The sequence below is a fragment of the Streptomyces sp. ST2-7A genome, from assembly GCF_021390475.1.
Classification (GTDB): Bacteria; Actinomycetota; Actinomycetes; order Streptomycetales; family Streptomycetaceae; genus Streptomyces.
Window position 1 is genome coordinate 1 of the sequence record NZ_JAJUWS010000009.1, and the last position, 111,594, is coordinate 111,594.

Annotated in this window: 107 protein-coding genes, 1 tRNA gene and 2 pseudogenes (1 of these 110 only partly in view); 62 read left to right on the forward strand and 48 right to left on the reverse strand. The window is 71.5% G+C overall.

The features are described from left to right. Positions 1-500 precede the first annotated feature (500 nt). From mobC to LZF96_RS07580, 3 genes are all read left to right on the forward strand, one after another. Positions 501-839 (forward strand): plasmid mobilization relaxosome protein MobC, encoded by a 339-nt coding sequence (mobC, locus tag LZF96_RS26925; RefSeq protein ID WP_233867591.1) that lies wholly within the window; start codon positions 501-503, stop codon positions 837-839. A gap of 75 nt (positions 840-914) precedes the next feature. After that, a complete protein-coding gene (locus LZF96_RS07575; RefSeq protein ID WP_233867594.1) occupies positions 915-1,109 on the forward strand; it encodes a hypothetical protein in 195 nt (64 codons plus the stop codon). A 26-nt stretch (positions 1,110-1,135) separates the two neighbouring features. Next, complete coding sequence (locus LZF96_RS07580) at positions 1,136-1,993, forward strand: hypothetical protein (RefSeq protein ID WP_233867597.1); 858 nt, start codon at positions 1,136-1,138, stop codon at positions 1,991-1,993. Here the strand turns inward: LZF96_RS07580 and LZF96_RS07585 are convergent. The 4 genes from LZF96_RS07585 to LZF96_RS07600 form a co-directional block, all read right to left on the reverse strand. Beyond that, positions 1,981-2,841, reverse strand: a complete 861-nt coding sequence (locus LZF96_RS07585; RefSeq protein ID WP_233867600.1) for an aldo/keto reductase — start codon at positions 2,839-2,841, stop codon at positions 1,981-1,983. The genes LZF96_RS07580 and LZF96_RS07585 overlap by 13 nt on opposite strands. Continuing rightward, a complete protein-coding gene (locus LZF96_RS07590; RefSeq protein WP_233867603.1) occupies positions 2,781-3,986 on the reverse strand; it encodes a cupin domain-containing protein in 1,206 nt (401 codons plus the stop codon). Before LZF96_RS07590 ends, LZF96_RS07585 begins: the two co-directional genes overlap by 61 nt. An 82-nt stretch (positions 3,987-4,068) precedes the next feature. Further along, on the reverse strand, positions 4,069-4,230 hold the full coding sequence (locus LZF96_RS07595) for a hypothetical protein (protein ID WP_233867606.1): 162 nt from the start codon (positions 4,228-4,230) through the stop codon (positions 4,069-4,071). Positions 4,231-4,827: 597 nt separating this feature from the next. Then, the gene (locus LZF96_RS07600; protein ID WP_233867609.1) at positions 4,828-5,520 is read right to left on the reverse strand and encodes an HAD family hydrolase; all 693 of its coding nucleotides are present in this window, start codon (positions 5,518-5,520) and stop codon (positions 4,828-4,830) included. Between the two features lie 96 nt (positions 5,521-5,616). On the opposite strand from LZF96_RS07600, the gene LZF96_RS07605 reads away from it, so the two are divergent. Further along, the gene (locus LZF96_RS07605) at positions 5,617-6,390 is read left to right on the forward strand and encodes an XRE family transcriptional regulator (protein WP_233867611.1); all 774 of its coding nucleotides are present in this window, start codon (positions 5,617-5,619) and stop codon (positions 6,388-6,390) included. Further along, positions 6,377-6,844: an NUDIX hydrolase gene (locus LZF96_RS07610; RefSeq protein ID WP_233867614.1), complete on the forward strand. Its 468-nt coding sequence runs from the start codon at positions 6,377-6,379 to the stop codon at positions 6,842-6,844. The genes LZF96_RS07605 and LZF96_RS07610 overlap by 14 nt, the downstream gene beginning before the upstream one ends. Here the strand turns inward: LZF96_RS07610 and LZF96_RS07615 are convergent. From LZF96_RS07615 to LZF96_RS07625, 3 genes are all read right to left on the reverse strand, one after another. Further along, on the reverse strand, positions 6,832-7,395 hold the full coding sequence (locus tag LZF96_RS07615) for an HD domain-containing protein (RefSeq protein WP_233867617.1): 564 nt from the start codon (positions 7,393-7,395) through the stop codon (positions 6,832-6,834). The genes LZF96_RS07610 and LZF96_RS07615 overlap by 13 nt on opposite strands. A 220-nt stretch (positions 7,396-7,615) precedes the next feature. Continuing rightward, on the reverse strand, positions 7,616-8,128 hold the full coding sequence (locus LZF96_RS07620; protein WP_233867620.1) for a PIN domain-containing protein: 513 nt from the start codon (positions 8,126-8,128) through the stop codon (positions 7,616-7,618). Next, complete coding sequence (locus tag LZF96_RS07625; protein WP_233867623.1) at positions 8,125-8,295, reverse strand: hypothetical protein; 171 nt, start codon at positions 8,293-8,295, stop codon at positions 8,125-8,127. The genes LZF96_RS07620 and LZF96_RS07625 overlap by 4 nt, the downstream gene beginning before the upstream one ends. 458 nt (positions 8,296-8,753) lie before the next feature. Between LZF96_RS07625 and LZF96_RS07630 the strand changes: the two genes are divergently transcribed. The 4 genes from LZF96_RS07630 (at position 8,754) to LZF96_RS07645 (ending at position 12,110) form a co-directional block, all read left to right on the forward strand. Beyond that, the gene (locus tag LZF96_RS07630) at positions 8,754-8,957 is read left to right on the forward strand and encodes a cold-shock protein (protein WP_217143812.1); all 204 of its coding nucleotides are present in this window, start codon (positions 8,754-8,756) and stop codon (positions 8,955-8,957) included. A 253-nt stretch (positions 8,958-9,210) separates the two neighbouring features. Then, complete coding sequence (locus LZF96_RS07635; protein ID WP_233867625.1) at positions 9,211-10,722, forward strand: DEAD/DEAH box helicase; 1,512 nt, start codon at positions 9,211-9,213, stop codon at positions 10,720-10,722. 135 nt (positions 10,723-10,857) lie between these two features. After that, positions 10,858-11,175: an SCO5918 family protein gene (locus LZF96_RS07640; RefSeq protein WP_233867628.1), complete on the forward strand. Its 318-nt coding sequence runs from the start codon at positions 10,858-10,860 to the stop codon at positions 11,173-11,175. Between the two features lie 587 nt (positions 11,176-11,762). Next, positions 11,763-12,110 (forward strand): MerR family transcriptional regulator, encoded by a 348-nt coding sequence (locus LZF96_RS07645; protein ID WP_233867631.1) that lies wholly within the window; start codon positions 11,763-11,765, stop codon positions 12,108-12,110. Positions 12,111-12,255: 145 nt separating this feature from the next. Here LZF96_RS07645 and LZF96_RS07650 read toward each other — a convergent pair whose 3' ends face one another. Together LZF96_RS07650 and LZF96_RS07655 are read right to left on the reverse strand one after the other, a co-directional pair. Continuing rightward, the gene (locus tag LZF96_RS07650; RefSeq protein WP_374203151.1) at positions 12,256-13,191 is read right to left on the reverse strand and encodes a glycoside hydrolase family 19 protein; all 936 of its coding nucleotides are present in this window, start codon (positions 13,189-13,191) and stop codon (positions 12,256-12,258) included. Positions 13,192-13,362: 171 nt separating this feature from the next. After that, positions 13,363-13,746, reverse strand: coding sequence for a hypothetical protein (locus LZF96_RS07655; protein ID WP_233867636.1), 384 nt, complete (start codon positions 13,744-13,746; stop codon positions 13,363-13,365). Between the two features lie 144 nt (positions 13,747-13,890). On the opposite strand from LZF96_RS07655, the gene LZF96_RS07660 reads away from it, so the two are divergent. Further along, positions 13,891-14,052, forward strand: coding sequence for a response regulator transcription factor (locus LZF96_RS07660; protein ID WP_233867639.1), 162 nt, complete (start codon positions 13,891-13,893; stop codon positions 14,050-14,052). A 33-nt stretch (positions 14,053-14,085) separates the two neighbouring features. Here the strand turns inward: LZF96_RS07660 and LZF96_RS07665 are convergent, their stop codons facing one another. The 3 genes from LZF96_RS07665 to LZF96_RS07675 are packed head-to-tail and all read right to left on the reverse strand — an operon-like array spanning position 14,086 to position 17,071. Beyond that, positions 14,086-16,059: a cation-translocating P-type ATPase gene (locus LZF96_RS07665; protein ID WP_233867642.1), complete on the reverse strand. Its 1,974-nt coding sequence runs from the start codon at positions 16,057-16,059 to the stop codon at positions 14,086-14,088. Continuing rightward, positions 16,056-16,457 (reverse strand): helix-turn-helix transcriptional regulator, encoded by a 402-nt coding sequence (locus LZF96_RS07670; protein WP_233867645.1) that lies wholly within the window; start codon positions 16,455-16,457, stop codon positions 16,056-16,058. Before LZF96_RS07670 ends, LZF96_RS07665 begins: the two co-directional genes overlap by 4 nt. Continuing rightward, entirely contained in the window at positions 16,454-17,071 is a 618-nt protein-coding gene (locus LZF96_RS07675; RefSeq protein WP_267940612.1) for an ATP-binding protein, read from the reverse strand. The genes LZF96_RS07670 and LZF96_RS07675 overlap by 4 nt, the downstream gene beginning before the upstream one ends. A 189-nt stretch (positions 17,072-17,260) precedes the next feature. On the opposite strand from LZF96_RS07675, the gene LZF96_RS07680 reads away from it, so the two are divergent. Genes LZF96_RS07680 through LZF96_RS07690 form a run of 3 tightly spaced genes read left to right on the forward strand, consistent with a single transcriptional unit; the run spans position 17,261 to position 18,498 of the window. Beyond that, positions 17,261-18,175, forward strand: coding sequence for a helix-turn-helix transcriptional regulator (locus LZF96_RS07680; protein ID WP_233867933.1), 915 nt, complete (start codon positions 17,261-17,263; stop codon positions 18,173-18,175). Then, entirely contained in the window at positions 18,138-18,266 is a 129-nt protein-coding gene (locus tag LZF96_RS07685) for a DUF397 domain-containing protein (RefSeq protein ID WP_233867651.1), read from the forward strand. Before LZF96_RS07680 ends, LZF96_RS07685 begins: the two co-directional genes overlap by 38 nt. Continuing rightward, entirely contained in the window at positions 18,250-18,498 is a 249-nt protein-coding gene (locus tag LZF96_RS07690; RefSeq protein ID WP_308294165.1) for a DUF397 domain-containing protein, read from the forward strand. The genes LZF96_RS07685 and LZF96_RS07690 overlap by 17 nt, the downstream gene beginning before the upstream one ends. A 147-nt stretch (positions 18,499-18,645) precedes the next feature. On the opposite strand, the gene LZF96_RS07695 is transcribed toward LZF96_RS07690, so the two are convergent. Both LZF96_RS07695 and LZF96_RS07700 read right to left on the reverse strand, forming a co-directional pair. Further along, positions 18,646-19,197, reverse strand: coding sequence for an EF-hand domain-containing protein (locus LZF96_RS07695; protein ID WP_233867653.1), 552 nt, complete (start codon positions 19,195-19,197; stop codon positions 18,646-18,648). Positions 19,198-19,419: 222 nt separating this feature from the next. After that, complete coding sequence (locus LZF96_RS07700; RefSeq protein ID WP_233867664.1) at positions 19,420-19,815, reverse strand: hypothetical protein; 396 nt, start codon at positions 19,813-19,815, stop codon at positions 19,420-19,422. Positions 19,816-19,939: 124 nt separating this feature from the next. On the opposite strand from LZF96_RS07700, the gene LZF96_RS07705 reads away from it, so the two are divergent. Together LZF96_RS07705 and LZF96_RS07710 are read left to right on the forward strand one after the other, a co-directional pair. Then, positions 19,940-20,911: an NAD(P)-dependent oxidoreductase gene (locus LZF96_RS07705; RefSeq protein ID WP_233867667.1), complete on the forward strand. Its 972-nt coding sequence runs from the start codon at positions 19,940-19,942 to the stop codon at positions 20,909-20,911. A 97-nt stretch (positions 20,912-21,008) separates the two neighbouring features. After that, complete coding sequence (locus LZF96_RS07710; protein WP_233867670.1) at positions 21,009-21,374, forward strand: hypothetical protein; 366 nt, start codon at positions 21,009-21,011, stop codon at positions 21,372-21,374. Between the two features lie 46 nt (positions 21,375-21,420). Here the strand turns inward: LZF96_RS07710 and LZF96_RS07715 are convergent, their stop codons facing one another. Next, positions 21,421-22,458: an endonuclease/exonuclease/phosphatase family protein gene (locus LZF96_RS07715; RefSeq protein ID WP_233867673.1), complete on the reverse strand. Its 1,038-nt coding sequence runs from the start codon at positions 22,456-22,458 to the stop codon at positions 21,421-21,423. Positions 22,459-22,645: 187 nt separating this feature from the next. Between LZF96_RS07715 and LZF96_RS07720 the strand changes: the two genes are divergently transcribed. Together LZF96_RS07720 and LZF96_RS07725 are read left to right on the forward strand one after the other, a co-directional pair. Further along, positions 22,646-23,668 (forward strand): NUDIX hydrolase, encoded by a 1,023-nt coding sequence (locus tag LZF96_RS07720; protein WP_233867676.1) that lies wholly within the window; start codon positions 22,646-22,648, stop codon positions 23,666-23,668. Continuing rightward, on the forward strand, positions 23,665-24,498 hold the full coding sequence (locus LZF96_RS07725; RefSeq protein WP_233867679.1) for an MBL fold metallo-hydrolase: 834 nt from the start codon (positions 23,665-23,667) through the stop codon (positions 24,496-24,498). The genes LZF96_RS07720 and LZF96_RS07725 overlap by 4 nt, the downstream gene beginning before the upstream one ends. 111 nt (positions 24,499-24,609) lie before the next feature. On the opposite strand, the gene LZF96_RS07730 is transcribed toward LZF96_RS07725, so the two are convergent. Next, positions 24,610-25,284 carry a Crp/Fnr family transcriptional regulator gene (locus tag LZF96_RS07730; protein WP_143622078.1) on the reverse strand — a complete coding sequence of 225 codons (675 nt, stop codon included), beginning with the start codon at positions 25,282-25,284 and terminating at the stop codon, positions 24,610-24,612. 921 nt (positions 25,285-26,205) lie between these two features. Between LZF96_RS07730 and nth the strand changes: the two genes are divergently transcribed. Genes nth through LZF96_RS07745 form a run of 3 tightly spaced genes read left to right on the forward strand, consistent with a single transcriptional unit; the run spans position 26,206 to position 29,067 of the window. Then, positions 26,206-27,054 carry an endonuclease III gene (nth, locus tag LZF96_RS07735; RefSeq protein ID WP_233867681.1) on the forward strand — a complete coding sequence of 283 codons (849 nt, stop codon included), beginning with the start codon at positions 26,206-26,208 and terminating at the stop codon, positions 27,052-27,054. A gap of 23 nt (positions 27,055-27,077) precedes the next feature. Beyond that, entirely contained in the window at positions 27,078-27,854 is a 777-nt protein-coding gene (locus LZF96_RS07740; RefSeq protein WP_267940621.1) for a CoA pyrophosphatase, read from the forward strand. A 13-nt stretch (positions 27,855-27,867) separates the two neighbouring features. Next, complete coding sequence (locus LZF96_RS07745) at positions 27,868-29,067, forward strand: MarP family serine protease (RefSeq protein ID WP_233867687.1); 1,200 nt, start codon at positions 27,868-27,870, stop codon at positions 29,065-29,067. Between the two features lie 258 nt (positions 29,068-29,325). Here LZF96_RS07745 and LZF96_RS07750 read toward each other — a convergent pair whose 3' ends face one another. The 6 genes from LZF96_RS07750 to LZF96_RS07775 all read right to left on the reverse strand — a co-directional run bounded on the left by LZF96_RS07750 (position 29,326) and on the right by LZF96_RS07775 (position 36,574). After that, positions 29,326-29,517: a hypothetical protein gene (locus LZF96_RS07750; protein WP_233867690.1), complete on the reverse strand. Its 192-nt coding sequence runs from the start codon at positions 29,515-29,517 to the stop codon at positions 29,326-29,328. Between the two features lie 161 nt (positions 29,518-29,678). Next, a complete protein-coding gene (locus LZF96_RS07755; protein ID WP_233867693.1) occupies positions 29,679-30,617 on the reverse strand; it encodes an alpha/beta fold hydrolase in 939 nt (312 codons plus the stop codon). A gap of 320 nt (positions 30,618-30,937) precedes the next feature. Continuing rightward, positions 30,938-31,411 carry a phage holin family protein gene (locus LZF96_RS07760; protein ID WP_233867696.1) on the reverse strand — a complete coding sequence of 158 codons (474 nt, stop codon included), beginning with the start codon at positions 31,409-31,411 and terminating at the stop codon, positions 30,938-30,940. After that, a complete protein-coding gene (locus LZF96_RS07765) occupies positions 31,408-31,557 on the reverse strand; it encodes a hypothetical protein (protein WP_233867699.1) in 150 nt (49 codons plus the stop codon). The genes LZF96_RS07760 and LZF96_RS07765 overlap by 4 nt, the downstream gene beginning before the upstream one ends. A gap of 366 nt (positions 31,558-31,923) precedes the next feature. After that, positions 31,924-33,921 carry an acetate--CoA ligase gene (gene acs, locus LZF96_RS07770; protein WP_233867702.1) on the reverse strand — a complete coding sequence of 666 codons (1,998 nt, stop codon included), beginning with the start codon at positions 33,919-33,921 and terminating at the stop codon, positions 31,924-31,926. Between the two features lie 283 nt (positions 33,922-34,204). Further along, positions 34,205-36,574 carry a bifunctional SulP family inorganic anion transporter/carbonic anhydrase gene (locus tag LZF96_RS07775; RefSeq protein ID WP_233867705.1) on the reverse strand — a complete coding sequence of 790 codons (2,370 nt, stop codon included), beginning with the start codon at positions 36,572-36,574 and terminating at the stop codon, positions 34,205-34,207. Positions 36,575-37,187: 613 nt separating this feature from the next. Between LZF96_RS07775 and LZF96_RS07780 the strand changes: the two genes are divergently transcribed. Next, complete coding sequence (locus LZF96_RS07780) at positions 37,188-38,414, forward strand: hypothetical protein (protein ID WP_233867708.1); 1,227 nt, start codon at positions 37,188-37,190, stop codon at positions 38,412-38,414. 232 nt (positions 38,415-38,646) lie between these two features. Here the strand turns inward: LZF96_RS07780 and LZF96_RS07785 are convergent, their stop codons facing one another. Further along, positions 38,647-39,639, reverse strand: coding sequence for an ATP-binding protein (locus tag LZF96_RS07785; protein ID WP_233867710.1), 993 nt, complete (start codon positions 39,637-39,639; stop codon positions 38,647-38,649). A gap of 186 nt (positions 39,640-39,825) precedes the next feature. Between LZF96_RS07785 and LZF96_RS07790 the strand changes: the two genes are divergently transcribed. Further along, the gene (locus LZF96_RS07790; RefSeq protein WP_233867713.1) at positions 39,826-40,743 is read left to right on the forward strand and encodes a Fic family protein; all 918 of its coding nucleotides are present in this window, start codon (positions 39,826-39,828) and stop codon (positions 40,741-40,743) included. 463 nt (positions 40,744-41,206) lie between these two features. Here the strand turns inward: LZF96_RS07790 and LZF96_RS07795 are convergent, their stop codons facing one another. Then, positions 41,207-42,040, reverse strand: coding sequence for an HAD family phosphatase (locus LZF96_RS07795; RefSeq protein WP_233867716.1), 834 nt, complete (start codon positions 42,038-42,040; stop codon positions 41,207-41,209). Positions 42,041-43,048: 1,008 nt separating this feature from the next. Between LZF96_RS07795 and ssd the strand changes: the two genes are divergently transcribed. From ssd to LZF96_RS07835, 7 genes are all read left to right on the forward strand, one after another. Further along, complete coding sequence (gene ssd, locus LZF96_RS07805) at positions 43,049-44,491, forward strand: septum site-determining protein Ssd (RefSeq protein ID WP_374203153.1); 1,443 nt, start codon at positions 43,049-43,051, stop codon at positions 44,489-44,491. Next, positions 44,488-45,609 (forward strand): TadA family conjugal transfer-associated ATPase, encoded by a 1,122-nt coding sequence (locus LZF96_RS07810; RefSeq protein ID WP_233867719.1) that lies wholly within the window; start codon positions 44,488-44,490, stop codon positions 45,607-45,609. The genes ssd and LZF96_RS07810 overlap by 4 nt, the downstream gene beginning before the upstream one ends. An 890-nt stretch (positions 45,610-46,499) precedes the next feature. Next, positions 46,500-47,132, forward strand: coding sequence for a type II secretion system F family protein (locus tag LZF96_RS26930; RefSeq protein ID WP_233867722.1), 633 nt, complete (start codon positions 46,500-46,502; stop codon positions 47,130-47,132). Beyond that, positions 47,129-47,893 (forward strand): type II secretion system F family protein, encoded by a 765-nt coding sequence (locus LZF96_RS07820; RefSeq protein WP_233867724.1) that lies wholly within the window; start codon positions 47,129-47,131, stop codon positions 47,891-47,893. Before LZF96_RS26930 ends, LZF96_RS07820 begins: the two co-directional genes overlap by 4 nt. A gap of 415 nt (positions 47,894-48,308) precedes the next feature. Continuing rightward, positions 48,309-48,512 carry a DUF4244 domain-containing protein gene (locus LZF96_RS07825; RefSeq protein WP_233867941.1) on the forward strand — a complete coding sequence of 68 codons (204 nt, stop codon included), beginning with the start codon at positions 48,309-48,311 and terminating at the stop codon, positions 48,510-48,512. After that, positions 48,499-48,948 (forward strand): TadE family type IV pilus minor pilin, encoded by a 450-nt coding sequence (locus LZF96_RS07830; protein ID WP_233867726.1) that lies wholly within the window; start codon positions 48,499-48,501, stop codon positions 48,946-48,948. The genes LZF96_RS07825 and LZF96_RS07830 overlap by 14 nt, the downstream gene beginning before the upstream one ends. A gap of 553 nt (positions 48,949-49,501) precedes the next feature. Beyond that, the gene (locus LZF96_RS07835; RefSeq protein ID WP_374203155.1) at positions 49,502-49,924 is read left to right on the forward strand and encodes an Rv3654c family TadE-like protein; all 423 of its coding nucleotides are present in this window, start codon (positions 49,502-49,504) and stop codon (positions 49,922-49,924) included. On the opposite strand, the gene LZF96_RS07840 is transcribed toward LZF96_RS07835, so the two are convergent. Beyond that, positions 49,893-52,505, reverse strand: coding sequence for a DEAD/DEAH box helicase (locus LZF96_RS07840; RefSeq protein WP_233867727.1), 2,613 nt, complete (start codon positions 52,503-52,505; stop codon positions 49,893-49,895). The two genes, LZF96_RS07835 and LZF96_RS07840, sit on opposite strands and share 32 nt — an antisense overlap. 157 nt (positions 52,506-52,662) lie before the next feature. Between LZF96_RS07840 and LZF96_RS07845 the strand changes: the two genes are divergently transcribed. The 4 genes from LZF96_RS07845 (at position 52,663) to LZF96_RS07860 (ending at position 56,436) form a co-directional block, all read left to right on the forward strand. Continuing rightward, a complete protein-coding gene (locus LZF96_RS07845) occupies positions 52,663-53,004 on the forward strand; it encodes an STAS domain-containing protein (protein ID WP_143625458.1) in 342 nt (113 codons plus the stop codon). Positions 53,005-53,119: 115 nt separating this feature from the next. Then, positions 53,120-53,533 carry an ATP-binding protein gene (locus tag LZF96_RS07850; protein ID WP_233867729.1) on the forward strand — a complete coding sequence of 138 codons (414 nt, stop codon included), beginning with the start codon at positions 53,120-53,122 and terminating at the stop codon, positions 53,531-53,533. Between the two features lie 375 nt (positions 53,534-53,908). After that, the gene (locus tag LZF96_RS07855) at positions 53,909-54,598 is read left to right on the forward strand and encodes a small secreted protein (protein WP_233867731.1); all 690 of its coding nucleotides are present in this window, start codon (positions 53,909-53,911) and stop codon (positions 54,596-54,598) included. Between the two features lie 284 nt (positions 54,599-54,882). After that, complete coding sequence (locus LZF96_RS07860; protein ID WP_233867732.1) at positions 54,883-56,436, forward strand: methyltransferase; 1,554 nt, start codon at positions 54,883-54,885, stop codon at positions 56,434-56,436. A 131-nt stretch (positions 56,437-56,567) separates the two neighbouring features. Here the strand turns inward: LZF96_RS07860 and LZF96_RS07865 are convergent, their stop codons facing one another. From LZF96_RS07865 to LZF96_RS07880, 4 genes are all read right to left on the reverse strand, one after another. Further along, complete coding sequence (locus LZF96_RS07865; RefSeq protein ID WP_233867734.1) at positions 56,568-57,851, reverse strand: chemotaxis protein; 1,284 nt, start codon at positions 57,849-57,851, stop codon at positions 56,568-56,570. Positions 57,852-58,300: 449 nt separating this feature from the next. Further along, complete coding sequence (locus LZF96_RS07870) at positions 58,301-58,546, reverse strand: TM2 domain-containing protein (RefSeq protein WP_308294166.1); 246 nt, start codon at positions 58,544-58,546, stop codon at positions 58,301-58,303. Positions 58,547-58,865: 319 nt separating this feature from the next. Beyond that, on the reverse strand, positions 58,866-59,297 hold the full coding sequence (locus LZF96_RS07875) for a DUF2752 domain-containing protein (protein WP_374203169.1): 432 nt from the start codon (positions 59,295-59,297) through the stop codon (positions 58,866-58,868). A 255-nt stretch (positions 59,298-59,552) separates the two neighbouring features. After that, a complete protein-coding gene (locus LZF96_RS07880) occupies positions 59,553-60,014 on the reverse strand; it encodes a TM2 domain-containing protein (RefSeq protein ID WP_233867737.1) in 462 nt (153 codons plus the stop codon). 292 nt (positions 60,015-60,306) lie between these two features. On the opposite strand from LZF96_RS07880, the gene topA reads away from it, so the two are divergent. The 7 genes and pseudogenes from topA to LZF96_RS07915 form a co-directional block, all read left to right on the forward strand. After that, positions 60,307-63,252 carry a type I DNA topoisomerase gene (gene topA / locus LZF96_RS07885; protein WP_233867740.1) on the forward strand — a complete coding sequence of 982 codons (2,946 nt, stop codon included), beginning with the start codon at positions 60,307-60,309 and terminating at the stop codon, positions 63,250-63,252. 535 nt (positions 63,253-63,787) lie between these two features. Beyond that, positions 63,788-66,892: a dTMP kinase gene (tmk, locus tag LZF96_RS07890; RefSeq protein ID WP_233867743.1), complete on the forward strand. Its 3,105-nt coding sequence runs from the start codon at positions 63,788-63,790 to the stop codon at positions 66,890-66,892. 450 nt (positions 66,893-67,342) lie between these two features. Then, entirely contained in the window at positions 67,343-68,389 is a 1,047-nt protein-coding gene (locus tag LZF96_RS07895) for a nitrous oxide reductase family maturation protein NosD (protein WP_233867745.1), read from the forward strand. Positions 68,390-68,605: 216 nt separating this feature from the next. After that, positions 68,606-69,832 carry a DNA polymerase III subunit delta' gene (locus LZF96_RS07900; protein ID WP_233867747.1) on the forward strand — a complete coding sequence of 409 codons (1,227 nt, stop codon included), beginning with the start codon at positions 68,606-68,608 and terminating at the stop codon, positions 69,830-69,832. Positions 69,833-69,968: 136 nt separating this feature from the next. After that, positions 69,969-71,588 carry an alpha/beta hydrolase gene (locus tag LZF96_RS07905; RefSeq protein ID WP_233867749.1) on the forward strand — a complete coding sequence of 540 codons (1,620 nt, stop codon included), beginning with the start codon at positions 69,969-69,971 and terminating at the stop codon, positions 71,586-71,588. 158 nt (positions 71,589-71,746) lie between these two features. After that, positions 71,747-71,820: transfer RNA gene (locus LZF96_RS07910), tRNA-Thr, on the forward strand. 839 nt (positions 71,821-72,659) lie between these two features. Then, positions 72,660-72,860: pseudogene (locus LZF96_RS07915) on the forward strand (IS701 family transposase); the annotation flags it as partial. Positions 72,861-72,948: 88 nt separating this feature from the next. Here the strand turns inward: LZF96_RS07915 and LZF96_RS07920 are convergent. The 6 genes and pseudogenes from LZF96_RS07920 to LZF96_RS07945 form a co-directional block, all read right to left on the reverse strand. Beyond that, complete coding sequence (locus tag LZF96_RS07920) at positions 72,949-74,529, reverse strand: IS1182 family transposase (RefSeq protein ID WP_233867947.1); 1,581 nt, start codon at positions 74,527-74,529, stop codon at positions 72,949-72,951. 93 nt (positions 74,530-74,622) lie between these two features. Further along, positions 74,623-75,620: pseudogene (locus LZF96_RS07925) on the reverse strand (IS5 family transposase). Between the two features lie 74 nt (positions 75,621-75,694). Next, positions 75,695-78,805: a type I restriction endonuclease subunit R gene (locus LZF96_RS07930; RefSeq protein ID WP_233867751.1), complete on the reverse strand. Its 3,111-nt coding sequence runs from the start codon at positions 78,803-78,805 to the stop codon at positions 75,695-75,697. Further along, positions 78,802-80,037, reverse strand: a complete 1,236-nt coding sequence (locus LZF96_RS07935) for a restriction endonuclease subunit S (protein WP_233867753.1) — start codon at positions 80,035-80,037, stop codon at positions 78,802-78,804. Before LZF96_RS07935 ends, LZF96_RS07930 begins: the two co-directional genes overlap by 4 nt. Beyond that, on the reverse strand, positions 80,034-80,837 hold the full coding sequence (locus LZF96_RS07940; protein ID WP_233867755.1) for a hypothetical protein: 804 nt from the start codon (positions 80,835-80,837) through the stop codon (positions 80,034-80,036). Before LZF96_RS07940 ends, LZF96_RS07935 begins: the two co-directional genes overlap by 4 nt. Beyond that, a complete protein-coding gene (locus LZF96_RS07945; RefSeq protein ID WP_233867757.1) occupies positions 80,830-82,410 on the reverse strand; it encodes a type I restriction-modification system subunit M in 1,581 nt (526 codons plus the stop codon). Before LZF96_RS07945 ends, LZF96_RS07940 begins: the two co-directional genes overlap by 8 nt. A 176-nt stretch (positions 82,411-82,586) precedes the next feature. Here LZF96_RS07945 and LZF96_RS26935 point away from each other — a divergent pair, with 176 nt between their 5' ends. Genes LZF96_RS26935 through LZF96_RS26945 form a run of 3 tightly spaced genes read left to right on the forward strand, consistent with a single transcriptional unit; the run spans position 82,587 to position 83,646 of the window. Continuing rightward, complete coding sequence (locus LZF96_RS26935) at positions 82,587-82,718, forward strand: hypothetical protein (protein ID WP_308294167.1); 132 nt, start codon at positions 82,587-82,589, stop codon at positions 82,716-82,718. Beyond that, positions 82,712-83,215, forward strand: coding sequence for a hypothetical protein (locus tag LZF96_RS26940; protein WP_233867760.1), 504 nt, complete (start codon positions 82,712-82,714; stop codon positions 83,213-83,215). The genes LZF96_RS26935 and LZF96_RS26940 overlap by 7 nt, the downstream gene beginning before the upstream one ends. Further along, positions 83,185-83,646 (forward strand): transposase, encoded by a 462-nt coding sequence (locus LZF96_RS26945; RefSeq protein WP_233867763.1) that lies wholly within the window; start codon positions 83,185-83,187, stop codon positions 83,644-83,646. Before LZF96_RS26940 ends, LZF96_RS26945 begins: the two co-directional genes overlap by 31 nt. On the opposite strand, the gene LZF96_RS07960 is transcribed toward LZF96_RS26945, so the two are convergent. Further along, entirely contained in the window at positions 83,613-85,193 is a 1,581-nt protein-coding gene (locus LZF96_RS07960) for a tyrosine-type recombinase/integrase (RefSeq protein WP_233867766.1), read from the reverse strand. The genes LZF96_RS26945 and LZF96_RS07960 overlap by 34 nt on opposite strands. Then, positions 85,190-85,840 (reverse strand): helix-turn-helix domain-containing protein, encoded by a 651-nt coding sequence (locus tag LZF96_RS07965; RefSeq protein ID WP_233867769.1) that lies wholly within the window; start codon positions 85,838-85,840, stop codon positions 85,190-85,192. The genes LZF96_RS07960 and LZF96_RS07965 overlap by 4 nt, the downstream gene beginning before the upstream one ends. Before the next feature lie 91 nt (positions 85,841-85,931). Between LZF96_RS07965 and LZF96_RS07970 the strand changes: the two genes are divergently transcribed. Further along, a complete protein-coding gene (locus tag LZF96_RS07970) occupies positions 85,932-86,216 on the forward strand; it encodes a hypothetical protein (protein ID WP_308294168.1) in 285 nt (94 codons plus the stop codon). A gap of 191 nt (positions 86,217-86,407) precedes the next feature. Here LZF96_RS07970 and LZF96_RS07975 read toward each other — a convergent pair whose 3' ends face one another. The 6 genes from LZF96_RS07975 to LZF96_RS08000 form a co-directional block, all read right to left on the reverse strand. Next, on the reverse strand, positions 86,408-87,157 hold the full coding sequence (locus LZF96_RS07975; protein WP_233867775.1) for a methyltransferase domain-containing protein: 750 nt from the start codon (positions 87,155-87,157) through the stop codon (positions 86,408-86,410). 15 nt (positions 87,158-87,172) lie between these two features. After that, positions 87,173-88,564: a hypothetical protein gene (locus LZF96_RS07980; RefSeq protein ID WP_233867779.1), complete on the reverse strand. Its 1,392-nt coding sequence runs from the start codon at positions 88,562-88,564 to the stop codon at positions 87,173-87,175. Then, the gene (locus LZF96_RS07985) at positions 88,564-89,331 is read right to left on the reverse strand and encodes a YjbH domain-containing protein (RefSeq protein ID WP_233867781.1); all 768 of its coding nucleotides are present in this window, start codon (positions 89,329-89,331) and stop codon (positions 88,564-88,566) included. Before LZF96_RS07985 ends, LZF96_RS07980 begins: the two co-directional genes overlap by 1 nt. A gap of 36 nt (positions 89,332-89,367) precedes the next feature. Continuing rightward, a complete protein-coding gene (locus LZF96_RS07990) occupies positions 89,368-89,952 on the reverse strand; it encodes a hypothetical protein (protein ID WP_233867950.1) in 585 nt (194 codons plus the stop codon). 156 nt (positions 89,953-90,108) lie between these two features. Further along, a complete protein-coding gene (locus LZF96_RS07995; protein WP_233867784.1) occupies positions 90,109-90,408 on the reverse strand; it encodes a hypothetical protein in 300 nt (99 codons plus the stop codon). A 76-nt stretch (positions 90,409-90,484) separates the two neighbouring features. Next, entirely contained in the window at positions 90,485-90,994 is a 510-nt protein-coding gene (locus LZF96_RS08000) for a nucleoside-diphosphate kinase (protein ID WP_233867786.1), read from the reverse strand. Between the two features lie 274 nt (positions 90,995-91,268). On the opposite strand from LZF96_RS08000, the gene LZF96_RS08005 reads away from it, so the two are divergent. Together LZF96_RS08005 and LZF96_RS08010 are read left to right on the forward strand one after the other, a co-directional pair. Continuing rightward, entirely contained in the window at positions 91,269-91,934 is a 666-nt protein-coding gene (locus LZF96_RS08005; RefSeq protein WP_233867952.1) for an NUDIX hydrolase, read from the forward strand. Further along, a complete protein-coding gene (locus tag LZF96_RS08010; RefSeq protein ID WP_233867788.1) occupies positions 91,931-92,341 on the forward strand; it encodes an NUDIX domain-containing protein in 411 nt (136 codons plus the stop codon). Before LZF96_RS08005 ends, LZF96_RS08010 begins: the two co-directional genes overlap by 4 nt. Positions 92,342-92,345: 4 nt before the next feature. On the opposite strand, the gene LZF96_RS08015 is transcribed toward LZF96_RS08010, so the two are convergent. Together LZF96_RS08015 and LZF96_RS08020 are read right to left on the reverse strand one after the other, a co-directional pair. Then, positions 92,346-93,224: an aminoglycoside phosphotransferase family protein gene (locus LZF96_RS08015; RefSeq protein WP_233867803.1), complete on the reverse strand. Its 879-nt coding sequence runs from the start codon at positions 93,222-93,224 to the stop codon at positions 92,346-92,348. Continuing rightward, positions 93,221-94,567, reverse strand: coding sequence for a helix-turn-helix transcriptional regulator (locus LZF96_RS08020; RefSeq protein WP_233867806.1), 1,347 nt, complete (start codon positions 94,565-94,567; stop codon positions 93,221-93,223). Before LZF96_RS08020 ends, LZF96_RS08015 begins: the two co-directional genes overlap by 4 nt. Before the next feature lie 385 nt (positions 94,568-94,952). Here LZF96_RS08020 and LZF96_RS08025 point away from each other — a divergent pair, with 385 nt between their 5' ends. Then, complete coding sequence (locus LZF96_RS08025) at positions 94,953-95,372, forward strand: hypothetical protein (RefSeq protein ID WP_233867809.1); 420 nt, start codon at positions 94,953-94,955, stop codon at positions 95,370-95,372. 52 nt (positions 95,373-95,424) lie between these two features. Here LZF96_RS08025 and LZF96_RS08030 read toward each other — a convergent pair whose 3' ends face one another. Both LZF96_RS08030 and LZF96_RS08035 read right to left on the reverse strand, forming a co-directional pair. After that, entirely contained in the window at positions 95,425-96,147 is a 723-nt protein-coding gene (locus LZF96_RS08030; protein WP_233867812.1) for a haloacid dehalogenase-like hydrolase, read from the reverse strand. After that, a complete protein-coding gene (locus LZF96_RS08035; RefSeq protein ID WP_233867815.1) occupies positions 96,144-97,664 on the reverse strand; it encodes a helix-turn-helix transcriptional regulator in 1,521 nt (506 codons plus the stop codon). Before LZF96_RS08035 ends, LZF96_RS08030 begins: the two co-directional genes overlap by 4 nt. Positions 97,665-97,975: 311 nt before the next feature. Here LZF96_RS08035 and LZF96_RS08040 point away from each other — a divergent pair, with 311 nt between their 5' ends. The 9 genes from LZF96_RS08040 to fxlM all read left to right on the forward strand — a co-directional run bounded on the left by LZF96_RS08040 (position 97,976) and on the right by fxlM (position 104,983). After that, positions 97,976-99,259 carry an ATP-binding protein gene (locus LZF96_RS08040; RefSeq protein WP_233867818.1) on the forward strand — a complete coding sequence of 428 codons (1,284 nt, stop codon included), beginning with the start codon at positions 97,976-97,978 and terminating at the stop codon, positions 99,257-99,259. Beyond that, positions 99,256-99,660, forward strand: a complete 405-nt coding sequence (locus LZF96_RS08045) for a roadblock/LC7 domain-containing protein (RefSeq protein WP_182605244.1) — start codon at positions 99,256-99,258, stop codon at positions 99,658-99,660. Before LZF96_RS08040 ends, LZF96_RS08045 begins: the two co-directional genes overlap by 4 nt. Beyond that, positions 99,657-100,031, forward strand: coding sequence for a DUF742 domain-containing protein (locus LZF96_RS08050; RefSeq protein WP_182605245.1), 375 nt, complete (start codon positions 99,657-99,659; stop codon positions 100,029-100,031). The genes LZF96_RS08045 and LZF96_RS08050 overlap by 4 nt, the downstream gene beginning before the upstream one ends. Then, positions 100,012-100,605, forward strand: a complete 594-nt coding sequence (locus LZF96_RS08055) for an ATP/GTP-binding protein (RefSeq protein ID WP_233867821.1) — start codon at positions 100,012-100,014, stop codon at positions 100,603-100,605. The genes LZF96_RS08050 and LZF96_RS08055 overlap by 20 nt, the downstream gene beginning before the upstream one ends. Beyond that, a complete protein-coding gene (locus tag LZF96_RS26950) occupies positions 100,602-102,050 on the forward strand; it encodes a cytochrome P450 (protein ID WP_233867824.1) in 1,449 nt (482 codons plus the stop codon). The genes LZF96_RS08055 and LZF96_RS26950 overlap by 4 nt, the downstream gene beginning before the upstream one ends. Continuing rightward, complete coding sequence (locus tag LZF96_RS08065; protein ID WP_233867827.1) at positions 102,047-103,156, forward strand: cytochrome P450; 1,110 nt, start codon at positions 102,047-102,049, stop codon at positions 103,154-103,156. The genes LZF96_RS26950 and LZF96_RS08065 overlap by 4 nt, the downstream gene beginning before the upstream one ends. Then, positions 103,153-103,455, forward strand: coding sequence for a hypothetical protein (locus LZF96_RS08070; protein ID WP_233867830.1), 303 nt, complete (start codon positions 103,153-103,155; stop codon positions 103,453-103,455). Before LZF96_RS08065 ends, LZF96_RS08070 begins: the two co-directional genes overlap by 4 nt. Before the next feature lie 6 nt (positions 103,456-103,461). After that, complete coding sequence (locus LZF96_RS08075; RefSeq protein ID WP_233867833.1) at positions 103,462-103,641, forward strand: hypothetical protein; 180 nt, start codon at positions 103,462-103,464, stop codon at positions 103,639-103,641. 97 nt (positions 103,642-103,738) lie between these two features. Then, positions 103,739-104,983 carry a methyltransferase, FxLD system gene (gene fxlM, locus LZF96_RS08080; RefSeq protein WP_233867835.1) on the forward strand — a complete coding sequence of 415 codons (1,245 nt, stop codon included), beginning with the start codon at positions 103,739-103,741 and terminating at the stop codon, positions 104,981-104,983. 192 nt (positions 104,984-105,175) lie between these two features. Here fxlM and LZF96_RS08085 read toward each other — a convergent pair whose 3' ends face one another. After that, positions 105,176-105,322, reverse strand: a complete 147-nt coding sequence (locus tag LZF96_RS08085; RefSeq protein ID WP_267940630.1) for a DUF397 domain-containing protein — start codon at positions 105,320-105,322, stop codon at positions 105,176-105,178. 340 nt (positions 105,323-105,662) lie between these two features. On the opposite strand from LZF96_RS08085, the gene LZF96_RS08090 reads away from it, so the two are divergent. The 6 genes in view from LZF96_RS08090 to LZF96_RS08115 are tightly spaced (at most 34 nt apart) and all read left to right on the forward strand, a layout consistent with a single transcriptional unit that may run on beyond the window. Beyond that, positions 105,663-107,090, forward strand: coding sequence for an NAD(P)/FAD-dependent oxidoreductase (locus LZF96_RS08090; protein ID WP_233867837.1), 1,428 nt, complete (start codon positions 105,663-105,665; stop codon positions 107,088-107,090). Further along, on the forward strand, positions 107,087-108,172 hold the full coding sequence (locus LZF96_RS08095; RefSeq protein WP_233867839.1) for a hypothetical protein: 1,086 nt from the start codon (positions 107,087-107,089) through the stop codon (positions 108,170-108,172). The genes LZF96_RS08090 and LZF96_RS08095 overlap by 4 nt, the downstream gene beginning before the upstream one ends. Beyond that, positions 108,169-108,729, forward strand: coding sequence for a hypothetical protein (locus tag LZF96_RS08100; RefSeq protein ID WP_233867840.1), 561 nt, complete (start codon positions 108,169-108,171; stop codon positions 108,727-108,729). The genes LZF96_RS08095 and LZF96_RS08100 overlap by 4 nt, the downstream gene beginning before the upstream one ends. Further along, positions 108,726-109,745, forward strand: a complete 1,020-nt coding sequence (locus tag LZF96_RS08105) for a glycosyltransferase family 4 protein (RefSeq protein WP_233867842.1) — start codon at positions 108,726-108,728, stop codon at positions 109,743-109,745. Before LZF96_RS08100 ends, LZF96_RS08105 begins: the two co-directional genes overlap by 4 nt. Continuing rightward, positions 109,742-111,331, forward strand: a complete 1,590-nt coding sequence (locus LZF96_RS08110) for a hypothetical protein (RefSeq protein WP_233867844.1) — start codon at positions 109,742-109,744, stop codon at positions 111,329-111,331. The genes LZF96_RS08105 and LZF96_RS08110 overlap by 4 nt, the downstream gene beginning before the upstream one ends. Positions 111,332-111,365: 34 nt before the next feature. Further along, positions 111,366-111,594 carry the beginning of an NUDIX domain-containing protein gene (locus tag LZF96_RS08115; RefSeq protein ID WP_182605171.1) on the forward strand. The gene runs 242 nt beyond the window's last position, so 229 of the gene's 471 nt are visible here — the first part of the coding sequence; it begins with the start codon at positions 111,366-111,368; its stop codon lies beyond the right edge, outside the window.

Below are 111,594 nucleotides of genomic sequence, written 5' to 3' on the forward strand. Positions count from 1 at the left end.
CGGCAGATGTTCGGCCGGGCCAACTTCGACCTGCTGCGCAAGCGGGTGCTCCTCGCACCGCGAGCCCGTTCATGATCGCGGTTGTGGTGACCCTCTGTGGCCCTGGCACGGAAAGTGATCCAGAGCCACGATTCACCCGGCGCCGACACCCTGGCTCTCTGTCCCGTCTTCACCATCCGGCGCTTCCGTACTCGACCTCTACGAGAAAGGCCCTGATGCACAAGCACCACAACCCCACCCCCGTCGGCGAGCAGGAGGTGACCACCCCGGCCACCGGCCGAGCAAGTTATCGGTCAAGACACTCTTCCCCGTCGGGGAAGGCGTCTTCGATCACTCCCGCCCCGGGGGTGGCGGGAGTGGACCAGCACCGGGAGGCGCTGGTCCACAAGGCAGCGACCGAGGGCGGATCGCAGCCGGGGAAGCCGCCGCCGCGTAAACGCCGCGACGCGAAGACCACGCGCAAGCGCTCCCCGAAGCCGCCCACGCACAAGCGCGCTTACGTGTGCAGTGTCCGCCTGAATGACGACGAGAAGAAGCTGCTCACCGCTGCTGCGACCGCCGCGCGCACGAGCCTGCCAGCCCTCCTCGCCCGCAGCGGCCTCGCCGCCGCCCGCGACCTCGACACCACCGCTGCCGCCATCGCCGGACGCCGGGAACTCGTCACCGAACTGTTCGCCGCGCGACGGCACCTCGGCCACGTCGGCAACAACCTCAACCAGATCGCCCGCGCGATCAACGCCGGAGCCCTCCCTCCCGAACTCGATGCCGTCATCGCCGCCACCGAGCGCGCTGTCCAGCGTGTCCAGCACGCCACCGACCAGCTTCTCAACCAGGATTAGGGAACACCTCATGGTCAAGCGGCAGGGCCGGAACGTCACCGCACGGGAGGTCCTGCGTCTGCGGCCCACCGCGCAGTGGCCGCCGCTACCGACGAGGTCGAGTTCCTCGCCCACGTCGACGACCGGGTGGCGCAGGGGCAGCTGGTCGTCCTCGGCGGAGCCTTCGACCTCCTGCCTCTTGCCGCACCGGCCGCCCTGCGGATCGGGCTGGAGCAGACCGCCGTGCCGTGTCTTCCCCTCCGGAGACATGGGAGGCCGGTTCCTTGCTAGCGTCGGATGGTCGCCAAGGAGGTTCCGTGTCATCTTCCGCGCCTGCCGCTGCACCGTCCGACCTGAGAATCGAGCCGGTCGACGCTGTGCTCGACGATGTCGAGCGGTCTCTCCGGACCCGGCTGGACCGGGACACGCTGGTGCGCAAGCGGCGCTCGCTGGGTGCGCGGACGGACCGGGGCACATGGGTGCGCGTCGAGCGGCGCCGGATGGAGAAGATCGGAGGCCAGGGCTGGAACGGCACCGAGTGTGCGGCCGTCCTGGAGGGAGTCGCGCAGCCTCGGTGGCACCGGGCCGTTGTGTGGCGTCAGCCGGACAGTGCCGCGATGTGGCGGGCGGATGAGACCGATCTGCTACCCGGAGCGTCGATCGGCACCAGCGTCCTGGCCACCGATCCCGGACTGCCGGATGCGTGGTGGCAGGCGTTGAACGCCTCGCTGGACGCCCTGGCCGCCCACCGCACGAGCCGTGTCGCCACCCCGGACACCGTCACGATCACCCAGGGCGGTGTCACCGAGGCGGCCCGCCGCTTCCTGCCGGACGGCATCAACACGACGGTGAGCCGGTGGCGGCCCGCGCACGCGGACCTGAACTGGGCGAACATGACCGGCCCCACGTTCTGCCTGTTTGACTGGGAGGACTGGGGCATGGCACCCCGAGGGCTGGATGCCGCGTCCCTGTGGGGCAACTCCCTCGCCGTCCCGGCCCTGGCCGAACGCGTCCGCCAGGAGCGGCGCCGCGACCTGGAGAGCCGGGACGGCAAGCTGATGACCCTGTTCGTCTGCGCGAAAATCCTGGCCCCGGACGCCCATCCCGAGGACCCTCGTCTGGAGCCGGCACACCAGGCGGCGGCGCGGATCGCGGAGGAACTTCAGACCGGTTGACGGCCCGTCCGCTCGCGGAGAAGCCGCCGGTACGTGCGCAGGCTGCCGACATCCGCCTCGTACCGCAGGGCGATGACCAGCTCCGCCAGGTGGGTCGGGTCGTCCGTGCCGACGGCGACCCTCCCCACCTGCGGCAGCCGGTAGGCGGTGCGGAACGCGGCCTGTACGGCGGAGAGACCGTCGTCAGGGTCCTGGATGAAGACCCGCGGGTCGAAGGTCTTCCACAGCGGGTCTCCGGTCCCGCCTCCGAAGGGGCTCATGCCCCACAGTTGATCGAGGCCGAGGTCCCATTGGGCTGCCAGGGCTTCCGAAGCGTCCAGGACATCGACCGGAACCAGGAGTCCCGCCCGGACCATGAGCACGTCGGGCCCGGGCATGGTGCCGTCGACGAGGCCGGGCAGTGGGCGGGGATCCCATGAGGAGACGCCCCAGGCTCCGCACAGCCCGTCCGTCGCGGCTCTCTCCAGAGTGACGCACGCCGCACCCAGCGCTTCCTGACCGGCGGAGGAGCGTTCGGGCAAGGAGCGTTCCGGATTGTGCAGGAACACCAGGTCGGGGACGCGTCCGAGGTCACGGTTGGTCTGTTCCACGGCTGCCCGGAGCCTGCCGGGGTCGAGTGAGTGCTCGGCCCCGCCGGCGGCCGGGAAGAACCCGACCTTGGTGGAGACGGTGAAGCGGGGCAGGAGGTCGCCCCCCACCTTCGCCAGGGCGGTGTGGGCCGAGAAGCCTCGGTAGTTGAAGCTGGTGTCGATCGCCTCGACACCGAGTTCCAGCGCGCCGGCGAGGATCAGGCGTTCATGACGAGATCGGTGTAACCCGAGGACAATTCGGGGGTCAGGCTCGCGCACAGTTCCTCCTCCACCAGGATCTTCGCCAGGGCTCCCACCTCAGCGCCCATGACTCGGGCGGCCTCGTCCAGCCGCACCGGGTGGCCGCTCAGGAGCAAACGAAGTCCGGGCAGGGCCTTGGAGGCGAAGGTGAGTTTCTTGCCTGCGGCCACCACGATGACCGTCTCCTGCTCCTCCTGGATCAGCGGCGGGAACTCGCTGACACACGCCACGGCCTCAAGCGGTCCGAAGATCTCCAGGAAGGGAACGTGCCGACCGGAGGGAGCCTCGCGCTCGCGGAGCCGGAGGAACTCTGCCGGGCCGCGTGCGTCTAGGAGCCGGGAGGCCGCATCGGTCAGCCGCTGCTTCTGGACCTGCTGCTCCTCCGGGCTGCCCCAGCGGTCGAGGTCGTGGCGGAACACCTCCTCCTGGCGGGACCAGTCGGCGAGCCAGGTCAGCCAGCTCACGGCGGTGCGCTTGGCGAACCCGAAGGTCACGTGGGTGCTGTGGCCGCCGCCCCGGCCCGCCCGGGTGGCGGCGTGCCAGTAGCCGCGGGGGATGTGCATGACGTCGCCGGCCTTCATGGTGCCGGTCCACACGATCTCCTCGCTGGGGGTGTTGTTCCGCTCGGCGTCCCGGAACATGGGCACGGGCCGTGACGTGCCACGCACCTCCCACTGCTTCTCTCCGGCGAGCTGGACGATGAGGACGTCGTGGTCGTCCCAGTGCAGGTCGAAGCCGGAGGCGTCGTTGGTGGTCAGGTATACATTCGCCTGGACGTGCTCCCGGGACCACCACTGCAGGGCTCGGCACGTCACTTCCATTGTGGGGTCGAAGACGTTCGACTGGTCCAGGACCAGCGTCGCGCCCTCGCGCAGCAGGCTCCCCACGCGGCGCATATCGGCCATCGGTACTGCCTGACCCCGGGGCGTGACCTGCCGATCCAGGTACATGTCGGGGTGCAGTTCCTCGCCGCCCTTGAAGAAGCGAAACTGCGGGTTGGCCAGGCTCCGGCGCATGACCATGTCGAGCAGGCGCGCGGGCGTGAGCAGTCGGGTGACGAGCTGGGAGTCGCCGATGCTTCCCTGGGCGAAGTCCTTTCCGAGCGGGGCCGGGCCATCCCACCCCAGTGCCTCTTCGACGGCGCGGACCAGACGGTGCTCCATGGGTTGTTCCCTTCCTTGCGTCAGACGGGAGGTGGAAGGTGGAGGGGCCGCGTGCGCGGCCCCTCCACCGGAGAGCCGGCGGTTACGCCGCGTGGTTCAGGCCGTCGCCACCGGGCCAGGGGCCGTCACCGGAGCTGCCCTGCCCCGGGTCGGAGGTACTGCTGTCGTGCCGGTCGTGGACGCTCGCGAGGACTTCCACGGCGACCAGAAGACCCTCCTCCACGGAGGGGGTGGTGTCTCCCACTTGGTGCTCCTTCCTCTACCGGTTCTCCCGCCGGGTTCGGCGGGAAGCTGTGGTGTGCGGAGGTGCTGGTACCGCCGGGGCAGTCCCCGTGATCGCAGGGGAGCGGGTCGTCCACCGCGACGAGTGGGCGGGGGAGACCTGCGAGCCGGGCAATGCTCGGTCACGGCGCGGGAAGTCGCCTCGTGCTCGGTGTTCTCCACGCCGCCTGCGGCGCGGCTCGGCCTCGACGGTGCGGAGCACGGCGGTGCGTCGTTGAGGAGGAAGGCGTGCCGGACCTGCTCCTGCAGCTTCCGGATGCGGGAGGCCCGGGTGTACGTAGGTGTCCGGACGCCGGTCACCTTGATTTCGACCTCGGTGGTGCCGTCGAGGGTGGCGTCGGCATACCGGAGTCGCGTGCAGGGGGAGCAGCGCGGGCCATCGAGGTCGCAGCGGTACAACGCCGCAGGTGCGACATCGGGATTCCGCGGGTACCGATGACTTCCGCGATCGCATGGGCCTCCTCCGGCCAGTCGCCTGGTTGGAGACCCGATGGTGGCGGAGCGTACGGGGACCGCGTCACCGCGTATCCGGACGCTCCGAGGACGTCTCGGGACGTTTTCAGCGCGCCGCGAAGGACTCCAGGATCCTCAGGAGGCCCGCGGTGTCCGACAGGTCGGGCAGGACGACGGACGCGCCGGCGGCGGCCAGCTCCTCGGCGCTGTGGATGCCCGAGGCGACCGCGACGAGCCCGGAACCCGTGGTGAGTGCGGACTCCACGTCCCGTGGCGTGTCACCCACCAGCACCACGGGCACGTCGGAACGCACATTGCGAAGAAGACGGGCGCGCTCCCGGGCGACGGCCACGAGGTCGGGGCGCCGGAGCGCGTCGGCACCGTAGGCTCCGACCGACAGATCGAGCAGAGGGTCGAGGTCGAAGGCCGACAGCTTCACCCGGGCGTTGGCCGCGATGTTGCCGGTCAGGATCGACGACACCCAACCGTCCTGTACCGAGACGGCCTTGAGCGCGTCCCGTACGCTCGGCAGAGCCGTCCCACGCCTGCGCAGCTCCTCAAGCCGCTCCTGGCCGGCGAGGGTGAGGGCGGCCTCGACGGCGGTCCAGTCCGGCTCGGGCAGGCCCTCGCGCAGGAACATCTCCCGCATGATCAGGCGGTCCGTGCGGCCCTCGGTCCGTGCCGGTCCGGTCGGCGGGCGGCCTGCCAGTGCCGAGAACGCGGCCGCGTAGATCTCCTTGCTCACCCCTGCGTTGTCGATGAGCGTGTGGTCGATGTCCCACAGGACGATGAGCTGCATTCCGCCAGGGTAGGCACCCGGGTGCGGCGCCGGCCGCGCGGGAACGTCCCATAACGTCCTTGCCCGATCACTCCCGCCTCGGCTTCCATGGACCCTGTGAACGAGCGACTTCACTCCGTACTCGCCCAGCGCGGCGTCCCGCCCGAGTCGCTTGCCGAAGCCTGCGGGGTGGACCCCAAGACCGTCAGCCGCTGGCTGGGCGGGCGCGTACCCCATCCGCGGCACCGCTTCCGTGTCGCGCAGCACCTGCGGGTGGAGGAGACGTTCCTCTGGCCCGCCCCACAACCCCGGACCGGCCGCCCCGCCGCCGGATCAGGCGCCGAACTCGTCGGCACCTATGCCAACCGCGCCAGCGTTCCCCGCGAGATGTGGCTCTCACTGCTGCGGGAGGCCCGGAGGGAGATCGGCGTACTCGTCTTCTCCGGCACCTTCTTCGCCCAGTCCAACCCGCACGTCGCCAAGATGCTCGCCGAGCGCGCGGCCGACGGGGTACGGGTCCGCCTGTGCTTCGGTGACCCGGCGGGCCGGGCGGTCGCCGTCCGGGGCCGGGAGGAAGGCATCGGCGACGCCCTCGCCGCCAAGATCCGCGCCTCCCTGACCTACTACCGTTCCCTGCTCTCCGAGAAGGGAAGCGAGGTGCGGCTGCACGACACCACGCTCTACACGTCAATGTTCCGCTACGACGACCACCTGCTGGTCAACCCGCACATCTGGGGACAGCCGGCCAGCGCCAACCCCCTGCTCCACCTCCGAAGAGTCGACGCCTCCGGGTGGTTCGACAACTACGCTCAGAGCTTCGACGCCGTCTGGGCCGGTGCCCGGCCCTGGACGCCCAATCAGGAGGGGATGGCCGCTCATGGGCAGGACTGAGTACTACCACGACCCCGACGCCCCCAAGGCGAACACTCTCATCCCCGCCAGCAACCTGCTCGTCGTCGACGCGGACGGTGCCATCCTCCTTCAGCGCCGCCGCGACACCGGCCAGTGGGCCCTGCCCGGCGGCGCCCAGGACATCGGCGAGACGGCCGCGCAGTGCGCGGTGCGCGAGTGCTTGGAGGAGACCGGCATCGTCGCCGAGATCACCGGCTTCCTCGGCGTCTACACCAACCCGCACCACATCGTCGCCTACACCGACGGCGAGATCCGCCAGCAGTACGAGAACACCTACATCGGCCGCCCCGTCGGCGGCGAGCCCACGGTCAACGACGAGGCCGACGGCGTCCGCTTCGTCCTCCCGGCCGACCTCGACCGGTACGACATCCACCCCAGCATGCGCCGGCAGATCGGCGACTACCTCGCCGGCACCTACCCTCACCTGGGCTGAGCTGCCAGCGCATCCTCCACTCGCCCCACCGCGGCGAAGATCTCCGGCGCCGCCCGGCGGATGAACCGCCCCACCACACTGTCGTCCCCGTAGCGGCCCCGGATCTCGGCCACCCGCTCCTCAGCGGTGGTCCGCTCCCCGTCGGGCGTCGTCGTCATGTCGCAGTAGACCAGCGCGTCCACCAGCAGCTGGTCCTCCAGCAGCGGGAACTCCGCCTCCAGCACCTCCCGCAGCCCGCGCTCCTCGGCTTCCAGCAGTGCGAACGAGTGGTTCGCCACCAACCGCACCAACCGCTCGTCCGCACTGTGCTCATCCCGCAGGAACCGGGCCCCGTCCAACGGATGGAAGCCCGTCACGGCCAGCCGCGGCGCGTACCCCACGTCATGCAGCGTGGCGGCAGCAACGAGCAGGAATGCCTCCTTGCCAAGGACCTGGCTTAATTCGACCGCGCGTTCGGCAACTCCTTGCGTGTGTGCCCACCGTCGTGGAAGCACAGTACTGAGTTCGACTTGTGCTACCTGCGTCGACCACTCCACAGTCAGATCGCCCATGTTGCACTTCCTGTCCTGAGAAGCGATTCCCAAACCGGATGTAGTGTCAAGTATTCCCAGGTCAGGCATGGAATCGCCGTCGGGTAGGCATGCTCAGCCCCGAATGATGGGGTCCGAGTGATGCGGAGGTGGCAATGCCGTCGGCGATGGGGCTGCTGGAGGAGCGCGAACGATTGGCGCGGGCTCATGCGGATCGACTGGGTGAGCAGGTCGAACAACTTCAAGCCGCGCTGGCCGTGGCCGAACAGGCCGCCCAGCGCGCGGTCATCGCCCGCGAGGAGCCGGCCACCGGCCGCTCCCGGGTCCGTCGGTCGGGGGTGGGCTCAGGCGGGGCCAGGTGGGGCAGGCCGATGTCGAGCACGGCCTTGATCAGCTCTCTGTCGTAGGTGACGAAGCCGGTGAGCTCATCGCGGAGGGGAGCCGCTGTCGCGAGGTGGATGGCGTCGAGCGTGCCCAACTTCTGCACCTCGTGGCCGGCGGCCCGAACCAGGGTCTCGTCGTCGATCGCGATCTGATCCACCCCCACCAGGGTGTTGCCCACCAGGAAGGGCACCCGCTGCCGATCCATGCCGGCTCGGCGGAAGGTTCGTGCGATCTCCACTCCGGCCAATTGGGAGGTCGCCAGGCGCGCGTCCGGCCCGAGCGCTTCCCGCCAATGGCGCAGGACCTTCGTTTCGGCTTCCCGCCGCACCGGCTTCAGCGGCGCGCCCGCGTCCATGTAGTACGGGCTCACCGCGTGCGCCCCTCGTCCCGCTCCGCGACCAGGAGTTCGGAGAGGGAGGGGAGTCCGGTCAGGTCGTCGATCAATTCGGGCATCGCGCCCGGGTCGACCGCGCGGCGGACCCGGTCCGTGGCGACGAGTCGGTCGAGTGCGGAGGTGGGTTCATTCACGGGGGACATAAGGAGAGGCCTTCCCCGTTCGGGCGCGAGGGCCCCTGGCCACCGGGATCAGGGTGGGGGTGGGCCGGGATCGACCTTTGGGCCTGCCGAACGGGTGATGTGGCCTTCGTCTCTGTGGGGGCCGTTCGGGCTCGTGGCGATACCTCGCGCCCGGGAGGGCGCGTGGCCGCATCGAGCGAGGTCAGGGCGGTGTGGCGCCGGCGCGCGGGAGTAACGCTGAGATGCGCGTGAACCAATATCTGTGCCGGCGAAGTGAGAAATGGGTCCGGTGCGCGGGGAATATTCCTCACGTGACGGGCCGGCGGAATTCCGCGCATCCACACCGCCCCGCGGATCATGCTAGTGTCGATCCCAGTTGCAGTAGTGGTTGCCTGAAGGTTTTTCCGACGGGGTGATCATCACGGCGACCGAGGTTCACGAGGTGTGGGCTTCGAGCACCGTCCTGAAGGAGATTCATCATGGCTTCTGGTACCGTTAAGTGGTTCAACTCGGAAAAGGGCTTCGGCTTCATCGAGCAGGATGGCGGCGGCCCCGACGTCTTCGCCCACTACTCGAACATCGCCGCCCAGGGCTTCCGTGAGCTGCTCGAGGGTCAGAAGGTTACCTTCGACATCGCGCAGGGCCAGAAGGGCCCGACGGCCGAGAACATCGTTCCGGCCTGACGCTTACGCACACTTCGCAGCCGGGACCCGCACCTCGGGGTGCGGGTCCCGGCTCGCGGTTTTTCCGGGATCCCGGAGTCCCGACGGGGAAACCCCCGTCCAATATCCGACGCCCCCGTTTCGAGGGGGCGGGCTCGACCGGCTTCGCATGGAAGTTCCGGTCCCATCATCCCCGGCTCGTTCTTGCGATTCTCTGCGCCGCTCGTGTGCTGCGGGAATTCCTTGTTACGCGCCGCGTCAAGGAAGGTTTCGCATGAACCGTACACGCACGCCTGATCGTTCCGGCCGCCCGCGCACCGGAGGCTCGAACTTCGGCAGGACCGGCGGCCGATTCGGAGACGAGGCCGCCGGCCGCTCGCATTCCTCCCGCCCTTCGCGCCGTTCCGGTTTCCAGGGCTCCGCCCCCCGGCAGGCGCCCCGGGGCGAGTTCGCTGCTCCGAAGACGATCACGCCGGCTCTGCCTCCCGTGGAGGCCTTCGCCGATCTCGACATGCCGGCGCCGTTGCTGAAGGCGCTCACCGGAGAGGGTGTGACCGTCCCCTTCCCGATCCAGGCGGCGACGCTCCCCAACTCCCTGGCCGGTCGGGACGTTCTCGGCCGCGGACGCACCGGTTCGGGCAAGACCCTCGCCTTCGGCCTCGCGCTGCTGGCCCGCACGACCGGCCGCCGCGCCGAGCCGCGCCGGCCGCTCGCCCTGGTCCTGGTGCCCACCCGTGAGCTCGCCCAGCAGGTCACCGACGCGCTCGCCCCGTACGCCCGCGCCCTCCACCTGCGGTTGACCACCGTCGTCGGCGGGATGTCGATCGGTCGGCAGGCGAACGCGCTGCGCTCGGGCGCCGAGGTGGTCGTCGCCACGCCGGGACGCCTCAAGGACCTCATCGACCGGGGCGACTGCCGGCTGGACGATGTCGCCATCACCGTCCTGGACGAGGCCGACCAGATGACGGACATGGGCTTCATGCCGCAGGTCACCGCCCTGCTGGACCGGGTGCGTCCCGACGGGCAGCGGATGCTCTTCTCGGCGACCCTCGACCGCAACGTCGACCTCCTGGTCCGCCGCTACCTGAGCGACCCGGTGGTCCACTCCGTCGACCCGTCGGCGGGCGCGGTCACCACGATGGAGCACCACCTGCTCCACGTCGACGAGGCGGACAAGCACCGGACCACCACCGAGATCGCCGCGCGCGACGGCCGGGTGATCATGTTCCTGGACACCAAGCGCGCGGTGGACCGGCTGACCAAGCACCTGCTGAGCAGCGGTGTCCGGGCGGCCGCGCTGCACGGCGGCAGGACCCAGCCGCAGCGCACCCGGACCCTCGACGGGTTCAAGAACGGGCACGTGACGGTGCTGGTGGCCACGAACGTCGCGGCTCGCGGCATCCACGTCGACAACCTCGATCTGGTCGTCAACGTGGATCCGCCCGCCGACCACAAGGACTACCTCCACCGGGGCGGGCGCACCGCCCGCGCCGGCGAGTCCGGCAGCGTCGTCACCCTGGTGACGCCGAACCAGCGCCGTGAGATGACCCGGCTGATGACGGCTGCCGGTATCACCCCGCAGGTCACCCGGGTGCGCTCGGGCGAGGCGGAGCTGACCCGGATCACGGGCGCCCAGACCCCCTCCGGGGTGCCGATCGTCATCCCGACCCCGGCCGCGCAGCGGCCCGGTGGGGCGGGTGCCCCGGGCTCCCGGGGCGGTCGGGGTCGCCCCGCCGGCAGGGGCGCGCGGCGTGGCTCCGGTTCCGGTTACGGGGCACGGCGGTAACGGGTCGGTGTCGCGACCCCGTCACCCGTCACCCGGTTGTCTCCGGTCTCTCCCGCCGGTCACCGGCATCCGACCGTCGATCGCCGGTCCCCCCCGCTTCCGCCGGCTCTTTTCCCTCTCTTCCTGTGAGGCATCATGCGCTGTGTCATCGCCCGGTACCCGTTCGACCTGACCATGAACGGCGTCCTGACATCCATGAAGAACGTCACGCCGGAGCCCATCACGGGTGAGTCCGTGACCATCGGTCGGCGCCGCTACCCGATCAAGCAGGTGGGTCAGGTGATCACTCGGCAGGATCGGCGGGACTTCAGCAGCGGCGAGGTGGTCCGGGCCATGACCCGTCTCGGCTTCACCTGTCACGACCTTCCCGGCACCGTGCCCGTCCCCACCACTCCGCTCGAGGCCGCCTCGCAGATGTTGGGTGCCCCGGCACCCTCTTCGCGGGAGGGCTGAGCAGGGGCGGGAAACCGCCTTTCCACAGCGGTGGGGCCGGAGACGGATGTCTCGGGCCCCACCGCTGTTCGTCGTTCACGGGCCGATCGGCCCGACCGGGGTGTCGGGGGTGGTGGGTCGCCGGGACCGTTCCGACCGGTCCGCCGTCCCCGGCACGCTCACCACGGGACCGCGATACCTGTTCGCCCCGATGGGTGAAATCTATCTTTGCTGCGATAGACATTGGCGGATCGTGCGGCTAGGGTTTTCTTGTGGGAAGGGGTGGACGAAGCCTGGCGGAGGTGAAGCCGTCAGGTTCCGGAACCCGCTCCCGACCCGTGAACGGTTCCGAGAAAGAACGGAGGAGGAGACGCCATCAAGATCGCCCGGCCCGAGAACCCTTCGGCCCGGGTGCCACAGGACCGGGGATGGAAGGTGGTCCCACATCGCGCAGCGACGATCCTCGTACACCCGTCCGTCCACCGGACGTGGTGACGAAAATGGAAGGTCGGCAGAGCTGTAAAGCCGACAGATGGTGTTGAGTTTCCTTCGGGGCCCCGGTGCCGTACGGCACGGGGCCCCTCGACACGTGGCACAACTGAGGTGAGATGACAGCAGACACCCCGATCGGCGACCGATTGGACGACGACGACTACCCCGCGTACACGATGGGCCGGGCCGCGGAGATGCTCGGCACCACTCCCGGTTTCCTGCGCGCCATCGGTGAAGCCCGCTTGATCACCCCCCTCCGCTCCTCGGGTGGGCACCGCCGGTACTCCCGTTACCAGCTGAGGGTCGCCGCCCGGGCCCGGGAGCTCGTGGACAGGGGCACCCCGATCGACGCCGCCTGCCGCATCATCATCCTCGAGGATCAGCTCGAGGAGGCTCGGCGCATCAATGAGGAGTACCGACGTGCCACGACCGGGTCCGACGCCCGTGTCGGCAGCCACGTCTGAGCGATGGCACCCGACCGCCGGGCACGGCCGTGTCGCCCCCCGGGGCCGGACACCGCGGTGCCGCGGTCGGGACACCGTCGGGAGGCGCCGTGCCGGTTCCGGACCGCCCGGGGGCGGCTCCGATCCCGTGGTGCGGTGACGGCTCTCAGCAGGAGAGGTTGCCGCCGGGGGTGGTGCCGAGGATCTGGGTGAAACGCTGGAAGGTGTTGATCCGGCTCTGCACCTGCCCCGGGTTGCCTCCGTTGCACTCGATGCTGCCGTTGATGCTGCGGATCGACTCGCCGAAGCCGGCGCCGCCGACGATGGCCTGGTGGCCGCTCATGTGGCCCGCGCCGGACTGGGTGTTCCAGAACCACAGGGCGGTGCGCCACGCGATGGCCGCGTCGGTCTCCACCAGGCGGGGGTTGTTGAGCAGGTCGATGCCGAGGGCGTCACCCGCGGCCTTGTAGTTGAAGTTCCAGCTCAGCTGGATCGGGCCCTTGCCGTAGTAGGCGTCGTGTCCGGCGGGGCAGCCGTAGGGTTGGCTCGTGTCGCAGTAGTGGGAGTAGTTGGCGGTGTTCTGCTCCACGATGTGGACCAGCCCACCGGTCTCGTGGCTGACGTTGGCCAGGAAGGCGGCGGCCTCGCGGCGCTGCACCTCGGTGCCACCGGTGGTGGTGAAGCCGGGGTAGGAGCCGAGCGCGGCCACCAGACCGCTGTAGGTGTAGAAGGAGTTCCGGTTCGGGAACATCTGGTTGAACTGGGCCTCGCTGACGACGAAGCCGCTCGGGCTCGGGGTGTTGCCGCCACCGCTGTTGCCGCCGCCGGTGTCGCAGGTGTGCGGGTGCCAGAACCAGTGGCTGATCACCGGGTCGTAGCCGGGGTTCTCGTGCTCGGCGCGGTAGTAGCTTCCGTTGTAGCGCACGATGCTGCCGGCCGGGTACCAGGTGCCGGCCTGCCAGTTCGTGGCCGTCTCGCAGGATGCGGAGGTGGTCGAGGGCGTCGTGGTGGAGGCCGAACTGACCGAGGGGCCGAACGCGACGGCGATTCCCGTCACGAGGGCCGCGGTCGTCAGCAGGGTCACGAAGCGTTTTTTGAGCACGCTGTCAGTCCTCGGAGTGTGGGGGAGGGCGCGCAACCCGGGGTGTACCGGGGCGCTGCCGTGTGGGGGTGGGCCCGGGCCGGGAACGAGGTCCCGCACGGGCGTGTTCCTCCACTGAAGCCGGCTGAAAGCCGCCGCGTCAAGGTCTAGACCATGTTCCGGAACGGCTCTTCACAGGACGCCCCCACGCGCGCCCGGTGGCCACCACGGCCGTGCCCCGTCCAGGGCGTCGGCGAGCCCGGGCCCCCACCCGTAGCGAAGCGCCGAGGCGGCGAGATCCTGGAGGGCGTGGCAGCTCGGAGCGGTGCGTCCGACCGTCGTGACGCCGCGCCGCAGCACCCCCGGCTCCCCGGGCGTGCGCAGGGCCCACCCGGTGATCAGTCCCGGCAGGCGATCATCGCCGAACTCGACCGGCGCTCCGCCGTCGCGGGGGAACGCTCCCGGATGGCCCGTGACCCGCACGACGTCATCGCCGGACACCTCTCCGTCATCGCCCATCCAGGCGGACGCGGCGCGTTCGCCGCGCGACGACCCCGGGGCGATGGAGAAGGTCATGGGCGGCATGAGGGAGAACAGCCTCGACCCGGCGGGTGATCTCGCGCTTCGCCGGGGCCGCGCCCCCGCCGCCGGGCCCGGTGAGGGAGCCGGCACGGCTCACCGAGCGGGAACGCGAGGTCTTCGACCGCCCCGGGGGAGGGGTTGTCGAACCGCCGGATCGCCCGCCGCCTGTACATCGGCGAGACGACGGTGAAGTCGCACGTCTCCAACATCCTCGCCGAGTTGGACCCGCGCTCCCGGGTGCAGGTCGCCGTCCTCGCCCGCGAACACGGGCCGGCCGCCGGGGGCGACGGCCCCCGGTGAGTCCGGGGCGGGGACCGTCGCGCGCCGGGGCGCTCACGCCGGGGCGGCCACCGCCGCCGGAACCTCCGATGTCCCCGACGCGGGCGCGATCGGCGCCACCGCGGCACGGCCGGCCCGCACCCCGTTGGCGATGACGAGGATCTCCGCGACCTCGTGCACGGCCACGACGGCGGCCAACCCGAGAACCCCCATCAGGGAGAGGGGGACCAGCACCGCGACGATGCCCAGGGACAGGACGATGTTCTGGAGCATGATCCGCCGGGCCCGGCCGGCGTGGTGGAGGACGTGCGGCAGGTGCCGCAGATCCTCGCCCATCAGCGCCACGTCGGCGGTCTCGATGGCCACGTCGCTTCCCATCGCGCCCATCGCGATGCCCGGGTCGGCGGCGGCCAGGGCGGGGGCGTCGTTGACGCCGTCCCCGACCATCGCCACGGGCCCGGCCGCCCGCAGGCCGACGATGTGACGGGCCTTGTCCTCCGGGCGCAGCTCGGCGTGGACCTCGGTGATGCCCGCCCCGGCGGCGAGCGCGGACGCGGTGCGGTGGTTGTCCCCGGTGAGCATGACCACGTTCCGCCCCTCGGCGCGCAGCCGGGCGACCACCTCGGCGGCCTCCGGGCGCAACTCGTCGCGCACCGCGACGGCGCCGACGACCCGACCGGCGTCCTCCACGAGCACCGCGGTGGCACCCGCCCGCTGCATGGCCTCCACCCGCGCGGCGAGGTCGCCGGGGTCGATCCAACCGGGCCGACCCAGCCGGACCGGGCGGCCGTCCAGCCGCCCCGTCAACCCCGCGCCGGGGACGGCCTCCACGTCGGCCGCCGGTGACACGCCGTCCCCGGCGGCGGTCAGGATCGCCCGGGCCAGGGGGTGTTCGCTGCGGGCCTCCAGCGAGGCGGCGAGCGCGAGGACCTCCCCCTCGGAGACGCCGTCCACGGCCGCCGTCTCCACCACGGCGGGTTGGTTGCGGGTCAGGGTGCCGGTCTTGTCCAGGGCCACGGTGCGCACCCGGCCGAGGGCCTCCAGGGCCGCGCCGCCCTTGATCAGCACACCGAACCTGCCGGCCGCGCCGACCGCCGCCACCACGGTGACCGGTACGGAGATGGCGAGCGCGCACGGTGAGGCGGCCACGAGGACGACCAGGGCCCGCTCGATCCAGGTGGCCGGATCGCCGAGGAGGCTTCCCAGCAGCGCGATCAGGGCGGCGGCGACCATGATGCCGGGCACCATCGGGCGGGCGACGCGATCGGCCAGACGCTGCCCGGCGCCCTTGCGGGACTGCTCGGCCTCGACGATCCGCACGATTCGGGCCAGGGAGTTGTCCTCGGCCGTCGCCGTGACCTCGACCTCCAGCACGCCGGTGCCGTTGATCGACCCCGCGAACACCTCCGACCCGGGCCCGGCCTCCACCGGGACCGACTCGCCGGTGATCGCGGACAGGTCCAGCGCCGAGCGGCCCGAGCGGACCGTCCCGTCGGTGGCGAGGCGCTCTCCCGGCCTGACCACCATCGTGTCGCCGATCCCCAGTTCGCCCGGAGCCACGGTGACCCCGACGCCGTCCCGCAGCACGGTCGCCTCGTCCGGGACCAGGTTCAGCAAGGAGCGCAGGCCGCGCCGCGTCCGGGCCAGGGAGTAGGCCTCCAGGGCCTCGCTGATGGAGAAGAGGAAGGCCAGCATCGCGGCCTCGCGGATCTCCCCGAGGAGCACCGCCCCCACGGCGGCGATGGTCATCAGCGTGCCGACCCCGATACCGCCCCGGAGGAGTCTCCGGAGCGCGGAGGGTATGAAGGTCGCGCCGGCCACCACCAGGGCGAGCGCGTACAGGGCCGTTTCGGTCGGCCCGGGAGCGTCGAGGCGGCCGGCGACCAGCCCGCCCACCAGCAGGGCGCCGGCCACGACGGCGGCCCGGAACTCCCCGACCTCCCACAGGCGCTCGGGCTCCCGGGCCCTTTCCGTCCCTGTCTTCCCGGCCTTCCCGGTCGGGGAGTCGCCGCAGCACGCGTCGCTCATCGAGCGCTCGCGGTCGGGGCCGGGGCCGGGGCCGACGCGGCCGTCGGGGTGCCGTACCTCGGGCACAGGTCGACCGCCTCGCCGGTGGCCTCCAGGAGACGTTCGGCGCTGGCGAGCAGGTCCAGGAGTTCGGGCCGGGCGAGCGAGTACAGGGAGGCCCGGCCCTGCGGGCGGGAGGTGACCAGGCCGCAGTCGCGCAGGCAGGACAGGTGCGCCGACACCGTGGACTGTGCCAGGCCCAGCCGGGAGACCAGGTCGGTCACCCGGGCCTCGCCCTCCGCCAGACGGCGCAGGATCGCCAGGCGCGCCGGGTCGCCGAGCGACCGGAACAGGGCGACCGCCGCGGAGGGGGCACCGCAGACGGGCGGGGGAGAGGGCTCGCCGGGATTCATCGTCATGGAGCGATGTTATCCGCCATGGGCGATGCAGGGGAAGGCGAGGGGGCGGTGGACACCTCGGCCCAGACGGTCTTGCCGGTCGGGGGGTGGGGGTCGGTGCCCCAGCGGGCGGCGAAAAGGGTGACGAGGGGGAGCCCGCGACCGGACTCGGCGGTGGGGGAGGGTAGGCGGGGGACGGTCGGCGGCAGGGCGGGCGAGGCGTCGATGACCTCGATCCGCACCCCGCCGCGATCCGGGGCGACGGCCAGGCGGAGCCGGAACTCGTGGCTCGGGACCCGATCGGGAACGTGACCGGACACCCGACCGTGGCGGGCGGCGTTGGCGGCGAGTTCGCCCACCAACAGCGCGACCGTGCCCGAGACCTCGGAGGACGCCGGGAAGCCCTCGGCGGCGAGGTGACCCACGGCGTGCCGGCGGGCGGCCCGGGCGCCCTCCGGGGTGGCGGGAAACGTCCAAGAGCGCGCCGAACGCGCCGAGCGCGCCGAGCACCCGGAACGGGACGGGAACACCGGGGCTCCGGTGGGTGAGTCGCGTTCGGTGAGGCTCGGTCCCGGGCCCGGTGAACCGGGCAGTGCGGTCGTTCGCTCGTTCGGGTCATCTTCGGCTGACGGCATCGCCTTTGACACGGAATTGGTCCTTCATGGGTGGTGCCGGTGCGCAGCGTGCGTGCGCGGTGACCTTCCGTCTTCAGGTTTCGGCAGGGAAGCCCGGGTTCGGAAGGGGAGAAGGCCTTACCCCCGGGCGCGTAAGCGCCGGGAGACGGGAGTGGAGTCGTGGCGAGGGAGATCGATCCGCGTTCCTCGATGGCGGCGCTGTTCGGCGCCCGGGTACGCAAACTCCGTACGGCGGCCGGGCTGACCCAGGCCGAACTGGGCCGCCGGGCCTACGTGGTGGACTCGCGGATCACCCAGATCGAGCGGGCGTGCGGCGCCCGCCCCACACTGGAACTCGCCCGCGCCCTGGACGAGATCCTCGACGCGGACAGTCTGTTGACCGACCTGTGGCCGTACGTCTACCGGGAGACCTTCCCCGACTGGTCACGGACCTTCATGGAGTACTCGGCGAGGGCGGTGAGGATCCATCAATACGCCGCGCACGTGGTGCCGGGGTTGTTGCAGACCCCCGACTACGCCAGGGCCGTGTTGAGCAAGGGGCGTTCGCTGCGCGATGAGGCGCACCTCAACGAACGGCTGACCGCCCGATTGCGGCGCCAGGAGCGCCTTCGGGAGCCGGACCAACCCGAGTTGTGGCTGGTGTTGGACGAAGCGGTGCTGCGGCGTCCGGTCGGCGGGTGGAAGGTCATGCGGGCTCAGTTGGAGCGACTGTTGGAAGCGACCCGCGATCCCCGGGTGACCTTGCAAGTCCTCCCCTTCGACCAGGGTGAACACGACTCGATGGGAGGCTCGCTCACAGTGTTGACCCTGCCGGACCAGACCGAGATCGCCTATACGGAAGGTGCGGATTATGGCCAACTCGTCGAGGATCCGTCCGAGGTCGGTCTCTACTCGTTCCTCTACGATCGGTTGCGGGCAGTAGCTTTGCCGCCACTCATGTCACTCGACATGATCCGATCCGCGATGGAGGACGATCACAGTGGAGCGAGTATCCCGTCCCGGAACCAGCGTCGGCGTTTGGCGCAGAAGCAGCTACAGCAATCAGGAGGGTGGCGACTGCGTCGAGGTGGCCGGTGGGGTTCCGGGGGTGGTACCGGTGCGTGACAGCAAGGCGCCGGCCGGTCCGGTCCTCGGCTTCGCCGCCCCCGCGTGGACGGCTTTTCTCGGTGGGTTGAGCGATGGCACCGGGCGTTGAGATGGGAGGCGGGGCCCTCGCCGGAGGGTCTCACCGGCCCGAGCCGGGCAGTCCGGCGTGGCGCAGAAGCAGCTACAGCAATCAGGAGGGTGGCAATTGCGTCGAGGTGGCCGGTGGGGTTCCGGGGGTGGTGCCGGTGCGTGACAGCAAGGCGCCGGCCGGTCCGGTTCTCGGCTTCGCCGCCCCCGCGTGGACGGCTTTTCTCGGTGAGATGAAGAAGCCCCGCCGCTGAGTTCGAGAGCCGCCCCGGCTCACGGGGGAGCGGACCGGCGGGGCCCGGAAGAGGTGTGCGCACGGCGACGGCCGCCCGCCGGGTCCGGATCCCGGTGGACGGCCGTCGCGGGCCCCGGCCGAAACCGGCGGGTGCCCGAAAGCGGGGTCAGACGCGCCCGAAGAACATGCTGCCCGGGGCGTCCGGGTCGTGCGAGAGGAAGTGCTCGCGGATCGCGCGAATGAACTCGTGGCGCGAGATCGTTCCATCCCCGTCGGTGTCCAAACGGGTGAACACCTCCATGGCGTCAGGGGAATCGCTCCTCCGCACGTCCCGGAGGAAGCGGACGAACTCGTCCTTGCCGATCTCGTTGTCGCCGTCGATGTCGAGGACGTCGAAGATCGCGTGACCGCCGCCCTCGGTCACGTTGAGCCGGCTGGTGTCGATGACCGCGAGGCGGTTCGCCGTGACGAACTGGTCCTTCGTGAGTCGATCCGAGTCCACGCCCGCGTGACGCAGCAGCTCCAGCCAGTAGATCTGGTAGAAGGTCTGGAGCGCCCTGGCCCGGCGGTCGTTCCTGTCGAGCCGGTAGGCCTGGATGTAGCGGTCGGCGAGCCGCTGGTAGTCCGACCAGTCCAGGTAACCGTCGTGGTTGGCGTCCATGGAGTCGAACTCACGCTCGAGCTTGACGGTGATGATGTCCTGCGCCGTGGTGGTCATGGGCCGGGTCCTTCCGTGGGTCCGTCTCGCGGCTCCCCCAGCATCGGGACGGACACCCCCGGGGCGGGGGACCGGCCACGCCCATGTCACCCGATGTGGTGCTCGTCTTCATCCGTTCGGTCCACCTCGTACGCCGATGCCCCGGACCCGGGGTCCGGGGCATCGGCCGGTCGAAGAGCAGGGGCGCGCCGCCGAGTTGGCCGGGCCGGCGGCGGCCCGTCCTCACCCCGTCCGGCGCGGACGCCGGTCGGCGGCCAGGGCGGCGAGGGAGAGCAGCGCGGCGGCGGTGGTGCCGGCGGCCATGACGCCGCCCCGTGACCGCCAGGACATCACCGAGCGGGTCGAGCGGGCGGAGAGCAGCGAGGCGGTGCTCAGCCACGAGCCGACCGACAGGATCGACAGGGCGGAGCCGACGGAGCCCACCGCCAGGAACGACCCCACCGATCCGATCGACAGTGCCGAGCCGGTGGAGCCGATCGAGAGCACGGAGTCCCGGGACCACAGGGAGAGCACCGAGTCCGTGGAGCCGACGGAGAGCACGGAGTCGCGGGAGCGGACGGATCGCACGGAGTCGATGTTTCCGGAGTGACGGGCCCCGGTGCGAGAGGGTTTCGACATGACGCCATCGTGCCCCCGGGAGCGGGGTTCGCGCAGCCCGGCGCGTGCCCCGCCGCTTCCGTGTCCCGACCGGGCGGGAGGATGGCCGGGGTCGGGAGGGGCCCGATCGGAGAGGACAACGGGCATGGCGGCGGACGGCATCGCGATCGGACCGGCGGAACGGGCGGCGGACGCCCCGACGCGGGCGAACGAGCCCGGCCTGGGGCAGTTGCGCGCACGGATCGCGGAAGCGGTACGCGAGGGCGGCGGTCGGGTCGTCGAGCCGGCCGAGGCCGCCGGCCTGGTGTGGCTGACGCCGGCCGACGCGGACGCGCTCAACCGCCTCCTCGACGCCCATCCGGCCATCCGATGGGTGCAGTTCCCCTGGGCCGGGGTGGAGAAGCTGGTGGCGAACGGTGTCACCGACCGCCCGATCACCTTCACCAGCGCCAAGGGGTTGTTCGCCGAGCAGGTGGCCGAGCACGCCCTGACGCTCGCCCTGGCCTGTCTGCGGAGCCTGGCCGTGCAGGCCCGCACGCCGCGCTGGCACTCGATCGACCCGGCTTCGCTGTTCCGGCGCCGGGTGACGGTGGTGGGCGCCGGCGGCACGGCGCGGGAACTGGTGCGGTTGCTCGCCCCCTTCGGCTGCGAGGTCCGGGTGGTGCGCCGGTCGGCGGGGGAGCGGGTCGAGGGGGTGGCCGAGACGCTGCCGGTGTCCGCGCTGCCGGAGGTGCTGCCGCGCACCGACGTGCTGGTGCTCGCCCTGGCGCTGACGCCGGAAAGTCGGCAGTTGATCGGGGCGCGGGAGCTGGCCGCGCTCCCCGCGCACGCCGTGGTGGTGAACGTGGCCCGGGGCGCCCATGTGGACACCGACGCGCTGGTGGCGGAGTTGCGGCGGGACGGCCTGGCGGCGGTCGGGCTGGATGTGACCGACCCGGAGCCGCTGCCGGAGGGGCACCCGCTGTGGTCGGACCCGCGCGTACTGATCACCTCGCACTGCGCGGACTCCGCCGAGTTCGCGACCCGGGTGTTGTGCGGGCGGGTCGCCCGCAACGTGGCGAACCTGCGAACGGGCCGGGAGTTGGAGGGGCCGGTGGATCCGAAGGCGGGGTACTGAGCGATCACCGCCGTTCGTCACACCGCTGTCCACCGCCTGTGGACAACGCCGGGCGGGTGGGGCCGGATTGTCGGTGCCGGGGTCTACCGTTCCGGTCATGGAGATCACGGAGAAGCCGATGCGCCCGACGACGCGGTGGCGGGACCGGCTCGCTCGGCAGCCGGAGCTGTACCCGACGGAGCTGCTGGAGGCGGCCGACGCGGTCCTGGACGCCTTCGACAGCGAGGTGGCCGCGCTGGGCGACGCGCCGTCCGACGCCGAGGTGGTGGCCCGGGTCGAGCGGGTGGTGACGGCGTTCAACGACCTCGACGAGCGCCACGGCTTCATCGAGACGATCGAGCGCGAGGAGCTGTGCGATCACATCGACGCCGTGCTCACCGCCCGGGGGGTGGATGTCGAGGCCCTCGCCGGGCGGGCGGGGATCGGCCGGTGGGAGCTGACCGACGCCTGGCGGGACTGGTAGGCGTCGGGTCGGGTGCCCGGCGCGGCGACCGGGCGCCCGACCGGGGTCAGCCGGTGGGCGGGACGTTGAGGTGCGCGTAGATCGGGAGGTGGTCGCTGCCGGTGGCGGGCATCACGAGCAGGCGCTCGATCTCCAGTCCCCGGGTCATCACGTGGTCGATGCGCGCGATGGGGAAGGTCTCGGGCCAGGAGAAGCGCAGCGGCCCGCCGGTGGAGTCCATCCGGTCGGTGATCGGACCCAGCCCCCGGTCGTCGATGGTGCCGTTGAGGTCGCCGAGGAGCACGATCCGCTCCAGGGGCTCGTCTGCCAGCGCCTCGCCGGCGACCCGGGCGGCCTCATCGCGGAGGCGGGTGGTGAAGCCGGTGGGGCCCACCCGCACGGAGGGGAGGTGGGCGACGTACACGGCGAGGTCGCCGTCGGGGGTGCGAGCCCGGGCACGCAGCATGCCGCGGGTCCACTCCGGGCCGAGCGTCGCCGGTCGGACAGGGACGTTGCGCACCTCGTCCAGGGGGTGCCGGGACCACAGGCCGAGGGTGCCGGAGACGACGTGGTGGGGGTACTCGGAGTCGAGGATCGCGGAGAAGGCGGGGAGGAGCTCGGGGGTGATCTCCTGGAGGCCGATGAGGTCGGCCCCGGTGTCGGCCAGGCTCCGGGCGGTACCGGCGGGGTCGGTGTTGTCGTCGCCCACGTTGTGCTGGGCGACGGCGTAGCCGGTTTCGGGGACCGAGTGGGGGTCCGGGGCCGTCAGGGCGGCTCCGTGCAGGACCAGCCAGACGCCGGTGGGGACGAGCAGGGAGACCGCCGCGCCGGCGGAACGTCGCAGGAGCGCGACGAGCGCCAGGAGGGGAATCGCCGCGCCCAGCCAGGGGCGGAAGGACTCCAACAGGCTGCCGAGCCGTCCCGGGGTGTTGGGGACGATGCCGGGAACGGCGAGCAGAAGGGCCGTGAACAGGGCGAGCGGTACGAGGACGCGGCCTGTCCGGACGAAGGGGATCAGGGGGCGCGGTTCGGAGTCCGCCCCCGTCGGGGGCGCCGGTGACCGGTCGGGGGACGGCGGCGCGGAGGGGGAGTCGGAGGTGCTCATCCTCCATGGGACGTGGCGGGGCCCGCCGGGGGTTCCCGACGGGCCCCACCTCCTCGCGACCCTGCCGTGGTCCGGGGCCACTGGAGCCCGTTCCACTCTCCCCCCACTCTCCCCCGGGTGACCGCTCCCGGCATCCCGGGCGGGGCACGGTGCCGGGAGCCGGGTCCCTGCACGTACCATCCGCCCCATGGGAGCGACGGACGGCGACACGGGCGGGGTCGGTACGGGCGACGGCGGGACCGGGCGGACGGCGGCGGGAGGCGGTGCGGCCGACGCGGGGACGTCGGCGCCGTCCCCGGCCGGCGGGCAGTGGTTTCCGCCGGAGTGGGCCGGGCGCATCCGCGCGCTGTGGGCCGGTGAGCTGGTGCCGCCGGAGCCGCGTCGGGCGGCGACGGTGATGCTGCTGCGCGACGGCCCGCTCGGGGGCTCCCCGGTGGAGGTGTACCTGTTGCGGCGCCGGGCGTCGATGGCGTTCGGCGCGGGCGCGCACGCCTACCCGGGCGGCGGGGTGGATCCGCGCGACGAGGAGTGGGACGACGCGGCGGCGGGCTGGTCGGGCCCGGACCGCTCGCGGTGGGCGGCCCGGCTCGGGGTCTCCGAGGCGGTGGCGCAGAGCATCGTCTGCGCGGCGGTGCGCGAGACCTTCGAGGAGTCGGGGGTGCTGCTGGCGGGGCCGCACGGCGGCGGCGTGGTCGCGGACACCACCGGCGACGACTGGGAGGTGGACCGGCGGGCGCTGGTGGACCGGAAGCTTTCCTTCTCGGAGTTCCTGGCCCGCCGCCGGCTGGTGCTGCGCAGCGAACTGCTGGCGCCGTGGACGCGGTGGATCACGCCGGAGTTCGAGAGCCGCCGCTACGACACGTGGTTCTTCGTCGCGGCGCTGCCGGTCGGGCAGCGCGCGCGGAACGCCTCCACGGAGGCGGACCGCACGCTGTGGACGGCGCCGGGCGATGCGTACGCCGGGTACCGGCGCGGTGAGTTGCTGATGATGCCGCCCACCGCCGCGACGCTGCGGGAGCTGGCGGAGTCGGTGGACTCGGCGGAGCCTGCGGTGGTGCGGGTGGCGGCCGACGGCCGGGACCTGTCGCCGGTGTTGGCGCGCACCCGCCGGGAGGGCGGGGAGATCGTCATCCACTGGCCGGGGTACGAGGAATTCGAGAAGCGGATGCCCGATCCCGAGGCGGGCGGCGGAGCGGAGGAGCGGCGATGACGGAAGCGGTCTCCCGGCCCGGGCGACCCCGGGCCGGGACCATCGACGGGCCGGCGACGGAGCGTGCCACCAGCGTGCTGGCGCCCAACCCGTCGCCGATGACGCTGGACGGGACCAACACCTGGATCGTCGCCGAGCCGGATGGCCGCTCGGCCGTGGTGATCGACCCCGGTCCGCTCGACGAGGGGCACCTGCGGAAGGTGATCGCCGCGGTCGAGGAGAGTGGGCGGCGCGTCGGCCTGACCCTCCTCACCCACGGGCACGCCGACCACTCTGAGGGCGCGGCGCGGTTCGCCGAGTTGACGGGCACGGCCGTGCGGGCGCTGGACCCGGCGTTCCGACTCGGTGGTGAGGGGCTGACCGCCGGTCAGGCCGTGGAGATGGACGGGCTGGTGCTGCGCGTGGTGGCGACGCCGGGGCACACGCACGACTCGTTGTCCTTCCACATACCCGCCGACGGCGCGGTGCTGACGGGGGACACGGTCCTGGGTCGGGGCACCACGATGGTCAGCCATCCCGACGGGGACCTGGGGGACTACCTGGACTCGCTGCGCCGGCTGCGGTCGATGACCGTGGACGACGGCGTGGAGACGGTGTTGCCGGGGCACGGCCCGGTGTTGCGGGACGCGCAGGGCGCCATCGACTACTACCTCGTGCACCGCGCCAAACGGCTGGCGGAGGTGGAGACGGCGGTGGAGGACGGGCTGCGCACGCCGGGGGAGGTGGTGGCGCGGGTGTACGCGGACGTGGACCGCACGCTGTGGCCGGCGGCCGAGCAGTCGGTGCGGGCGCAGCTGGAGTACCTGCGGGGGCACGGCCTGATCGAGTGACCCGGGTGCCGGAGCCGCCGGGTCCCGGCGACGCCGGAACGCCCGAGGGGGCCCGGAGGTCCGGGCCCCCTCGGGGAGATCACGGTACCGGGGCCGGTCGGGCCCCCGGGATCAGCGGCTGCGACGGGCCAGACGCTCGATGTCGAGCAGGATGACCGCGCGGGCCTCCAGCCGCAGCCAGCCGCGCGCCGCGAAGTCGGCGAGGGCCTTGTTGACGGTCTCCCGGGAGGCACCGACCAGCTGGGCCAGCTCTTCCTGGGTGAGGTCGTGCACCACGTGGATGCCCTCCTCCGACTGCACGCCGAAGCGGCGGGAGAGGTCCAGCAGAGCCTTGGCGACCCGGCCGGGCACGTCGGAGAAGACCAGGTCGGACATATTGTCGTTGGTGCGGCGCAGTCGGCGGGCGACGGCGCGCAGCAGGGCGCCGGCGACCTCGGGCCGGGCGTTGAGCCAGGGCTGGAGGTCGGCGTGGCCCAGGCCCAACAGCCGGGACTCGGTCACGGCGGTGGCGGTCGCGGTCCGGGGCCCCGGGTCGAACAGGGACAGTTCGCCGATCAGCTCACCGGCACCGAGGACGGCGAGCATGTTCTCCCGACCGTCGGCGGAGGTGCGGTGCAGCTTGATCTTGCCCTCGGTGACGACGTAGAGGCGGTCGCCCTGGTCGCCCTCGTGGAACAGCGCCTCGCCGCGCGAGAGCGTCGTCTCGGTCATGGAGGCGCGCAGCTCGGCCGCCTGCTCGTCGTCGAGCGCCGCGAAGAGCGGTGCGCGCCGCAGAACGTCGTCCACGAGTTCTCTCTCCCTGTCGGCCGTCGGCCCCGATCGGCTGTCCGCCGCTCGGCTGTCCGGATGTCGTCCCGGCCATCATGCCGGACGGTACGTCCTTTTCGCCGAGCGACAAGTCTGGCGTACCACGGCCGGTCGGGGCATACCAGGGGGCCGTTCGGGCTCCCCGGGGCGTTCCCGCGGGGGATTCGGGTCGGCAGGGGAGGCCGACCGGCCGGTGGTTACCGGGGAGTCAACCGGTCGGCGCGATATCCGGCGATGGCGGGAGCACGGGACGCGGCCGGTTTTCGATCCCCGGCGTGTTCGCCCGGGGCGAACACGCCGGGTGGGTTCTCGGCGTACCCCCGCCTCGGTGCCGTCACCTCGGCCGGGGTGCCCGCCGACCGGTCGGCGGGCGGGTGTTCGACCGGCAGGCGTCCGCCTGGTCGCCGACACGGTCGGTCGCCGCTCGGCGGCGGATGCTCAGGGTCCGGCCGGTGCCGCCACCGCCCCTGGCCCGGCCGGGGTCGGCGGTCGGCGGTCGGCGGTGTCCGTTTCCCGGACCGGGTTCGCCGGGTTCACCGGGGTCGGCGGTCGGCCCCGACCGGTGTCCGCTTCCCGGCCCGGGGCCGTCGGGTTCGCCGGGGTTGTAGAGGTTGTGCCCCGGACCGGCCGTCCCGCCTCCGTGCCGGTCCGGTTGGGGCCGTCACCGGCGCCGGGCCCGGCCGTCATCCCACCGCCCCGCACGCCGTACCGTGGGGTCGCCCCGCGCCTACGCGCTGTCCCGTCCCCGCCCCGGCGCCGGATCCCGCGCCCCGCCCCGGCGCCGGATCCCGCGCCCCGTCCCGGCGCCGGACCGGCGTGGGACGGTCCTCGGCCGGGAACCGACCGGAACCCCGATGTTTCCGGTCCCGCCGGCATCGCCCGGCCCGTAACCTGGGGCGCATGTCACAGCGCAGCAACGCGGCCGGTGGGGGCCGCAAACCGGAGACCCGGCTCGCGATGGTCCGCCGGGCCCGCCGGATCAACCGAGAGTTGGCCGAGGTCTTCGACTACGCCCACCCGGAGCTGGACTTCCGCGACCCCTTCGAGTTGTTGGTCGCCACCGTGCTGTCCGCGCAGACCACCGACCTGCGGGTCAACCGCACCACCCCGGCGCTCTTCACGGCGTACCCCGACCCCGCGTCGATGGCCGACGCCGACCCCGAGAAGCTGGAGGAGTTGATCCGCCCCACCGGCTTCTTCCGCAACAAGGCGAAGTCGCTGCTCGGCCTGTCGGCGATGCTCCGTGACGAGTTCGACGGCGAGGTGCCCGGCCGGCTGGAGGACCTGGTGAAACTGCCGGGCGTCGGGCGCAAGACGGCCTTCGTCGTCCTGGGCAACGCCTTCGGCGTCCCCGGCCTGACCGTGGACACCCACTTCGGGCGCCTGGTGCGCCGGTGGGGCCTGACCGAGTCCACCGACCCGGAGCGGGTGGAGGCGGAGATCGCGGAGATCATCCCGAAGAAGGAATGGACGGACTGGTCCCACCGCGTCATCTTCCACGGCCGCCGCATCTGCCACTCCCGCAAGCCGGCCTGCGGCGCCTGCCCGATCACCCACCTGTGTCCGGCGTACGGGGAGGGCGAGACGGACCCGGAGAAGGCGAAGGCGTTGCTCAAGTACGAGATGGCGGGCCTGCCCGGGCAGCGGCTGCGACCCCCGGGGAACTTCCCCGGGCCGCCCGCGGCGCCGGCCGACCCCTCCTCATCCGCCGACGCGGCGGGCGACATCCCCTCCACGGAACGCGCGTGAGCGCCGGCGCGCCCGGCCCGGGCATGTCCCCCTCCGCGGCCGGGCCCTCCGCGGCCGGGGTTCCCCGCCCCGCCTCCGGCGTCACCGGTACGGCCCCGCTCCCCGCCGGAACCGTGCCGGTGGCGTCCCCGTCGCCGGCCGGGCTGACCACGGCGGGCCTGCCCTCCTGGCTGGCCCCCGTGAACCGGGCGGCGGCGGCCGTCGCCGCCGGCGGGCTCGGTGGCCTGCGGCGCCCGCCGGAGAGCGGCGGACGACCGGCGGCGGTACTGGTGCTCTTCGGCGAGGGCGCGGTCGGCCCGGAACTGCTGCTCATGCAACGCGCCTCCAGTCTGCGCGACCACCCCGGCCAGTGCTCCTTTCCCGGCGGCGGCCTGGACCCGGAGGACGGCGATCCCGCCGGTGAGGGCCCGGTGCGGGCCGCGCTGCGCGAGGCCCGGGAGGAGACCGGCCTCGATCCGGCGGGGGTGCAGCCGTTCGCCACCCTGCCGAACCTCTTCATCCCGCCCAGCGGGTTCGTCGTCACGCCCGTGCTCGCCTGGTGGCGGGAGCCCACTCCGGTGGGAGCGGTCGATCCCGGCGAGACCGCACGGGTGTTCACCGCGCCCGTCCGACGGCTGACCGACCCGGCCCACCGGGTCACCGTCGTGCACCCCAGCGGGTACCGGGGATCGGCCTTCCTGGTCTCCGACGCCCTCGTGTGGGGGTTCACCGCGGGCGTGATCGACCTGATTTTGCGTCATGCCGGATGGGAAAGGCCCTGGGATCGTACCCGGGAGATCCCCCTGGACCTCTCCGCATGAGACGGTTGCCGTCATGAACGCGCTGGACTACCTGCTGCTGCTCGCCGCCGTCTGGTTCGCCGTCGTCGGCTACCGGCAGGGCTTCGTGGTCGGCATCCTCTCGGTGTTGGGGTTCCTCGGCGGCGGCCTGGCCGCCCTGTACCTGGTGCCGATCGTGTGGGAGCGGGTGGGCAACGGCTCGCCGCCGGGCACGGGTTGGGTGATCGCCGCGGTGGTGGTGGTCATCGTCTGCGCCTCCGCCGGGCAGGCCGTGACCACTCATGTGGGCAACCGGCTCAGACAGCACATCACCTGGTCGCCGGCGAGGGCGCTGGACGCCACCGGCGGTGCCCTGGTGAACGTGCTGGCGATGCTGTTGGTGGCGTGGCTGATCGGTTCGGCGCTGGCCACCACCACACTGCCGACCATCGGGCGCGAGGTGCGCGGTTCCCAGGTGCTGCACGGCGTCTCCAGGGTGCTGCCCGACCACGCCGACACCTGGTTCTCCGACTTCAGTTCGATCCTCGCCCAGCACGGCTTCCCGCAGGTCTTCACCCCCTTCTCCGGGGAGACCATCACCGACGTGCCGCCGCCCGACCAGGCGTTGGCCGTCAGTCCGGCGGTGGAGCGGGCCCGTGAGTCCATCGTGAAGGTGGCCGGGACCGCGCCGAGTTGCGGGAAGGTCCTGGAGGGCACCGGCTTCGTCTTCGCCCCGCAGCGGGTGATGACCAACGCCCACGTGGTGGGCGGGGTCAACGAGCCGACGGTGCAGATCGGCGGCGAGGGCCGGGTGTACGACGCCCGGGTGGTGCTCTACGACTGGGAGCGGGACGTGGCCGTGCTGTACGTCCCCGACCTTCGGGCCCCGGCGCTGGAGTTCGCCGGGGAGGACGCGGTCGGCGGGGACGACGCCATCGTCGCGGGCTTCCCGGAGAGCGGCCCGTTCGACGTGCGGGCCGCCCGGGTGCGCGAGCGCATCCAGGCCAACGGCCCGGACATCTACCGCCGGGGCACCGTGCAGCGCGACGTGTACTCCCTGTACGCGATGGTCCGGCAGGGCAACTCCGGCGGACCGCTGCTGACCCCCGACGGCCGGGTGGCGGGGGTCATCTTCGCCAAGTCCCTGGACGACGACAACACCGGTTACGCGCTGACCAACGACGAGGTGGCCGGGATCGTCGAGCGCGGTCGCGCCGTCGACGGTGCCGTGGACAGTCAGAGCTGCGCCATGTGAGACGGGCTCCCCGGTGTCGACGCCCGACGCCCGGGGACCCCGCCGACGACCACGGCGACACCCCCCGACACACGCCGCGCGCCCCGCTCCGGAGGAATCCGGGGCGGGACGCGCGGAGCGTGGTGCGTGCGTGCGTGGGTCGGGCCGGGGGCGTCGGCGGCGGGAGGCCGTCGGCTCTCCGGCGGATGGATCGGTGGGTAGGGAACGGGTGAATCGGCGTCGGGACGTGGTGTGGGTACCGGTTCGGTACGAACCGGGTCAGCCGCGCGGATGGCGCAGTCGGGTACCCACCCAGCGTGCCCGGCGCCGGAGGAGGTGCGGGAATCCGATCAGCGGATCCCCGGGGCGGAAGGAGCCGAGATGCCGAACGGCGCTCTGCGCCGGTGCGGCGGCTCCGTTGCCGCTTCGGGAGATGCGTGCCACATCACGGTGGTCGTGCGTCCAGCCCATACCCCCGACTCTGCCCCACTCGCGCGATCGGTAACCGTCCACGGCACCGGCTTCTCGACCGTGCCGCCGGTACGTGCCGCGGGCCGGTACCGGTCCGCACGGCCCCGGCGTGGGATGAACCACCGGTGAACAGTGGGCGGATGTCGGATGAACGGCGGCGATCAGCGATCGGGCTCCGGGTCCCGCAGCCAACGGATCAGCTCCGAGGTGAAGGCCAGCGGGTCCTCCTCGTGCGGGTAGTGGCCCAGGCCCTCGAACAGCCGCCAGCGGTAGGGCGCCTCGACGTACGCCGCCGATCCGGCGGCGCTGCGGGCGCGCACCACCGGGTCCAGGGCGCCGTGCAGGTGCAGGGTCGGCACCCGCACCGGGGTCCGCATCCGTCGGTTGAAGGCGATGCCGTCCGGGCGGGCCAGGGAGCGCACCATCCACCGGTAGGGCTCCACCGCGCAGTGGGCGGTGGGCGGGATGCACATCGCGCGGCGGAACACCTTTACGGCCTCCTCGTCGGGGCCGCCCGCCGGTCCCGACCACTCCTCCAGTAGTCGGGCGACCTCGGCGCCGTCGTCGGCGATCAGCCGTCGCTCGGGCAGCCACGGACGCTGGAACCCCCACACCGCGCCGCTCGCGGCTGTCTGCCGGGGGTCGCGCAGCAGCGCGGCCCGCCAGGCCCGGGGGTGCGGCATCGAGGAGACCGCCAGTCGGCGCACCAGCTTGGGACGCATCACCGCCGCCGTCCACGCCAGGTAACCGCCCAGGTCGTGACCGACCAGCGCGGCGTCCGGCTCGCCGAGGGAGCGGATCACGCCGGTGACGTCCAGCGCCATGTTGGCCGGGTCGTACCCGCGGGGGGTGCGATCGCTGCCACCCACACCCCGCAGGTCCATCGCCACGGCGCGGTACCCCGCCTCGGCGAGGGCGGGCAACTGCCGGCGCCAGGTCCACCAGAACTGGGGGAAGCCGTGCAGCAGCAGTACCAGGGGGCCCTCGCCCATCTCGGCGATGTGGAAGCGGGCGCCGTTGGCGGCGACGTCGCGGTGGGTCCAGGGGCCGTCCCGGTGGACGACCCCGGCGCGCGCCTCGGAGTGCTCGGGTGCGGTCATGCGGCGAGTCTTTCACCTCGGCGGCGGGATGGCCGAAAGATCCCCGGCGGGGCGTGGTGAAGGACCGTGATCCTCGCCGTCCGGTGCCGGCCGCCACCGGGTGCCGGCGACCCGTACGGATGTCCGAAAACGACCAATCAAGACCAAAGGTGATCGGAGGTGGCCGGCGGGAACCGGAGGTGCTCCGGCCCATCGCCCCGCACCGACCTCGGGCGGCGCGGGGCGATGGGCGGCCCCGCCGGGAGTTCGCCCCGGGGCCCCGGAGAACCGTTCGAAGGGTGTCCCGCGGGTGCGGGAGGGCGGGTCGCCCCGCCCGCCGGTCACCGCTCGACGACGGCCCGGTGGGAACCGCTGCCGTTGGACGAGGCCGGCGGCAGGGCCGGGGCGTCACCGCGCGGGTGCGGCCTGACGTTGGAGAGCACGGCGGCCGACTCCTTGAAGGAGGCGGTCAGATCCTCCTTGGGGGAGTTGCGCTTCAGCAGGGCCCGTCCCACCAGCGCGAGCACCCCGGCGACCAGCAGGAACACGCCTGCGGTGATCAGGAAGGCGATGGCGAGCGGCACGTTCCACCAGGCGTGCAGCCAGTACCCCAGGGCCAGGGCGAAGGGTGGCAGCGAGAAGATCGCGACCACACCCGCCGCCGCCAGGGCGGCACCCCCCGTACCCGCCTGCTGTACGTCGTGCTTGAGTCGGGCCTTGGCGAGTTCCATCTCGTCCCGCATCAGTCCGGAGAGCTCACCGGTGGCGTCGGACACCAAACGGCCGATGCTGCGTCCCTCGTCCGCTGCGCTCATCGTGGCCTCTTCTCCTCATCGCTCACTCGTGGGTCGGGGTCGATCACGGCGTTCGGCTCCGACACCCGGTCGGGCCCGCCGTCGGTGTCGGCGGATTCCGCCGAACGGTGGTCCCCGGGCGCGTGCCGTTCCGGGCTCCCCGCCATCCGCAGATGGTATGCGGGGTCACCGGCGCCCCGGTGGCCCGGCGCGCCGCCGGGGCCGGAGGCTCCCGTTCCGACGGGCTCCGGGGTGCCCCGGGTGTCGCTCCCGTTCCTCCCGTCGTCCGGTTTCCCTTTCCGCCTTCCCCGTCCACCCGGTTTCTCCCCTTCTTCGGGGCGTACTTCGCGGGGTACTTCGCGGCCGGACCCCGGGGCTCCGGCCACGGCTCCTGCCGCACCGGCCGGGGCGCCCCGTCGGGGTCCCGCCCGGATCCCGGGGGGTCGAGTGGAATTCGGGTGGGACGCACCCGGCGCCGGTGATCACCGTGCCCGCCGTCCGCGTCGGGACAGGGGTGGCGGGGTGGCGGGGGCTCAGTCCTCGCCACCGCTGCCGGAGGGCAGCTTGTCCTGGATCAGCTGCATCACCGAGGAGTCGGTGAGGGTGGTGACGTCACCCAGCTCACGGTTCTCCGCCACGTCCCGCAGCAGGCGGCGCATGATCTTGCCGGACCGGGTCTTGGGCAGCTCGGCGACCGGCAGGATCCGCTTGGGCTTGGCGATGGGGCCGAGCTGCTTGCCGACGTGCGCCCGCAGCTCCTCCACCAGACCCTCGTCCTCGGCGGCCGATCCGCGCAGGATCACGAAGGCGCAGATGGCCTGGGTGGTCTGCGGGTCGGCGGCGCCCACCACGGCCGCCTCTGCGACCTTGGGGTGGGAGACGAGGGCGGACTCGACCTCGGTGGTGGAGATGTTGTGACCCGACACCAGCATGACGTCGTCCACCCGGCCCAGCAGCCAGACATCGCCGTCGGCGTCCTTCTTGGCGCCGTCCCCCGCGAAGTACAGGGGCGCGCCCCTCTCCAGGCCCGGCACCGAGCCGGCGCGGAAGCGGGACCAGTAGGTGTCGATGTACCGCTGGTCGTCGCCCCAGATGGTGCGCAGCATCGAGGGCCACGGCTCGGTCAGCACCAGGTAGCCGCCGTTGCCGTCGGGTACCGCGTTGGCCTCGTCGTCCACCACCGTGGCGCCGATGCCGGGCAGCGGCACCTGGGCCGATCCGGGCTTGGTGGAGGTCACGCCCGGCAGGGGGCTGACCATCATGGCGCCGGTCTCGGTCTGCCACCAGGTGTCCACGATCGGGGTGCGGCCACCGCCGATGTGCTCGCGATACCAGATCCATGCCTCGGGGTTGATGGGTTCGCCCACCGAGCCGAGGACGCGCAGCGAGGACAGGTCGAACTCCGCGGGGATCTCGTCGCCCCACTTCATGCACGCCCGGATCGCGGTCGGGGCGGTGTACAGCAGGGTGACGCCGTACTTCTGGACGACCTCCCACCAGCGGCCCCGGTGCGGGGTGTCGGGGGTGCCCTCGTAGATGACCTGGGTCGCGCCGTTGGAGAGCGGCCCGTAGACGATGTACGAGTGCCCGGTCACCCAGCCGATGTCGGCGGTGCACCAGTAGACGTCGCTCTCCGGCTTGAGGTCGAAGACGGCGTGGTGGGTGTAGGAGGTCTGGGTGAGGTAGCCGCCGGAGGTGTGCAGGATGCCCTTGGGCTTCCCGGTGGTGCCGGAGGTGTAGAGGATGAACAGCGGGTGCTCGGCCTCGAAGGCCTCCGGGGTGTGCTCGGGGGACTGCCGACCGACGGTCTCGTGCCACCACAGGTCGCGGCCCTCGGTCCAGGCGGTCTCCTCGCCGGTGCGGCGCACCACCAGGACGTTGCGGACCTGCTCGGTGCCGGGCCGGGTGAGGGCCTCGTCCACGGCGGGCTTGAGGGGTGAGGGCTTGCCGCGCCGGTAACCGCCGTCGGAGGTGATGACCAGACGGGCGTCGGCGTCCTGGATGCGGGTGGCCAGCGCGTCGGCGGAGAATCCGCCGAAGACCACCGAGTGGGGGGCGCCCAGACGGGCGCAGGCGAGCATCGCGATGACCGCCTCGGGGATCATCGGCAGGTAGATCGCGACCCGGTCGCCGCTGCGGACACCCAGCTCCAGCAGGGCGTTGGCGGCGCGGGAGACCTCCTCGCGCAGCTCGGTGTAGGTGATGCTCCGGGTGTCACCCGGCTCGCCCTCGAAGTGGAGGGCGACCCGGTCGCCGTGTCCGGCCTCGACGTGCCGGTCCACGCAGTTGTGGGCGACGTTCAGCCGGCCGTCGGCGAACCACTTGGCGAAGGGCGCGTCGGACCAGTCGAGGGTCTGCTCGGGTTCCACGGCCCAGTCCAGTCGGCGGGCCTGTTCGGCCCAGAACCCGAGACGATCGGCGGCGGCCCGTTCGTAGGCGTCGGCGGTGACGTTGGCCCCGTCGGCGACCTCGGCGGGCGGCGGGAACCGCCGATCCTCCGTCATGAGATTGGCCAGACTCTCGTTGCTCACGACATCTCCCTTGCGCCGCCGACATGTGTCCCGGAACACACCTCACCAGCCCATCTGCCCTTTGACAAGGGTTTCCGAACAAGTGGTCCAGACCTGTCACGGCGAGCGGTCGCGTCCGCGCGGCGAGCGGTTCGGCCCCGCGACGAACGGACGGTCGGGGAAAAATCCATGTGACCGTCCCGGGTCGTCCCGGAGTCGGGACGTGGTTCGCACGGGGTCGCCCCGGGGGCGGGGCGCGCTCGGACGGACCCGACCACACCCCGCCCCGGATCGGGGGACGCGCTCATCCGGTGAGGACGTCGGGCCGCACCGAGGTGAAGACGGCGGGACCCTCGTCCGGGTCGCCGGCCGCCCGGAGCGTCGTCCCCGACGCCTCCAGGACGTACGCCTGGGCCTCACCCACGTGGAAGTACATCCCGCGCAGGGCCAGCGAACCCTCGCGCACCGCCCGGGCCACGCACTCGTGCCGGGTCAGGTGCTCCAGCTGCTGCAGGACGTTCGTCAGGCACAGTGCCTCCACGTCGTCCGCCGCCGGGCGCTCGTCCAACCGGGGGGCGACACCCCCGGTGGCCTCCAGCCGCTCGAGCGAGACGCGGCCGTGACGCAGCCAGCGGTCCAGCGGACCCCCGCCCTCGGGGTCGGTGGTCCCCGAGGCGCGCAGAGCCTGCATCGCCCCGCACCCGGAGTGGCCGCAGACGGTGATCGACCGCACCCGCAGCACCGTGACCGCGTACTCGATCGCCGCCGCCACGGAGGTGTCGCCCTCCTCGGTGCCGGGCACCGGCACCAGGTTCCCGACGTTCCGCACCGTGAACAGCGACCCGGGCCCGCTGGAGGTGATCATGCTGGTGACCAGCCGGGAGTCGGCGCAGGTCAGGAAGAGTTGACCGGGTCGCTGCCCCTCGCGGGCCAGCCTGGACAGTTCCTCGCGGACCAGGGGCGCGGTGCGGGACTGGAAGGCGCGCACACCGCTGAGCAGCTCGTCCACCGTGTCGGGGAGGACCGGCGACGCCCCGCCGGGGTCGGCGGGGGCGCCGGCCGGCGCGGAGCGGTTCGCCGCCCCGCCGGTCGCCGGGGCGGGAAGGGCCGGGCGGCCGGTGTTCCGGTAGTAGTTGTGCCAGGGCAGGCGAGGACGCCGGAAGGCCCGCTCGGCGGCCGGCTCGGCGGCCGGAGCCCCGCCGCCGTCGACGATCTCCACGAGCCCGCCCCGGTCGACGTGGGCGGTGCGCCAGTCGTGCAGTGTCTCGTAGGCGGCGTGGTCCAGGAACGAGCCGGTCAGCTCGACCGTGACCACGGTGCCCTCCGGGATCCCGGCCAGGACCCGGCTCAGGCGCGGTACGACGAGGAAGGTCAGCGGCCCCTCGGCGCGGACGCGGCGGGAGCCGTCGCCGAGTTCGTCCACCGAGATCCGGGTGTGCGTGAGCCGGTGCAGGGCGAGGACCACCGCGCCGGCGATGCCGATGCCCACCCCCTCCAGTACGCCGAGGAGGATGACCCCGGCGGTCGTGACGGCGTAGACGACGGTCTCGCGGTGGCGGGTGACGTTGCGCAGGTGGTGGATGCCGGCCATTTGGATGCCGACCACCATCACCAGCGCGGCGAGCGCGGCCAGCGGGATCGTCTCCAGGACGTTGACCAGCAGGCCCGCCGCCAGCAGCACCCAGCAACCGTGCAGGATGGTGGACCTGCGACTCACCGCGCCCGCCGCGACGTTGGCGGTGCTGCGCACGGCGACCCCGGTCACCGGGAGACCGCCCAGCGCGCCGGAGACGACGTTGGCCGCGCCCTGGCCGCGCAGCTCGCGGTCCAGGTCGGCGCGCGGGACCGGCGCCCCGCCGCGCCGACGACGGGCGGTGGCGAGCTTGTCCACGGCGACGGCGGACAGCAGGGATTCCACGCTGGCCACCAGGGTGACGGTCAGTACGGCGGCGATCAGGCCGAGCACCGGACCCTCCGGCATACCGGGCAGGGCGTGGCTGTTCCAGGACGGCAGATCCACCCGGGGCAGCCGCAGACCGGCGAGGCCGGCCACGGCGGTGGCCAGGAGGACGGCGGCCAGGGCGGCGGGCAGGGCCCGCCGGACCCGCTCACCCGTGTCGCCGCGCAGGCGTGGCCAGGTCAGCAGGACGGCGATGGTCAGGGCGCCCACGCCGACCGCCGCCGGGTCGAGCCCGGCGAGCTGCGCGGGTAGTTCGACGAGGTTGTCGATCACCGAGCTCTGCGGGTTGCCGCCGAGCACCACGTGCAGTTGGGCGACGGCGATGGTGATGCCGATGCCGGCGAGCATGCCGTGCACGATGGCGGGGCTGACCATCAGGGCGGTGCGGGCCACTCGCAGGGCGGAGAGGGCCAGTTGGGTGAGGCCGGCCAGCACGGTGATGGCGCAGGTCACGCGCCATCCGTACTGCTGGATGAGGTCGGCGGTGATCACGGTGAGGCCGGCGGCCGGGCCGGTCACCTGGAGCGGGGCGCCGCCGAGTCGGCCGGCGACGATGCCGCCGACGGCGGCGGCCACCAGGCCGGCCTGGAGGGGGGCACCGGTGGCGAGGGCGATGCCCAGGGACAGCGGGAGGGCGATGAGGAACACCGCGATCGATGCCGAGAAATCGGCGCGGAGCCGTTCCCGGGGGGTGGTGGGGGCGCAGGCGGACATTTCCGTCTCCGTCCGTCGGAGGGGGTCGGGGAGCGCACGGAAGGTGGGCAGGTCGGGCCGGCGCCCACGTCGACCGCCGCCGGCCGTCGCGTCGGGCGCGGCGTCGGGCGCGGTCGGGTGTCGATCGCCGGCGGCGGTACCGCGGCCGGGGCGGGCCGGAGCCCGGTACCACGAGCGACGAGGTGCCGAAGCGTCCGGTGCGAATACCTTCCGTATCGGTATGACTACTCTCAAGTGTTGGTAAATGAAGAGTAATGCCACGTAAAGGTCTGCACTAGTCCACGCCCTTACTCTTGCGACTGATTCCACCCAAAGGGTGAAAAAAGCCTCCTTTTCGCTTGTCATATCAACGTCTTTTCCGATTCGCGGGGGAGCGTGGTCGTCCCGGTGTGCACCACATCGGGACGACCACGGACGGTGGGAGGATCGGATGACGGGTGGATCAGGGGGATCACGGACCCGATGGGCGAGGGGCGCCCGGCGGGCGGGACGCGACGGGACGGGGAACGCCCGGGGCGGGTCCGGCGGGGAAACCGGGCCGGGAATCCGGCGCGGGGCCGGTCCCGGGGCCGGTCGGGCGGGCCCCCGGGCGCTCCTCGCCGCCGCCCTTGCCGTGATCCTGGCGGCCTGTTCGGGCGGCGTCCCGGAGCCGGGGGAGCGGGCGGCCGAACGGGACGGCGGGGCCGACGCGACCGCGGGGGCCGGCGAACCGGGAGCCGGCGCCCCGGCGGGCCCCTCCCCGGGCAACCCCCACCTGCTCGGTGACGGCTCCACCGCACTCACCGGCGGGCAGCCCAACCAGCCCACCGTCGACCGGCTGCGGGCGGGCGAGAAGCCGCCGCAGTTCGTGGTCTTCTCCTGGGACGGCGCGGGAGAGGACGGCAACCGCCTCTTCTCCCGGTTCCGCGAGATCGCCCGGGAGAGCGACGCGCACATGACCTACTTCCTCTCCGGCATCTACCTGCTGCCGGAGAGCCGACGCGACCTGTACGCGCCGCCGGGCCGTTCCCCGGGGGCCTCGGACATCGGCTACCTCTCGGAGGAGAGCATCGCCGCGACTCTCGAACAACTGCGCGGCGCGTGGCTGGACGGCAGCGAGATCGGCACCCACTTCAACGGTCACTTCTGCGGTCCCACCGGGGTCAACACCTGGACGCCCGAGGACTGGGTGTCGGAGACCGAACAGGCCAAGTGGATGGTCTCCAACTGGAAGACCGTCACCGGCTGGGACCACCTCGAACCGCTCCCCTTCGACTACGAGGAGGAACTCATCGGTGGCCGCACCCCCTGCCTGGAGGGCCGGGACGCGCTGCTGCGCGCCGCCGGCGACCTGGGGCTGCGCTACGACTCCAGCGGCAACGGGCGGCAGGTGTGGCCGGAACGCACCCCGGACGGTATCTGGGACATCCCGCTCCAGCAGGTGCCCATGCCGGGCCGCGCCTTCGAGGTGCTGGCCATGGACTACAACTTCATGGTCAACCAGTCCGGACCGGGCAGTGGCGACCCGTCCATGCACGCCTTTTGGGAACAGCAGACCCGGGAGGGCCTGCTGGAGGGCTTCCGCCGCGCCCACGAGGGCAACCGGGCCCCGCTGATCATCGGCAACCACTTCAACGGATGGAACGGCGGCATCTACATGCGCGCCGTGGAGGACGTGATCCGGGATGTCTGCCCCCGGGAGGACGTGCGCTGCGTGTCCTTCCGACAGTTGGTGGACTGGTTGGACGCCCAGGACCCGGAGTTGCTCGCGGCCCTGCGCACCCTGGACGTCGGCACCGCACCGGCGGGGGGTTGGGAGGCGTTCCCGGCCTCGGCGCAGGTCGCCGACACGGCCCCGTGACGGGCGTTCCGTGACGGCGGATGCTCCGCGACGGCGCGGGGGAGGCGGGCAGCCCGCCTCCCCCGCGCCGTCTCCCGGTCCGGCGGGCCGCCGGACCGGTGCTTCGGAGCCCGGCGAGCAGGGGGCGCCCCGCCGCCCCGCCCTTCCGGCCGGTGTCCCGGCGCTTCGGCGCGACCGGTCGGACGCCGGGGTCGTCGATCCACCCGGGCCACCGGGTCGGGGGTTCGGGTGATCAGGCCGGCTGCGGGACGGGCCGGGTCCCCGGCGCGCCGAGCACGAAGTCCGGATCCACCTGGGCCGCCAGGTCCAACCCCGTTCGCTCGTTGCCCCAACTCTCCGCGTTCCGCAGGTGGAAGTGGACCATCTGACGGGTGTAGCGCGCGGGGTCGCGCCGCTCCCAGGAGGCATCCGCGGCCGCGTGCAGGGTCCGCAGCACCGTCCGCTCGTCCTCGCCCAACGCGCGGAAGGGGCGGGGCCGGCCGCGTTCCAGGGCGCGTACCCAGTCCGACTGTCCCAGCACGGTCAGCAGATCGTCACCGATCTCCTCGCGCAGGTAGGCGAGGTCCTCGGGCCCCTGCGCCTTGTTGCCCACCACTCGCAGTTCCACGTCGAAGTCCCGTGCGTAGTCGCGGTACTGGTGGTGGACCGACACCCCGCGCCGGGTGGGTTCGCTCACCAGGAAGGTCAGGTCGAAGCGGGTGAACATGCCGGAGGCGAAGGAATCGCTGCCCGCCGTCATGTCCACCACGACGTACTCGTCGCGTCCGTCCACCAGATGGTTGAGCATCAGCTCCACGGCACCGGTTTTGGAGTGGTAGCAGGCGACGCCGAGATCCTGCTCGGTGAAGGCGCCGGTGGCCAGGAAGCGGATCGAGCCGCTCTCCGCCTCGATGACGCGGGTGCAGGAATCCAGCACCGGACCGAGGTCGTCGTGGCGCAGCAGACGGGAACCGGTACCGGGGGGTGTGGTCTTGATCATCGCCGTGGCGGAGGGGATGCGCGGGTTGTCCCCGCGCAGGTAATCCTTGAGTTCCGGCAGCCGGTCGCCGAGGACCGGAACGCCCGCGGCTTCTTCGTCCGACAATCCCAGCGCCGGGCCCAGGTGTTGATTGATGTCCGCGTCCACCGCGATCACGGGGACGCCCCGGGCGGCCAGGTGGCGGATGAACAGCGCGGACAGGGTGGTCTTGCCGCTGCCACCCTTGCCAACGAAGGCGATTTTCATGTTCAACAGAGTAATGCTCTTCGCACGACCCTTCCGCACACCCGGGCCCGTATCCCGGCCCCGTGGCGGCCGGGTCATCCGGTCGGGGGAGTCGGATGTCACCCAACGAATGAGTGTGTGAGTGAACGTCGTGGGGCGTCGACGCCCCCGGCGGCGTGCCGGTACCCGGCAGTAGGCTGCCCAACCATGAGCCCGCAGAGCCCCGGAACCGATCCCCTGGCCCCCCTCGCCGACCTTCCCGGCGTCCCGGAGGCCGTCGAGGCGGCGCGCACCGTCGTGGACGCCCTGCACCGCCATCGGGTCATGCGCCGCCGGCGGACCGAGGTCGCGGCCGAGGCCGCCCTGCGCGGCGCCCGCGCCTCCGCCGCCCTGGCCGGCGCGGACTGGGGGCTGGAGGAGGTCCGGCGTCGAACCGACTTCGGCACCGACGCGCAGGCCCGCACGGTCGGCGCCGCGCTGCGCGCCACCGCCGAGGCCGCCCACCTGCGGGACATCTGGAAGGGATCCCCGCTGCGCGTCCTGGCCCGGCTCCACCTGGTGGCGGAGGGCGGCGCCCCGGCCGGTTCGGGGACCGGCCGGGACACCGCCCGCGCCGGTGCCGGTGACGGCGCCCCCGGAGGGCTCGGGAGAGGACTCGATGTCGAGCGGATCGGCCGCCCCCGCCTGCCCGGCGAACCGGTCGCGGACGGCGAGCGGGACGCCGGAGGGCTCCCGCTGCCCGACGCCGGGGAGACCTCCGCCCGGCTGGCCGCCCTGCGGGACCTGGTCGGCGGCGGCTCCTCCGCCCCGGTGCTCGTGCAGGCCGCCGTGGTGCACGGTGAGCTGTTGGCGCTGCGCCCCTTCGGCTCCCACAACGGCATCGTGGCCCGCGCCGCCTGCCGCATCGTGCTCACCGGCGGCGGTCTGGACCCGGGCGCGGTCGCGCCGGTGGAGGTCGGTTTCGCGGAACAGGGGGCGGACGCCCACCACGCGGCCCTGGCGGACTACGCCTCGGGGACCCCCGAGGGGGTCGCCCGGTGGATCACCCACTGCGGGCGGGCGGTGGAACTCGGGGCCCGGGAGTCCGTGGCGGTGTGCGAGGCACTCCAGCGCGGCGCCGCCTGAGCCACGGGACGCGGCGGGCCGGCGTTCGAAGAGGTGGGGCCCTCGGGAGCGAACGGGGCCGCCGGGCGCCGGTGCGCCCGCACACGGGAGCGGCGGCGACGCGGACGCGTCGTCGCCGCGGGACACGCGCACCAAGTGATCATGCGTGCGATTCCGAAGTGCCCATCGGGGTGACGTCGATGGCCCGTTCCCCGGTGCGGCGGCCCTATCGCGGGTCGGCTGCGCGTGGGTGCCCGATGATCGCGTGTCCGTTGTTCCCGGGTCGCCGACGGTGTCGGGGGAGACTCCGCCGGGGCCCTCGACCCTCCGGGGCCGATACCTCCTTTGTACTCCCTTCCGCCGATGATCGGAAGTGGAAGGGGACCTCCCGGGGAAACGGCGCGGGAAAGGGACGAACGCCGATCGACCGGGACCACCGGGACGGGCCCTCCGGCGGGGCCCCGCGGCGACCCGCCGGGGCCCTTCAGCCGCCGGCGCGGATCGACCGCTCGTGCTCCAGCCACCACCGCACCACCAGCGCCGTGCCCACTGCGGCGCCCAGCGCCAGGCCCACCGCCAGCGTGGGACGCGTCGGCGGCACGGGCATCCGCCGGCGCAGTCGTACCGGGCGGTTGAAGGCCAGCACCGGCCACTCCCGGGCCAGGGCCTCCCGGCGCAGCGCGCGGTCGGGGTTGACCGCGTGCGGCATGCCGACGGTCTCCAGCATCGGCACGTCGGTGATCGAGTCGCTGTAGGCCCAGCAGCGCTCCAGGTCGTACCCCCGGGAGGCGGCCAGTTCGCGGATGGCCTCCGCCTTGGTCGGCCCGTAGGCGTAGTACTCGATATCCCCGGTGTACCGCCCCTCCTCGACGACCATGCGGGTCGCCACGACCCGGTCGGCGCCCAGCAGTTCGCCGATGGGTTCGACGACCTCGGCACCGGAGGTGCTGACGATCACGATGTCCCGGCCGGCGGCGCGGTGCTCGGTGATCAGGGTGGCCGCCTCCGCGTAGACGTGCGGGTCGATCATCTGGTGCAGGGTCTCGGCGACGATCTCCCGGACCTGTTGGACATCCCATCCCCGACACAACGCCGAAAGCATCTTCCGCATACGTTCGGTCTGTTCGTGATCGGCGCCCCCCACCAGATAGACGAACTGGGTGTACGCGGCGCGCAGCACGGCTCGGCGGTTCATCAGCCCGCCCCGGTAGAAGGGGCGCCCGAAGGCCAGGGTGCTCGACTTGGCGATGACCGTCTTGTCGAGATCGAAGAAGGCCGCCGTACGTCGGCGCGGGGGATTTTCCACGCGCCCGAGCATAATCGCCCGCCATTCGGCGTACCCGGGGCCGTCCCGGTTTGCCTATCGGGCCCTTCGGGTACACCATGGAAGTCACGGATCGTTCGCGACCGTGCCAACCCGGTCCGGCTCCTACCCCCCCCGGAGCCGACCGCGGAAGACGACCCCCGCTCTCCCCCCCGGCGGGGGTCGTCGCATGTCCGCGAACGATCCGGGGCTCCCGCGGTGCCACCATCGGCTGTGGCGGGCCCGCTCCGCTTTCCCCTACCCGTCGGCTCCTCCGGTCGGTTCCCTCCCCGGAGCCCCGGTGCGAGCTCTCCGCCGACCGCGCCTCTCGTGGCGCCCGGTCGTCGGCGTCGCTCCGAAGACGGTTCCCGTCGCGGTGGGGATGATCGGCTCCGTTGTGGCCGGTTGGCGGGTCGGCCGGGGTTCTCGACGGTTCCGTCGACTCCCCGCGATATCCGTCGGATCCCCCTCCCCTCCCGGTTCCTCCGATCCGGTTCTTCCGATGTGCCCCTCGGCCCGCACCCCGGGACCGTGCCCGTCCCCTCCCCGGGCCGGTCCTTCCCTCGCTCGGCCCCTCGCGGTGTCGCCGCGCTCGAGTGGGGCGGATCCGTCGGCTCCGGTGCGGGCCGGTCCGGCCCGGCCGGTGAGCCGTGACGGACGACCGAGTACTTCCCCGCGGCGGAATGTGTTATTCCGCTTCGCCCCCTTCCCGTGGTCGTTTTTCCCGGGTTCCCGGAAGGGCGCGGTCCGACGGGGACACGCGAGCACGCCCGGTCAATCGTCCGTACACCCTCCGTTATTGCGAACCCTCTTCCGGGAGTTCGGGGAAGTGACCGAAACTTCGAGGTCGTGTGTTCGGATACCGGGTGGGGTTCCGGTTTTCCCCGCGGTCTTCCCTCCCACGGGTGAGGAAGTTATCCACAATGTGCCCGCGATCCACAGATTTCCCCCGGGATCGGCGGAAAGTCCGCAGGACCCTCCACGCTGATGGCCGTCACCGTCCGTCGAGCGAAGGGGCCTCCCGTGGCACCATCCGTCCTCATCCTCACCGAGAACGACCTCCTCCTGGAGGAACTGCTCCGTGTCTGCGCCGCCGCCGGGGCGGACGCGGAGGTCGTGCACGGGGCCCCGCTGGCAGCCGAACAGTGGGATCACGCCCCACTGATCCTGGTGGGTGACGACTGGGCCCGCCGTGCCCTGGACCGGTCGGGCGGCTCCCCATCGGACCTCTTTCCGGACGACCCCCTCCCGGCGGGGGCGGGAACACCCGATCCCCCACCCCGGATCCCCCCACCCCGGAACCCCTCGCGCCGGAGTTCCCCACCCGGCATCCTCTCGCCGGGCACCCTCTCGCCCGGGAACGCGGGTGGCACCATCGGCGGGGTGACCGGTGGGGACCCCGGCGGCGGTCGGGGCCCGGCACCCGGCCGCCGGCCGGGAGTCCTGCTGGTGGGCCTCGACCTGGACGACCACACCGTCTGGGCGCGCGGGGTCGCCCTCGGAGCCGAGCGGGTGGTGCACCTGCCCGGTGACGAGGAGACGGTGATCGGGACCGTCGCCGACGCGGTGGGGCGGACCGGCCCACCGGCCACCACCATCGGCGTCATGCCCGGCCGGGGCGGGGCCGGTGCCTCCACCCTGTCCTGTGCCCTGGCCTTCGCCGCCGTCCGGGCCGGTCACCGGACCGTCCTGGTGGACGCCGACCCACTCGGCGGGGGCCTGGACATCCTCCTCGGCGTAGAGCTCGAGCCGGGAGCCCGCTGGTCCGCTCTCCACGACGTGCGGGGGCACCTCTCCTCCACCGACCTGGAGGCGGCGCTGCCCCGGGTCGGCGGCCTCCACCTGCTCAGCGCGGACCACACCCCGCGGTCCGCCCGACCGACCGCCGAAGCCGTCCGGGTGGTGCTGGACGCAGCCCGCCGCCCCGGCGGGATCGTGATCGTGGATCTGCCCCGCCACGTCGACGAGGCCGTCGCCGAGACGCTGCTCCGGCTGGACCTGGGGCTCCTCGTCGTCCCGGCCGGTGTGCGGGCCGGCCGCGCCGCCCGCCGGGTGGTCGACGGCCCCGGCTCCCTCGTGCCCGACCTGCGTCTGGTGCGTGGTCCCGGAGGGCCGGGGAGCGGTGGCGAACCACTGCGCCCGCCGGGGGCGGATCTCCCGAACCTCGGACTCTCCGCGGCCGGTTCGGCCCGGTCGCTCGGTCTTCCCCTCGCCGGCGAGGTGCCCCCGGAACCCGGCCTCGCCGTCCGAGGAGAACTCGACGAACCCCCGGGCGCGGTCCCGGGCGGGCCCCTCGCCGGCTTCTGCGACGGCCTGCTGCGCCGCATCTCCCCGGTGCGCTCCCGGGGTCCCGTCCCTCGCCCCACCCGTCACCCGGGCAGTGGCCCCCGACCCGCCGACCGTCGCGATCGACGAGGCGGGAAGGGCCCGGACGTGACCGACCCGGAAGGACCGGTGTCCCGATGACCGCCCCCGAACACCTGCTGGACCGGGTCCGTGACCGCATCGCGGAGGAGTGGTCCCGCGATCCCGCACCCGCCGCCGGGAGCGCCCCGGCCGACCACCTGCCACCGGCCGCGGGGGAGTTGCGCGACGACCTCCTCGGCGCCGGCCCTCTGCAACCGTTGCTGTCCGCCCCGGACACCACGGACGTGCTGGTCAACAGCCCCTCGGAGGTGTGGGTCGACCGGGGCGGAGGGTTGGAGCGAACCGCCGTCCGCTTCCCCGACACCGCCGCCCTGCGTCGGCTCGCCCAGCGCCTGGCCTGCGCCGCCGGTCGCCGGCTCGACGACGCCCACCCATGGGTGGACGCCCGCCTGCCGGACGGCACCCGGCTGCACGCCGTCCTGCCGCCGATCGCCGTCGGCTCCCCGCACCTGTCCCTGCGAGTGGTCCGCCACCGCCCCTTCACCCCGGCCGAACTCGTCGCCACCGACACCCTCCCACCCGGTGGCGAACGCCTGCTGCGGGCCGTCCTGGGCGCCCGACTGTCCTTCCTGATCAGCGGCGGCACCGGCAGCGGCAAGAGCACCCTGCTCTCCTGCCTCCTCGGACTCGTCGGCCCACGCGAGCGGATCGTCCTGGTCGAGGACTCCGCCGAACTGCGCCCCGCCCACCCCCACGTGGTGCGTCTGGAGACCCGCCCCGCCAACCAGGAGGGGGTCGGACGGGTGGGCACCGCCGAGCTGGTCCGACAGGCGCTCCGGATGCGGCCGGACCGCCTGGTGGTCGGCGAGGTGCGGGGCGCCGAGGTGCTCGACCTCCTCGCCGCGATGAACACCGGCCACGAGGGCGGGTGCGGCACCGTCCACGCGAACGCCGCCGACGCGGTGCCCGCCCGGCTCGAGGCCCTGGCGGCGGCGGCCGGGATGCCCCGCCCCGCACTGCACAGCCAACTCGCCGCCGCCGTCGACCTCGTCGTCCACCTGCGCCGTGATCCGTCCGACGGGCGGCGGCGCGTCACCGAGATCCACTTGTTCGAGCGCGGCCCGGACGGTCTCGTCCGCACGGTGCCCGCCCTGCGCCGGGCTCCCGCCGGTTTCGTCCGTGAGGCGGCCTGGCCCCGTCTGGAGGCACTGCTGTGATCACCTTTCCCGCCCCCGTGTCCGCCCCTGCCCCCGCTCCCGCCCCTGCCCCCGTGTCCGGTTCCGGGTTCGGGTTCGGGTTCGGGTTCGGGTTGGGCTCCCGCCCCGGTCGTTCCCTCCCCCGTCTTCCCGACACCCGGCCCCGCGTCCGTCGCGGGACGAGGGCGCCGGCCCGCCCGACCCCGCTTCCATCGCCCACGGTGTTGCCCGTCCTGCTGCTCCTTCCGCCGCTCCTCTCCGGCCTCGTCGGCCGGGGGACGGGAGAGCGGATCGGGATCATCACCGGTGGTCTCCCGGTGGCGGTCGGTATCGGAAGCCCACCGTTGTGGTCGTGGCTCGTCGCCCTCGTGACGCTCTGTTCGCTGATCGTGCCCACCGGGTGCTTCCGGGCTCGCCGCCGCCCCGGGGGCCCGGCACCCTCCCGGTCCACGGCCTCCGGCCCTGCCGTGGCGTCCCGCCCCGACCCGGTGCCCGCCGGGCGCTCCCCGCACGGCGGGTGCGCGGAGGTCGGCCCCCTCGGCGCGGAAGGTCGCTGCGTCCCGGTCGGAACGTCCCCATCGTCGGTGCTCCGGGTCCCGACCACCGGTGCCGGGGAGAGCCGACCGCGCGGCCCCGCCCGGACGGGGTGGGCGTGGAGCAGCGCCCCACCGCCCCCACCGTCGCGATCGGGCCCACCGGGCCCGGGGCTCCCCCCGCCTTCCCCGGTCCCGTCCCGACGCCGGGCTCACGGAGCGGGGACCGAGGGCGGTGGGCGCGGGTCCGGGCGTCCGAAACCGTCGGGTTCCACCGGGGTGGCCCGGGCCGTGCCCGTCGCCGTCCTCCTCGGGCTCGGCGGCTCCGTAGGGGCCGCCCTTCTGACGGCTTCGCCGATTCCGATCCTGCTCGTCCTCGTGGTGATTCCCGTTCTGCTGCGGGCCCAACGCCGCCGCCGGACCCGGGCGGAGGCGGAGCGCCGCGTGGAGGAGGTGATCTCCTGGTGCGCGGCGGTCGCCGCCGAGGCCCGGGCCGGGTTGCCGCCGTACCGGGCGCTGGTGGCGGCGGGGCCGGCCGGGCTCGGCCCCCGCGCCGCCGAGGTACTGGCCGCCGCACGTGGGGGTGACGGCGTGCCGGAGGTTCTGCGACGCCTCTCCGGTGAGCCGGGAGCCGAAGGGCTCGGCGCGGCGGCGGCCTGCTGGCGGGTGGCCCTGGACAGCGGTTCCTCGCTGGCCGACGGCCTGGACCGGGTGGCCGACACCCTGCGGGCCGAGCGCGATCGGCGGGCCGATCTGCACGCCGAACTGGCCGGGCCCAGGACCACCGCCCTGGTCCTGGCCGGACTGCCCCCGGTCGGGTTGGCGCTGGGCTCGCTGATGGGGGCGGCACCGGTGGATGTCCTCCTCCACACCACCCCGGGCCGGATGTGCCTGGTGGCCGGGTGCCTGTTGGAAGGGCTCGGCCTGGCCTGGGCTGCGGCGATCGTCCGATCCGCCGAGCACGGCGGGACGACGGCGCCCGGTCGCGTCCGCCGGGAAGGTACCCGATGACCGCCCTCCCGGCCTCGTCCGCCACCGTCCCACCCGACACCGGGGCCGGCCTCGCGGCCTCCGGTGGCGGGGGAGCGGCCCTGATCATCTGCGCGGCGGCCGTCCTGCTGTGTGTCGTCGGGATCCTGATCATCGTGGTGCTGGCGGCTCCACGCACCGGAAACCGGACTCCGATCCGGCGGAACCGGATCGCCCCCGGTGAACCGCGACCCGACGGGCCGGCGCCGCCCGGTGGCGGGGGCACAGCCGGGCGGGCACCCTCCGGGGACCCCGACCCCGCGCGGACCCCACCTCGCCGGGAGCCCCGGTGGAGGGCCCGGCGGGCACGCCACGATCCCCGGCTCCCGGAGGCCGCCGGCCTGCTGGCCGCATGTCTGGCGGCCGGCGCCTCCCCGATGGCCGCCGCCGCGGCCGTGGGCACAGCCCTGGACGGCCCCCTGGCCACCGCCCTGCGGCGCGCCGCCGCCGAACTGGCGCTGGGCGGCGACCCCGATCGGGTCTGGTCCCGGCTCGGGGAGTCACCCGACGCCGCGCGGTTGGCCCGGGCCCTTCACCTGGCCGACCTCTCCGGTGCCCCCGTGGTGCGCACGGTGGCACTGCTGGCCTCCGAACACCGGGCCCGCGAGGGCCGGGCGGCCCGGGCGCGGGTCCACCGGGCGGGCGTCCTGCTGACCCTGCCGCTGGGGTTGTGTTTCCTGCCGGCCTTCCTCCTCATCGGCGTCGCGCCGGTGGTGGTCGGTCTCGCCCGGACGCTCCTATGACCGGCGTGGCCGGGCGTGCTCCTCCCCGGTGGAACACGCGACGCCGGTTGGTGAGCCGGACACAGCCACCCGGTCCTTCCCGGGCCGGCCGCACCGCCGATCCACCCCGAGACCTGTCCTTCGCCCTCCGTCCCCGCCCGCCCGTTGTTCCCCCCTTCGATCCCACCCGACCCGACCCGGCCCCACCTCACCACGCCCCCTTTCGGTCCGACCCGCTCCGCCCTCGATCCGACCGGGTCCGCAATGTCCCGGTCGCGCTTCCGGCCCATCCCGCTTCCCGTCCAACCCGGCTTCTCGAACCCTTCGCTTTTCCGTGCCCCACCGATGGGAGATTCCCGTGTCCGAGTTCCGCTTCATCCCCGTGCCGCTTCCGGTCCGTCGCCGGATCTTCGTCGTCCGCCCGGGGCAGGCACCCGTGCCGCGCTCCCCGGGCCGTGGTCCCCGGAGTCCTCGGCGCGCCGTTCCGCCGAACGACGCCGGGATGAGCACCGCCGAGTACGCAGTCGGCACTCTCGCGGCGGCGGCGCTGGCGGCCGGGTTGCACCAGGTGGTCACCTCCGGCCCGATCCTCGGCGCCCTCCAGGGGCTGGTGGAAAGGTCCCTCGATGCGGTGCTCTGAGGACATCACCGCCTCCACCGTCCCCATCGCGTCTCCCGGTGATCCGCGCCACCACGGCTCCCGGTCCCGGGTTCCTCCCTCCCGACGGCCACGCCGTCGGGAGGGTAGGGACGGCGGGTACGTCACCGCCGAGACCGCGCTCGTCGTGCCCACCCTGGTGCTCCTGATGGGCGTGCTGCTCTGGGCCACGGGGGCGGCCGTCACCGCCCTCCAGTGCTCCGACGCGGCCCGGGCCGCCGCCCGCGCGGCGGCGCGCGGCGAATCGGAGGAGACCGTCCGGGGAACGGCCCTGGCCCTCGCACCGCAGGGCGCCGAGGTGACCCGAACACGCGACGACGCCCTGCACCGGGTGCGGGTCACCGCACGGACGCCGACGGCCGGGCCGCTACCGGCGGTGCGGGTGGCGACGGAGGCGGTGGCGCATGTCGAACCCTGATCCGGGCGCGGGGCCGTCCCCGTGTCCCGACCGTCCACCGTGCCCGGACCGTCCACCGGAGCCCGGCTGCCTCCCGCACCCCGACCGTCCGCCGCGCCCGCATCCGTGCCGGAGGGCATGCCGGCACCTCCTCCGGCGAGCGGCGCCGGGGTCGTCACCGCGCGGGACGGTGTCCGGTGGTTCGTCCCCCACGGGCCCGGTGGGGGCGGTCCCGGCCGCCATCGCGGCCCGGAATCCGGGCGCGTCGGGCAGGACGGGTGCCCCGCGGGCCACGGCGGGCGCCGGTCTCCTCCGAACGGTCCTTCCCACCGACCCCCGGCACCGCCCCGGTGGGCCCGATGGGCCCTCGGGGCATGGTGACGCGCACGAATGGCCGGTGGGCGTCGGTGGCCGAACGGTCCTTCCCGCGGGCGACCCGCTCCGTATCGGTGGGTCCGGTCGGCCCTCGCGTCGTGGCGGTGTGCACGAGCGGCCGGTGGGTGTCGGGAGCCCTCGTCCGGCCGGCCGCGCCCCCGGAGGTCCGGGGGGTGGCGCCACCCCCCGGACGGGATCGGTGACGAGCCGCCCGACCGGCCGCCCGACCGGCCCCTCGACCGGCCCCTCGACCAGTCGGTGGCCGGTCGGCGCCGACCGGGGCGCGGCCACGGTGTGGTGCGTCGCCTGCCTCGGCCTGCTCACCGTCGTGCTGGGCGCCGTGCTGGCACTCACGGCCGTGGTGGAGGCCCGCCACCGCGCCGCCGGTGCCGCCGACCTCGCCGCCCTGGCGGCGGCCGATCGGGCCTGGCACGGCCCGGAGCACGCCTGTGAGCGGGCCCGGCTGGTCGCGGAGGCCGGCGGGACGCGTCTGGTGCGCTGCGGGGTCGGCCCCGGCCTCCACGGGGACGACCCGCCCGACGCCCTGGTCGCCGATCTCACCGTCGAGAGCCGGGCCGGCCCCCACCGGCTCAGGGCGCGTGCCCGTGCCACAACCGGCTGAGCAACAACAGCGCGCCGTGCTTGTCCAGGGGCTCGTTGCCATTGCCGCACTTGGGCGAGTGCACACACGAGGGACACCCGTCGGCGCACTCGCAGGCGGCGATCGCCTCCCGGGTGGCGGTCAACCACGACCGCGCGGTGTGGAAGGCCCGCTCCGCGAAGCCGGCCCCGCCCGGATGCCCGTCGTGCACGAAGACGGTGGGCAGCAGGGTGTCGCCGTGCAGGGCGGTGGAGACCCCGCCGATGTCCCAGCGGTCGCAGGTGGCGAAGAGCGGCAGCATCCCGATCGCGGCGTGCTCGGCGGCGTGCAGCGCGCCCGGCAGCGCGTCGGGCTCCACGCCGGCGGCCTCCGTGCCCTCCTCGGTCATCGTCCACCACACCGCCCGGGTGCGCAGGGTGCGCGGCGGCAGGTCCAGCCGCGTCTCGCCCAGCACCTCACCCGTCACCAGCCGTCGTCGCAGACAGGAGACCACCTGATGCGTCACCCGCACCGACCCGAAGCACAACCGCGCGTCCGTGCCGGCCGGTACGGACGTCACGGTCTCCAACACCGAGATGTCGGTGACCTCGCGGGCCGTCGTGGTCCACGGCGGGTTGGCCTCGTCCACCAACGCCACCCGGTCCACCAGGTCCAACTCCCGGACCACGAAGGTCGCGCCCCGGTGCAGGTGCACCGCCCCGGGGTGGACGGTGCGGTCCGCCGCCGCGGCGTCCACCGTGCCCAGCAACCGACCGGTCCCGGCCTCCACCACCTGCACGGGGTCGCCGCCCGTGCCCCGAATGTCCACCATGGCGGCGGGCCGCTCGCGGCGGGTCCAGTACCAGTGGTCGCCCCGCCGACGCAGCAGGGAGCGCGCCTCCAGCCGGGGGAGCAGCTCCCCGGCGACCGGTCCGAAGGGTTCCCTGCCAACCGGTCCCAGCGGCAGCTCGGCCGCGGCGGCACACAGGTGCGGGGAGAGGACGTGCGGATTCCCCGGGTCGAGCACGGTGGCCTCCACGGGCCGCCGCAGCAGGGCCTCGGGGTGGTGGACGAGATAGGTGTCCAGCGGATCGTCACGGGCGATCAGCACCGCCAACGCGCCGGTACCCCGGCGCCCGGCGCGCCCGGCCTGCTGCCACAGCGAGGCCCGGGTGCCGGGATAGCCGGCGATCAGCACGGCGTCCAGTCCGGCGACGTCCACGCCCAGTTCCAGGGCGTTGGTGGCGGCCAACCCCAGCAGTCGGCCGGAGCGCAGGGCGAGCTCCAGCTCCCGCCGCTCCTCGGGCAGGTAACCGCCCCGGTAGGAGGCGATCCGGGCACCCGCTCCGCCGCCCGGGTGCCCCGGGGCGTTCGGGTCCGCCCGGTGCCCTCCCGGCGCCGACACGCCCGGGCGCGCGATGGTTGCGAAATCGTCACCTTCGTCGGCGCCGTCACCTTCGTCGGCGCCGTCGCCGGCGCCGCTCCCGCCCCCCGGCCGTCCCGGGTCCCCCGAACGGTCCCCCAGCCGTTCCCGGGCGATCAGCGAGATCAACTCCGCACCGCGTCGGGAGCGGACGAAGGCCACCGTCCGCACCCCCCGGACCACCAGGTCGCCCAGCAGGTCGGCGGTCTCGGCGACGGCGGTTCGTCGCACGGGCGCGCCCCGTTCCCCACCGCCCTCGCGTTCGCGGGCCAGCGGGGGTTCCCACAGGGCGAAAACCATCCGTCCCCTCGGGGAGGCGTCCTCGGTGACGGCGGTGACCGGCACCCCGGTCAGCAGCCCCACCGACCCGGCGGGATCGGCCACGGTCGCCGACGCGGCGAGGAACACCGGGTCGGCGCCGTAGTGGGCGCAGATCCGCCGCAGCCGGCGCAGCACCTGCGCCACGTGGGAACCGAACACGCCCCGGTAGACGTGGCACTCGTCCACCACCACGTGGCGCAGTGCCCGCCAGAACCCCGACCAGCGCCGGTGCCCGGGCAGCAGCGAACGGTGCAGCATGTCGGGGTTGGTGAGCAGCAGGTTCGCGTGCGCGCGGGCCCACTCCCGTTCCTCGGGCGGGGAGTCGCCGTCGTGCACCGCCGGCCGCACGGCGTGGCCCAGGGGCGCCGCCAGTTCCCGCACCGCCCGCAGCTGGTCGGCGGCCAGCGCCTTGGTCGGCGCCAGGTACAGGGCGGTGGCCGGGCGCAGCGGGGAGGGCCCGCCGCCGACCCCGCCGCCGGCGGTCCGTCGCGCGCCCCGGCCCGGCCCGGCCGGATCCTTCCGGGTCGGCTCCGTCGGCGGGATGAGGAGGGAGTGCAGCACCGGCGCGAGGTAGCAGATCGACTTCCCCGAGGCGGTGCCGGTCGCCACGACCACGGACTCGCCCCGCAGCGCGCGCGCCACGGCGTCCGCCTGGTGTGCCCAGGGGCGCCCGATCCCGGCGTCCGTCAGCGCCCGCACCACCTCCGGCGACAAATCCGCGGGCCAGGGGGCATGCCGGGCGTCCCGGGCGGGCAGGTGCTCGACGTGGGTGACGCGTGCCGCGCGGTCGGCGTCTCGCCCCAGGTACGCCAGCAGCGCCTCCGGTGTGTCGGGGCGCCGGGGCGTGTCGGGGGGATCGGGGTTCTCCGCGCGGGACATCACCCCGAGTGTGTCACCGGTCCGACGGACAATGGCCGTAAGGCATCGTCCCCGGCCGGGACAAGTGATTGAATGCACTGGCGGCTGCCGATCATCCCTTGCCCGTGGCGGTGAGGCGTCAAGGGCGACCGCTCGATAGCAAGGTGCTGGAGGATCCGTGGACCTGTCCCTGTCGACCCGAAACGTCGGCGACCGCACGGTCGTCGAGGTAGGCGGAGAGATCGACGTGTACACCGCGCCCAAGCTGCGCGAACAGCTGGTGGAGCTGGTGAATGACGGCAACCACCACCTGGTCGTGGACATGGAGCGCGTCGACTTCCTCGACTCCACCGGTCTGGGCGTACTGGTGGGTGGCCTGAAGCGCGTGCGTGCGCAGGAGGGCTCGTTGCGCCTGGTGTGCAACCAGGAGCGCATTCTGAAGATCTTTCGGATCACCGGTCTGACCAAGGTGTTCCCCATCCACCCGACGGTGGACGACGCGGTCTCCGCCGCCGACTGACCAGCGAACGACCGCACAGCCGAGAACATCGGCGTCCCGCTCCCGACGGTCCGGCGCTCCCGTGGCGCCGGACCGTCGGGATCGCGGGCCCGGCACCACCCAGGGGGATGGCAGCATGGCCACCGTCGAACTGCGTTTCAGCGCCTCGCCGGAGCACGTCCGCACCGCGCGGCTGGTGGCCGCTGCCGTGGCGCGTCGGGCCGGGGTGGAGGAATCCGCTCTCGACGAACTGCGACTGGCGGTCGGTGAGGCGTGCAGCCGGGCGGTCGGGCTGCACACCACGCTCGGGCTGACCGGCCCGGTGCGGGTGTCCCTCACCGAAGGGGAGAAGAGTTTCGCGATCGAGGTCGGCGACGACACGCCCGGCCCGCCGGCTTCCCCCGCGGATTCCGGCAACGGTGTGGCGGGTGACGGCGACGAGCTGGGGCTGGCCGTGATCAGCGCCCTCGTGGACCAGGTCGAGGTCACCAGCGACGAGCGGGGTGGCCTCATTCGCATGAGCTGGCCCACCGCCCGCGACACCGACTGAGCGGTTCCCCCGCGTCATCCCTTTCACCGGGCCCCGCCGTCGTTCGGCGTGGCTCCGCCGCGTCATGCCCTCTCGTGCCGCGCGGCTCCGGCGCCGCGCGGTGTCGGATCACCGGGCACCGGGAGTGCCGCGCCCCACCCCTCAACCCGCCTCGTCGGGCTCCGCGTCCCGCCGGTCCCGTTCCTCGTCTTCCCCTGCGCCGTCAACGCCGCCACGAAGCGCCCGGGCGGGGGTAGGACAGGGTGATCGGGGCCCTCCCGGCGGTGTGCCTGGGGCATGCCGCTCTCCACTCGGTGTAGGTTCCGGCCCGAACGGCAGATGGTGTCGATCCCCCGCTCGGGTGACAGGGGAAACGTCGGAGAGGGGCCGAGAACGGTGAACAGGAAGCTCGCGATGGCGATGGCGGGGTGCGCGACCCTCGCCCTGGTGCTCACCGGATGCGGCGACGACACCGCCGAGCGCACCGAGGAGTGGGCCGCCGAGTTCTGTGACGCCGCCGGGCCCCGGCTGCAGCAGATCCAGGCCGCCAACACCTCTCTCGCGGAGGCCAGCGAGAGTGATGAGGAGCCGGAGGTCGTCCAGGAGGTGTACTCCGAGTCCTACGGCCGGCTCTCCGACGCCTACGCCGGACTGGCCGAGGCGGTGGAGGGCGCGGGGGACCCGCCGGTGGACGACGGCGAGCAGCTGCGCGAGGACGCGACGGCCGAGCTCAACGCGCTCTCCGAGTCCTACGACGGCCTGCGGGAGGCCAGCGACGAGCTGGACACCGCCGACCGGGCGGCCTTCGCCGAGGGACTGCGGGAGATGGTGGGACAGCTCGAGGAGTTCGGGCAGATCGGCGGGGACGCGCTGACCCGCCTGCAGTCCGGGCAGCTGGGCGAGGCGATGGCCGAGCAGGAGGGCTGCCGGGTGCCGGGTTCGCCCGTGGACGGTGACGCCGACCCCGACGGGGCCGGGACCGAGGGCACCGAGGGGGGCACGGCCGACGAAACCGAGGAGGCCGACGACGCCGGGGCCGACGCCGACGGGAACGAGGAAGAGGACGCCGAGGAGTCCGAGGGCTGAGCCCCGGACCTCCCCGCGAGGGCGGTTCCCTCGGCGGGCCCCTCGGCTTCCGGGTGGAGGCTGTGTCCGGGTTCCGGTCCGGCCTCCGCGCCTGTTCCCGCGCCGCGCCTGTTCCCGCGCCGCGCCTGTTCCCGCCCCGCGCCTGTTCCCGCCCCGCGCCGCTCCCGCGCCGGTGTCCGGACCGGAACCGGGGAACCGGGCACCCGCTTCGGGCCGGCCCCGAAGGCCCGCTCCCGCGTCGGGTCGGCCCCGCCGACCCCTCCCGCTCGGCAGAATGGACCCCCGTGAGCACTTCGGATCTCCCCACCCCCGGCGGCGCCCCCCTGCGCGAGGCACTGCTCGCCGCCGATTTCACCCCCGACGGCCTGTTGGAACGTCTGGGCGCCGCCGCCTACGCGGCCCTGGCGCGCGGCGAGACGGTGCCCGCCCTGCGGGCCACCCGGGACGGTGACGCCGCCGCCGTCCTCGCCCGTCTCTTCCTGCTGCGCACCCCGGTCCCCGCGAAGCGGGCCGCCGAGGTGCTGCCGCTGGACGCGGCACTGGACGCCGGTTGGCTGCGCCGGACGCCCGGCGGGACGAGCGGTGGGGAGGACGGCGACGACGCGGAGGACACCGTCGGGGCGGCCGTGGACATCCGGCCCTGGGCGGGACCCGGCGGGGAGAACTGGTTCATCGTCTCCGACGCCGGTCACGCCCTCGGGGGACGGGCCGGCGCGGCCGCCGGTTCGCCGAGCCCGGATGTGGTGCTGGGTGTGGGGGGCGCCTCCACCACGCTCACCCAGCTGATCCCCGACACGCCCGTCGGCCGGGTGCTGGACGTGGGCACCGGTTGCGGGATCCAGGCCCTGCACCTCACCCGGCACGCCTCCGCCGTCACCGCCACCGACCCGAACCCGCGTGCCCTGCGGATGGCCGACCTGACCCTCGAACTCTCCGCGGCGCCCACCGCGGAGTTCCGCGAGGGTTCGCTCTACGAGCCGGTCGCCGATCTCGAACCGTTCGACCTGATCGTCTCCAACCCACCGTTCGTGATCTCCCCGCCGGAGCCCGGCGGCCCCCGGCTGGTCTACCGGGACGCCGGGCTGGCCGGCGACGAACTGTGCCGTTCGTTGGTGCGTGGTGCCGCCGACCGGCTGAATCCCGGCGGCATCCTGGTGATGCTCGCCAACTGGGAACACCCCGCCGACGGCGACTGGCGCGAGCGCCTGGTCTCCTGGTTGCCGCCCGGTTGCGACGCGTGGATCGTCCAGCGCGAGGAGCAGGACGTCACCGAGTACGCCGAGCTGTGGTTGCGCGACGCCGGTGACCACCGGGACGACCCGAAGCGGTACGCGGCCCGCTACGACTCCTGGCTGGAGAACTTCGTGGCCCGGGGCGTGCGCGGGGTGGGCATGGGGTGGATCATGGTGCGCCGTTCGGAGACCCGGCGACCGTCGGTGCTGGTGGAGGAGTGGCCGCACGCGGTGCGACAGCCGCTGGGTCCGACCGTGGCCGGATACTTCGAGCTGTGCGGGGTGTTGCGGGAGCGGAACGACGAGCGGTTGCTCGCCGGTCGCTACCGTCTGGCGGACGAGGTGGTTCAGGAACAGATCGGCCTGCCCGGCGCCGAGCACCCCGAGCACGTGGTGCTCAGGCAGCACTTCGGGATGATGCGGGCCCTGACCGTGGACACGATCGGGGCGGGCTTCGCGGGCGCCTGTGACGGCACCTTGACGGCGGGCGCGATCGGTGAGGCGATCGCGCGGCTGATCGACGACGATCCGGTGGAATTGCGCTCGCGACTGCCGGAGTTGCTGCGGGGGCTCCTGGAACAGGGCTTTCTGCTGCCGGTGGACTGACCACCCGACCCGACACACCCGACCGACCCCACCCGATACCGTCCGATACGACCCGCCCGTCCCGACTCCCGGTCCGCGAGCCGTTCACACCACGGCCGCCCGCCGAGGTGTCGACCGGCGCGCCCGCCGACTCAGTAGCGCAGCACGGCAGCCAACCGTCCGTGGTCGGCGAGCGCGCCGTCCTCGACGAAGACCACCTTGGCGCCCGTGTCCAGGGCGGTCTCGGCGACCTCGTCGACGATGTCCTCGCGGACCTCCCCGAGGTGCTCGCCCGGCACGCCGGAGACCGGGGTGGCCTCCTCCCGACGTTCGGCGAAGCCGCTCGGCGGGAAGTCGAGAATCCGCACCTCGCCGCCGTTCCCGTTCCCGGTTCCGTTGGCGACGGCACCGTCGCCGTCGCCGTTCGCACCGGCCGTCCCGCCGGTGTCCGCCTCGCCGTCGGTGGGGAGGGGGCGCAGGTGGCCGTCGGAGATCTGCACGGTGGTGCGGTAGTGCTCCTCCACGGCGACCATGCCGGCGCGTCCCTCCCGCACGGCCGTCCACACCTCGTCGAGGCCGGCGGCGAAGGACTTCCTGCTGACGGCGGTGTCCAGTTCCTCGCCGACCTGCTCGGTGCGGCGGTGGGCGTACTCCTCCAGGGCCGGCTTCATCTCCTCCAGCAGTGCCGGCGCGGACGCGTCGGCCAGTCCGCCCTTGGTCAGCCGTCCGGCGATCCCGAGGGCGGGGGGAAGGACGTCCGTGAACAGCCCCAGTGCCTCCGGCAGCCCGGCCACGAACAGCGGCAGCGGCTCCTTGCGGCAGACCTCCTCCACCGCCGTGGCGATGTCGCGGAAGAAGGACTTGGTGCGTTCCTGCGTGTAGAGGCTGTCGGGGCCGCCGGTGCGGTGGGTGCGCTCGGGGTCGAAGTTCTGTTCCGGGACGCTGGGCATGGTCATCGGGAAGCCGCAGACTTCCAGCTCCTCCAGGTGCTCGGGCGCTCCGCGCCAGAGCACGCCGCGGTCGGCGGAGATCACCAACAGGTGGTAGCTGCGCTCGGCGGCCCGGGCCGCGACGAGGTTGCGGGTCAGCCAGCTGTCGCTGAGCACGACGCGCTCGGGCACCCAGCGCGGCACCGGCCACACGTGGTACTCGTTCTCGTCGGCCAGGACGACGAGCCCGTCCAGGGCGTACCGCAGATCCAGATCGTCGACGGCGGCCCGCAACTGTCGCACGACGGCGTCGCGGCTCTGTCGGGAGACGTGGGGGGCCTCGGTGAGCCGGCGCTCGGTGGCGGCGATCAGGTTGCGCAGTCGCACCACGTCCTGGTTGTTCTCCGGGCCGTGGCGGTGGGTGGGCAGGGTGATGGTCACGGCGGGATAGGGGCGGCGTTCGCGCAGCCGGCTCAGGGTGTCGGCGGTCAGTTCTCCGGTGTGCATCGGGAGCCTCCTCGTCGCTGTCGGATCACGACGGGTTTCCGGCGGGCCACGTCCGGGACCCGGGGGACGATCCCCGGGTACCCCGCTGGGACCGATCGGACCGTCGCGGTACCGGCTCCGGCGGCGTGGCCGCCGGGCGCTGTTCGTCGCCGGGGTCCGTCCGGTCCGGGTGGCCCCCGGTTCGGACGTCTTCGAGCCGTCGGCCCGCCGGGCGCGGGAGGCGCTCCGGGAGCCGTGGTCGGGGCGGAGCCCCGGCGTCCCCTGCGCGTACCCGCGTGCTCGCCGAATCACGCCCCCTTCGTGTTGTTTGCGCCGGTCCCGGACCCGGGGTGTCGCTCGGACCGGTCGCCGGAGGGCCCCGGGGCGTGCCGGGACGCGTCGGCCCCCGCCACCGGGTGCGGTGGGGGGGGCCGACGGGAGGTGCCGCGAGGACGCGGACACGCGGGGCGTCAGCTCTTGAGGACCAGGCCCTCGGAGTCGGTGCGGTCGTCCTTGACGAGGAAGAGGATGCCGTCGATCAGGGCCCACACACCCAGACCGCCGCAGGTCAGCAACTGGGCGATGGCCATGCCGTAGTGGCCGGTGTACCAGCGGCCGGCGCCCACGCCGCCGACGAGGATCTGCAGGATGCCGGCGACGACCTTGGACTTGGTGGAGAAGGGGGTGCCGTTGGGGGCGTTCACGGGGGTGGTCATGGGTACTCCTTGGTGCCGAGCGGGGAGGTCTGTGGTGCCGGGGGCGGGGCCGTGCGGGACGGTGTCCGCCGGGGACGGGACGTGGATGGGAGAAACCGTGACGGCCACGTGTCCGTTCCAGCGCGATCTTCGACACGCCGGAGGCCGAAATAGTTGCATCGAACGACTGGTTTTGATCAAAAAGTGATCTGACGTGCTGTCGTAAGCCGGCGGGGGCGAACTCCTCCGCCCTCCGGGCACCGTCTGAGAGGGCTTCCGGTGCCCGAACCCCGCCCTCCCCGACACCCCTGGCGCCCCGGTGCCGATCCCGCCGGGTCGCTCAGCCCGGCGTCCACCCCGCGACGTTGCGCAGCACCGTCCACAGGACGGCGACGGTCAGTACGACGATGGTTCCGGTACCTTCCAGCCGCGGCCGGTAACGGCGCCCCCGCGCCCCCTCGTGCAGCCATCGCCCACCCCACCAGGCGACCGCGGGCAGGCCGAGCACCAGCAGGACGGCGTTGTCGGCGAAGGCGGCCGGCAGGTCGCCGTGGATGAGGTCGTAGGTCATCCGGGTGCCGCCGCAGGCGGGGCACAGCAGGCCGGTCAGCCAGTGGAACGGGCAGCGGGGGAGCCACTGACCGGGGAGGTGCGGATCGGTGCGGTACAGGTACGCGGCGCCGAGCAGGCCGCCGCCGAGCGTCGCCAGGGGCGGGAGGACCGGATGCCGGAGCCGACGGGGCAGTCGGGGGCCCCGTCCGCCGGGTCGGATGCCGGGGCGTCCGTCGCCCGGCCCGCCCGCCGCCGCGTCCCCCGGCCCGGCCGGGGCCGGCCGGGAATCGGTGGGGGGAGGAACCGGTGGGGAAAGGGGAAGGGGTTTCGGCTCGGGGGCGGGCCCAACGGATGGGGGAGCGCATCGAGGCGCGTCGAGGCGCGCCGGGGCGTCGGAACCCGCCTCGCGGCGCTCCGTCACGACACTCCTCCTCTCCACCCGATCCTCCTCGCCCGCCCGGGACCCGAGGGGGCGTCAGCTGCTGCGCAGCACCCGTCCGTCGGAGTCGGTCACCCCGTCGCTGGCCAGCAGGTAGATGCCGTCGATCAGGGCCCAGATGCCGAGCCCGCCGCAGGTCAGCAGTTGGGCGATGGCCAGACCGTAGTGGCCGGTGTACCAGCGGCCGGCACCCACGCCGCCGACCAGGATCTGCAGCAACCCGGCGATCAGCTTGGTCTTCGAGGAGTACGGCCGTCCGTGGACGTCGTACCCGTACGGGGCGTTGGGGTCCGCGGCGTACGCGCCCTGCGGGTAGCCGCCCGGCTGGGCGTACCCACCGGGGTAGCCGTAGCCCCCGGCCTGCTGCTGTCCGTACTCCGGCTGCCCGGGCAGCCCGGGCTGCCCCGGCGTCCCGGCCCCGGGGCCCCACTGCTGCCCGCCGTAGGGGTTCTGCTGCGAGGGGTCGGAGGGCGAGCCGTAGGGATTCTGGTCGGACACTTTTCCCCCTGGTGGTTCGGTCGTGTGGCCGGTCGGGTCTGGTTTACCGGGGCCGCGCTCTTCCGCGCGGCGGTGTGACCGGCCACGCACATCCTGCCGGCGACATCCGGCGGCGGGAACAGCGGTCGTCGGGTTACCGTCGAGAGGCGTTGTGCGGTTTTCCCGTTTGACACGGAGGCGGGAGGTACCGTCACACTCCGCACCATGATGCCGTGGGAACCGCCCGCGGAAACGGCCGATACGGCTTCCGGGGCTTCCCGGTGTCCCGACCGACGGAGAGAAGAGCGAGAAGTTGCCCCCGACCAGCGAGACCGCGAACGGCGGACGTCGACTTGTCATCGTCGAGTCCCCCGCCAAAGCCAAGACGATCAAGGGCTACCTCGGCCCCGGCTACGTGGTCGAGGCCAGTGTGGGGCACATCCGCGACCTGCCCGGCAGCGCCGCGGAGGTGCCGGCGAAGTACAAGGGACGCCCGTGGGCCCGGCTCGGCGTCAACGTGGACGAGGACTTCGAGCCGCTGTACGTCATCAACAGCGACAAGAAGGACCAGGTCAAGAAGCTCAAGGACCTGCTCGCCGAGTCCGACGAGCTCTACCTCGCCACCGATGAGGACCGCGAGGGCGAGGCCATCGCCTGGCACCTGCGGGAGGTCCTCAAGCCCAAGGTGCCGGTCCGCCGCATGGTGTTCCACGAGATCACGCGGGACGCCATCCGGGAGGCCGTCGCCAACCCCCGCGAGCTGAACCAGCGCCTGGTCGACGCGCAGGAGACCCGCCGCATCCTGGACCGTCTCTACGGCTTCGAGGTCTCCCCGGTGCTGTGGAAGAAGGTCATGCCGCGGCTGTCCGCCGGCCGTGTGCAGTCCGTCGCCACCCGCCTGGTCGTGGAGCGCGAGCGCGAGCGGATCGCCTTCCGCTCCGCCGAGTACTGGGACCTCACCGGCACCTTCGCCGGCGCGGGCCCGGCCGGCGTCGCCGGGGACCCCGGCGACGTCGAGGCGTTCGCCGCGCGCCTGGTCTCGGTGGACGGCCGCCGGGTCGCCCAGGGCCGCGACTTCGGTCCCGACGGGATGCTGCGCGACCCCGGCCGGGTGACGCACCTGGACGAGGCGAACGCCCGCGCGCTGGCCGGAGCCCTCGCGGACACCGACTTCGCCGTCCGCGCGGTGGAGTCCAAGCCCTACCGTCGCTCCCCGTACGCGCCGTTCCGCACCACGACCCTCCAGCAGGAGGCGTCCCGCAAGCTCGGCATGGGCGCCAAGTCCACCATGCAGGTGGCGCAGCGGCTGTACGAGAACGGCTTCATCACCTACATGCGGACCGACTCCATCACCCTCTCCGGCACGGCGGTGCAGGCGGCCCGGGCCCAGGTCACCCAGTTGTACGGCGCGGATTACCTGCCGGACAAGCCCCGCTCGTACGCCGGGAAGGTGAAGAACGCGCAGGAGGCGCACGAGGCGATCCGCCCCTCCGGCGACCGCTTCCGCACGCCCGCCGAGACCGGTCTGACCGGCGAGCAGTTCCGGCTGTACGAGCTGATCTGGAAGCGGACCGTCGCCTCCCAGATGAAGGACGCCGTCGGCCAGTCGGTGACCGTGCGGGTCGGCGGCCGGGCCGCCGACGGGCGGGAGTGCGAGTTCACCGCCTCCGGCAAGGTCATCACCTTCCACGGCTTCCTCAAGGCCTACGTGGAGGGCTCCGACGACCCCGAGGCCGAGCTGGACGACCGCGAGCGCCGGCTGCCCCGGGTCGCCGAGGGCGACCCGCTCTCGGCCCGCGAGATGTCGGTGGACGGCCACGCCACCAAGCCGCCCGCCCGTTACACCGAGGCGACGCTGGTCAAGGAGCTGGAGGAGCGGGAGATCGGTCGCCCCTCCACCTACGCCTCGATCATCGGCACGATCCTGGACCGCCGCTACGTCTTCAAGAAGGGCACCGCCCTGGTGCCCTCGTTCCTCTCCTTCGCCGTGGTCAACCTGCTCGAGCAGCACTTCGGTCGGCTGGTGGACTACGACTTCACCGCCCGGATGGAGGACGACCTCGACCGGATCGCGGCCGGCGAGGCGGAGTCGGTGCCCTGGCTGCACCGCTTCTACTTCGGGGAGAGCACGCCGGGTGACGGCACCGACGTGCCCGCCGGCGCGAGCGCCGCCGCGGCGGCCGACGGCGACCACCTGGGTGGCTTGAAGGAACTGGTCACCGATCTGGGTGCGATCGATGCCCGCGAGGTGTCCTCCTTCCGGGTGGACGAGGACATCATGCTGCGGGTGGGCCGCTACGGCCCCTACCTGGAGGGTCCCGCCGAGCCGGGGGAGAACGGCGAGGCCGCCACCCGGCGCGCGGATGTCCCCGAGGACCTGCCGCCGGACGAGCTGACCCCCGAGCTGGCCCGTGAGCTGCTGGCCAAGCCCACCGGCGACCACGAACTGGGCACCGATCCGGAGACGGGCCGCCCCATCGTCGCCCGGGACGGCCGGTACGGCCCCTACGTCACCGAGGTGCTTCCGGAGGACACCCCGAAGAGCGGCAAGAACGCCATCAAGCCGCGTACCGCTTCGCTCTTCAGTTCGATGTCGCTGGACACGGTGACGTTGGAGGACGCGCTGCGGTTGCTCTCGCTGCCCCGGGTGGTGGGCACCGACCCGGAGAGCGACGCGGAGATCACCGCGCAGAACGGCCGCTACGGCCCGTACCTGAAGAAGGGCACGGACTCGCGGTCGCTCTCCTCGGAGGACCAGCTGTTCACCATCACGCTGCAGGAGGCGCTGGCGATCTACGCCCAGCCCAAGCAGCGCGGTCGGGCGGCGGCCAAGCCGCCGCTCAAGGAGCTGGGCACCGACCCGGTGACGGAGCGTCCGGTGGTGGTCAAGGACGGGCGATTCGGCCCGTACGTCACGGACGGCGAGACCAACGCGACCCTGCGCCGGGACGACGAGGTGGAGACCATCACGCCGGAGCGCGGCTACGAGCTCCTCGCGGAGAAGCGGGCCAAGGGGCCGGCGAAGAAGACCGCGAAGAAGACGGCCGCCAAGAAGACCGCGGCGAAGAAGACGGCCACGAAGAAGACGGCGGCCAAGAAGACCGCCGCGAAGGCCACGGCGAAGAAGACCGCGACGACCGCCGCGGGCAAGACCGCCGCGAAGAAGGCCACGACGAAGAAGGCCGCGACCGGGAAGGCGACGGCGGGGCGCAGTACGGCCGGGGCGGGGGCCTCCTCCGGCGCCGGCGACGCCGGCTGATCCGCCGGCGGCCCGTCCGGCCGCCCGCGTCCGGCCACCCATCGGTCGGATCATCCCGCCACCGGCCCCGGCCCGGATTCCCTCCGGGCCGGGGCCGGGGCGCGTGTACCGCCCCTCACTCTTTGTTCGCTCCTCCACCCCGGTGTCCCGGTACCCATCGGCGCGACACGCCCGACCGGTACACCGCCCCCGGGGGCGTGAGGGGTGACATGCCCCACGTCGGCCCGCTCCCTCCGCGCTCCCGACCCCGCACCCGTCGGGCTCCCCCGCCCCGCTCGGCCTCCCCACCCGGTGGCCCGGAACGCGGTGGTGCGTCCGTTTCACACCCCCGTCCGGGGCACCGGCGCCGTTCGGCGCGCCCCTCCGGTCCGCTCCCGGCGCGAAGAGGATTTTCCGAGAGCGGCTTCCCGGGTCGCGCGCCCCCAACCACCCATCGGGAAGCCTGTTTCCCGACACTCCGTCACCCCGTCCCGATGGGCTGTCCAACCCCCGGGGACCTCGGCGGGGCGTCGGCCCCGGGCGCTACGCTGGCCGAATGACGCGAGCGGAGGAACCCGGGGCCGAGAGCCCCGCGGGTGGTGTCATCGACGAGGCACTGGCGACGGAGTCCCGGGGGCGTGCGCCCCGGGCGCTGTTGCGCGTGCCCGCCCTGCGCCGGCTGTGGGAGGCACGGCTCGCCGGCGGCGTGGCGGATGTTCTCGCCCTGCTGGTGCTGTTGGTGTTGACCTTTCAGGCCGCCGCCGTGGCCGAGGCGCTCGGCGGGGGTGAGCGCGGCGTCGTCATGACGCTCGCGCTGCTGCTCGCCGTCCGCATCGCCGGCGCGGCCCTGGTCGACACCCTGCTGCTCGAGCCGCTGGCCCGACTGGTCTCCGCCGACGGCCCCCTGGACCGCCGCTGGACCCTGATCGGCGCCGATGGCATCCGGGTGATCGCGCTGCTGCTCGCCCCGCTGTGGGTGGACTGGACGCCCGGCACCGCCTGGGTGTGGCTCCTGGTCACGGCCCTGGTGCTCGCCGTCGCCGAGCGGGTGTGGGCCGTCACCCGGGACGCCGCCGCCCCGGCGTTGCTGCCGCCCCCGCCGCCCGAGGGCGGTGCCGTCCGGCCGCTGCCCGACCGCGCCGCCGCGCTGCGTTCCCTGTGGACGCTCACCTCCTTTCTCGTCGTGCCGATCGCCGCGGCCGTCCTGGTCGTCGCGGCCCTGCTGAACAATCTGCTGGCCACCGGCATCAACTGGTTCGGCACCCACCAGGTCGCGATGGGCGCCTACGCCGCCGCCGGCCTGTTCGCCGCCTCCCTGGCCGTGATCGTCGCGATCGCCCTGCCGGGCTCCGGCTCCCCGCCCCCCCACTCCCCGCTCGCCGGTTGGCGCCGGCCCACCGGCGAGCCCGCCGGTGGCGGGACCGGCGGGGGGAAGGCCGAGGCCCCCGAGCGGGGCCGCACCGGCGCCGTGTCGGTGCTGCTGCTCGGCTGCGCCGCCGTGGCCGCCGCAGTCGCGGCGGCGGTGGCGGTGGCCTACCCGCACTCCCTGGGCCTGGGTGGAGGTCCCGTTCTCTTCGGCCTGACCGTCCTCGCGCTCACCGGCGGTGTGATCGGCGGTGTCCGGCTGGCCCCCGCCGTGCTGCCGACCGTGGGCCGCCGCCGGATGCCGGCACTGGCCGTCACGGCCGTCGGCATCGGCGTGTTCGCCCTCGGCATCGTGCCCGACGCCGCCACCGCCCTGGTCTGCGCGCTGTTCACGGGCCTGGCCGCCGGTGTCGCCGCCCGCACCGGCCACACCCTGCTGGACCAGGAGGTCGAGGAGGTCCGCCGCCTCCTCCTGACCCGGCACCTGCGCGCGGTGGTGTCGATCGCGGTGGCGGTCGCGGCCGTCCTCGCGCCGGTGATCGCCGCACTCATCGGCAGCCACCGCGTCGAGCGCGGCGACTTCGTCATCGCGCACGGCGGCGCCGCCTTCACTCTGATGATCATCGGCGCCCTGCTGCTGCCGGTCGGCGCCCTGCTGCTGCGCGGCGTGGACGATCGGCGCGGCATCTCCCTGCGCGCCGAACTCCGGGACGTGGTGCGTCCGCCGCGTCCCGCCGAGGCGCCCGCCGGCTCCGGGTTCTTCATCGCCCTGGAGGGCGGCGACGGCGCCGGCAAGTCCACCCAGGTGGAGGCGCTGTCCGAATGGATCCGGGCCAAGGGCCACGAGGTCGTGGTCACCCGCGAGCCCGGCGCCACCCCGCTGGGCCGACGACTGCGCGCCATCCTGCTGGACGTCTCCTCCTCCGGCCTCTCCGACCGGGCGGAGGCCCTGCTCTACGCGGCGGACCGCGCCGAGCACGTGGAGAGCGTCATCCGGCCCGCGCTGGCCCGTGGCGCCGTGGTGATCAGCGACCGTTACACGGACTCCTCCATCGCCTACCAGGGCGCCGGTCGCCGGCTCTCCGCCACGGAGGTCGCCCGCATCTCCCGTTGGGCCTGCGACGGGCTGGTCCCGGACCTGACGATCCTGCTGGACATCTCCCCGGAGACCGCCCGCGACCGCTTCACCGAGGCCCCGGACCGACTGGAGTCCGAGTCCGCCGAATTCCACACCCGGGCGCGCGCCGGCTTCCTCGCGCTGGCCGCCGCCGACCCCACCCGCTACCTCGTGGTCGACGCGGGTCGTGCCTCGGAGACGGTGACCACCGCCGCCCGCCACCACCTCGACCGGTTGCTGCCGCTCTCCGAGGCCGAGATCCGGGCCCGGGAGGAGGCGCGGCGCCGGGCGGAGGAGGAGCGCAGGCGCCTCGAGGAGGAGGAGCGCCGCCGCAAGGAGGAAGAGGAGCGGCTCGAGCGTCAGCGCCAGGAGACCCTCGCCCGGCTGCGCGCCGAGGAGGAGGAGCGCAAGCGCCTGGAGGAAGAGGCGCGGCGCAAGGAGGAAGAGGAGCGCCGGGCGGAGGAGGAGCGCAGGCGCCTCGAGGAGGAGGAGCGCCTGGCCGAGGAGGAGCGCAGGCGCCTCGAGGCCGAGGAGCGCGCCCGGCGCGAGGAGCAGGAGCGCCTGCGCCGGCAGAAGGAGGAAGAGGAGCGGCTGCGCGCCGAGGCCGAGGAGCGCCGCCGCGAGAAGCAGCGCAAGGCCGAGGAGGCCCTGCTGCGGGCCGAGGCCGAGCGCAAGCGGCGCGAGGAGCAGGAGCGCCGGGTCCGCGCCGAGGAGGAGCGGGTCCGTCGGGAGGAAGAGGAGCGCCGGGCCGCCGAGGAGGCCGAGCGCCGCCGCCGCGAGGAGGAGAGGCGCCGCGCGGAGGAGGCCCGTCGGGCCTCCGAGGAGACCACGCAGATTCCGCGTATCGAGCAGGACACCCGGACGCTTCCGGTGCCGCCCGGCACCGACGAACGGGTCGTCTCGCCCAACGAGGAGACGGCCGTGCTGCCGCAGGTGCCGTCCGGGGACGAGACACCCGCCGTGGACGAGACCGCCCGTCTGCCGGTCATCGAGGACCCCGATGAGACGCCGGAGGCGGCGGAGGAACGGCGACGCAAGCGGCGGGGTCGGCCCAGCTGGGCCGAGGAGACCCCGCTGGACGACGTGCCGACCCTCGCGGACGAACTCCTCGGCCCCTACGGGGGCGAGGGGAACGGTGGCGGGGACGCCGACCGGCCCCGACGGCGCGACGGTCGCTGAGCGGGGACGGGCGGCGAGCGGACGGGCCGGGCGCCGGAGGGCGCCCCGGCCTCCGGGAGGTACCGGGCCGGTGGGATCCACGGTGATCCCACCGGCCCGGCGTCGTTCCGACGCCGGGCCGGTGGTGCGGTGCCGGTCCGGTGCGACGTCCGTTGGTGAGAAGCGGTATCGGCCGGGGGACGGGGCCCGGGCGGTGCGGTGCCGGTCGTCGCCCCGAAGCGTCCGGGGAGCCGGCACCGCTCGTGGGCCCGGCGTCGTCCGGAGGCCGGTGCCGGCGTCGGGGGCGGGGGCGGGGGCGGGGGCGATCCGTGATCCGGACACCGGATGTTTCGGATCCCGGCGGGACGGCGGTCCGGCGGTCCGCCGTCCGGGTGAAACCGGAGATCCGATCAGCCGACATACCCTCATATCAATGCACATACGGGACAGCAGACGATACATCTGGCGAGCATGGGGCTCCCACCACGCACCTTTCCGTTCCTCCCGTCGGGCCCGTCCCGCCGCACCCGCCGCACCACTCCGGCCCCCGCCACCCCCGGCGACGGCGACCCGGCCGACGGCGGACCCGCGCGCCGTCCCGCCGCCCCGGCCGTGATCCTCACCGCCGTCGCCGCCCTCACCACGCTGGCCGCCCTCATCACCCTCGTCGGCTGCGGCGCCCTCAGCCCTCGTGAACGGGACATCCGCCCCGGCCCCACCGGGAGGCCCGCCGTCATCACCGTCCCCGGCGACACTCCCTCCATCCAGGCCGCCCTCGACGCCGCCGTCCCCGGCGACCTCGTCCTCGTCGGCCCCGGCGTCTACCGGGAGAGCCCGGTCCTGCGCACTCCGCGCGTGGTGCTGCGCGGCTCCGACCGGGGCACGGTGATCATCGACGGCGAACACCGCCGCGCCACCGGCGTCACCGTCCTCGCCGAGGAGACCGCCGTGGAGAACCTCACCCTGCGCGGCCACACCACCTCCGGCCTCACCGTGGTCGGCACCACCGGTCGTCCGCTGCTCGGCTACCGCGCCTCCTACCTCACCGTCCACGACAACGGCCGCCACGGCATCCGCGCCGTCCACGCCGGCCGCGGCGTCATCGAGCACTCCCACGTCTCCGGCCACGGCCACGCCGGCATCCGCGTCGAACACTGCGACCCCTGCGAGAGCGTCGTCCGCGACAACGTCACCGAGGCGAACACCATCGGCATCGAACTGGTGGCCACCGGCCACCCGATGACCGTGCGCGGCAACACCGGGGAACGCAACACCGCCGGCGTGCGCGCCCGGGCCCGGACCGCCGACGATCCCGGCCCGATCATCCTGGGCAACATCCTCCCCGACGCCCCGCGACCCTCCGAGGACGTCCGCGCCCTCGCACCGGCGCCCGCTCCGCCCTTCGCGGCCCCCGCCGCCGCGCCACCGCACGAGCCACCGGCCGAGCAACCGCAGCGTCCCGGTGACCCGGCCGGCCCGCCGCGCCCCGCCGTCGGCATCCCCGAGCAGCACCCCTGACGGGTTCCGTCGCCCCACCCGTGCCGTCGGGGTGTACCGACACTGTCGGACCCGTGCCCCACAATGGATCCCACCGGACACCATCGGGCCCGTGCTCCCGGCGGGCCCGACCATCCGGTGAACCGGCCGGGCCCGAGCGGGACGGGACCGGGTCGACCGAAGCGGGACAGAGCGGACGAGGACCCGAGAGGGACCGAAAAGAAGGGGGGCGGAGCCGTGTCGGTGTGGGACGACCTGGTGGGGCAGGACCGGGTGAGCGAGCAACTCCTCGCGGCCGCCCGCGACGCCGACGCCTTCGTCACCGCCGTCGAGCGGGGCGAGGAACCCGCGCTCACCGGTTCCGCCATGACCCACGCCTGGCTGTTCACCGGCCCGCCCGGCTGCGGTCGCGCCACCGCCGCCCGCGCCTTCGCCGCCGCGCTCCAGTGCCGCGGCCCCGACCGCGCCCTGGGCGGCGCCCCCGGCTGCGGCTTCTGCGACGGCTGCCACACCTCGCTCATCGGCACCCACGCCGATGTCGAGAACGTCCGCACCGAGGTCCTCACCATCGGCGTCGGTGAGACCCGCTCCCTCATCCGCCGCGCCCAGCTCTCCCCGGCCGGCGGACGCTGGCAGGTCATCCTCCTGGAGGACGCCGACCGCCTCACCGAGGGCGCCGGCAACGTCCTCCTCAAGGGCGTCGAGGAACCCGCCCCCCGCACCGTGTGGCTGCTGTGCGCGCCCTCCATCGAGGACGTGCTGCCCACCATCCGCTCCCGTTGCCGCACGCTGTCCCTGCGCACCCCGCCCGTGGACGCCGTCGCCGACCTCCTCACCCGCCGCGACGGCATTCATCCCGAGACCGCCGCCGCGGCGGCCCGCGCCACCGGCGGCCACATCGACCGGGCCCGCCGGTTGGCCACCGACGAACGCGCCCGCGCCCGCCGTGACGCGGTCCTCGCCATCCCCACCCGCCTCGACGACGTCGGCGCCTGCCTGCGCGCCGCCCAACAGCTCGTGGACACCGCCGCCGAGGACGCCAAGCAGCTCGCCGAGGAGCTGGACGGCAAGGAGACCGGGGAGTTGCGCGCCGCCCTCGGCGGCGCCGAGGGGAAACGCATGCCGCGCGGCACCGCCGGCGCGATGAAGGAGCTGGAGGAACGCCAGAAGCGCCGCGCCACCCGCACCCAGCGCGACGCCCTCGACCTCGCCCTCTCCGAGCTCACCGGCTTCTACCGCGACGTGCTCGCCCGGCAGTTCGGCACCGATGTCGCCGTCGGCGCCGGCCCCCCCGACGCGGTCGCCCGGATCGCCGCCGCCTCCCGACCCGAACAGACCCTGCGCCGCATCGAGGCCATCCTGGACTGCCGTCGTGCCCTGGACCGCAACGTCGCGCCCCTGCTCGCCGTCGAGGCCATGACCCTGTCCCTGCGCGACCCCCTGCCCGCCCGCGCCCGGAGCTGACCCCTGGTCACTTTCCGTACTCGTCAAAGGATTCGACGACCTCCCCGGAACCGTCCCGCCGAACCGGAGGCGCGACCTCCCCCGCCGTGCGGTTAGGCTCCTCCCACGTCGCCGTTCACCTCTCGCCGGGGGAGCCATGCCCGCCGCCCGCACGTCCCGCGCCGCCACCGCCGTCCTCACCGCGGCGGCGCTGCTGCTCACCGGCTGTACCGGCGCGCCCGACGCCGGGCCGGACGACTCACTCGGCGCCCCCGCCGGCCACACCGGGGACATCGGCGAGACGCCCGACGCCCTCGAGGACGTGCCCGAGGACCTGCTGCCCTACTACGAGCAGGAGATCACCTGGCGTGACTGCGGCGCCAGCGGATACCAGTGCGCCACCCTGAACGCGCCGCTGAACTACGAGGCCGTGGACCCCGCCGAGGACGTCCAACTCGCCCTGTCCCGGGCCCGGGCCGTCGGTCCCGCCGAGGAACGCCTCGGCTCGCTGCTCCTCAACCCCGGCGGCCCCGGCTCCTCCGCCGTCGACTTCCTGCAGAACCACGCCGGCACCGGCTTCCCCGCCGAGATCCGGGCCCGGTACGACCTCGTCGCCGTCGACCCGCGCGGCACCGGCGGCAGCGAGCCCGTCGAATGTCTCGACGACGCAGCCATGGACGCCTTCACCCTCGTCGACCGCACCCCGGACGACGACGCCGAGATCGACGCCCTCACGGCAGCCTTCGTCGACTTCGCCGAAAGCTGCCGGGAACGCTCCGGCCGGCTGCTGGAACACATCTCCACCACCGAGGCCGCCCGTGACCTGGACCTGGTGCGGGCCGTCCTCGGCGAGGAAAGCCTGAACTACTACGGCGCCTCCTACGGCACCCACCTCGGCGCGGTCTACGCAGACCTCTTCCCCGACCGCTCCGGGCGGCTTGTCCTCGACGCGGGGATGGAGCCGCGTCTGGACACCCTGACCACCGACCTCATGCAGGCCGCCGGGTTCGAGGCGGCGCTGCACGAGTTCGTCGTCGAGTGCGTCGGGTACGAGGACTGCCCCATCCTGTCGATCGACGACATCGCCGACCTCCTCGACGCCCTGGACGCAGAGCCCCTGCCCACCGGCGAGAGCCGGCCGCTGACCGAGTCCCTCGCCACCACCGCCATCGCCCGCGCGCTGTACAGCGAGACGGCCTGGCCCCGGCTGCGCGAGGCGCTGGCCCCGGCCGTCGCGGTCGCCCTCGACATCGAGGAGATCGACCTCGGGGATTCCGGGGACGACTCCGGCGACGCCCCCGGCGCGCCGCTGCTGCGCCTGGCCGACGAGTACCACCGCCGCGACGCGGTCGGCGCCTACGGCACCGTGAACTTCGCCTTCCCCGCCATCGGCTGCCTGGACCGTCCCGCCGACCTCACCACCCCCGAGGACGTGCTCGGGGCGCTGGACGAGTTCGAGGAGATGGCGCCGATCTTCGGCCGCGAGTTCGCCTGGGCGTCGCTGCTGTGCGGGATGTGGCCGGTGGACGCCACCGGTGAACCGGGGCCGATCCGCGCGGCCGGCGCCGACCCGATCCTGGTCGTCGGCACCACCCGCGACCCGGCCACGCCGTACGCCTGGTCCGAGGGGCTGGCCGAGCAGTTGGAGTCCGCCGTCCTGCTGACCCTCGACGGCGACGGCCACGGTGCCTACGGCACCGACGAGTGCGTCGACGCCGCCGTCAACGCCCACCTCCTCGACGGCGTCCAGCCGGAGCCCGGCACCACCTGCCCCTGACACCGGGGCCGGGGGCCGATGCCCCGGAATCCCGAGGTCCGGGGCAGCGGGGCCGAGCCCCGCCACCGACCCCGGTGCGGGGTCCGGCCGACCCGCCGCCCGGCACCCCGGGTGTGCCGGACCCACCGCCGGCGCTGTGTAGACTGGCCCCGGCACATGCCGCCTTAGCTCAGTCGGCCAGAGCGACGCACTCGTAATGCGTAGGTCAAGGGTTCGATTCCCTTAGGCGGCTCTCCCGAAGGCCAGGTCAGACACCCTCTGACCTGGCCTTTCTCGTGTCTCCGACCTGACGCCCAGTCGACTCCGCCCCCTTTTCCGGGCTCGACCGGGGCAGGGGTGGCCAAGGGGTGGCCATCAGCGCGACGCGCGTGCACAGGGGGGCCGGGATGCGTTCCGCACGGTCGCCTTCCAGCCTCCTCGTTCTTGTATGACTCCGACAACCCGGGCCGTAACCTGGAGCGGTGACCGATATCCGCGCCACGCCGGCCTTCAGGAGCCTCACGGCCCGGATCGACGCCGTGTTGCTGACCCGGGGCCTTCAGGTCGAGCCGACCGCCGTGCGGGGCGTGCTCGCCCACATGGTCACCGTCACCGCCGAACGGATCGGTCTGGACGAGGAGGAGGCTCTCCACCTCGTGTCCCCGGAGACCGTGGCGGACCTCATCGTCCGCGCCGCCGACGAACGGCTCGACGGAGCGGAGGACGTGCACGCCGTCCGCCCGGTCCGCGTCGACGCACGCACCGTCCCAGTCGACCTCGGCACGCTCGGTCGCCTCGTGATGGCCGCCGCCCAGGCAGGCAAGTACGCCGCCACCAACCACGACGGCCGGGCAGCCGCCCACCTGATGGACCTGGCCACTGAACTCGGCGCCGCCCTCATCACCGACAATGGCCCCTTCGTCCCCGTCGGACTCCTGGACGAACTCGCCGATCACCTCGACAGAACCATCGCCCGCATCGAGAAGGGCGAGTGGAGCATCTGCCCCTGCGGCGAAAACCACGACCAGGACGACGTGGACACCGGAGCTGCCCGCACCATGCGCCACGATGCCACCCTCACCCGCAGCCACCGCACTCGAACACGACCAGCACCAGGCAACCAGCGAGCTGATCCCGCTGACCCGCAACGAGATCCAGCACCTCTTCACCACACTCGTCACCACTGTCGTGCACGACACGGCACACCGACTTCGCTGGTCACAGTGGCGACGACGCCACCAAGCCAGGGCCCAGACCGCCCACTACCGTCGGCAGAACAGCCAGCCAGCATGAAGATCAAGATCTACGGCTGGAGTACTAGAAGACTCATGAAGATCTTGCTGAGGGGCTGTCCGGCCGAAGGGCGGGGCGGCTCCTTGGTCTATGTGGTGGCTGGATTGATCGTCCAGGTGCTGCCTGTTCGGGTGAGTCCGAGGTTGATCAGTCGGCGGAGGTTGAGGGCTGCTGCTCGGGTGTGGAGCCAGGTGTTGTTGGCGATGGCGCCGCGGTAGCGGAGTTTGCGGTTGTCGTGCTGGACGAGCCAGGCGACGGCGCGTTCGACCGGTGGTCTCCAGCGTCGGTAGTCGGCTTGCCAGTCGGGGTCGGTGGCGGCCTGGTCGCGGGCGGCTGCCTGGAGGTCGTGGTGCGGGCGGATGGTCAGGATGCGTCCGGCCTTGGCCTTGGTGCACCGCTCGCGCAGGGGGCACCCGGTGCACAGGTCCTTGAAAGCGGCCTTGCGCTGCTGGTGCTGTCCTCCGGGCTCGGAGAGAGGGACGGTGTGTCCGGCCGGGCAGGTCACGGTGGCCGTGGTGGTGTCGATGCGGAAGTCGTCCAGGGTGAAGCCGCCGGGAACGGCGGCCCGCAACGGAGCGGGCTTGAGGAACAGCCGGTGCCCTGCCTCGTCGAGGGCCTGGCGGGCCTCGCCGGTAGAGTAGGCCGTATCACCGAAGACGTCCACCGGGTCTTCCTCCCCGGCGAGCAGGTCGACGCCGACGGCGGCCTCGTGGTGCTCGCTTCCGGCGCCAGGGGTGAGGGCGACGGCGGTGTATAACCCGGTCTCGGGCTCGACGGCCAGGTGGGCTTTGAAGCCGTCCTGCTGATGGCTGCGGGTCTTGTGCACGTGCCGGGCCTCGGGGTCGACGGTGGAGACCATCCGGTCGTAGGCGGTGCCCCGGGTGATGCGCCACCGTCCGTCGCGGCCGTCGGAGTCCTCGGCCGGCTCCACGTCTTGGCCTGTGACCAGGGCCAGCAGGCCGACCGCGTTCGCCGCCTTCTCACCCAGTTCCTGCTCGGGCAGATGTCCCAGCAGCCTGAGCGCGTCGGTGACCAGGGCGTCTACCAGAGTCTCCCGGGCGGCCTGGTCGTTCCAGGCGATGCGGGGCTTGCCCGGATCGGTGTAGTCGTGGGCCGTGCACCGCACCGCGGCGACCTCGGCGGCCCCGGGAACCTCGCGGATCACTGCCCGGACGGCGGCGATCAGCCGGGTGACGGTGTCCTGCGTGGCCACCGCGTCGTCCAGCACCGTGGAATCCAGTGCCCGCCGGTGCTTGCCCCTGAGGACGCCGGTGGCCCTCACCACCTCTCGCACGGTTTCGAACACCCGGTTGGGCCGGACGGAGCGGGAAAGACGGCGGCGGAAGTAGGCCAGCAGCGACGGATCGAACGCCATGTCGTGCAAACCCAGCCCGCACGCAGCCTTCCACCGCAGGTCACAGCGCAGTTCCTGGACCGTTTCGAAGTCCGACAGCCCGTGCAGGGCCTGCAGTGTGATCGCGGTGGCCAGGATCTGCGGCGGCATGCTCGGCCGCCCGTTCGCCGACGGATACATGTCCGCGAACATGTCCGCCGGAAACAGCGCACCACGATGCTCGGCCAGGAACGCGAACACGCTCCCCGCCGGGATCAACTCCCAGCACGTCTCCCACACATCCGGCCCGACAGTCTCCCCGGCCCATTCCCCCATCACCACAACAAAGAGTCTGGCCCCGCCGCTCATGCGGCGGGGCCAGAACCCCAAGATCTTCATGAGTCTTCTAGGGCGTGTTCCGGGTTCGGATCAAGTGGTGGGGCGGAGGCTGCGGAGCCAGATGATCGATCCGCGTAGGTGGAGTCCGGCGAGGTAGCTCGTGGGTGTCTTGTCGTAGCGGGTGGCCAGCCCTCGCCATTCCTTGATCTTGTTGATGCCGCGCTCGACGGTGTTCCTCTCCTTGTAGAGCTCGGCGTCGTGGGAGAGCGGGCGGCCGCCCTTCGAGCCTCGCTTCTTGCGGTTGGCGGCCTGGTCCTTCTTCTCCGGGATCACCGCCTGGATCCGTCGTTTACGCAGGTAGGACCGGTTCGTGCGGGATGAGTACGCCTTGTCTGCGGAGACGGCCCCAGGGCGGGTGCGGGGCCGGCCGACCGGCCCACAGACCCTGACTCGGTCGAGAACCGCGGGGAAACGCGGACTGTCGGCTGCCTGTCCCGGTGTCACCACGAACGACAGCGGGCGGCACAGCTGGTCGGTGGCCAGGTGCGTCTTGACCGTCAGCCCACCTCGTGAACGCCCCAGCGCGGCAGTTTTCAGGCGGGCTTTGCGGCGGCGGTGCATCCGTCGCCGTTCGGCACGTAACGCTTCCTCGACCGGGTCGCCTTCGGCCGTCACCTGGGCGGATTGTCCCTTCTCTGAAGCCCTTTTTCCTCCTCGGCCGCTCTCACCAGCTCGTCCAGGAGCTCGGGGTCGACGGCCATGCCGGCCGCGTGGTGATGCGCGCGTGCGACGGTGGAATCGACGCTGACCAGGTCCAGATCGGCCTGTCCGCGCCAGGCCGCCTCGGCGATCATCCGCTCCATCAGCCTCTCGAAGGTGCCCGCAAGCGCCCATTTCTGGAAGCGGCCGTAGACGGTGGACCAGGACCCGTAGCGTTCAGGGATGTCGCGCCACGGGCTCCCGGTCCGGAACCTCCACATCACCGCGTTCAACTGTTTACGCAGGTCAGGGATCGGCCCACTCACGCCGAGCGGCAGATGCGGCTCGAACAACTCCCACTCTGCATCCGTCAGATCGCCTCGCGTCACCCCGGATGTCTACCGTCCCGGGACCCTCCGGCGGAGCCATTTGACACAACAGTGATCTGAACCCGGAACACGCCCTAGTCGTTTCCTCCAGCACCCAGCCCAAAGAACCGTTCGAAGAACTGTGTCAATGTTTCGATCACACGCTTCTTCTTGTCGCTGTGGCCGCCATCGCGACTGAAACGAGAGACGGGGGGCAGGATCTTCGTAATCTCTGTACCAGTCGTACGGATCTGCCCGTCACGGAACGCGGCCGTGATGAATGCCTGGGTCTGCTCGGGCTTGAGTTTTTGCTCCTCGATGATTGCCGCAAGTTCAGCATCTCGCTTCGCTTCCACGTACGCCTGCCACTGTTCATCGACAGCGCCACGCACAGACAGCGAGTTCACGAAGTCCTCAACAAGGTCGCGCTTGCTCCGCAGGCTCGGGCTAGCGTCGACCGCACGCGAGATCTGGGCACGAATCTCCTTGTCCTGACCGTCCCCACGTTCGGTCCGCATTTTCTCAACGAGCATCAAGATGTAGTCGACGTTGATCTCGACCTGCTTTACCAGTTCGATCTCGAAGACGACATCCTCGTTGATGCGTTCCTTCTCCGCGGCGGTCTCCGCACGGAACTCGGCGTACAAGTTGAGATAGACACTGCGGTAGTCCTGGTGCTGGCGATCTGTCAACAGGTCCTGGCCGGCGAAGTCGTCAAACTCGGTCAGGATGTTGTGCAGCCGCAGTACGGCACCGAAAAGGTTGATGAAGTCCTTCTGGGCCTGCTCCCCGATAATAGTGGCGCCAAACGGGAAGGTCTGTAGCAGCTCGGTGACCTTCTCTACGTACTCGCTGTAGTACTCGCTGTAGGGCGGCACGATGACGATGCCTTTGGCATCCTTGTTCCCGAATAGCTCGAGCGCCGCATTTGTCTCCTCTTCAAGGTCACGGAAGACGATGATATTCCCGTGGCGTTTGACGGAGTTGAGGATCCGATTGGTGCGCGAGTATGCCTGGATCAAACCATGCATCTTCAAGTTCTTGTCGACGAACAGCGTGTTGAGCGTGGTCGCGTCGAAGCCGGTGAGGAACATGTTCACCACGATGACCAAGTCGATCTCGCGGTTCTTCACTCGCTGCGACAGGTCCTTGTAGTAGTTCTGGAACTTGTCGGCGCTGGTATCATAGCTGGTGCCGAACATCGCGTTGTAGTCCCGGATTGCACCTTCCAGGAACGTGCGCGCGTCTCCGCTCAGTGCATCGGTGTCAAACGCCTCGTCGTCAAGGATCCCGTCATCGGTAGCCTCGTTCGCGCCGTAGGAGAAGATGATGCCCACCTTCAACCGCTGATCCGGGGTGAGCGCCTCCTGCTGATGCTTGAACTGCAAGTAATAGCACTGCGCTGCCTCGATTGAGGCGGTGGCGAACAGGGCATTGAAGCCGCGGACTCGCTTCTTCTCACGAAGCGCCTCTACCTGACGCCTCGTGCGGGTCGATTCCGTAACATTAGCGACAACTGTGTGCTCATAGCTCGTCTGCCGCTTGGTCTTCTGATCGAAGTGCTCCAGGATGTACGTCGTGATCTCGCGGAGTCGGCGCACATCCAACAGAGCGCGCTCCCGATCGATCGCCGAGACCTGCTTATCGTCTGGGTTGCCGACCTTGATCGTGTTGACGTAGTCGATCCGGAACGGCAGGACATTCCTGTCCGTGATCGCGTCTATGATCGTGTACGTGTGCAGTTTGTCGCCGAAGGCCTGCTCAGTGGTCTTCAGTAGCGGGTTCCCGCCGCTCGAGGAGTTGGGCGGGAAGATCGGAGTCCCGGTGAAGCCGAACAGGTTGTACCGCTTGAAGGCTCGCGTGATGTCGGTGTGCATATCGCCGAACTGCGACCGGTGACACTCGTCGAAGATGATCACGGAGTGGCCCGAGAACACCTCGTGTCCCCGGTTCGCCTTGATGAATGTCGACAGCTTCTGGATCGTCGTGATGATGATGCTTGCGTTCGGATCCTCCAGCTGCTTCTTCAAGATCGCCGTGGACGCATTCGAGTTAGCGGCGCCTTTCTCGAAGCGGTCGTACTCGCGCATCGTCTGGTAGTCGAGGTCCTTGCGGTCGACGACGAACAACACTTTCGCGACATCGGGTAGCTTCGATGCCAGCTGCGCGGCCTTGAACGACGTCAGCGTCTTGCCCGAGCCGGTCGTATGCCAGATGTACCCGCCCGCCTCGACGGTGCCAAGCGTCCTGCGATTCGTCGAGCAATCGATCTTCCGCAAGATCCGCTCCGTCGCCACGATCTGGTACGGCCGCATCACTAGCAGGTCACGGTCGGCTGTCAGCACGCAGTACTTCGTCAGCACGTTCAGCAGCGAGTGCTTGGCGAAGAACGTCTTGACGAACGCGGTCAACTCCACGATCGGCTTGTTCTGCGCGTCCGCCCACCACGACGTGAACTCAAACGAATTGCTTGACTTCTTACCCTTGCCTGCGCCGGCAGCTTTCTGGTTGTCCTTCAAGTGCTTCGAACGGGTACTGTTGGAGTAGTACTTCGTCAGCGTGCCGTTGCTGATCACGAACAACTGCACATACTCGAACAATCCAGAACCTGCCCAGAAGCTATCGCGCTGGTACCGGTTGATCTGGTTGAACGCCTCACGGATGTCCACCCCGCGGCGCTTGAGCTCGATATGCACCATCGGCAGACCGTTGACTAGCACCGTCACGTCGTACCGGTTCGCGAAGCTCGCATTGCCCTTGCCACGGTCTACCTGGTACTGGTTGATGACCTGCAGACGATTATTGTGGACGTTCTTCTTGTCGATGAGCGTGATGTTCTTCGTCGAACCATCGTCACGCTTCAGAATCTGAACGTGGTCTTCCTGAACCCGCACCGTCTTCTCCGCGATGCCCTCGTTCTGTCCGGCAATCTTGGTGGAGAAGAACGAATCCCACTCAGAGTCCGAGAACGACACGTGGTTTAGCGCCTCAAGCTGGATCCGCAGGTTCGCGACAAGTTGAGCCTCCGATTTGATCGGGAGGTACTCATACGCCTGCAACTCCAGCAGACGGATTACCTCCCGTTCGAGCGCCGCCTCCGATTGGTATGCTGCCGCTCCAGAAGCATCGGAGATGTACTCAGCAACGACCGTAGTATCAGCCGATACAGCAATCGGGTCGTACTTGCGCGCTTGCCCTTCCCTCATGCCGCAGCCTCCCTGAACGTCAAGAGTCGATCACGGTAGTGCTCGTACTGCTTGCGGCGAAAAGAAATCTCAGCCGGTAGCTCGAAATTGATGTCATTGACGAGGGCATCAAAATCGTCGAGCGTCTCGACGATTCTCTTCTGCACGGCCAGATCCGGGACTGGGATCTTGATATCGGCGAGCCCAGATGCTGAGAGTCTCTTCACCTTGGCTCGCGATACATGGCGTTCCTTCTGGCGATGAAATTCCTTTGTCTGCACTGCATAAGCAACATACTTAGGGTCCAGTGAGGAGGTAAACACAAATGTGTCATCGTGCGTTGCCACTGGTCCGTTTCCGAGCCACGCGACAGCTTTACCTACGTCTTCAACCGTCTCACCAACACCGGCGAATACTACACTCCCGGGTTCCGCATACCGGAGTTGATCGCGAAGCTCAACACGAACCTGCCTAACGGCCTCGGTCGTGGAGGTACCGTATTCGGTATAAATCTCACCGTAGTGGATACTCGGAATTCCAGAATCGACCACGTCATTCTTGGTAAAACGACGTCCACGCACAAAGACCCCAACGTCACCTAGCCGAAGATGCTCCGCTCCGACAGCCTCGCTCACCATCCTGTCTCGGTAGTACTCGTACTGGCGACGGCGCGCCTCCAGCTCCGCCTCCAGCTCCGCCTCCAGCTCCGCCTCCAGCTGAGTGAACTGATCCAGTACCCTCACGATCTCCCGCTGCACTTTAAGAGGCGGGACCGGAATTTTCACCGTTGCGAGCTTATTTGCGGAAACATCGATAACCTTGGTGCCAGTGGCGCGACGCTTTTTCTCATAAAAGAATGCCGGGGACTGGAACCAGTAGGCAAGAAACTTGGAGTCGATAGACGGCTTAATGACAGTCGCATGCCCCCCCGTTACAATGGTCTCACTGCCGAGCCACGCAACAGCCTTACCCACGTCATCGAGATTCTCGCTGGTGTTGGTGATGATGAGATCGCCAGGATTCACCTTCGCCAGACTTGCAGCCTTGTCCTCATGTACGTGCGAAATTACTTCAGTGGCCCAGGCGCCGTAGTGCGTATAGATCTGACCGTAGTGAATACAGCCGATCCCTTCGTCCGTGAAGTCTGATTTCGGCATTCCGTTACCTCGAACTAGTTCTGCAATCGTGCCAAGCTCCTTGAACTTGACTCCGTCCGGGCACAGTTCCTGAAGCATTTCATTGATACGGCTCACGTGACGTTTCCTCCTGCGATCTCACTAATGTTCTCGACGTTCCATCCTAGCTCTTCGATCGCTCGCGCGTACTCGTTGTCACGACTTACTTCGTCAACAACGCCTAGGACCAACTGGAGGCAGGGCTTATATTTCTGGAGCGCCTCTTCTTCGCTCGACTCGCCATGGATAATGTCACTGAGCTCGCGAAATAGCTGATAGCCGTCGCTTGAGAAACGTCGCGGAATGATGTTGCGAACTTGATTCACCCTCTCCAACACCACGGAGAAGGGGATATTTCGCCCGTTATTCTTCTTTGTCTCGATCTCGGCAATCTCGGCCACTTCGAACGTGACAAGTTCGAAGATCTTACGAAGATAGATGATCGATCCAGCACCGAGTTGGTTTTCATATGCGAGCTGCGCTCGCTTGACCAGATCCGAAAACGGGCCGCGATGACTGTCGACCCGGTCAGCGCGGTCGCGCAGGTTCTCTGTGTAGCGCTCGATACGTACTTCCGGTGCGACGCTGGAAATATCCCCATTGCTGCCGATGAGGAACCATATTTCCACGGATGACTGGCACTCAATGCACTGCAGTGCGACGTCGATACTGATCTGGTTGCCGCCAAGACCCAAACAAGACAGCTCATCTCCAGACGTGAAGGTTCGCTGAGCGTCGCAGGCGCGGCAATGAAAATTTCGGAGGACCTTCCCCACTTTGATCCTCTTGTGCTTGCCCCACTTCAGTGCGTTCCCGTCGAGAAAACCATCCACTTGCGTGGTTGCTATAGCGGGAGCATCAGAGAGGAGTTTAGACAAGCGCATTTCCCCCTGCTTCCAGCTCAGAAACGATTGCGTCGATCGACGTGCGCAGCTCCGCCTGCCGCGCCACGATGCGGGAAATCTTGGCGTTCAGTTCGACGATGTCGACCTCCTCACGCGTGTCCTCCGACTCCACGTAAGAGGACACGGCGATGTTGTAGTCGTTCGCCGCGATATCCTCGTTACTGACGAGCGTGGTGAAGTGATCTTCCGGCTCACGTGTGGTAAACGCCTCGAGGATCCTTGCCTGGTGCTCCTCGAGCAGCTTGTTCTTGTTGCCGACACGCTTGAACTCAGCTGAGGCGTCGATAAACAGCACGTCACTGGACTTCTTCGACTTCTTCAACACGAGGATGCACGTGGCGATCGTGGTGCCGAAGAACAGGTCAGCAGGCAACTGGATGACCGCGTCTACGTAGTTGTTATCAACCAGGTACTTACGGATCTTCTTTTCTGCACCCCCGCGGTATAGCACCCCAGGGAACTCGACGATCGCGGCCGTGCCGTTGACGGCGAGCCAGCTGAGCATGTGCATCGTGAAGGCCAGGTCGGCCTTCGACTTCGGCGCCAGCACGCCCGCCGGCGCAAAACGCTCATCGTTGATCAGCAACGGGTTCGCGTCACCTTCCCACCTGATCGAGTACGGCGGGTTGGAGACGATCGCCTCGAACGGTTCATCGTCCCAGTGCGCCGGGTCGATGAGAGTGTCGCCGTGCGCGAGGTTGAAGTCGGAGTAGTTCACGTCGTGTAGGAACATATTGATCCGAGCAAGGTTGTACGTAGTCAGGTTGATCTCCTGACCGTAGAAACCACGGCGGACATTGTTCTTGCCGAGCACCTTGTCGAACTTCAGTAGCAGCGAGCCCGACCCGACCGCCGGGTCATAGACCTTGTTGACCTGCTTCTTACCGACGACTGCGATGCGCGCCAGCAGTTCTGAGACCTCCTGCGGCGTGTAGTACTCGCCACCGGATTTGCCCGCGTTGGCCGCGTACATCTGCATCAGGTATTCGTAGGCATCGCCGAACAGGTCAATCGAGTTGTCCTCAAACCGCCCCAGCGGCAGATCGCCGATGGCGTCGAGCAACTTCACGAGCTTCTGGTTGCGCTTGGCGACCGTCCCTCCGAGCTTGTTACTGTTGACGTCAAGATCGTCAAACAGCCCCTTCAGGTCGTCCTCGCTGTCAGTTCCCAGCGCTGAGCCCTCGATGTTCTTGAACACCCGAGCGAGCGTCTCGTTGAGGTTCTCGTCCCGCGCAGCGCGCTCGCGGACATTAGTGAACAGTTCCGACGGCAGAATATAGAAACCCTTCTCTGCCACCACCTCGTCACGAGCGAACTCGGCTTGCGCGTTGGGAAGCACCTTGTAGTCGAACGACTCATCTCCAGCTTCATGTTCGCCGCGGTTGATGTATGCGGTTAGGTTCTCGGAGATGAAGCGGTAGAAGAGCATGCCCAGCACGTAGCTCTTGAAGTCCCAGCCGTCGACACTGCCGCGCAGGTCATTCGCGATACGCCAGATCGTCTTGTGCAGCTCTGCCCGCTGGCCTTCTTTGGTGGTCGGTGCCATGTTGCAGTTGTTCTCCTCCGCGCCACGGCGCGATCACATTGCTTCGAAGTGTGCAGCCAGGGTACCGGCGGCGGCACAACCACGGTGGCTGTAGTTCCGATCATGATGCGTCCTGGCTCCGGTGACCTTGCTGGCATTGGTCCGAAACGGTTCGGGTTCTGGGTCGTTGGTGGGGTGTGAGTGATCTGGTGGGGGACGCGCGGCATCTGTCGCCGTGGACGCAGGAGGTACTGCGGTTGCGGGCGGTGGCCGCGTTGGTGGCAGGACGGGATCGTGAGGACGTGGCGGTGATGTTCGGGGGTTGCTGAAGGCGGTCGACATCTGGTGGGCGAAGTGGCAGGCCAGCGGCCGGGAGGCACTGGTCATGTGGCCCCGTAGGAAGCCGGTCAGGGTGCACCGGGTGCTTGGGGAGGTCGAGCAGGCAGCGGTGCGGCAGGCGGTCCTCGATCACCGGCCCTGCGACCCGGGACCGAGCGGGCAGCTGTGGACGTGGCGGCTGGTGGGTGAGCTGATCACGAAGTTGTACCGGGTGAGGCTGGTCGAGATGAGGGTGGGCCAAGTACCCGAAGCGGTGGGAGCTGTCGTTTTAGCGGCCGGACAAGCGGGCCGTCGAGCAGGCCACCAAGGCCGTGGCGTGCTGGCACCGGGAGACATGGCCGAAGGTCGTGCGAAGGCGAAGGCCGAGGGTGGTGAGATCCTCTTCGTCGACCAGGTCGGCATCCGCTCCGGCCAGGTCACCGGCCGCACCCGGGGCGAGAGGGCAGGAAATCCGTGGTGCGGCGGAGCGGGAACCGGTTCTCCGTGAACGCGATGTCGGCCATCAGCACCAAGGGCCGGATGCACTTCATGGTCTTCACCGAGAGCTTCACCGCCGAGGTGATGTGCCGCTTCCTTGACCGGCTCGCTGGCCACTTCGACCACGAGGTCCATCTCGTGGTCGACGGGCACTCCGCCTACCGGTCCCAAAAGGTCCACGACTGGTTCGCCGCCCACCCTGACGAAGTCGGGCTGCACTTCCTGCCGCCGTACTCGCCGGAGCGGAACCCCGACGAGCTGGTCAACTCGGACCTCAAGCACAGCCTGCCCAAGCAGCACCGAGCCGGCGATCAAGCCGAACTCGCCGCCGCAACCCGCCGCTTCTTCCGCCGCTGCCAGCGTCAGCCACACATCGTCCGCGGCCACTTCGGCGGCCCGCACGTCCGCTACGTCCGGGACGAGAACCTCATGAGTTTCTGATCAATATCTTCGGAGCTGCTCTCAGCTACCGGGTGGGGGTTGCGGTGAGCTCGGGGAACGAGCTTGACTACAGCCTCAGCTGCGGCGCGGGCGAGGTCGTCGAGGACGGCCTGGTAGATGTCGCGGGTGATACGGGTATCGCTGTGACCGAGGGTTTCGGAGACGACCTTGACGTCCACGCCGGCCGCGAGCATCAGCGTCGCGGCGCCGTGGCGCAGGTCGTGGAGGCGGATCGGCGGCAGCCCGGCCTCCGCCACGAGACGTTCGAAGAGGTCGGTGACCTTGCCGGGATGGAGCAGGGTGCCGTTCTCCTCGGTGAAGATGCGGCCGGTCTCCACCCACGCGTCACCCCACTCGGCGCGCTCCCGCTCCTGCTGCTCGCGGTGCGCCTTGAGGTCCTCGTTGGTTTCCTTGTCGAGCGCGATGACGCGGATGCCGCTGTTGGTCTTGGGGGCTCCCTCGATGACCTCCCAACCGTCCTGGACCAGCTGCGTCGCCACGGCCAGCGAGGAGCCGGCGTAGTCGTGGTCCACCCAGCGGGGACCGCAGCCCTCGCCGCGACGGAGCCCACGGAAGGCGATCAGCCGCCACATCACCCTCAACCGGTGGCTCTCGGTGTGATCGAGGAAACGTCCGGTCTGTTCCGGTGTCCAGACCATGACCGGAGAAGGCTTCTCCCCGGTCGCCTCCCAGCGGGCGATGCGCTCGTCGGTCCAGATCAATGCCTTGGGTTTGGTGCCGGGCAGCAGCTCGACGTGCTCAGCCGGGTTGAAGTTCGGCATTCGCTGCTGGGCGATCGCGACGTTCAGTGCCGCGCGCAGGGTGGCCTTGATGTGAGGTTGTGTGTTGAGGCTGGTGGGGCGGCGGAAGGGCGGCATCCGGTCGATGGCCGCCTTGAGGTGTTCCCGGCGGACGCGGTTCTCCGCGCCCTTCCACGGGATCGACTTCAGCTCGTCGGCGGCCGCCCGACGCTGGGCGTTCTGTTCCGTGATCTCGATGTTCGCTTCGTTGATCGCCTCGAACATCCTGCTGATGTGGGCAACCCGGAGTTTGTCGAGCCGCAGGTGGCCCAGATGGGGCTTCAAGTGGACCCGTATGTCGACCTCGTACCGCTTGACCCCGTTGGGACGCAGGCGCTTCTTCCCGGCCAGCCACTCCTCGAGCCACTCCTCGACGGTGGTCTTGGGATCGAGTGGCTCTCCGACCCTGAAGCGCCGCCGGGTTTCGTCGTAGTCCGGAAGCGGCTCATTGGCCGCGGCGCACTCCTCCAGAAGATCGCTGATGGCCAGCTGACCGGTCCGATCGTCCTTCTCCGGTATCGCCATGAGAGCGCGGACCTTGTTCAGCACGTCGGTGGCCTGGGCCGCGGTCGCGAAGCCACTGCGGCGGAACCGCCGACGGGTCCCGTCCTGTCGGGGCTCCAACTCCTGGAGAACGCTCCAGGCGCCGTGCCGCCGGTTGGACAGCTTGGGGCAGCCCGTCCCGTACGCGGTGCCGGTGGCGGGGTTGCGGCAGGAACACCGCCTACTGGTGGAACCCTTTTTCACGCATCGTCCTCGGAGTCGTTGACCATGTCATCGACGAACGCGAGCTCGTCCGGGAGTGCCGGAGGCACCAGGCCGCGCTCGCGCATCCGCTGCCGGTACTCCCGCAGCTCCCGGCAGTCATCGAAGGCCAGTTGTTCGTAGGTGGTCGCGGTTTTCAGCAGTGCGGCACGGCGGGCCGGGTCCAGCGTCGTGGTCGCTTTCCGTCGTCGTTCCTTGGCGAGTTCAGTGGAGGCGATGGCGGTCGCGACGGCGTCGCTGTGCGCGCGGAACGTGTCCAGGAGGTGTCGGGCGCTGTTCTCGGGGGCGGGTGCCCGCAGGGGGGTCTCGCCGGTGAACCAGGCGAGGCCGTCCCAGACCGGGACTTCTCTTCCCGGCAGGACCTCGACCGTGGGGGCGGAGCCGAGTGGGAAGAGCAGGGCGATCGGGGGGACCCCGAGCACCCGGGCGAGGACCAGGAACTCGGCCAGCTCGACCGAGGCGCGACGGCCGGTCTCCAGATTGGTGATCGTCGTCTTCGGTACGGCCAGGCCGAGGGCGGCGCAGGCGTCGGCGGTCTCCGCCACGGTGAGGCCGGTGGCCTTGCGCGCGGCACGGATCTGCTCGGCCACTCGCGCGGTGAGCCGCGAAGACCACTCGTCGGTTGTCATGGGAGCAATTTTTACACCATAAAAGTGTTGCTGCCGCATCTGTGGTACACGTTCTCCGTCGGCTGAACCCCCTGAACGATCGGAGCGCATCATGGTGACACCTCGGAAGGCTGCGAGTGCGCAGGGTATGAGTCGCGAGGAACTGCTGAAGCTTCCTGTGGCCATCGACCTCGACACCGCCAACCGCGCCCTCGCCATCGGCCGCAGCACGGGCTACGCCCTCGCGAAGCACGGGGAGTACCCGGTCAAGGTGATACGGCTCGGCAACGCCTACCGTGTGATCACCTCTGATCTCCTCCGCCTCCTCGACATCGACACCGGCCCTCGGCCGCAGGGACGGGAGCAGGATGGCGGCGAAGCCGCGCTCTGTGCGTAGTCGACTCCCGGCAGGGCGAGGCCTGCGTGTGTCGCTGAGTGAGCCGGCTCCCGCTCTTGCGGACACCGACTTCCCGGCGGAGGCGGAGGCCTCCGCAGCCGTGAATACCTGCGGTCGTGAGGCCGTCGAGAAAGCCGGGTGCCCACCCGGGTGAGCCGGGCTCGTGGCCCGGGCTCACCGCCACCCCACCGTCAGGCGCCGGGCTTGCGCGCGACGACGTAGACGCTCGCCCAGCGGCGTTTGGGGTTGGCCATGGTGGGATCGAAGGGCCAGGGTTCGACGGAGGTGAAGCCGGCTTCGGTGAAGAGGCTGACGAGCTTCTCGTGGTCGTAGGCCCAGAGGTGGGGTGTGTAGGTGGGGTCGTCGTCCTGATCGCGGAAGACGTAGTTGATCAGGTCGAGGTAGGTGTTGATGTCACCGAGGCAGTCACGCTTGGAGTACCAGCGTTCGATCATCTCGGCGGCCTGCTCGGGCGGAGCGGGATAGTGGTTGAGGACGTACGCCGCGTCGGGAACGCCGGTGATGATCCGGCCGCCGGGAGCGAGGACGCGGTGGGCCTCGCGGGCGTAGTGCTTCGCGGAGCGGGGGTAGTCGATGTGCTCCAGGAAGTGTTCGGAGAACAGGGTTTCCACGGAGTCGTCGTGCAGAGGTATGCCCTCGCGGACGTCCCAGAGGAGATCGGCCGGGGGCACGATGTCGATGTTGTGGAAGCCGGTGATGCGGTGACCGCCGCCCCCGATTTGTACCCGTCGGGGTTTATGGTCGGTGCGGCCGTCGGGGTTCGCCCTCTCCCCGGCACGGTGGTGGCGGTAGAGGGTGACTTCCTTGGCCAGGGCGCGCAGTGCGCGGGCGAGGCCGTGAGTGGTGGCGGGTGAGGCGAGGGCCTGTTCGATGTGGTCGCTGAGGGCGTCGATGTCGACGACCGGCGCGTGGGGCTGCATCCGTTCGCTCCTCGGCTATGCGGCGGGGGCGGTTTCCGTGGTCCAGCGGTTGTTGCGCATGAGGGTGTACTTGATGTCAACGAGGCGCGGGGCGATGGTCAGGTCGAGTTCGTCGATGGGGTGGAGCCGGCCGTCGTCGTCCTGCCGGGCGCTCCAGATCTTGTACCGGAGGTCTGGGTAGGCGGGATTGATGCCGAGCTCGCCCTTGGGGATCGTGCCGTTGAACGGGGCGACGATGTCCATGTGGTTCCAGTAGTTCCACGCCTGGAGAGCCTTGTGCTGGTCGAAGTAGAAGTAGAAATCCGGGTAGCGACCGAAGCTGCGCAGCTCCCGGTGCACGAGGTGGCCGAGCAGGGGGCCGAGCTGCGTGGCCAGGGTGTCGAACTCCCACCGGGTGCGGTGCCAGGCTTCGGGGACCTGCCCGGGAGTGAAGAGCCGGGCTGCGGTGAGGTAGCTGACGCGGTCGGCGAGGTAGGCACGGGCGTGGTCCGCGTTCAGGGTGGGGTCGATACGGCCGAGAAGCGCGTCGAGGTCGCGTGGCGCGGGGCGGAACCGGGCGAGGTCGAACCTGCCTGCCATGTTGGGGAAGGAGAGGAAGAGCATCTCCTTGTACAGCCAGTTGTTCATCTCCCCCAGGTCGGCCAGACGGCGGGTGGCGTCGCTGGTGGAGTGGAGCATCACGTACTCGGAGAGGGCCTCGAAGTAGAGGTAGCCCAGGATGGGCAGGCGGGGGATCGTCTCGTGGAGCACGCCGAGAAACCGGTCGGGCGCAGTGGTGGCGCTCTGGTGGACGACGGCGGAGGCCAGGGCGAGGAAGGCGGTGGAGTTCTTGATCCGGCTGACGATTCCCTCGCGCAGCTGGTGGCGTTCGGTCTTGGAGAGCAGGTACTCCAGGTGGGTGTAGATCTGCAGGTGGATGATGCCCAACCGCAGGTAGTCGATCCCGGCGAGGCCCCGGTAGGCGTGGGAAGGGGCATCGACCTCGAAGATCAACGGGGTCGAGGTGCGTCCGGGGACGCCCATGCGAGCGGTGAAGGCGGGCGCTTCCCGGGTGAGGATGTAGCGACCGAGGTTGTGCATGTGGAAGCCGCTACCGGCCACGCTGAGCGGGGCGCAGTAGATGCTGCCGACGAGGCAGCCACCGGAGGGATAGAGCACACCGTTCCGGTTGATCTCTTCGAGGGCGTGTGTGACGTGCAGCAGGTAGAGCCTGTCGGAGCCACCGAGAGCGTCGAAGAGGGCGTTGTCGCGCAGCAGGCCACCATTGGGGGTCTCCTCCAGACGGGAGTCCCAGGCATCGCCGAGTTCCGCCAGCGGGCCCGCGTCGGACCGGGGGCCGGGGAGACGCGGCGACTCGTAGAAGTGGTGGGCGTCCGCCCACAGGTGGTAGCTGTCGAGGAAGTCCATCAGCGGAACACTCCCTGCTGTTCCAACGCGTGGAAGACGGCGTCCGAGCTCGTGAGTCCGGCCAGATGGGCGGCCTCGGAGGCCACGACGAGTTCGAACGCCGTGGCGTGGAGCGCGGGCGGGAGGGGGACGCGCAGGCGGCCGGGATCCGGCCACCAGCTCAGCTTGGGCAGCCGGTAGCGATCCAGGGCGTCGGCGGCCTTGAGCAGGTCCGTGATCGCCTCCGCCGTCGACCGGTCGTGCTCGTCGGCCGGGGTGAAGGCGGCGTAGGGGAGGTCGTGGAGCCGGACGGCGGTGGCCGCCTCGGCGACTCGTGCCCGGTCGTGCGCCACGTGGAAGTGGTCGAAGACCATGGCCGCGTTGTCGCCCAGCCAGCGGGCCGCTCGTGCGCCGTGACCCCGGTCCCTCTTGTCGTGAAGGCGTCGGCAGTCGTGGGTGGCGGCGGCGATGACGAGCACGGCGGTGTCCTCGGCCCCGAGTCCGGCGTCCTCGGCGAGGAGAGCCGCGAGCACGGCGGTGCGCATCGCGTGGCGGACGCCGTGCAGCGAATCCAGGCAGCGGCGTTCGGCGAGCCAGTGAGCCGGGATGGCGCAGCGGTGCAGCAGTCGCCGGGACGCCGGCCGCAGCCGGGGCGGGGCGCTTTCGGCGAAAGGCGGACGGTTCGTCTCGATCCAGCGCACGGTGGCGTGATCGACGTACTGATGGCGGGGAAGCTCGTTCCGCGCGGCTAAGTCGGCCAGGCTGCCGGTCGGCGGATGTGCGCTCATCGGGTTCTCTCCAGCGGTCACGGCATCGGTGAGGTATCAGCCGGCGGGAGCGGTCCGGGCGGCTGCGTCCTTCCGCCTGCTCTCGGCCGCCTCGAAGGCCGCGGTGAACTCCGCGAGCTCTTCCTCGGTCATCAGCCGCACCCCGAGTTCGTGCGCCACGGCCGTGATCCGCGTCTGCGCCTCCTCCTGCGCCGCCCTTCCGGCCGCCTCGTCCAGGAGCAGCTCGAACTCCGCGTGGTGCCCCCACGCCTCGCTCCACTTGACGGCGATCTCGACTCCGCGGAACCGGAAGTTGCGCCGCCGGTTGAACGCCTCGTGGCGCAACCCCGCGAAGCCGAGTTCATCGAGGATGCGGACGGCCGCGGGAACGTCTTGGCGCGCGATGGCGATCTCCGTCTCCGGAAACGCGGCGCCCCGGCCGATCCTGCTCGCCTTGAGGGTCATCTTGGCCGACCCGGCGGTCACGTTGTCCGTGACCTTGAGCAGCTTGTCGGGCAGAACGTAGAAGTGGATGTGCTTGTCGTCCCGGCCGAGGTCCTCCCCGACCTGTTCGAGCCGGGTGATGAGCCGGTCGTGAACCGCTTCGTCGAAGCGGGCGCGCATCTCGATCTCCATGGGCATGATGGCCCTCTCCTTCACATCAGGCATGGCTGGGTCACCCGGACCCGGGCGGCGTGGCTGCCCGACGGTCCGGTTGTGGCTTTATCCGGTTGTCCTTCCGGTGGGGGCGGTGCGCCGGCCATGGCCCCTGGCGGCACCGCCCCCGGTGGCTTCGCGTCAGCTCGACTCGCCGAAGCGCTCACGGATGACGCCGTCGTGCAGATAGGCGGGCAGCGGGATGCCACCCACGTTCGTCCGCCTGGTCGCGACATCCTCCATGGTCTCGCCGGGGAAGCCCTCCAAGAGGCGCAGGCACTGCCGCACCCACTCGCGCGAGGCGGGCCAGTCGCCGCTGTCACGGTGCACCACGGCCAGCGCGTAGGCACTCTCGGCCGCTGCCCATCGGTCGGTGGCCAGCTCCCGCTGGAAGCCGGCCTCCAGCTCCTCGGCGGAGGCGGTGCGGGTGTGCGTGGTCATGCTCTCTTCCTTCACGTGATCGTGCCCCATCGCTGATCAACACGGCCTCCGGCGCCGAGCCGTGGCGCCGTCCGGCTCAGTAGGTGAACGCCTCCGCCAGCGTCCGGTAACCGTGCAGTTCGTCCTTCTCGAACCACAGCTCGACCTCCTGGTCCGCCTCGGCCTTGTTGCCGGAGGCGTGCACGAGGTTGGCGACCGCCTTGCCCGTGGCCTTGCTCCCGGCGGAGCTGTAGTGCGAGAAATCCCCGCGGATGGTGCCGGGGGACGCTTCATTGGGGTAGGTGCGGCCCACGATCTTGCGGACCGTGGCCACGGCGTCGAAACCTTCCAGCACCAGGGCGATGACCGGGCCCTGCTGCATGAAAGTCGCCGCCACGTCGTACACCTCCTTCCCCAAACGCTCCTCGAGGTCGAAGTAGTGGCGCCGAGTGAACTCGGCGTCCATTTGCCTCATCTTGACCCCGACGATTTTCAGCGCCGCGTCCTCGAAACGGGCGATGATCCGCCCGGCCAGCCCTCGCACCACGGCGTCCGGCTTGAGGAGCACGAGAGTGCGCTCCACGAGGGCTTCCCGATCCTGGGCCATTGTTTGCCTTTCCGCTCATCACACACGTCATTTGACGATCAATCAGCCTGTCACGGGTGAGACTACCGGCGCCGATGGCCGGTCTCGTGCGAGTCGTCGGGTGGGGGTACGGTGGGGCGCGGCCGAGGGTGGGACGTTCCTCAACGGCATGGCCCGCCGCGATTCCCAGTCAACAGTGCGACACCCTGCCGGACCATGAATCCGCACTGCAGATGCCCTGCATTTGTCGTGCACGAGGACCGCTCGTAGCGCATCGGGGCGGACGGAGGCGCTGATGGACGTCATCGAACTCTGGAACGGTCGCTACGCCTGCGCCCTGCAAGCCGCTCTGCGCCTCACCAATGAGGCCTTCGCCAGCCGGTTGGGAGTCGCGCCACGCACCGTCGCGACCTGGCACGCCGACGCGGAGGTCATTCCCCGCGCGGACATCCAGCAACTGCTGGACTCGGCTCTGGAAGCCGCGCCGGAGGCTGCCCGTCACCGTTTCGCGAGGCTGGTGGAAGGCGCCGGTGACAGCCGGGGCACTCCGCCCGCTGCCGTACCCGCCCAGGCGTTACGCGTCGCCATCGCGGTCGTCGTCCGTGACGACCAGGTGCTGCTCGTGTGCCGGCGCGATGATGGCGCGCCCGGCCCGACCTGGCAGTTCCCCGCCGGTGTCGTGAAACCCGGCACTCGCCCCGAGGCCACCACCGTGCGGGAGACCCTCGACGAAACCGGCGTTCATTGCACTGTGCGCCGCCCGCTGGGCGAACGCCTCCACCCCCTCACAGGGGTGCACTGCACGTACTTCCTGTGCGAGTACCTCGCCGGCGAGGCGACCAATCGCGACACGATCGAGAACCTCGATGTCACCTGGGTCCCGCGAAACGCTCTCACCCGCTTCATCCCCACCGATACGGTCTTTCCACCGATCCTCGCAGCCCTGGAGGAAAGCACATGAGTCAACCCGGCACCGACCGCCCCGGTATCGCCGCCGCCATCGTCGTCCGCGAGAAGGCGGTACTGATGGTCCGTCGCAGGGTCAGGGAAGGCGATCTCTCCTGGCAGTTCCCCGCCGGGGAGATCGAAGCGGGGGAGGCCGCCGAGGAGGCGGCCGTCCGGGAGACCGAGGAGGAGACCGGATTGGTCGTCCGGGCTGTCGCGCCCCTGGGGGAGCGCGTCCATCCGAAGACGCGGCGGCTCATGTCCTACATCGCCTGCGAGGTGGTCTCCGGAACCCCGCACCTCGCCGATGCCGAGGAACTCGCCGAGCTGGCCTGGGTCACGCATCCGGAGCTGCCCGGGTACGTGCCCTACGGGCTGTTCGGCCCCGTCCAGGAGTATCTGGACGACTCCTTGCGGGGATGACCGATCAGCGGGCGGGAGCCCACACCTCGGTATCGGAGCAGGACCGGAGGCTCTCCAGGCGCCGGACGAGTTCTGCCGAGGCCGCTTCGTCCCCGGCGTCGGCCCGCCGGATGTAGGAACCCAGGGTGTGCAGGTCCCGGATCCGGCAGAGAACCGGAAGCCCGGGCCAGTCCCGGATGTCACGGCCGTACCCGGCGCCGAAGCGTTCCAGCTCCTGTTCGGTGCGTCCGAAGCGCACGCCCTGGTAGGTGTTGGCGAGGTCGAGTTCACGGGGGCCGAAGGCCGCCTCGTCCCAGTCGCCGAGTCGTGCCGAGGAGCCGTCCCACAGGGTGTTCCCCGGATAGGCGTCGCCGTGGAGCAGGCCGGGCCCCAGAGGCGAGTCGAGCCGTTCGTAGGAGACGAGCAGCTCCTCGATCCGGTCCGTGAGCCAGGCGCGGTGGTGGGCGGACAGGGAGGTGCCGGCTGCCACCCGCTGTTCCAGGGCCGCCAGCGGACGGAACTCGGGAAGGGGAACGGGCGGGAGGGGGAGGGCGTGCAGGGCGCGCAGCATGGCACCGAGGTGCCCCGCGTCGGGAGCGGGCCCGTCGGGCTGGGGGTAATGCTTCCAGAACGTGACGGTGTGGGTCCCGGTGGAGAAGGGCTGCGGGACATCGGCGGGCTCGGTCGCGGGGAACCCCCGGGCGCAGAGCCACCGGGTCAGGGCGATGGCCCGTTCGAGGGCCTGTCCCTGGTCCGCGCCGCCGACCCTCACGACCGTGGCGGCCTCGGGCAGCAGGAAAACCGTCGTCGCGTGCTCGTGCAGGCGGGTGAGCGAGCGGTGCGGGAGCCCGGCGGCGAGGCAGGCCCGGCGGGCGGCGGACTCCGGCGAGGCCGTGATGATCATGGCAGGGGAACTCTCCGTGCGGTGTCGATCGCCTGGAAGCCGCGGACGGCGTCGGCCAGTTCGCGTGCCGTTCGGTTGCCGGCGAGCCGCGGCTGCTGAAGCAGCGTACCGACCCGCCGCATCGCCACACCGATCTGTCGAATCCGTAGGCCGGTGGGCATCTGCAGGAGCCGCTCCAGATGGTCACTGCCGGAATCCGGGTCCCCCATGCCCAGCCGGGCGGTCACGATGTCGACCCGCGCCAGGGCCTCGTCACCGTAGGAGCGGTCCTCCGGCGAGCCGTGCTCGTAGAGTGCCACGGCCCTCGACGCGTGCCTCTCCGCCGGGGCGAACTCGCCGAGGAGCACGTACGTGCTGCCGATGTAGTACTCCTGCTTGGCTTCGGGGAACGTCAGCAGCCCGCCGATCTGGGTGAACTCGTCCACGCGCGGTTGCTCCTCCCGCGCCCTCCGCAGCTCGTCGAGGGCGGCCACGGCGGTCTCGCGGTCGCCTACACGGGCCGCCGCGCGGGCGGTGATCGCGGCCGTGCGGATGCGTATCTCGCCGGGCGGGGCGAGGGCGGTGGCTTGGCGGATGTGCTTCAGGGCGGCGGGCTTGTGGGGAGACCATTCGGCGATGAGGGCGGCCGTGCCCTTCGTCCACGCCTGAAGACCGGGATGGCCCGCCAGTTGCGCGCACGTCCACGCGGCGCGGATCTGGTTCATGGCCGGGCGAGGAGCGCCGAGGTTCTGGGAGGCGTGGGCGAGGAGAAGGCAGCTGGTGCCGGCGAGCAGGAACAGCTCGCGGGTCTGCCGCGGCGGCTGCCGGCATTCGAGGAGGGAGAAGGCCCGGTCGCGGGTGGCGAGCAGGTCGGTGAACAGAGGCGGCAGGGGAGTGTGCACGTAGTCGGTGGCGATGGCGGCGATGTCGTAGGCCAGGGACTCCAGGTCGTCCTCGCCGACGCAGCCGGCGCTCATCGACGCGGTGAAGGACAGGGACCGGGAGGCCGCCCGCACGGCCAGGCCGTGGAGATCGGCGGTGGGCACCTCCGTCCCCTGCGGTTCCGACGGCGGTGCCGGCGCTGTCACCGCCGGCACCGCCGCCTCCGGGCGCTGCGGTGCCGAAGAGCTCGGCAGAGGGAAGAGCGTGTCCGGGGCTCCCGCCCCGCGGAGGAACCGTGTGACCTTGTCGATGCTGGTCAACCGGCGCGCGCCGGATTCGAGCATCGACAGGAAGCTCTGGCTGAGGCCGGTGAGCCGGGCCAGGTCGCTCTGGCGCAGTCCGGCCTTCCGGCGGATGAGGACGCTGGCCTCGCCGAAGTCGCAGGTGGCGATGGCCTGTCGAACAGCCGGGTCACTCCACACGAGGTCCGGGATGGTCGGGAGCGGCGCCGGAACGTCCTGTACGCCGCGCGAGCAGGAGGCGCACCGCTCTTCGTCGTTGTACCGGCTCAGTCGACATCCACAACCTGTGCACGAGCGCACGTGGTACGGCATGGTCACCCCCGGGCTTTCCGGCACACGAGCGTAGGCCGGGGGCGGCGCGGGGCCGTATTTCCGCTGTCATACGACTCCGTGAGGAGCCGGGGCTTCCCAGGACGCCATCACCACGGAAGGCAGACGGGTCGGCCCATCATCACACCGGCGATATCGCCCGACGAATGTGTGCTCCGGCTCCCGGATCGGCACAGTGGGCGCTGTCCGCACCCGTCGCGGACGGCCCCTCCGGAAGACCGTCATGGAGTGATCGATGCCCACTGCCACCCGTGCCGGGATGCCCTGGCACGTGCAGCTTGTCGAATACCCGCCGCCGCTGACCGGCGGGCGCGCCGATATCGTCCAGACGGGTTCCCGGCTCGGCATGTGCACGCTCGAGGACATGCGCAGGCTCGGTCTTCCCGTGGGCCCGGTGCTGTACTGCGCGACGCACCTGCTGTTGCACATCCCGGTGGAGCTCGGCACCGCGCACCGCTGGCACGTGCCGCAGACCCTGTGTCGCCCGGGATCGACCTCCTGCGTGGTGATGACGGGCCCGGACGCGGCGCGCGGAAGGTGTCACCGCATCTGGATGACCCCTCATGACTCCGCCCACGGCCGCACGGGCGCCTCGGATCTTCGGCACCGGCTGCTGGTCATGCGATCGGTCCTGGCGACCGGCAGAGCGGCGTGACGTGTGTGCCCCCTGACCGGCTGCTCCCCGGGGCTGTCGGGGGCGGGAGGCGTTACACGCCGCCCGTGACGATGGCGGCCATCAGGCCGGGAACGTCCTTGAGGTCCGGCAGGACGATGTCGGCCCCGGCCCGGGTGAGCTGTTCCGGGGTTGTGGTGCCCGAGGCGACGCCGATGACCCTGGCACCACCCTCGAGGCCGGTGCGTACGTCTTCGAGTGAGTCCCCGATGATCACGGTGTTGGCGCGGGTGAAGACCGTGCCGTGCCGACGGTGGGCGTTCCGTTGGGCGATGGCCACCAGGGCGGGGCGGTGGGGGTCGTCGGAGGAGTAGCCGCCGAGGTCGGCGTCCAGGAACCGGTCGAGCCCGAGCGTGGTGAGCTTGATGAGGGCGCTCGACCTGAGGTTCCCCGTCACCACGGTCGGTATCAGGTCGGGGTGCTCGTGGACGGCCCGAAGAGCCTCGACGGCGCCCGGCATAAGGATGCCGCGCTCCCTGATCGCCGCTCGGTGCCCGCTCAACCGGTTCGGGAGCTGCTCGACCATGCGGCGGGTGAAGTCGGCGATGTCCTCTTCGGCCACCCCGTTGTCGCGCAGGAAGCCCTGGATGGCGAGCGGCATGGTCATACCGGTGCCACGGGCCGGAAAGACGGTCGCCGGGCGCCCCACGACATCGGCGAAGGCTTCCCGGTACACCTGCCGGTCGAAGTCGCCGACGTAGAGCAACGTGCGGTCGATGTCCCACAGGACGAGCGTCGGGGCGGGGGCGGTGGTCACGTACGGCCTTCCGTGAGGGGCAGGGTGGCGATGACGCGTTCGGTCAGGTCCCGGGCGGGTGGTGTGTCCCGGTACGGGGCCAGTTCCTCCGCGATGTCCTCGAGGTGATCGCGCAGGCGTGCCGACCGGAGGCGTTCGGCGAGAGTGAGCGCCTCGTGGGCGGTGGCGCAGCCGGCCTCGAGGTCCCCGTTCCTGATGTGGGCGATCGCGGCACGGGACATGATCAGGGCGCGGGTGCGGGCCTCGGCGGGATTGTGGGCCTCACGGGCACGGACGAGGCTGTCGAGCGCCGGAGCGGGCTCCCCGAGATCGAGGTGACAGCTTCCGGCCTGGCTGTGGATCTCGCCGTCCTGCATCCAGTACAGCCAATGGGGATCGTGCTCGGAGCGACCCCTGGAGCAGTGCTCGGCGGCCTGCCCGAGGGCCTTGAGGGCGGCCTGCCGTTCGCCGAGTTTCGCGTGGCCCCGGGCCTGACGGGTCAACAACATGGCGTGAAGGGCGGGGGTGTCGAGGTGCCTGATCTTCTCGCGTGCCGCCCGGGCCGCGATGACGGCGTCACGCGGACGGCCGGTGGAATAGCCGTGGATGGCCAGGTAGGACAGGGCGCCTGCCCCGAGCCGCACGTCGGCGCCGGCGTGGGCGGCGCGTAGCGCTCCGAGCAGGTAACGCTGGGCCGCGACCGGGTGGCCGGAGTCGAAGGTGAACCATCCGGTCTGGGCTGCCGTGTCGGCGGTGATGGCCGCGAGGCGACGACCGGTGGTCTCGCGGTACGAACCCTGCCGGAGAAGCCTCAGCAGGACGTTCAGATGGGCTTTGCCCAGATCCGCCAGCGCGCCACTGCCGTCGCTCGCGTCCATGAGACGCAGGTGGTCCGTGGTGGCCTGGAGGTGGCCCAGCAGGGAATCGGGGATCCGGGCGCCGGCGACGGCCCGTTCCAGGGGCTCGGTCTCGGCGGTGCTCCAGTGATGGATGTAGGCGGTCAGCGCGAGACCCGTCGCTGTGAGGAAGCTCCGGCGTTCCATGGTGGGGCCCTCCACGGCGTCGGTCAGTGCCCTCACCATACGGTGAGCGGTCCACGGGAGGGACGGGTCCGTCGCCCCGCTGTCGTCCGTCGAGTCGACCAACCGCGTGGGAGGCCTCCGGCCGGGGAGATGGACGGCGATCAGGTCGGCAGGGGCGGAGACGCCGTCGAGGAACGCCGCGATCTTGTCGATGTTGGTCAGGCGTCGCGTGCCGGACTCCAGCAGGGACAGGAAGCTCTGGCTGAGTCCGGTGAGATCGGCGAGATCCTGCTGCCGGAGCGTGGCGAGGTGCCGAATTCGGCGGCTGAGCCTGCCGAAGTCACCGGCGCGCAGGGCGTCGAGCACCCGGGGGTCCTGCCACACCCCGTCCGGGACGACCGGGGCGGGAGAGGGCGCCGCGGGGGCCGTGCGCGCGCAGGAGGCGCAGGAGGTGTCGGGGTTGTAGCGGCTGAGTCGGCAGCCGCATCCCGGACATCGTCGCTCGCCCCCCGGCATGGTCTGCCTCCCGCGTAGGTTCCCCGCCGCCGGGACCGCTCAGGGTGAAGTCCCGGATCACTCCAGTGATATCACCGTGCGGATGTGCGCGTGCACCCAATCGCCATCACTCTTGTCGCTCACTCAACCCACCAGTCGGCCCGGGCTTGGCAGGGCCGCGCGAGGAGTACAAGAGAGGCGACGTTGATCGGCTTCACTCGCCACAGCGCTCACCCGGGTCCTCCGAGTGGTGTGCGAAGGTCCCGCCGCGAGCACCCGCACCGTTCGGTACCCGCCCTCCACCGTCCCGATTTCGCGTTGGTGGAGCGGTGATGTCGACCTTCGGGCAGAACATCGTGCCGTGGACGCTCGCGCTGTTGTTCTTCTGCGCGGCGGTGGCGGGGGGATGGGGTTGGAGGCTCTCCCGGGAGCGTCGCCGACCCCTGGAGCGGGAGGTTCGTCGGCAGCGGGAGACCCTCCGCGTCCGGGACGAGGAGCTGCGTCACCTGCTGCACCACCGTGCTCCCGCACGCATCGCTGCGACGAGCGATGGCGGTGGCGGGACCGATCCCGGCCCGCTCCACCCGAAGGTGGCCGACACGGGGTTCGGTGATGCGCTGGACGGGGTGCTGCGTCTGTTCGACGACACGGCCCGCCGGGCGGAGGAGAACACGCAGGGCCTGCTGCTGGCGGTGGCGCGCAAGTTGCAAGGGCTGGCGAACACCCAGCAGGTGAAGCTGACGGAGATGACCCGTCGGCACGACGATCCCGACTTTCTCCAGGATCTGATGGACATCGACCACACCACCGCCCAGATCCTGCGCCGGGCGGTCGGTATCGCCGTCGTCTGCCAGGCCTGGCCGGGTCGGCAACACAACGCCACCCCGGTGTACGACGTGGTGCGGGGCGCGGTGGGCCGGATCCTGGACTACAAGCGGATCCACATCGCGCGGGTGGAGGACAACCGGGCCGTGGACGGGCGCGCGGTGGAGGGCCTGGTCGTCGCGCTCGCCGAGCTGTTGGAGAACGCCACCCGCTATTCGAGCCCCGCCACGATGGTGCAGGTCCACCTCCAGCTCACGTACAACGGGCTCGCCATCGTGATCGAGGACGCCGGTGTCGGCCTGAACGCGGCCGACCGGGAGAGAGTCGCGCGACTGCTGAACCAATCGGACTTCTCCATCGCCCACCTGGGAAGTCCGCCCCAGTTCGGGTTGGTGGCCTGCGGCGCGCTGGCCCGCCGCTACGGCTTCGGGGTGAGCGTGGACTCCGGCTCCGCCTTCGGCGGCGTTCGGGCCGTCGTCAACGTGCCCAGCGCCCTGCTCACGGAAGCCCCGCTCACCTCGCCCCCGCCCGGGTCTCCCGGCACGCCGGCCGCGCCCGTACCGACGGACACCGGAGCCGGCGCCCGGCCGGTCCGGGACACCACGGCCGGTGGGCTCCCCCGCAGGCGCCGCACCCGGCCGGACGCCCCGCCGGGCCACCGGGACGAAGCCGGACAGCAGACCCTGCCGGCACCCGATCAGGCGGCGGCCTCACTCGACGCGTTCGTGCGCGGCAGCCGGAGCGCCGCCGCGGCCGGTCCACCCCACGAAGAAGGGAGCACGGAATCATGACGCACAACCGAGACGCCTGGATGCTCAAACAGGTTCTGGAGCAGCCCGAGGTCTACGACGCGATCCTGGTGTCGGCCGACGGCCTGGTGACCGCCCACTCCGACGGACTGGACCGGGACAAGGCCGACCGGATCGCCGCCGCGCTGTCGGGGGTGCAGTCGACCAGCAGCCAGACGGCGGCGTTCTGCCGGGTGACGAAGGACGCCTGGCAGCAGAGCCTGGTGCAGTTCAAGGACGGCTTCGTCATCACCATCCCCGCCGGCGACGGGGCGTATCTGGCGGTCGCGGCCTCGGGCTCGGCGGACATCGCCCAGATCGGCTACCGCATGCACGAGGTGGTGGGCCAGCTCGGTGGCCGGATGAACGCGGAACCTCGCCAGGACACCGGCAACCCGGCATGAGGCCGCGGCGACGGCAAGACCTGGTGCGGCCGTTCGTCCTGACCGGCGGGCGGGCGAGGCCCACCCGGAACACCCACGTGCTCGACGTGGTCACGATGGTCACCGCGACCGGCGACCGACCGTTGTACGGCCTGCAACCCGAGCAACTGGCCATGATCGAGGCCTGCCGTGACGGCTATCTGGCCGTGATCGAGGTGGCCGGCCACACCGGGCTGCCCCTGACCCTGACCCGGGTTCTGCTCGCCGATCTCCTCGACACCGGCCACCTCGTCACCCGGGTGGCCGAACCCCCAGCCGCGACGAACCGCGCCGCCGAACCCACCGACGTCGACATCCTGGAGAGGTTGCTGCATGGCCTCAAGGCTCTATGACGGCATCCACGTGCGCGACAGCGTGCAGATCGCCGCGAAGTTGATGGTCGTCGGCCCGTTCGGGGTGGGCAAGACAACGCTGATCGGCGCCGTCAGCGAGATCGAACCGCTGCGCACCGAAGAGCGCATGACCCGGGCCGGAGCGGCCGTCGACGACCTCTCCGGGATCCGGGACAAGACCACCACGACCGTGGCGCTGGACTTCGGCCGGCTCACCGTCGACGACTCACTGGCCCTGTATCTGTTCGGCACACCCGGCCAGGAGCGGTTCGCCCACCTGTGGCAGGACCTGGCCCGTGGTGCCTACGGCGCCCTGGTGCTCGCCGACACCCGTGACCTGAGCAGGTCCTTCGAAGCCCTCAACCTCGTCGAGCGGTACGGACTACCCCACGTGGTCGCCCTCAACGTCTTCCCCGACACGCCGGATCACCCCGCCGCCGAACTGCGCGAAGCCTTCGACCTCGCCCCCGGCACGCCACTGCTCACCTGCGACGCACGCGACCGCGCCTCCGCCAGGGACGCCCTGATCCGTCTCGTCCAGCACCTGTACGACCGTCTTACGGAGGCACCGTGACCACCCCGCCTCACCCCCACCCGCCCGGGCCGCCGCCAGGATGCCCCGCACACCCCGGCCCCTCGACCCCACCGACCGGGCTCCCGCCCCTCCACGGACCCGGATTCGCCGCCGACCCCGATGCCACCTACGCCTGGCTGCGCACCGCGGGCCCCGCCCACTTCGTGGAGCTCGCACCCGGCGTGGAAGCCGTCCTGGTCACCGGCTACGACGCGGCACTCGAAGTGCTTCGCAGCCCGTACTTCAGCAAGGACGCCCGCCGCTGGACCGCGCTGGCACAAGGCCGGATCCGCGCGGACAACGAGGTGGTCCCCATGATGGGCTGGCGCCCGTCCCTGTGGTTCGCCGACGGAGAAGCGCATCTGCGGCTGCGCGCCTCGGTCGATCTGGCACTGAGCCGGATCAACCCCCACCGGCTACGGGCCCACGTCCAGCACACGGCGACCGAACTAATCGACGGGTTCGCGTCCGAGGGGAGCACCGACCTCGTCGCCCGGTACGCCGATCCACTGCCCGCCATGGTCCTCGCCCGACTCCTCGGCTGCCCGAGCCCACTCGGCGCCCGCATGGCCACCGCCTGCCGACAGATGATCGACGCGGAGCCCGCCGTCGCCCAGGAAGGCGGACAGAACCTCGCCGCCTGCCTGGCCGAACTCGTCGCCGCCAAACGCTCCGCCCCCGGCGCGGACATCACCTCCTGGCTGCTGGAGCACCCGAGCGGGCTCTCGGACACGGAAACGGTGCACCAACTCGTCGTGCTCATCGGGGCGGGCAGTGTGCCGCAATCCTCCTGGATCTCGACGGCGACCATGATGCTCCTGGCCGACGACCGTTTCGCCGTCGATCTCACCGGTGGCACCCTCACCGTGGCCGACGCCCTCAACGAAGTGCTGTGGCGGCATTCCCCCCTGGCGAACTTCTCCTTCCTGTACGCCACCCAGCCCTACCCCCTGCGCGACCCCCGGGGCCGGTTCCTCATCCCCACCGGGGTGCCGGTACTGATCAGCCACGCGGCGGCCAACACCGACCCGACCCGGCCCGCACACCCCGAGCAACGGGTCGCGAACCACTCCCACCTCGCCTTCGGCGCCGGCCGGCATGCCTGCCCCGCCCGGGGCATATCCGGGGTCATCGCCGAGACCGCGATCGAGCTCCTGCTGGACCGGCTGCCCGACATGCAGCTCTCCGTTCCCGGGTCCGCGCTGAGCTGGCGGCCCGGCCCCTTCCACCGCGCGCTGGCCGCCCTCCCCGTGCACTTCACGCCGGCCCCGGCCGCCCCCGCACACCCACCCACCGCAGATGGAGGCCCGACATGGAAACCGAACCCCGCGTCCCCGTCCTCGACCCCACCGGTGCCGACCGACAGGCGGAAGCCGCGCACCTCCGCACCCGGGGGCCGGCGACGCCGGTGGAGCTTCCCGGTGGCGTTCAGGCGTGGTCGGTGACCCACCACGATCTCATCAAACAGCTCACCGTCGACCGGCGCGTCTCGCGCGATCCGCGCCGTCACTGGCCCGCGCTCGCCGATGTCCCCCGGGACTGGCCTCTGAACGTCTGGGTGCGCGTGACCAGCGCCTTCACCTCCTACGGTGCCGAACACCGCCGGCTGCGCAAGCTCATCTCCGTCGCGTTCACCCCACATCGCACCCGCGAGATGCGCCCCAAGGTCGAAGCGATCGTCGCCACCCTCATGGACCACCTGGTCACCGCCGCCGAGTCGGGCCTGCCCGTCGACCTGCGGGCCCACTTCGCCCACCCCATCCCCACCGAGGTGATCTGCGACCTGTTCGGCGTTCCGGAGGACATGCGCCCCGAGACCCGTCGTGTCATCGACGCGGCCCTCGACACCGCCGCGACACCCGAACAGGCCGCGGCCGACTTCACCGACCTCCTCACCTGCATGAGCGCGCTCGTCACCACCAAGAGGGCCCGCCCGGGCCCGGACATGACCAGCGACCTCATCGCCGCCCGCGACGGCAGCGACCAGCTCGACGAAGAGCAGTTGATCTCCACTCTCATCCTGATGATCGGTGCCGGGTCCGAGACGGCCGTCAACCTCATCACCGAGGCGACCCTCGCCCTCCTCACCCACCCCGACCACCGCGCCGCGCTCGCCGCCGGAACGATCACCCGGGAAGACGTCATCGAGGAGACCCTGCGCTGGCAGAGCCCCATCATGCACATGCCGCTGCGTTACGCCGTGGAGGACATCGACCTCGGCGACGGGATGCTTATCCGCCGGGGGGAGGCGATCCTTCTCGCCTTCGGCGCGGCCGGTCGTGACCCGGCTCTCCACGGCGCCACAGCCGACGACTTCGATCCGACACGTGCCGACAAGGAGCACCTCGCCTTCGGGCACGGCGTCCACTACTGCCTCGGCGCACCGCTGGCACGCATGGAGGCCGATATCGCGCTGCGCTCCCTGTTCGCACGTTTCCCCCGTATGCGCCTGGCCGTGCCCCGAACGGAGCTTCGGCCCCAGCAGTCCTTCATAGCCAACAGCCACCAGGAGCTGCCCGTCATCCTCGATCCCACCGTGAGGCCCCGATGAGACACCCCATTCCCTGGCCCGCCGCCGGACCCACGGCCCTGGCCTGCGGCAACACGTTCGACGCCGTCCGCGTGGCGGAGCACCACGCCCGGGCGGTGATCAGTCGCCTGGAGGCCTTCGGACTCGGACGCCGGGTGGGCGCCGTGCTCGCCCACCACGACCAGGTGTATTTCTTCGTTCCCCCCGCCCGGGACGACGCCGAGCCGTGGCCCGACCTCGTCCGCTACTGCGGCGCCGGGAGCTTCGTCACCGTCCCACCGCGGCACCACACCCACCGGGGCCCCGGTGGTCTGCGTTAGCTGAAGGTGCCCGCCCTGTCCGACGAACCCTGCCTGAGCGAACCGCTCATCCTGCGCACCGCCCTGGAAGTCCTCCGGACCCACCTCCACCCACGCGATGAGGTCTCCACCCCGCACCTGAAGCGCGCGCCCGCGTTTTCGCCCCGGCAGGTCGGCAGCCCGGCCGCGCCCGGCACACGACGGTGAACATCGCCTCCACCGCCATCGCGCACTCCTCCCACGCGCCACCCCCACCCCGAGAAAGCACCGGAGAACGGGTAATCGAATGGCTCCACTCCGCACGATGAACGAGGCCCCCTCCAACGAACCGTCCGGCATCGAAGCTCTCCGCGAGAAGCTGATCGCCGCCCTCCACGATCTCGACGCCATCCGCACACCGCAGGTCGAGGCAGCCATCCGGGCCGTCCCTCGCCATCTCTTCCTCCCCGAGGTGTCGCTGGCGCGCGCCTACGAGCCGGAGGACGCGGTCATCACCAAGCGGGATGGGCAGGGGATGCCGATCAGCTCCGTATCCGCCGCCAGAATCCAGGCGTTCATGCTCGAACAGGCCGACATCCGTCCCGGGATGAAGGTGTGGGAGATCGGTTCCGGAGGGCTCAACGCCGCCTACATCCAGCACCTCGTCGGAGACGAGGGGCAGGTCGTCACCAGTGACATCGACCCCGAGGTCGCCCACCGGGCCCGTCATCTCCTCACCCGGGCCGGGTACGACCGCGTCACCGTCGTGGAGTCCGACGCGGAGTTCGGTCTGGCCGAGTACGCGCCGTTCGACCGGATCATCGTCACCGTGGGCGCCTGGGACATCCCGCCGACCTGGACGGGGCAACTCGCGGACGACGGAAGAATCGTCCTTCCGCTGCGCGTACGTGGCCTGACCCGTTCGGTTGCCCTCGAACGCGAGGGTCCGTGCCTGGTCAGCACCGGCTACGAGCTGTGCGGATTCGTCCCGATGCAGGGCGCGGGCGAGAAGCGGCTTCGGCGTGCCCTTCTCCATGACGTGCCGGGCGAAGAGGTCGCCTTGGTCCTCGACGACGGTCACGAAGTCGACATCGAGGCACTGTGCGCGGCTTTGGCCCAACCCGCCACCCGGGCATGGTCGGGGGTGCACCTGAGGGCGATGGAGTCGGTCGATCCGCTCGACTTGTGGTTGGCCTGCGCGCTTCCGGGCTTCGCAGTCCTCAACGCGAAGAAGGCGGCGCGCGAGCGCGGCATCATCCATCAGCCCTCCGGCCTCCTCCAGGTCGCCTTGATCGAGGGCCGCAGCTTCGCCTACCGCACCATCCGGCCGGTCACGCCGGAGCGCAGGCTGTGGGAGTTCGGTGCCGTGGGTCACGGTCCCGAGGGCAAGAGCCTCGCCGACCGGCTCGTCGAGGAGATCCGGACCTGGGACCGGGACCACCGGAGTCCGGAGCACATGGCCCGCTTCGAGGTCCACCCGGCCGGAACCCCGGACACCGAGCTGCCCCCGGGCCTGGTGGTCAACAAGCGGCATACCCGCGTCACCGTCTCCTGGCCCCCGCCGGCATAGGTCCCTCGACGGGGCCTTGCGACTGACGCCTCTCGTTGACACATGACAGCGATAGCTGTCACCAAGATCACCGACCGCCCGCAAATCGAAGGACACCACCACCGCTGATGGGGTGTCAGTGGGGGGTGAGATGCTGCGGGCGGTGGTCTTCCCCCGGTTCGCTCGGGGGAACACCACCGCCTTCTTCACCGATCAGAGTTCTCCACTCATCATGGCCCTCCGGAACATGCTCCACTCGGTGGCCGTGTACCGCAGCGGCTGCAGGTGGGGGTTCTTCGAGTCGCGGACGGCTATGCCACCCCCGGGGGAGGTCGTTGATCTCGACGCGGTTGTGCTCAGGACCGCTTTCCTTCGCCTTGCGCCAGCGGGCGACGGAGAGGTCGTACTCGTACAGCTCCGCCTTCTGTTCGCTCACTTGCGGTGCCGTTCTCCCAACTTGGTGATCCGTGTGAGTGTGTCCTTCACCGACAGGGCCGCGACGCGGATGCGCTCGACCGCGTGGGCGAAGGGTTGCGCACCGTCGCCCTCGCCCGGTTCCCCGCCTACCTGAACGTTCGCCCCACGGCGGGCAGCGGCCCTGCTGCCTGCCGCACGCCTGAGCTGAATCGCGCCGTCACAACGCCGCCCAAGCCCGTGGGCTGGGCGTGTCCATGTTGCCTGCCGATCGAAGGAGTGCACCATGCCCTGCCCCATGCACACACCGGACAGCGGCCGGATCGTCATACTCGGAGCCGGCCCATGCGGTCTGGCCTGCGCCGACGAACTGACCCGCCTCGGTCACCATGACTTCCTGCTGCTGGAAGCTGCCTCCGCGCCGGGTGGGCTCGCCTCCTCCGTGGTCGACGAGGCCGGCTTCACCTGGGATCTGGGCGGCCACGTGGTCTTCTCTCACTTCGGCGAATTCGACCGGCTGCTGACCGAGCTCTTCACCGACAAGGAACTGCTGCACCACGACCGCTCCTCCTACATCCGCTACCGCGAGGGATGGACGCCCTACCCCTTCCAGCAGCACCTCCATCACCTCCCACCGGAGGACGCCACGGCCTGCCTACGCGACCTCCTCGCCGCCCGCCGGGACCACGCAGCTCCGGCGGACTTCGCGACCTGGCTGGTCACAGTGTACGGCCAGGCCCTGGTGGACCGCTTCTTCGCCCCGTACAACACCAAGGTCTGGGCGACGCCGCTGGAAGACATGGGCTCGGCATGGGTGGCCGAGCGGGTGGCACCTGTCGATGTCGAAGAGATCCTCGCCGCGTTCGTCGGCACCGCGGCACCCGCGCACCGGTGGGGCCCGAACGCCACCTTCGCCTTCCCCGCGTGCGGCGGCACCGGCGAGATTTGGCGCCGGCTCGCCGCTCGCATCGACACCGGTCGCCTGCGGACCCGGGCCCGGGCGGTTGCCGTCGATCCGGCGGCCCGCGCCGTCACCCTCGAGGGTGGCGAGGAGATCGGCTACGACCGCCTGGTGGCCACCGGACCGCTGGACCAGCTTGTCGCCATGACCTCCACCTGCCCGGCCCCGCTCCGGACCGCTGCCGGGAGCCTGCGGCACACCACCGTGGCCATGGTCGGCCTGGGCTACCGGACACCGACCACCGACGCCCGGTCCTGGCTGTACTTCCCGCAACCCGATGTGCCCTTCTACCGGGCCACGAACTTCAGCAAGTACGCGCCCGCCAACGTCCCCGGCGCCGCGGTGGACGCCTACAGCGCCTGGATGACCGAGACCTCCATCACCGCCGGCCAAGGCCTTGACCGGGACGCTCTGGTCCACTCGTGCGACCGGGCACTTCGCCACCAGGATCTGGTGCCGGCGCAGGCGCCGCTCGCCACCGCCCATGTCGAGGTGATTCCGTACGCCTATCCGGTACCCACCCTGGGGCGCGACGAGGCCCTGGCGTCGGTGATGCCCTGGATGGAAGAGCGCGGCATCTACCCCCGGGGTCGGTTCGGGACCTGGCGCTACGAGATCGGGAACATGGACCACGCGGTCAAGATGGGCATCGATATCGCCCGTCGCCTGGTGAACGGAACACGCGAGGAACTCCTCGCCGCCGCACCCTTGGTTCCCTCCGTGTCCGCAGCCCGGACGGAGTGCCGGTCATGAACGGCACGAAGACGACCACGGCGCTGTTTGCCGGACACCGCTTCCACCTCGTCACCGACGCCGCCTTCGACGCCGTCCAAGCGCGGCACCTTCGGGCCTTCGTGCCCGGACATCAGCGCGTCCCACCGTGCGGGGAGGAGACGACAGTCCGGGTTCGCCGGGACGCAGCCCTCTTCGAGGACCGCATGGCCTGCGTCGCGGGCGCCGATTCGCTGACCGTGGTGCCCTTCCGCGGCGAGCCGTACCGCCGCTGCCGGATCGATGACGTCACATGGTGGTGGCCTGCCCCCGACACACACTTACCCCTCGACCACCTCTACGCCCGGGACGCGTCGGGCCGGCAGACGGTGCTGCTGAAACCCGGGGCCGAGCGCGGCGAGCGGTACCTGATGCGCGTCGTCCGCGAGATCGTCCTGCGGTGCTCCGAAAGCCGTGGCTGGACCTCCTTCCACGCTGCGGCTGCCGCCCTCGACGACCGCGGCATGCTCATCGCCGCTCCCTCCCGGGCGGGCAAGACCACCGTGCTGACCGCACTGGCCGCCCACCACGGGGCCGACCTGATCGCCTCCGACCGCGCCCTGGTGACCGCCGACGCGGGGATGGTGGCCGGGGTGCCGATCTCCGTCCGGATCGGCGGGGGCACCCTGTCCGCACTGGCCCCGCGCGCGGGCCTGCCGATCCCGCACACCGTGCCCGCAGCCTTCGGCAGCGGCCGCAAAGCAGCTTTGACTCCACGCGAGTTCGCCCGGGCCTTCTCCAGTCGCGTGCGGGAGACAGCACCCCTACGGCTCGTTGTCGTACCCCGCCTCCGTGACGATGACCAGCCCTTGAGTAGCCGCACCCTCGATGCCGCGCGGGCCCGCACCCTCCTTGCCGCCGTGTGCTGCACCCCCTACGACGAGGACTGGCTCGAGCCATGGTTCGCCGTCCGGACCCGGCCCGTGGACGACCTGGCCGGCCAAGCGGCCGTCCTCATCGACAGCCTCGCCGCCACCGTGCCCGTCCTCAAGGTCACGGCCGGTGTGCACAGCCCCGGTCTCCTGGAGAAGATGGCCGCCACGGTGACGGGGAGGCTTACGTGACTCCCCGCCGCATAGCCCTGGTCGGACCAGTCGCCTCCGGCAAGTCGACGCTGGCCGCAGCGATCTCCGCCCACACCGGCCTGCCCCGCATCGACCTCGACGAGCTGTTCTGGGGACCGAACTGGACACCCCTGAACACCCCCGTCTTACACAAGGGCGTCCGCGACCGCCTCGCCGGACCGGCATGGATCGCGGACGGCAACTACGGCGGCGAGGTCGCCGAGATGCTCCTGGACCGCGCCGAGCTGGTCGTGTGGCTCGATCTGCCGCTGCGCGTGTGCCTGCCCCGTCTGGTCAACCGCTCGCTGCGCCGGGCCGCCACTGGCGAGGAACTGTTCGCCGGAAACCGGGAGTCCTACCGCCACCTGCTGGCTGCGGACTCCATCCTGCGCTGGGGACCGATGCACCACCACCGTCACCGCCGACGCTGGACCGCCCGCCTCCACCCCGACCACACGCCCGATCTGACGGTGGTGCGCCTGGACCGTCCCGCCGCCATCGCCCCGCAACTGCGCCGACTTGGCCTGCTGCCCGCCCCGGGAAGGGGACGTGCGTGATCGCCTCCGTCGTCCGAGTGCCCTGGCACACCACCCACGGCGGCTACGACCGCCTCCTGGACCACCTGCCCGAAGTGCGCCGCATCACCCCGCCCCGCCACCCGAGTGCGCGATGGGCTTTCACCGCCGCCCACCGCGTACTCGGCCCCCGCTGCCCGCTGCCGTTCTACCCGGCCGAGCACTTCGCCACCGACCTGCGTGTCCTCGCCTCCCGCCGGTCGGCGCACGTCCTGTATGGGGACGAGCAGTTCTGGTTCTCCGGCCATCGCACTGGCCCGACGGTCGTCACCTACCACCAGCCGCCCGACCAGCTCGCCCAACTGTTGCCGATCAAGGCGTGGCGGCATCTGGCGCCGCGGGCCGAGCAGGTCATCGTCCTCGATCCCCATCAGCAGGCGTTCTTCTGCGACCTGCTCCCGCCGGAGCGGGTACACCTGGTGCCGCACGGCATCGACACCGCCGCCTTCTCCCCCGCCGACGCACCGTCGCGGCTCGGCCGGCCGCTGGTGCTGACCGTCGGCTGGTGGCTGCGCGACTTCCACACTCTCGACGCCGTGCATGATCTCCTGTACCGCCGCCACGGCCAGGGCATCGAGCTGACCGTCGTCACCCGGCAGACCGCCTCGCGTCCATGGCACCCGGCTGCCCGCATCCTGGAGGGGATCAGCGAACAGGAGCTGATCGCCCTCTACCGGCGGGCGGCGTTCCTGCTGTTGCCTCTGACCGGGGCGAGCGCCAACAACGCCCTGCTGGAAGCCTTCGCCTGCGGAACTCCGGCCGTCGTCACGGACATCGGCGGCATCCGGCACTACGTCGGCGAGTGCCCGGCCGCGGTCCTCGTCCCTCCCGGCGACGCTGCGGCTACCGCCGATGCCGCCGACAAGCTCCTCGCCGAGTCGGGCACCGCCGACCACACCGTACGACGTGCTGCCGCCCGCGCGCGGGCCGAGGCCTTCGCCTGGCCGCGGGTCGCTGACGACGTGCGCGCCGTCTACCGACTGCTGGGGGAAGCGTGAGTGCCATCGAGGTGTGGTTGGACATCGTGGTGCCGGTTCTCGTGACCGGGCTGCTGGCCCGCGCGCTATGGGCCGTCGTCGCGGTCGAGGCCAGTGCGCGGTGGCTGCTGGCCGCCCCCGCGCACCGCCCAGCCGACAGGGACGGACAGGCGCCGTGGCTGGTGGTGCTGCTGCCCATGCTCCGCGAACAGACTGTCGCCGCCGAGTCGATCGCGGCGTTCACCGGACTCGACTACCCCGCCGGCCGCGCGGCTGCCGTGGCCATCACCACCGAACGCGAGCACACGGCCCACGCCCGGCACTGCGGGTGTCTGCCGGAGCTCGCCGCGCTGCCCACGCTGACCGCAGCCGAGCTGCGGGGCCTGTTCCCCGCCTCGCGCTGCCGGCCCGTTGCCGAGACCGTGAATGCCGCCCCGCGCGGCGAACGTCTGGTGGTGCTGACCAAGCTGTTCGACGTCGAGCCGAGCACCGCCGACATCGTGACCACCCTGACCGCCGGCCGCCTGGAAGGGCTGCCGCTGGTGCATCTGCACCAGCCCGATGTCGGCGGCCGAAAGCCCGGGCAGCTCAACTTCGCCCTCGACCGCCTGCCCGACGCACTCGGGCCGCTCGGCTGGCGCGAGGACGCCCACGCCCGCGACACCTTCGTCCTGGTCTACGACGCCGACGCAGTCCCCGACCGGGCCACCCTGACCGCCTTCGCCGACGCCGCAGCCGAACACCATTCGTCTACCGGCCGGATGCCGGCACTGATCCAGCAACAGCGGCTCCCGCTGCTGGCCCGCCGTCCCTTCCCGCGCGGCCCTGTCGGCCTGCTGCTGACCGGGGAGTGGGTCTACCAGCTGCGCCGTTCCCTCGGCATCGAGCTCGCCCGCGTACGCCTCCACCAGTGGCTCACCCGCTCCCGGGTCCCGGAGCCGGCCCGGATGTGGCTGCGGCCGATGGTCTACGCCGTCGGTTGCGGCATGGCGGTCCACCTCCCCGCCCTGCGCCGGCTCAGCGGCTTCCCCGAACCGATGGAAGACCTCGGCACCGGACACCGCCTCTCCCTCCTCGGCGCCGACCTCGCCCCGTCCGCCGCCCTGGTTCTGGACGAGCCCTACACCGACACCACCGGAGTCACCAACCTTCACGCGCTCGCGTTCACCGCCTCCGCCCGCCCCGACCGCCATGCTCGAGCCGTCGCCCACCTGCCCGGCGGCCTCTCCCGCCCGGCCAGGTACGCCCTGATGCTGCGGGAGTGGGCTGACCAATCCGCCTGGCTCCTCGGCGCCCCGCTGCTGGCCGTCGTCATGGCCGGCGCATGGTGGGCCGGTCCCCTGTGGGCCGGGATCGCCGTCGTCGCTGTTCTGCTGCACGGTCCCGTCACCACCGCCCGGCTGCTCACCCTGGCACCGGTGCTGCACCGTCGCCTCACCCCACCCACCACCATCGGGCCGCCACCGCGCTCTGCCGCGGCGGCGCGGCCGATTGCACTGGTGGCGGCCAGCCCTCTCCAGCCCTTCGTCCGACTGGCCGGGCCCTGGCGGCTGATCTGGGCCAAGGCCACCGGACGCCGCCTCGGCTTCGGTAAGACTGAACGCTGAACACCAAACGCTCGATCACACGTGGGAGCTTCCTGTGGCTGAACCCGTTATCGCGACCGTCCGCAACGCGGCCAAGGCCGTCGTCCTGAACGATGGCCGTGTCCTGCTCCAGCGCGCCCATTGGGAGGGCCAGGACTGCTACTTTCTGCCCGGCGGCGGCCAGCACCCCGGCGAGACCCTCGGCGTCACGGTCCGCCGAGAGGTCCGCGAGGAGACCGGTCTGGACGTGACACCCGAGCGGCTGCTGTGGCTGCGCGAGTACA

What these genes read in the sequence shown, in the direction of transcription:
- LZF96_RS07590 (WP_233867603.1), bottom strand. Translation starts at nt 3,986, where the DNA reads ATGGAGCACCGTCTGGTCCGCGCCGTCGAAGAGGCACTGGGGTGGGAT.
- LZF96_RS07600 (WP_233867609.1), bottom strand. Translation starts at nt 5,520, where the DNA reads ATGCAGCTCATCGTCCTGTGGGACATCGACCACACGCTCATCGACAAC.
- LZF96_RS07610 (WP_233867614.1), top strand. Translation starts at nt 6,377, where the DNA reads ATGGGCAGGACTGAGTACTACCACGACCCCGACGCCCCCAAGGCGAAC.
- LZF96_RS07615 (WP_233867617.1), bottom strand. Translation starts at nt 7,395, where the DNA reads ATGGGCGATCTGACTGTGGAGTGGTCGACGCAGGTAGCACAAGTCGAA.
- LZF96_RS07625 (WP_233867623.1), bottom strand. Translation starts at nt 8,295, where the DNA reads ATGTCCCCCGTGAATGAACCCACCTCCGCACTCGACCGACTCGTCGCC.
- LZF96_RS07630 (WP_217143812.1), top strand. Translation starts at nt 8,754, where the DNA reads ATGGCTTCTGGTACCGTTAAGTGGTTCAACTCGGAAAAGGGCTTCGGC.
- LZF96_RS07635 (WP_233867625.1), top strand. Translation starts at nt 9,211, where the DNA reads ATGAACCGTACACGCACGCCTGATCGTTCCGGCCGCCCGCGCACCGGA.
- LZF96_RS07640 (WP_233867628.1), top strand. Translation starts at nt 10,858, where the DNA reads ATGCGCTGTGTCATCGCCCGGTACCCGTTCGACCTGACCATGAACGGC.
- LZF96_RS07645 (WP_233867631.1), top strand. Translation starts at nt 11,763, where the DNA reads ATGACAGCAGACACCCCGATCGGCGACCGATTGGACGACGACGACTAC.
- LZF96_RS07655 (WP_233867636.1), bottom strand. Translation starts at nt 13,746, where the DNA reads ATGACCTTCTCCATCGCCCCGGGGTCGTCGCGCGGCGAACGCGCCGCG.
- LZF96_RS07665 (WP_233867642.1), bottom strand. Translation starts at nt 16,059, where the DNA reads ATGAGCGACGCGTGCTGCGGCGACTCCCCGACCGGGAAGGCCGGGAAG.
- LZF96_RS07670 (WP_233867645.1), bottom strand. Translation starts at nt 16,457, where the DNA reads ATGACGATGAATCCCGGCGAGCCCTCTCCCCCGCCCGTCTGCGGTGCC.
- LZF96_RS07675 (WP_267940612.1), bottom strand. Translation starts at nt 17,071, where the DNA reads ATGCCGTCAGCCGAAGATGACCCGAACGAGCGAACGACCGCACTGCCC.
- LZF96_RS07680 (WP_233867933.1), top strand. Translation starts at nt 17,261, where the DNA reads ATGGCGGCGCTGTTCGGCGCCCGGGTACGCAAACTCCGTACGGCGGCC.
- LZF96_RS07690 (WP_308294165.1), top strand. Translation starts at nt 18,250, where the DNA reads ATGGCACCGGGCGTTGAGATGGGAGGCGGGGCCCTCGCCGGAGGGTCT.
- LZF96_RS07695 (WP_233867653.1), bottom strand. Translation starts at nt 19,197, where the DNA reads ATGACCACCACGGCGCAGGACATCATCACCGTCAAGCTCGAGCGTGAG.
- LZF96_RS07700 (WP_233867664.1), bottom strand. Translation starts at nt 19,815, where the DNA reads ATGTCGAAACCCTCTCGCACCGGGGCCCGTCACTCCGGAAACATCGAC.
- LZF96_RS07705 (WP_233867667.1), top strand. Translation starts at nt 19,940, where the DNA reads ATGGCGGCGGACGGCATCGCGATCGGACCGGCGGAACGGGCGGCGGAC.
- LZF96_RS07710 (WP_233867670.1), top strand. Translation starts at nt 21,009, where the DNA reads ATGGAGATCACGGAGAAGCCGATGCGCCCGACGACGCGGTGGCGGGAC.
- LZF96_RS07715 (WP_233867673.1), bottom strand. Translation starts at nt 22,458, where the DNA reads ATGAGCACCTCCGACTCCCCCTCCGCGCCGCCGTCCCCCGACCGGTCA.
- LZF96_RS07720 (WP_233867676.1), top strand. Translation starts at nt 22,646, where the DNA reads ATGGGAGCGACGGACGGCGACACGGGCGGGGTCGGTACGGGCGACGGC.
- LZF96_RS07725 (WP_233867679.1), top strand. Translation starts at nt 23,665, where the DNA reads ATGACGGAAGCGGTCTCCCGGCCCGGGCGACCCCGGGCCGGGACCATC.
- nth (WP_233867681.1), top strand. Translation starts at nt 26,206, where the DNA reads ATGTCACAGCGCAGCAACGCGGCCGGTGGGGGCCGCAAACCGGAGACC.
- LZF96_RS07740 (WP_267940621.1), top strand. Translation starts at nt 27,078, where the DNA reads ATGTCCCCCTCCGCGGCCGGGCCCTCCGCGGCCGGGGTTCCCCGCCCC.
- LZF96_RS07745 (WP_233867687.1), top strand. Translation starts at nt 27,868, where the DNA reads ATGAACGCGCTGGACTACCTGCTGCTGCTCGCCGCCGTCTGGTTCGCC.
- LZF96_RS07750 (WP_233867690.1), bottom strand. Translation starts at nt 29,517, where the DNA reads ATGGGCTGGACGCACGACCACCGTGATGTGGCACGCATCTCCCGAAGC.
- LZF96_RS07755 (WP_233867693.1), bottom strand. Translation starts at nt 30,617, where the DNA reads ATGACCGCACCCGAGCACTCCGAGGCGCGCGCCGGGGTCGTCCACCGG.
- LZF96_RS07760 (WP_233867696.1), bottom strand. Translation starts at nt 31,411, where the DNA reads ATGAGCGCAGCGGACGAGGGACGCAGCATCGGCCGTTTGGTGTCCGAC.
- LZF96_RS07765 (WP_233867699.1), bottom strand. Translation starts at nt 31,557, where the DNA reads ATGGCGGGGAGCCCGGAACGGCACGCGCCCGGGGACCACCGTTCGGCG.
- LZF96_RS07775 (WP_233867705.1), bottom strand. Translation starts at nt 36,574, where the DNA reads ATGTCCGCCTGCGCCCCCACCACCCCCCGGGAACGGCTCCGCGCCGAT.
- LZF96_RS07785 (WP_233867710.1), bottom strand. Translation starts at nt 39,639, where the DNA reads ATGAAAATCGCCTTCGTTGGCAAGGGTGGCAGCGGCAAGACCACCCTG.
- LZF96_RS07790 (WP_233867713.1), top strand. Translation starts at nt 39,826, where the DNA reads ATGAGCCCGCAGAGCCCCGGAACCGATCCCCTGGCCCCCCTCGCCGAC.
- LZF96_RS07795 (WP_233867716.1), bottom strand. Translation starts at nt 42,040, where the DNA reads ATGCTCGGGCGCGTGGAAAATCCCCCGCGCCGACGTACGGCGGCCTTC.
- LZF96_RS07810 (WP_233867719.1), top strand. Translation starts at nt 44,488, where the DNA reads ATGACCGCCCCCGAACACCTGCTGGACCGGGTCCGTGACCGCATCGCG.
- LZF96_RS07820 (WP_233867724.1), top strand. Translation starts at nt 47,129, where the DNA reads ATGACCGCCCTCCCGGCCTCGTCCGCCACCGTCCCACCCGACACCGGG.
- LZF96_RS07830 (WP_233867726.1), top strand. Translation starts at nt 48,499, where the DNA reads ATGCGGTGCTCTGAGGACATCACCGCCTCCACCGTCCCCATCGCGTCT.
- LZF96_RS07840 (WP_233867727.1), bottom strand. Translation starts at nt 52,505, where the DNA reads ATGTCCCGCGCGGAGAACCCCGATCCCCCCGACACGCCCCGGCGCCCC.
- LZF96_RS07850 (WP_233867729.1), top strand. Translation starts at nt 53,120, where the DNA reads ATGGCCACCGTCGAACTGCGTTTCAGCGCCTCGCCGGAGCACGTCCGC.
- LZF96_RS07865 (WP_233867734.1), bottom strand. Translation starts at nt 57,851, where the DNA reads ATGCACACCGGAGAACTGACCGCCGACACCCTGAGCCGGCTGCGCGAA.
- LZF96_RS07870 (WP_308294166.1), bottom strand. Translation starts at nt 58,546, where the DNA reads ATGACCACCCCCGTGAACGCCCCCAACGGCACCCCCTTCTCCACCAAG.
- tmk (WP_233867743.1), top strand. Translation starts at nt 63,788, where the DNA reads ATGACGCGAGCGGAGGAACCCGGGGCCGAGAGCCCCGCGGGTGGTGTC.
- LZF96_RS07895 (WP_233867745.1), top strand. Translation starts at nt 67,343, where the DNA reads ATGGGGCTCCCACCACGCACCTTTCCGTTCCTCCCGTCGGGCCCGTCC.
- LZF96_RS07905 (WP_233867749.1), top strand. Translation starts at nt 69,969, where the DNA reads ATGCCCGCCGCCCGCACGTCCCGCGCCGCCACCGCCGTCCTCACCGCG.
- LZF96_RS07920 (WP_233867947.1), bottom strand. Translation starts at nt 74,529, where the DNA reads ATGGGGGAATGGGCCGGGGAGACTGTCGGGCCGGATGTGTGGGAGACG.
- LZF96_RS07930 (WP_233867751.1), bottom strand. Translation starts at nt 78,805, where the DNA reads ATGAGGGAAGGGCAAGCGCGCAAGTACGACCCGATTGCTGTATCGGCT.
- LZF96_RS07945 (WP_233867757.1), bottom strand. Translation starts at nt 82,410, where the DNA reads ATGGCACCGACCACCAAAGAAGGCCAGCGGGCAGAGCTGCACAAGACG.
- LZF96_RS07965 (WP_233867769.1), bottom strand. Translation starts at nt 85,840, where the DNA reads ATGACAACCGACGAGTGGTCTTCGCGGCTCACCGCGCGAGTGGCCGAG.
- LZF96_RS07970 (WP_308294168.1), top strand. Translation starts at nt 85,932, where the DNA reads ATGGTGACACCTCGGAAGGCTGCGAGTGCGCAGGGTATGAGTCGCGAG.
- LZF96_RS07975 (WP_233867775.1), bottom strand. Translation starts at nt 87,157, where the DNA reads ATGCAGCCCCACGCGCCGGTCGTCGACATCGACGCCCTCAGCGACCAC.
- LZF96_RS07980 (WP_233867779.1), bottom strand. Translation starts at nt 88,564, where the DNA reads ATGGACTTCCTCGACAGCTACCACCTGTGGGCGGACGCCCACCACTTC.
- LZF96_RS07985 (WP_233867781.1), bottom strand. Translation starts at nt 89,331, where the DNA reads ATGAGCGCACATCCGCCGACCGGCAGCCTGGCCGACTTAGCCGCGCGG.
- LZF96_RS07990 (WP_233867950.1), bottom strand. Translation starts at nt 89,952, where the DNA reads ATGCCCATGGAGATCGAGATGCGCGCCCGCTTCGACGAAGCGGTTCAC.
- LZF96_RS07995 (WP_233867784.1), bottom strand. Translation starts at nt 90,408, where the DNA reads ATGACCACGCACACCCGCACCGCCTCCGCCGAGGAGCTGGAGGCCGGC.
- LZF96_RS08000 (WP_233867786.1), bottom strand. Translation starts at nt 90,994, where the DNA reads ATGGCCCAGGATCGGGAAGCCCTCGTGGAGCGCACTCTCGTGCTCCTC.
- LZF96_RS08005 (WP_233867952.1), top strand. Translation starts at nt 91,269, where the DNA reads ATGGACGTCATCGAACTCTGGAACGGTCGCTACGCCTGCGCCCTGCAA.
- LZF96_RS08010 (WP_233867788.1), top strand. Translation starts at nt 91,931, where the DNA reads ATGAGTCAACCCGGCACCGACCGCCCCGGTATCGCCGCCGCCATCGTC.
- LZF96_RS08015 (WP_233867803.1), bottom strand. Translation starts at nt 93,224, where the DNA reads ATGATCATCACGGCCTCGCCGGAGTCCGCCGCCCGCCGGGCCTGCCTC.
- LZF96_RS08025 (WP_233867809.1), top strand. Translation starts at nt 94,953, where the DNA reads ATGCCCACTGCCACCCGTGCCGGGATGCCCTGGCACGTGCAGCTTGTC.
- LZF96_RS08035 (WP_233867815.1), bottom strand. Translation starts at nt 97,664, where the DNA reads ATGCCGGGGGGCGAGCGACGATGTCCGGGATGCGGCTGCCGACTCAGC.
- LZF96_RS08040 (WP_233867818.1), top strand. Translation starts at nt 97,976, where the DNA reads ATGTCGACCTTCGGGCAGAACATCGTGCCGTGGACGCTCGCGCTGTTG.
- LZF96_RS08045 (WP_182605244.1), top strand. Translation starts at nt 99,256, where the DNA reads ATGACGCACAACCGAGACGCCTGGATGCTCAAACAGGTTCTGGAGCAG.
- LZF96_RS08050 (WP_182605245.1), top strand. Translation starts at nt 99,657, where the DNA reads ATGAGGCCGCGGCGACGGCAAGACCTGGTGCGGCCGTTCGTCCTGACC.
- LZF96_RS08055 (WP_233867821.1), top strand. Translation starts at nt 100,012, where the DNA reads ATGGCCTCAAGGCTCTATGACGGCATCCACGTGCGCGACAGCGTGCAG.
- LZF96_RS08070 (WP_233867830.1), top strand. Translation starts at nt 103,153, where the DNA reads ATGAGACACCCCATTCCCTGGCCCGCCGCCGGACCCACGGCCCTGGCC.
- fxlM (WP_233867835.1), top strand. Translation starts at nt 103,739, where the DNA reads ATGAACGAGGCCCCCTCCAACGAACCGTCCGGCATCGAAGCTCTCCGC.
- LZF96_RS08090 (WP_233867837.1), top strand. Translation starts at nt 105,663, where the DNA reads ATGCCCTGCCCCATGCACACACCGGACAGCGGCCGGATCGTCATACTC.
- LZF96_RS08095 (WP_233867839.1), top strand. Translation starts at nt 107,087, where the DNA reads ATGAACGGCACGAAGACGACCACGGCGCTGTTTGCCGGACACCGCTTC.